General features: G+C 63.1%; 118 protein-coding genes, 1 tRNA gene, 5 pseudogenes and 1 riboswitch (2 of these 125 running past the window's edge). Of the genes and pseudogenes, 20 read left to right on the top strand and 104 right to left on the bottom strand.

The features are described 5' to 3' along the window. Together QFZ94_RS32255 and QFZ94_RS32250 are read right to left on the bottom strand one after the other, a co-directional pair. Positions 1-368, bottom strand: partial view of a nitroreductase family protein gene (locus tag QFZ94_RS32255; RefSeq protein WP_184141689.1) — the 5' portion only. Its footprint begins 226 nt before the window's first position; only the first 368 of its 594 coding nucleotides appear in the window; it begins with the start codon at positions 366-368; its stop codon lies off the left edge, out of view. A gap of 191 nt (positions 369-559) precedes the next feature. Then, positions 560-1843 carry an MFS transporter gene (locus QFZ94_RS32250; RefSeq protein WP_410850246.1) on the bottom strand — a complete coding sequence of 428 codons (1284 nt, stop codon included), beginning with the start codon at positions 1841-1843 and terminating at the stop codon, positions 560-562. A gap of 158 nt (positions 1844-2001) precedes the next feature. On the opposite strand from QFZ94_RS32250, the gene QFZ94_RS32245 reads away from it, so the two are divergent. Beyond that, complete coding sequence (locus tag QFZ94_RS32245; protein WP_429461775.1) at positions 2002-2649, top strand: TetR/AcrR family transcriptional regulator; 648 nt, start codon at positions 2002-2004, stop codon at positions 2647-2649. 57 nt (positions 2650-2706) lie between these two features. Further along, positions 2707-3261 (top strand): DUF1415 domain-containing protein, encoded by a 555-nt coding sequence (locus tag QFZ94_RS32240; protein WP_368584336.1) that lies wholly within the window; start codon positions 2707-2709, stop codon positions 3259-3261. Between the two features lie 20 nt (positions 3262-3281). Here the strand turns inward: QFZ94_RS32240 and QFZ94_RS32235 are convergent, their stop codons facing one another. Then, a complete protein-coding gene (locus QFZ94_RS32235) occupies positions 3282-4124 on the bottom strand; it encodes a class I SAM-dependent methyltransferase (RefSeq protein ID WP_176124293.1) in 843 nt (280 codons plus the stop codon). A gap of 388 nt (positions 4125-4512) precedes the next feature. Here QFZ94_RS32235 and QFZ94_RS32230 point away from each other — a divergent pair, with 388 nt between their 5' ends. Continuing rightward, positions 4513-4833: a hypothetical protein gene (locus QFZ94_RS32230; RefSeq protein WP_013090673.1), complete on the top strand. Its 321-nt coding sequence runs from the start codon at positions 4513-4515 to the stop codon at positions 4831-4833. Between the two features lie 140 nt (positions 4834-4973). Here the strand turns inward: QFZ94_RS32230 and QFZ94_RS32225 are convergent, their stop codons facing one another. Then, positions 4974-5183, bottom strand: a complete 210-nt coding sequence (locus QFZ94_RS32225; RefSeq protein WP_176124292.1) for a DUF1059 domain-containing protein — start codon at positions 5181-5183, stop codon at positions 4974-4976. A gap of 337 nt (positions 5184-5520) precedes the next feature. Between QFZ94_RS32225 and QFZ94_RS32220 the strand changes: the two genes are divergently transcribed. Next, positions 5521-6792 (top strand): TIGR03862 family flavoprotein, encoded by a 1272-nt coding sequence (locus QFZ94_RS32220; RefSeq protein WP_429461773.1) that lies wholly within the window; start codon positions 5521-5523, stop codon positions 6790-6792. 15 nt (positions 6793-6807) lie between these two features. On the opposite strand, the gene QFZ94_RS32215 is transcribed toward QFZ94_RS32220, so the two are convergent. Continuing rightward, the gene (locus QFZ94_RS32215; protein WP_429461771.1) at positions 6808-7932 is read right to left on the bottom strand and encodes a methyltransferase; all 1125 of its coding nucleotides are present in this window, start codon (positions 7930-7932) and stop codon (positions 6808-6810) included. A 701-nt stretch (positions 7933-8633) separates the two neighbouring features. Here QFZ94_RS32215 and QFZ94_RS32210 point away from each other — a divergent pair. Further along, positions 8634-8858: an SDR family oxidoreductase gene (locus QFZ94_RS32210; RefSeq protein ID WP_429461966.1), complete on the top strand. Its 225-nt coding sequence runs from the start codon at positions 8634-8636 to the stop codon at positions 8856-8858. Positions 8859-8868: 10 nt separating this feature from the next. Here the strand turns inward: QFZ94_RS32210 and QFZ94_RS32205 are convergent. The 7 genes from QFZ94_RS32205 to QFZ94_RS32175 form a co-directional block, all read right to left on the bottom strand. Continuing rightward, positions 8869-8944 (bottom strand) — tRNA-Thr (locus QFZ94_RS32205). A 19-nt stretch (positions 8945-8963) separates the two neighbouring features. After that, on the bottom strand, positions 8964-9461 hold the full coding sequence (locus QFZ94_RS32200; protein WP_410850241.1) for a ClpXP protease specificity-enhancing factor: 498 nt from the start codon (positions 9459-9461) through the stop codon (positions 8964-8966). A gap of 66 nt (positions 9462-9527) precedes the next feature. Next, the gene (locus tag QFZ94_RS32195; RefSeq protein ID WP_006052302.1) at positions 9528-10139 is read right to left on the bottom strand and encodes a glutathione S-transferase N-terminal domain-containing protein; all 612 of its coding nucleotides are present in this window, start codon (positions 10137-10139) and stop codon (positions 9528-9530) included. Positions 10140-10234: 95 nt separating this feature from the next. Then, positions 10235-10990, bottom strand: a complete 756-nt coding sequence (locus QFZ94_RS32190; RefSeq protein ID WP_368584340.1) for a cytochrome c1 — start codon at positions 10988-10990, stop codon at positions 10235-10237. A 23-nt stretch (positions 10991-11013) separates the two neighbouring features. After that, a complete protein-coding gene (locus QFZ94_RS32185; RefSeq protein WP_368584341.1) occupies positions 11014-12393 on the bottom strand; it encodes a cytochrome b in 1380 nt (459 codons plus the stop codon). Continuing rightward, entirely contained in the window at positions 12393-13013 is a 621-nt protein-coding gene (petA, locus tag QFZ94_RS32180) for a ubiquinol-cytochrome c reductase iron-sulfur subunit (protein WP_368584399.1), read from the bottom strand. Before petA ends, QFZ94_RS32185 begins: the two co-directional genes overlap by 1 nt. Before the next feature lie 220 nt (positions 13014-13233). Continuing rightward, entirely contained in the window at positions 13234-13980 is a 747-nt protein-coding gene (locus QFZ94_RS32175) for a Nif3-like dinuclear metal center hexameric protein (protein WP_429461768.1), read from the bottom strand. A 19-nt stretch (positions 13981-13999) separates the two neighbouring features. Between QFZ94_RS32175 and QFZ94_RS32170 the strand changes: the two genes are divergently transcribed. After that, positions 14000-15220 (top strand): Do family serine endopeptidase, encoded by a 1221-nt coding sequence (locus QFZ94_RS32170; RefSeq protein WP_368584343.1) that lies wholly within the window; start codon positions 14000-14002, stop codon positions 15218-15220. Positions 15221-15307: 87 nt separating this feature from the next. Here QFZ94_RS32170 and tatC read toward each other — a convergent pair whose 3' ends face one another. The 28 genes and pseudogenes from tatC to QFZ94_RS32030 all read right to left on the bottom strand — a co-directional run bounded on the left by tatC (position 15308) and on the right by QFZ94_RS32030 (position 37119). Continuing rightward, a complete protein-coding gene (gene tatC, locus QFZ94_RS32165; protein WP_368584344.1) occupies positions 15308-16093 on the bottom strand; it encodes a twin-arginine translocase subunit TatC in 786 nt (261 codons plus the stop codon). Positions 16094-16127: 34 nt separating this feature from the next. Next, complete coding sequence (gene tatB, locus QFZ94_RS32160) at positions 16128-16670, bottom strand: Sec-independent protein translocase protein TatB (protein ID WP_429461765.1); 543 nt, start codon at positions 16668-16670, stop codon at positions 16128-16130. A gap of 48 nt (positions 16671-16718) precedes the next feature. Next, positions 16719-16961, bottom strand: a complete 243-nt coding sequence (gene tatA, locus QFZ94_RS32155) for a Sec-independent protein translocase subunit TatA (RefSeq protein WP_013090688.1) — start codon at positions 16959-16961, stop codon at positions 16719-16721. 274 nt (positions 16962-17235) lie between these two features. After that, positions 17236-17601 (bottom strand): histidine triad nucleotide-binding protein, encoded by a 366-nt coding sequence (locus QFZ94_RS32150; RefSeq protein ID WP_013090689.1) that lies wholly within the window; start codon positions 17599-17601, stop codon positions 17236-17238. Between the two features lie 88 nt (positions 17602-17689). Further along, positions 17690-18086, bottom strand: a pseudogene (locus QFZ94_RS32145) (DUF4870 family protein). A gap of 90 nt (positions 18087-18176) precedes the next feature. Then, a complete protein-coding gene (locus QFZ94_RS32140; RefSeq protein ID WP_368584346.1) occupies positions 18177-18572 on the bottom strand; it encodes a phosphoribosyl-ATP diphosphatase in 396 nt (131 codons plus the stop codon). Continuing rightward, positions 18569-18979: a phosphoribosyl-AMP cyclohydrolase gene (gene hisI, locus QFZ94_RS32135; RefSeq protein WP_429461762.1), complete on the bottom strand. Its 411-nt coding sequence runs from the start codon at positions 18977-18979 to the stop codon at positions 18569-18571. The genes QFZ94_RS32140 and hisI overlap by 4 nt, the downstream gene beginning before the upstream one ends. 1 nt (position 18980) lies before the next feature. Further along, positions 18981-19754, bottom strand: coding sequence for an imidazole glycerol phosphate synthase subunit HisF (gene hisF, locus QFZ94_RS32130; protein WP_062128440.1), 774 nt, complete (start codon positions 19752-19754; stop codon positions 18981-18983). A gap of 238 nt (positions 19755-19992) precedes the next feature. Next, a complete protein-coding gene (gene hisA / locus QFZ94_RS32125) occupies positions 19993-20745 on the bottom strand; it encodes a 1-(5-phosphoribosyl)-5-[(5-phosphoribosylamino)methylideneamino]imidazole-4-carboxamide isomerase (protein ID WP_169500003.1) in 753 nt (250 codons plus the stop codon). A gap of 181 nt (positions 20746-20926) precedes the next feature. Then, positions 20927-21568, bottom strand: a complete 642-nt coding sequence (gene hisH, locus QFZ94_RS32120; protein WP_368584347.1) for an imidazole glycerol phosphate synthase subunit HisH — start codon at positions 21566-21568, stop codon at positions 20927-20929. Between the two features lie 162 nt (positions 21569-21730). Beyond that, entirely contained in the window at positions 21731-22318 is a 588-nt protein-coding gene (hisB, locus tag QFZ94_RS32115; protein WP_176110143.1) for an imidazoleglycerol-phosphate dehydratase HisB, read from the bottom strand. 114 nt (positions 22319-22432) lie between these two features. Continuing rightward, the gene (gene hisC / locus QFZ94_RS32110; protein WP_429461759.1) at positions 22433-23503 is read right to left on the bottom strand and encodes a histidinol-phosphate transaminase; all 1071 of its coding nucleotides are present in this window, start codon (positions 23501-23503) and stop codon (positions 22433-22435) included. A 143-nt stretch (positions 23504-23646) separates the two neighbouring features. Next, positions 23647-24981, bottom strand: coding sequence for a histidinol dehydrogenase (gene hisD / locus QFZ94_RS32105; protein ID WP_368584349.1), 1335 nt, complete (start codon positions 24979-24981; stop codon positions 23647-23649). Between the two features lie 59 nt (positions 24982-25040). Further along, a complete protein-coding gene (gene hisG, locus QFZ94_RS32100) occupies positions 25041-25742 on the bottom strand; it encodes an ATP phosphoribosyltransferase (protein WP_176124279.1) in 702 nt (233 codons plus the stop codon). Next, positions 25739-27001, bottom strand: coding sequence for a UDP-N-acetylglucosamine 1-carboxyvinyltransferase (gene murA / locus QFZ94_RS32095; RefSeq protein WP_429461756.1), 1263 nt, complete (start codon positions 26999-27001; stop codon positions 25739-25741). Before murA ends, hisG begins: the two co-directional genes overlap by 4 nt. A 111-nt stretch (positions 27002-27112) precedes the next feature. Next, positions 27113-27352: a BolA family protein gene (locus QFZ94_RS32090; RefSeq protein ID WP_013090701.1), complete on the bottom strand. Its 240-nt coding sequence runs from the start codon at positions 27350-27352 to the stop codon at positions 27113-27115. Between the two features lie 15 nt (positions 27353-27367). Continuing rightward, positions 27368-28132, bottom strand: coding sequence for an ABC transporter permease (locus tag QFZ94_RS32085; protein WP_368584350.1), 765 nt, complete (start codon positions 28130-28132; stop codon positions 27368-27370). Further along, positions 28129-29061: an ABC transporter ATP-binding protein gene (locus QFZ94_RS32080; RefSeq protein WP_013090703.1), complete on the bottom strand. Its 933-nt coding sequence runs from the start codon at positions 29059-29061 to the stop codon at positions 28129-28131. The genes QFZ94_RS32085 and QFZ94_RS32080 overlap by 4 nt, the downstream gene beginning before the upstream one ends. A 190-nt stretch (positions 29062-29251) precedes the next feature. Next, the gene (locus QFZ94_RS32075; protein WP_368584351.1) at positions 29252-29572 is read right to left on the bottom strand and encodes an STAS domain-containing protein; all 321 of its coding nucleotides are present in this window, start codon (positions 29570-29572) and stop codon (positions 29252-29254) included. Then, positions 29569-30201 carry an MlaC/ttg2D family ABC transporter substrate-binding protein gene (locus tag QFZ94_RS32070; protein WP_368584352.1) on the bottom strand — a complete coding sequence of 211 codons (633 nt, stop codon included), beginning with the start codon at positions 30199-30201 and terminating at the stop codon, positions 29569-29571. The genes QFZ94_RS32075 and QFZ94_RS32070 overlap by 4 nt, the downstream gene beginning before the upstream one ends. Before the next feature lie 114 nt (positions 30202-30315). Then, complete coding sequence (locus tag QFZ94_RS32065; protein WP_429461753.1) at positions 30316-31380, bottom strand: MlaA family lipoprotein; 1065 nt, start codon at positions 31378-31380, stop codon at positions 30316-30318. An 11-nt stretch (positions 31381-31391) separates the two neighbouring features. After that, positions 31392-31931: an outer membrane lipid asymmetry maintenance protein MlaD gene (gene mlaD / locus QFZ94_RS32060; RefSeq protein ID WP_368584354.1), complete on the bottom strand. Its 540-nt coding sequence runs from the start codon at positions 31929-31931 to the stop codon at positions 31392-31394. A 91-nt stretch (positions 31932-32022) separates the two neighbouring features. After that, a complete protein-coding gene (gene mlaE, locus QFZ94_RS32055; RefSeq protein WP_013090708.1) occupies positions 32023-32790 on the bottom strand; it encodes a lipid asymmetry maintenance ABC transporter permease subunit MlaE in 768 nt (255 codons plus the stop codon). Then, positions 32787-33608, bottom strand: coding sequence for an ABC transporter ATP-binding protein (locus QFZ94_RS32050; protein ID WP_368584355.1), 822 nt, complete (start codon positions 33606-33608; stop codon positions 32787-32789). Before QFZ94_RS32050 ends, mlaE begins: the two co-directional genes overlap by 4 nt. A 94-nt stretch (positions 33609-33702) precedes the next feature. Then, on the bottom strand, positions 33703-34806 hold the full coding sequence (gene thiE, locus QFZ94_RS32045; RefSeq protein WP_429461750.1) for a thiamine phosphate synthase: 1104 nt from the start codon (positions 34804-34806) through the stop codon (positions 33703-33705). After that, on the bottom strand, positions 34803-35618 hold the full coding sequence (locus tag QFZ94_RS32040) for a thiazole synthase (RefSeq protein WP_429461748.1): 816 nt from the start codon (positions 35616-35618) through the stop codon (positions 34803-34805). The genes thiE and QFZ94_RS32040 overlap by 4 nt, the downstream gene beginning before the upstream one ends. Positions 35619-35725: 107 nt before the next feature. After that, a complete protein-coding gene (gene thiS, locus QFZ94_RS32035; protein WP_368584358.1) occupies positions 35726-35923 on the bottom strand; it encodes a sulfur carrier protein ThiS in 198 nt (65 codons plus the stop codon). 65 nt (positions 35924-35988) lie between these two features. After that, positions 35989-37119, bottom strand: coding sequence for an FAD-dependent oxidoreductase (locus QFZ94_RS32030; protein WP_429461746.1), 1131 nt, complete (start codon positions 37117-37119; stop codon positions 35989-35991). A 221-nt stretch (positions 37120-37340) separates the two neighbouring features. Continuing rightward, positions 37341-37464, bottom strand: a riboswitch (TPP riboswitch). 428 nt (positions 37465-37892) lie between these two features. Here QFZ94_RS32030 and QFZ94_RS32025 point away from each other — a divergent pair. The 4 genes from QFZ94_RS32025 (at position 37893) to QFZ94_RS32010 (ending at position 41929) form a co-directional block, all read left to right on the top strand. Beyond that, positions 37893-39644 (top strand): ABC transporter ATP-binding protein/permease, encoded by a 1752-nt coding sequence (locus QFZ94_RS32025; protein WP_368584360.1) that lies wholly within the window; start codon positions 37893-37895, stop codon positions 39642-39644. A 233-nt stretch (positions 39645-39877) separates the two neighbouring features. Further along, positions 39878-40351: a hypothetical protein gene (locus QFZ94_RS32020; protein ID WP_429461744.1), complete on the top strand. Its 474-nt coding sequence runs from the start codon at positions 39878-39880 to the stop codon at positions 40349-40351. Between the two features lie 64 nt (positions 40352-40415). Beyond that, positions 40416-41084 (top strand): hypothetical protein, encoded by a 669-nt coding sequence (locus tag QFZ94_RS32015; protein WP_429461742.1) that lies wholly within the window; start codon positions 40416-40418, stop codon positions 41082-41084. A gap of 101 nt (positions 41085-41185) precedes the next feature. Then, positions 41186-41929: a response regulator gene (locus tag QFZ94_RS32010; protein WP_429461740.1), complete on the top strand. Its 744-nt coding sequence runs from the start codon at positions 41186-41188 to the stop codon at positions 41927-41929. An 82-nt stretch (positions 41930-42011) separates the two neighbouring features. Here the strand turns inward: QFZ94_RS32010 and QFZ94_RS32005 are convergent, their stop codons facing one another. The 4 genes from QFZ94_RS32005 to QFZ94_RS31990 form a co-directional block, all read right to left on the bottom strand. Next, positions 42012-42683, bottom strand: coding sequence for a flagellar basal body L-ring protein FlgH (locus QFZ94_RS32005; protein ID WP_429461738.1), 672 nt, complete (start codon positions 42681-42683; stop codon positions 42012-42014). Positions 42684-42796: 113 nt separating this feature from the next. Continuing rightward, positions 42797-43510 carry a hypothetical protein gene (locus tag QFZ94_RS32000; RefSeq protein WP_429461736.1) on the bottom strand — a complete coding sequence of 238 codons (714 nt, stop codon included), beginning with the start codon at positions 43508-43510 and terminating at the stop codon, positions 42797-42799. Positions 43511-43513: 3 nt separating this feature from the next. After that, positions 43514-43711, bottom strand: coding sequence for a DUF6726 family protein (locus QFZ94_RS31995; RefSeq protein ID WP_410850225.1), 198 nt, complete (start codon positions 43709-43711; stop codon positions 43514-43516). Positions 43712-43726: 15 nt separating this feature from the next. Next, positions 43727-43918, bottom strand: a complete 192-nt coding sequence (locus tag QFZ94_RS31990) for a hypothetical protein (RefSeq protein WP_429461734.1) — start codon at positions 43916-43918, stop codon at positions 43727-43729. Between the two features lie 392 nt (positions 43919-44310). On the opposite strand from QFZ94_RS31990, the gene QFZ94_RS31985 reads away from it, so the two are divergent. Both QFZ94_RS31985 and QFZ94_RS31980 read left to right on the top strand, forming a co-directional pair. Beyond that, positions 44311-45051: a response regulator gene (locus tag QFZ94_RS31985; protein ID WP_429461732.1), complete on the top strand. Its 741-nt coding sequence runs from the start codon at positions 44311-44313 to the stop codon at positions 45049-45051. Further along, positions 45048-46355 (top strand): ATP-binding protein, encoded by a 1308-nt coding sequence (locus tag QFZ94_RS31980; RefSeq protein ID WP_368584369.1) that lies wholly within the window; start codon positions 45048-45050, stop codon positions 46353-46355. Before QFZ94_RS31985 ends, QFZ94_RS31980 begins: the two co-directional genes overlap by 4 nt. A gap of 172 nt (positions 46356-46527) precedes the next feature. Here the strand turns inward: QFZ94_RS31980 and QFZ94_RS31975 are convergent, their stop codons facing one another. The 4 genes from QFZ94_RS31975 to QFZ94_RS31960 all read right to left on the bottom strand — a co-directional run bounded on the left by QFZ94_RS31975 (position 46528) and on the right by QFZ94_RS31960 (position 55126). Further along, a complete protein-coding gene (locus tag QFZ94_RS31975; RefSeq protein WP_429461729.1) occupies positions 46528-47475 on the bottom strand; it encodes a tyrosine-protein phosphatase in 948 nt (315 codons plus the stop codon). Between the two features lie 316 nt (positions 47476-47791). After that, positions 47792-49261 carry a glutamate synthase subunit beta gene (locus tag QFZ94_RS31970; RefSeq protein ID WP_410850221.1) on the bottom strand — a complete coding sequence of 490 codons (1470 nt, stop codon included), beginning with the start codon at positions 49259-49261 and terminating at the stop codon, positions 47792-47794. Positions 49262-49363: 102 nt separating this feature from the next. Next, positions 49364-54067, bottom strand: a complete 4704-nt coding sequence (locus QFZ94_RS31965) for a glutamate synthase-related protein (protein WP_410850220.1) — start codon at positions 54065-54067, stop codon at positions 49364-49366. A gap of 351 nt (positions 54068-54418) precedes the next feature. Next, complete coding sequence (locus QFZ94_RS31960; RefSeq protein WP_013090727.1) at positions 54419-55126, bottom strand: transposase; 708 nt, start codon at positions 55124-55126, stop codon at positions 54419-54421. A 187-nt stretch (positions 55127-55313) separates the two neighbouring features. Between QFZ94_RS31960 and QFZ94_RS31955 the strand changes: the two genes are divergently transcribed. Both QFZ94_RS31955 and QFZ94_RS31950 read left to right on the top strand, forming a co-directional pair. Continuing rightward, the gene (locus QFZ94_RS31955; protein WP_368584374.1) at positions 55314-56039 is read left to right on the top strand and encodes an OmpW/AlkL family protein; all 726 of its coding nucleotides are present in this window, start codon (positions 55314-55316) and stop codon (positions 56037-56039) included. A 364-nt stretch (positions 56040-56403) separates the two neighbouring features. After that, positions 56404-56784, top strand: a complete 381-nt coding sequence (locus QFZ94_RS31950) for a DUF883 family protein (protein ID WP_013090729.1) — start codon at positions 56404-56406, stop codon at positions 56782-56784. Between the two features lie 103 nt (positions 56785-56887). On the opposite strand, the gene QFZ94_RS31945 is transcribed toward QFZ94_RS31950, so the two are convergent. From QFZ94_RS31945 to pilM, 7 genes are all read right to left on the bottom strand, one after another. After that, complete coding sequence (locus QFZ94_RS31945) at positions 56888-58075, bottom strand: deoxyguanosinetriphosphate triphosphohydrolase (RefSeq protein ID WP_368584400.1); 1188 nt, start codon at positions 58073-58075, stop codon at positions 56888-56890. A 159-nt stretch (positions 58076-58234) separates the two neighbouring features. After that, positions 58235-59320, bottom strand: a complete 1086-nt coding sequence (gene aroB, locus QFZ94_RS31940; RefSeq protein ID WP_368584375.1) for a 3-dehydroquinate synthase — start codon at positions 59318-59320, stop codon at positions 58235-58237. Continuing rightward, positions 59320-59871, bottom strand: a complete 552-nt coding sequence (locus tag QFZ94_RS31935) for a shikimate kinase (protein WP_026228368.1) — start codon at positions 59869-59871, stop codon at positions 59320-59322. Before QFZ94_RS31935 ends, aroB begins: the two co-directional genes overlap by 1 nt. 114 nt (positions 59872-59985) lie before the next feature. Next, positions 59986-61704, bottom strand: a complete 1719-nt coding sequence (locus QFZ94_RS31930) for a type IV pilus secretin PilQ (RefSeq protein WP_429461725.1) — start codon at positions 61702-61704, stop codon at positions 59986-59988. Continuing rightward, positions 61701-62627, bottom strand: a complete 927-nt coding sequence (locus QFZ94_RS31925; protein WP_429461723.1) for a hypothetical protein — start codon at positions 62625-62627, stop codon at positions 61701-61703. The genes QFZ94_RS31930 and QFZ94_RS31925 overlap by 4 nt, the downstream gene beginning before the upstream one ends. Continuing rightward, the gene (locus QFZ94_RS31920; RefSeq protein WP_429461721.1) at positions 62624-63250 is read right to left on the bottom strand and encodes a fimbrial assembly protein; all 627 of its coding nucleotides are present in this window, start codon (positions 63248-63250) and stop codon (positions 62624-62626) included. The genes QFZ94_RS31925 and QFZ94_RS31920 overlap by 4 nt, the downstream gene beginning before the upstream one ends. After that, positions 63247-64236 (bottom strand): type IV pilus biogenesis protein PilM, encoded by a 990-nt coding sequence (pilM, locus tag QFZ94_RS31915; protein WP_429461719.1) that lies wholly within the window; start codon positions 64234-64236, stop codon positions 63247-63249. Before pilM ends, QFZ94_RS31920 begins: the two co-directional genes overlap by 4 nt. A gap of 249 nt (positions 64237-64485) precedes the next feature. Between pilM and QFZ94_RS31910 the strand changes: the two genes are divergently transcribed. Further along, entirely contained in the window at positions 64486-66882 is a 2397-nt protein-coding gene (locus tag QFZ94_RS31910; protein WP_410850214.1) for a penicillin-binding protein 1A, read from the top strand. Positions 66883-66989: 107 nt separating this feature from the next. Here QFZ94_RS31910 and ltrA read toward each other — a convergent pair whose 3' ends face one another. From ltrA to cyaY, 3 genes are all read right to left on the bottom strand, one after another. After that, positions 66990-68357, bottom strand: coding sequence for a group II intron reverse transcriptase/maturase (gene ltrA, locus QFZ94_RS31905; protein ID WP_429456418.1), 1368 nt, complete (start codon positions 68355-68357; stop codon positions 66990-66992). A 109-nt stretch (positions 68358-68466) separates the two neighbouring features. Next, positions 68467-68625 carry a hypothetical protein gene (locus QFZ94_RS31900; RefSeq protein ID WP_429456375.1) on the bottom strand — a complete coding sequence of 53 codons (159 nt, stop codon included), beginning with the start codon at positions 68623-68625 and terminating at the stop codon, positions 68467-68469. Positions 68626-68837: 212 nt separating this feature from the next. Then, complete coding sequence (gene cyaY / locus QFZ94_RS31895) at positions 68838-69158, bottom strand: iron donor protein CyaY (protein WP_176110110.1); 321 nt, start codon at positions 69156-69158, stop codon at positions 68838-68840. A 35-nt stretch (positions 69159-69193) separates the two neighbouring features. Between cyaY and lptM the strand changes: the two genes are divergently transcribed. Together lptM and lysA are read left to right on the top strand one after the other, a co-directional pair. Next, complete coding sequence (lptM, locus tag QFZ94_RS31890) at positions 69194-69538, top strand: LPS translocon maturation chaperone LptM (protein WP_368584382.1); 345 nt, start codon at positions 69194-69196, stop codon at positions 69536-69538. A 9-nt stretch (positions 69539-69547) separates the two neighbouring features. Further along, positions 69548-70810, top strand: a complete 1263-nt coding sequence (gene lysA / locus QFZ94_RS31885) for a diaminopimelate decarboxylase (protein ID WP_429461716.1) — start codon at positions 69548-69550, stop codon at positions 70808-70810. A gap of 122 nt (positions 70811-70932) precedes the next feature. Here lysA and msrQ read toward each other — a convergent pair whose 3' ends face one another. The 5 genes from msrQ to QFZ94_RS31860 form a co-directional block, all read right to left on the bottom strand. Beyond that, complete coding sequence (gene msrQ / locus QFZ94_RS31880) at positions 70933-71634, bottom strand: protein-methionine-sulfoxide reductase heme-binding subunit MsrQ (protein ID WP_429461714.1); 702 nt, start codon at positions 71632-71634, stop codon at positions 70933-70935. Positions 71635-71644: 10 nt separating this feature from the next. Next, complete coding sequence (msrP, locus tag QFZ94_RS31875) at positions 71645-72640, bottom strand: protein-methionine-sulfoxide reductase catalytic subunit MsrP (protein ID WP_429461712.1); 996 nt, start codon at positions 72638-72640, stop codon at positions 71645-71647. A 206-nt stretch (positions 72641-72846) separates the two neighbouring features. Beyond that, positions 72847-74055 (bottom strand): c-type cytochrome biogenesis protein CcsB, encoded by a 1209-nt coding sequence (ccsB, locus tag QFZ94_RS31870; protein ID WP_429461710.1) that lies wholly within the window; start codon positions 74053-74055, stop codon positions 72847-72849. A gap of 4 nt (positions 74056-74059) precedes the next feature. Next, positions 74060-76270, bottom strand: coding sequence for a cytochrome c biogenesis protein ResB (locus QFZ94_RS31865; RefSeq protein ID WP_429461708.1), 2211 nt, complete (start codon positions 76268-76270; stop codon positions 74060-74062). A 118-nt stretch (positions 76271-76388) separates the two neighbouring features. Continuing rightward, a complete protein-coding gene (locus QFZ94_RS31860; RefSeq protein WP_026228372.1) occupies positions 76389-77042 on the bottom strand; it encodes a c-type cytochrome in 654 nt (217 codons plus the stop codon). Positions 77043-77262: 220 nt separating this feature from the next. Between QFZ94_RS31860 and yihA the strand changes: the two genes are divergently transcribed. Both yihA and hemB read left to right on the top strand, forming a co-directional pair. Beyond that, positions 77263-77925, top strand: a complete 663-nt coding sequence (gene yihA / locus QFZ94_RS31855; RefSeq protein ID WP_410850210.1) for a ribosome biogenesis GTP-binding protein YihA/YsxC — start codon at positions 77263-77265, stop codon at positions 77923-77925. A gap of 285 nt (positions 77926-78210) precedes the next feature. After that, positions 78211-79209, top strand: coding sequence for a porphobilinogen synthase (hemB, locus tag QFZ94_RS31850; protein WP_429461706.1), 999 nt, complete (start codon positions 78211-78213; stop codon positions 79207-79209). A gap of 127 nt (positions 79210-79336) precedes the next feature. Here the strand turns inward: hemB and dsbD are convergent, their stop codons facing one another. From dsbD to QFZ94_RS31835, 3 genes and pseudogenes are all read right to left on the bottom strand, one after another. Then, positions 79337-81217, bottom strand: coding sequence for a protein-disulfide reductase DsbD (gene dsbD, locus QFZ94_RS31845; protein ID WP_429461704.1), 1881 nt, complete (start codon positions 81215-81217; stop codon positions 79337-79339). Beyond that, entirely contained in the window at positions 81210-81542 is a 333-nt protein-coding gene (cutA, locus tag QFZ94_RS31840; protein WP_410842521.1) for a divalent-cation tolerance protein CutA, read from the bottom strand. Before cutA ends, dsbD begins: the two co-directional genes overlap by 8 nt. 225 nt (positions 81543-81767) lie before the next feature. Beyond that, positions 81768-82427 (bottom strand): annotated as a pseudogene (locus tag QFZ94_RS31835) (group II intron maturase-specific domain-containing protein); the annotation flags it as partial. 319 nt (positions 82428-82746) lie between these two features. Between QFZ94_RS31835 and QFZ94_RS31830 the strand changes: the two are divergent. After that, a pseudogene (locus QFZ94_RS31830) lies at positions 82747-83895 on the top strand (recombinase family protein); the annotation flags it as partial. Positions 83896-84414: 519 nt separating this feature from the next. Here the strand turns inward: QFZ94_RS31830 and QFZ94_RS31825 are convergent. The 38 genes and pseudogenes from QFZ94_RS31825 to rpoB form a co-directional block, all read right to left on the bottom strand. Continuing rightward, positions 84415-85137: pseudogene (locus tag QFZ94_RS31825) on the bottom strand (reverse transcriptase domain-containing protein); the annotation flags it as partial. Between the two features lie 109 nt (positions 85138-85246). Continuing rightward, entirely contained in the window at positions 85247-85405 is a 159-nt protein-coding gene (locus tag QFZ94_RS31820) for a hypothetical protein (RefSeq protein ID WP_429456375.1), read from the bottom strand. Between the two features lie 183 nt (positions 85406-85588). After that, the gene (gene rplQ, locus QFZ94_RS31815; protein ID WP_013090750.1) at positions 85589-85981 is read right to left on the bottom strand and encodes a 50S ribosomal protein L17; all 393 of its coding nucleotides are present in this window, start codon (positions 85979-85981) and stop codon (positions 85589-85591) included. A 191-nt stretch (positions 85982-86172) separates the two neighbouring features. Further along, entirely contained in the window at positions 86173-87150 is a 978-nt protein-coding gene (locus QFZ94_RS31810) for a DNA-directed RNA polymerase subunit alpha (RefSeq protein ID WP_040050462.1), read from the bottom strand. A gap of 124 nt (positions 87151-87274) precedes the next feature. Further along, positions 87275-87898, bottom strand: coding sequence for a 30S ribosomal protein S4 (gene rpsD, locus QFZ94_RS31805; protein WP_013090752.1), 624 nt, complete (start codon positions 87896-87898; stop codon positions 87275-87277). Positions 87899-88045: 147 nt separating this feature from the next. Further along, on the bottom strand, positions 88046-88450 hold the full coding sequence (rpsK, locus tag QFZ94_RS31800) for a 30S ribosomal protein S11 (RefSeq protein WP_006052224.1): 405 nt from the start codon (positions 88448-88450) through the stop codon (positions 88046-88048). Positions 88451-88478: 28 nt separating this feature from the next. Beyond that, a complete protein-coding gene (gene rpsM, locus QFZ94_RS31795; RefSeq protein WP_008923332.1) occupies positions 88479-88844 on the bottom strand; it encodes a 30S ribosomal protein S13 in 366 nt (121 codons plus the stop codon). 41 nt (positions 88845-88885) lie between these two features. Then, the gene (gene rpmJ, locus QFZ94_RS31790) at positions 88886-89002 is read right to left on the bottom strand and encodes a 50S ribosomal protein L36 (RefSeq protein WP_004199844.1); all 117 of its coding nucleotides are present in this window, start codon (positions 89000-89002) and stop codon (positions 88886-88888) included. A 20-nt stretch (positions 89003-89022) separates the two neighbouring features. Continuing rightward, complete coding sequence (gene infA / locus QFZ94_RS31785) at positions 89023-89241, bottom strand: translation initiation factor IF-1 (protein ID WP_004521905.1); 219 nt, start codon at positions 89239-89241, stop codon at positions 89023-89025. An 8-nt stretch (positions 89242-89249) separates the two neighbouring features. Continuing rightward, a complete protein-coding gene (gene secY, locus QFZ94_RS31780) occupies positions 89250-90596 on the bottom strand; it encodes a preprotein translocase subunit SecY (protein ID WP_013090753.1) in 1347 nt (448 codons plus the stop codon). 46 nt (positions 90597-90642) lie between these two features. Further along, complete coding sequence (gene rplO, locus QFZ94_RS31775; RefSeq protein ID WP_368584393.1) at positions 90643-91077, bottom strand: 50S ribosomal protein L15; 435 nt, start codon at positions 91075-91077, stop codon at positions 90643-90645. A 29-nt stretch (positions 91078-91106) separates the two neighbouring features. Next, the gene (rpmD, locus tag QFZ94_RS31770) at positions 91107-91289 is read right to left on the bottom strand and encodes a 50S ribosomal protein L30 (RefSeq protein WP_429461701.1); all 183 of its coding nucleotides are present in this window, start codon (positions 91287-91289) and stop codon (positions 91107-91109) included. Between the two features lie 11 nt (positions 91290-91300). After that, positions 91301-91819, bottom strand: a complete 519-nt coding sequence (gene rpsE, locus QFZ94_RS31765) for a 30S ribosomal protein S5 (protein WP_004197945.1) — start codon at positions 91817-91819, stop codon at positions 91301-91303. A 14-nt stretch (positions 91820-91833) separates the two neighbouring features. Further along, positions 91834-92199 carry a 50S ribosomal protein L18 gene (gene rplR, locus QFZ94_RS31760; protein ID WP_008923336.1) on the bottom strand — a complete coding sequence of 122 codons (366 nt, stop codon included), beginning with the start codon at positions 92197-92199 and terminating at the stop codon, positions 91834-91836. Between the two features lie 12 nt (positions 92200-92211). Further along, complete coding sequence (gene rplF / locus QFZ94_RS31755; RefSeq protein ID WP_368584394.1) at positions 92212-92742, bottom strand: 50S ribosomal protein L6; 531 nt, start codon at positions 92740-92742, stop codon at positions 92212-92214. A gap of 18 nt (positions 92743-92760) precedes the next feature. Then, positions 92761-93156, bottom strand: a complete 396-nt coding sequence (gene rpsH / locus QFZ94_RS31750) for a 30S ribosomal protein S8 (protein WP_006052216.1) — start codon at positions 93154-93156, stop codon at positions 92761-92763. Positions 93157-93170: 14 nt separating this feature from the next. Then, on the bottom strand, positions 93171-93476 hold the full coding sequence (gene rpsN, locus QFZ94_RS31745) for a 30S ribosomal protein S14 (RefSeq protein ID WP_090802162.1): 306 nt from the start codon (positions 93474-93476) through the stop codon (positions 93171-93173). Between the two features lie 7 nt (positions 93477-93483). Continuing rightward, the gene (rplE, locus tag QFZ94_RS31740) at positions 93484-94023 is read right to left on the bottom strand and encodes a 50S ribosomal protein L5 (RefSeq protein WP_008923339.1); all 540 of its coding nucleotides are present in this window, start codon (positions 94021-94023) and stop codon (positions 93484-93486) included. Between the two features lie 16 nt (positions 94024-94039). Continuing rightward, positions 94040-94348, bottom strand: a complete 309-nt coding sequence (gene rplX, locus QFZ94_RS31735; RefSeq protein ID WP_008923340.1) for a 50S ribosomal protein L24 — start codon at positions 94346-94348, stop codon at positions 94040-94042. Between the two features lie 9 nt (positions 94349-94357). Then, positions 94358-94726 carry a 50S ribosomal protein L14 gene (gene rplN / locus QFZ94_RS31730; protein WP_006998478.1) on the bottom strand — a complete coding sequence of 123 codons (369 nt, stop codon included), beginning with the start codon at positions 94724-94726 and terminating at the stop codon, positions 94358-94360. A gap of 290 nt (positions 94727-95016) precedes the next feature. After that, entirely contained in the window at positions 95017-95289 is a 273-nt protein-coding gene (gene rpsQ / locus QFZ94_RS31725) for a 30S ribosomal protein S17 (protein WP_368584396.1), read from the bottom strand. Beyond that, positions 95286-95480 (bottom strand): 50S ribosomal protein L29, encoded by a 195-nt coding sequence (rpmC, locus tag QFZ94_RS31720; protein WP_007180130.1) that lies wholly within the window; start codon positions 95478-95480, stop codon positions 95286-95288. Before rpmC ends, rpsQ begins: the two co-directional genes overlap by 4 nt. A 10-nt stretch (positions 95481-95490) precedes the next feature. Then, positions 95491-95907, bottom strand: coding sequence for a 50S ribosomal protein L16 (gene rplP, locus QFZ94_RS31715; protein ID WP_008923342.1), 417 nt, complete (start codon positions 95905-95907; stop codon positions 95491-95493). A gap of 2 nt (positions 95908-95909) precedes the next feature. Further along, positions 95910-96716 (bottom strand): 30S ribosomal protein S3, encoded by an 807-nt coding sequence (rpsC, locus tag QFZ94_RS31710; protein ID WP_008923343.1) that lies wholly within the window; start codon positions 96714-96716, stop codon positions 95910-95912. Positions 96717-96727: 11 nt separating this feature from the next. Beyond that, on the bottom strand, positions 96728-97057 hold the full coding sequence (rplV, locus tag QFZ94_RS31705) for a 50S ribosomal protein L22 (RefSeq protein ID WP_007730533.1): 330 nt from the start codon (positions 97055-97057) through the stop codon (positions 96728-96730). 12 nt (positions 97058-97069) lie between these two features. Beyond that, positions 97070-97345: a 30S ribosomal protein S19 gene (gene rpsS / locus QFZ94_RS31700; protein WP_006998484.1), complete on the bottom strand. Its 276-nt coding sequence runs from the start codon at positions 97343-97345 to the stop codon at positions 97070-97072. Between the two features lie 10 nt (positions 97346-97355). Further along, positions 97356-98183, bottom strand: a complete 828-nt coding sequence (rplB, locus tag QFZ94_RS31695; RefSeq protein ID WP_008923344.1) for a 50S ribosomal protein L2 — start codon at positions 98181-98183, stop codon at positions 97356-97358. A 2-nt stretch (positions 98184-98185) separates the two neighbouring features. Further along, the gene (gene rplW, locus QFZ94_RS31690; protein ID WP_008923345.1) at positions 98186-98500 is read right to left on the bottom strand and encodes a 50S ribosomal protein L23; all 315 of its coding nucleotides are present in this window, start codon (positions 98498-98500) and stop codon (positions 98186-98188) included. Then, positions 98497-99117 (bottom strand): 50S ribosomal protein L4, encoded by a 621-nt coding sequence (gene rplD, locus QFZ94_RS31685; protein WP_008923346.1) that lies wholly within the window; start codon positions 99115-99117, stop codon positions 98497-98499. Before rplD ends, rplW begins: the two co-directional genes overlap by 4 nt. Further along, the gene (rplC, locus tag QFZ94_RS31680; RefSeq protein ID WP_368584403.1) at positions 99117-99776 is read right to left on the bottom strand and encodes a 50S ribosomal protein L3; all 660 of its coding nucleotides are present in this window, start codon (positions 99774-99776) and stop codon (positions 99117-99119) included. The genes rplD and rplC overlap by 1 nt, the downstream gene beginning before the upstream one ends. Positions 99777-99975: 199 nt before the next feature. Beyond that, positions 99976-100287 (bottom strand): 30S ribosomal protein S10, encoded by a 312-nt coding sequence (gene rpsJ, locus QFZ94_RS31675; RefSeq protein WP_006998489.1) that lies wholly within the window; start codon positions 100285-100287, stop codon positions 99976-99978. 127 nt (positions 100288-100414) lie between these two features. Further along, positions 100415-101605 (bottom strand): elongation factor Tu, encoded by a 1191-nt coding sequence (tuf, locus tag QFZ94_RS31670; protein ID WP_013090760.1) that lies wholly within the window; start codon positions 101603-101605, stop codon positions 100415-100417. Positions 101606-101653: 48 nt separating this feature from the next. Beyond that, complete coding sequence (gene fusA / locus QFZ94_RS31665; protein WP_368587865.1) at positions 101654-103756, bottom strand: elongation factor G; 2103 nt, start codon at positions 103754-103756, stop codon at positions 101654-101656. A 133-nt stretch (positions 103757-103889) separates the two neighbouring features. Next, complete coding sequence (gene rpsG / locus QFZ94_RS31660) at positions 103890-104360, bottom strand: 30S ribosomal protein S7 (RefSeq protein ID WP_006053291.1); 471 nt, start codon at positions 104358-104360, stop codon at positions 103890-103892. 181 nt (positions 104361-104541) lie between these two features. Continuing rightward, on the bottom strand, positions 104542-104922 hold the full coding sequence (gene rpsL, locus QFZ94_RS31655) for a 30S ribosomal protein S12 (protein WP_006053290.1): 381 nt from the start codon (positions 104920-104922) through the stop codon (positions 104542-104544). Positions 104923-105142: 220 nt separating this feature from the next. Next, a complete protein-coding gene (recQ, locus tag QFZ94_RS31650) occupies positions 105143-106990 on the bottom strand; it encodes a DNA helicase RecQ (RefSeq protein ID WP_429461697.1) in 1848 nt (615 codons plus the stop codon). 226 nt (positions 106991-107216) lie between these two features. Continuing rightward, the gene (gene rpoC, locus QFZ94_RS31645) at positions 107217-111455 is read right to left on the bottom strand and encodes a DNA-directed RNA polymerase subunit beta' (RefSeq protein ID WP_429461695.1); all 4239 of its coding nucleotides are present in this window, start codon (positions 111453-111455) and stop codon (positions 107217-107219) included. A 21-nt stretch (positions 111456-111476) separates the two neighbouring features. Beyond that, positions 111477-111481, bottom strand: a pseudogene (gene rpoB / locus QFZ94_RS31640) (DNA-directed RNA polymerase subunit beta) (it continues 4103 nt past the right edge of the window).

The following is a 111481-nucleotide window of genomic DNA, read 5'->3' as shown; positions in this document are numbered from 1 at the left end:
TGCGCCTGCAGCACCAGCGACATCGCCGCCGCGCCCGCGTCATAGAGCGCGCAGCGATTGACGTCGCCCTTGTTGGTCAGGGTGTGCGCGGTGACCGCGATCAGCACCGGCGCGGGCGCATTCCAGCCCTGGTTGAACGGCACGAGCGTGGCGAAAGCCTTCTTGAACGCGACTTCATCGACGCTGCGATCGAATACGACAAAACGCCAGGGCTGCGCGTTATACGAGGACGGCGCCCAGCGCGCCGCTTCGAGCACGGCGCGCAATTGATCGCGGCTGACCGGCTCGCTCGAATACGCGCGCGGGCTCCAACGGCCTGCAATCAGCTCGTGAATGGCAACTTCGGTTGAGGCGGGTTTCTTGGCCATGCGCTTCTCTCGGTAGAAATTCATGATGGTCGGGCGGTTGCCCGAGGCCACATAGCATAACGGGCTTTCGGTGCGCGCTCCAACTTGCGGCGGGGGGCTATGCGCGCTGGATGAAAAAGCGCGCACGGCCCGTTATGGGCCGTGCGCCGTTGCTTTGCTAACGGTGAATCTGCGCGGTTCGCGAAGGCGATTCAGATTGCCTGCGGTGCCGGCACTTTGGCCGGGCGGTTGATGCGCAGCACGATCACCGCGGCGATCAGGCACAAGCCGCCGGAAATCATCGACGCGACCGTATAAGTGCCGAGGCTCGCGCGCAGCATGCCCGCGCCGAGCGCCGCGAACGCCGCGCCGAGCTGGTGGCCGGCGACCACCCAGCCGAACACGATCGGCGCCGATTCCTTGCCGTAGACGTCGGTGGCGAGACGCACGGTCGGCGGCACCGTGGCGATCCAGTCGAGACCGTAGAACACCGCGAACAGCGGCAACCCGAAAAAGTCGATGCCGAACGCGTGCGGCAGATACATCAGCGACAGGCCGCGCAGCCCGTAGTACCAGAACAGCAGCACGCGGCTATTGAAGCGATCCGACAGCCAGCCCGACAGCGTCGTGCCGAACAGGTCGAACACGCCCATCGCCGCGAGCAGCGACGCGCCCTGCACTTCGGTCATCCCGTAGTCGCCGCACATCGCGATCAGATGGGTGCCGACGTAGCCATTGGTGCTCGCGCCGCAAATGAAGAAGCTGAAGAACAGCAGCCAGAAATCGCGCGTTTTGCTCGCCGACGCGAGCGTGCCGAACGCGATCGCGAGCGGATTCTGCCTGGTGACGGTCGTGGTAATCGGCGCGTCGTGCGGTTCGCCGTATGGGCGCAACTGCATGTCGGCCGGATGCTCGGGCAGCAGGAACGCGACGAGCGGAATCACGATGCCCGCCGCGAGCGCGACGACCCAGACGACCTGGCGCCAGCCGTAATGCTCGGCGATGGCCGCGAGCAGCGGCAGGAACACCAGCTGGCCGGTCGCCGAGCTGGCGGTCAGGATACCCATCACGAGACCGCGGCGCGTCGTGAACCAGCGCGTCACGACGGTCGCCGACAGCGACAGCGCCGCGACTCCGGTCGATCCGCCGACCATCACACCCCAGATCAACACCATCTGCCACGGATGCGCCATCAGCGACGACAGCGCGACGCCCGCGGCCATCGTACCGAGCGCCGCCAGTAGCGTCGGACGTACACCGAAGCGCTGCATCGCGGCGGCCGCGAACGGCCCCATCAACCCGTACAGCGCGATGTTCACCGAGATCGCGAGCGAAATCGTCGCGCGGCTCCAGCCGAACTGGTGCTCGAGCGGCACCATCATCACGCTCGGCGTCGCGCGCGTACCCGCCGCCGCGAGCAACACGAGAAACACCACGGCGACGGTCAACCAGCCATAGTGGAAACGTCCGCCTATCAGTCGCGCAGCCCAGTTCATCGGTTCTCCAATCGACGCGGCCGGGGTGGCGGCATCGTTCGTATTGTTACTGTTACGACTTCGGTAAATGATTTGTGACAGATCAGTCACAATAGTGTTGCGATGTTAGTTACTGGTCGGTAACATGTCAAGGCGTCAATTCAATCGGGTGACTTGCCATGTCCGACAGCGAAACTCTCAAGCCCGCCACTACTCGCTCACGGCGCGCGCGCGGCGCACAGACCGCCGGGCCGCAGGCGCAACAGCATCTGCTGCGCGCGGCTAGCGAGTTGTTCTATCGCGAGGGCGTGCGCACGGTAGGCGTCGATGCGGTGGTCGAGCGCGCGGGTGTGAACAAAATGAGCCTGTACCGGCAGTTTTCGTCGAAGGACGAGCTGGTAATAGCGTATCTAGAACAGAAGGACGAGCAGTTCTTCGGCTACGTCGAGAAGAGTTTCGCGAAGCATCCGGGCGAGCCGGCGAAGCAGCTTCAGCAGTACTTCGACGACCTCGCAGTGCGCGCCTCGGTCGATCATTACCGCGGCTGCCCGTTCGTGAACGTGTCGGTGGAGTTTTCGGATACCGCGCATCCGGCGCGGCAGTTCGTATTCCGCAACAAGCAGCGCTTGATGGCGCGCCTCGTCGAACTGTCGACGGCGGCCGGCGCCGACGATCCGCAAGCGCTTGCCGATGGGCTCGGTCTGCTGATCGAGGGCGTGTACGCGGCGAGCCAGACTTACGGGCCGGGCTGCGGGCCGATCCTCGCCGCGCCGAAAGTCGCCGCGCAGTTGATTGCGGCCGCTTGCGGGGACAGGCAGGCTCGCTGAGTCAGTCCGTCAGTGGGTCCTTTAGAATTGCGCGTTTCCTCGTCGCATCCGTCCGCCATGCCGTTGCCCGCCGAATCCCACGATGCCGTTATTGCCACGACCCGTCACTGGCTGACGGAAGCCGTGATCGGCTTGAACCTGTGCCCGTTCGCGAAGGCCGTGCATGTGAAGGAGCAGATTCGCTATGCGGTGAGCGAAGCGGACACGCTCGAAGCGGTACTCTCCGACCTGGAAGCTGAACTGCAGACGCTCGTCGCCGCCGACCCCGCCGCCATCGACACGACGCTGCTGATCCTGCCTCGCGCGTTCGGCGACTTTCTCGACTTCAACGACTGCCTGTTCTTCGCCGACCGCCTGATCCAGCAACTGCGGCTCGAAGGCGTGATTCAGATCGCGAGCTTCCATCCGCGCTACCAGTTCGAAGGCAGCGAGCCCGACGACATCGAAAACTACACGAACCGGGCGCCCTATCCGATCCTGCATCTGCTGCGTGAAGACAGCATCGAGCGGGCGGTACAGGCCTTTCCCGACGCCGAAGAGATTTATGAGCGCAATCAGGAAACGCTGCGGCGCATTGGCCTCGCCGGCTGGGATGCGTTGATGAAGCGCTAGGTGAAGCGCCAGGCTGCGCCTCAGGCCGGCACGAAAAACCGCTCCTTCAGCGCATCGAGCCCGAGCGTGTCCAGCACTTCGCCGAGCCGCTCAGCCGGCCGGCGCCGTGGCAGATCCTTGTACTGCGCGATGATCAGCTCGTTTTTCATCGAGTGTTCCCAGCCGACCAGCTCGGTCACGCTGACCTGATAGCCATGCGCCTCGAGTTGCAGACAGCGCAGCACGTTCGTGATCTGACTGCCGAATTCGCGCGTGTGCAGCGGATGCCGCCAGATTTCCGTGAGCGCGTTCTTCAGCGCCTTGCCCTTGTTCTGCCGCAGCACGCCGGCCACCTCGGCCTGGCAGCACGGCACGACGACGATGTACTTCGCGTGCTTTTCGAGCGCGAAACGGATCGCGTCGTCGGTGGCGGTATTGCACGCGTGCAGCGCGGTCACGATGTCGATTTCGGCGGGCAGCCGCGTCGACGTGATCGACTCGGCCACCGACAGATTCAGAAACGACATCCCCTTGAAGCCGAGCCGCGCCGCCAGCTCTTCGGACTTCGTCACCAGCTCTTCGCGCGTTTCGATGCCATAAATGTGCGAAGCCCCACCAGCGGCGTCCTGAAACTCCTTGAAAAACAGGTCGTAGAGGATAAAACCGAGGTATGACTTGCCCGCGCCGTGATCGACGAGCGTCAGCGAGCCCTGCTGGTCCTTCAGGTCCTTGAGCAGCGGCTCGATGAACTGGAACAGGTGGTAGACCTGCTTCAGCTTGCGACGGCTGTCCTGATTCATCTTGCCGTCGCGCGTGAGGATGTGGAGCTCTTTGAGCAGTTCGACGGACTGGTTGGGACGGATTTCGTGGGTTTTGCCGGACATCGTGTGGGTCGCCATCAATCGCAGCGCGAACGTGCGACAGATGACGGAAAAAGAGAAAAGTTACTGCCAGTTTACCCAAACTGCGACATTCCCAGCGAGCACGCCGCGCGGACGACGCGACATCGGTGCTCTGCTGGGAACACTTCCTGCTCGACAGGCGCCGCGCGGAAGTGTCTCGATAATGGCTGAAAACAGCTTGCGCGCCGGCTGAGCCCGCGGGCGCAGGCCGTGTCGCCGAAAACAGGAGGCTGTCCGGCCGTGCGACCGGACACGCGAAGCGGATGCATGTGGGGAGAGCGGTCCCGCAACGCGGGCCGAACGTTACGTAACCAGCAGCGGCCGGCTTCGCAACCGGTCGCGCGCTCGGATGATCACAGAAGAGGCGGCAATGGATACGGTACCCAACGGAAATGTCGAACAGAAGTTTCAGGAAATGCTGGCGAAGCTGACCACCGCGCCGGCATGGTCGGAGAAACAGCAACTCGAACTGGAGATGGCTCGCGACATCTCCACGGAAATGCTGCGGCTCGCCGAGGTCATGCGCGACGGCAACGTCGACCTCGAAACTTGCCTGACGATGCTCAAGTACGCCAAGGTGCTCGACTTCGTGATGACGACGCTCGCGTCGCGACGCGACATCAAGCCGCAGACGTTGCGGGTGATCTTCAAGCTCGCCGGACTGAAGGTCGATGAGGCGTATCCGGGCTAGCGCGTCGGCATCTCGGTTAGGATGGCTTGGTATCGCGTTTCGCGTATCGCGTTCACCACAACACTGCTGCTACACGATCGCGCGCGGCGGCTAGATGCCGCTCGCGACGCGGGCTTCCACACTCCCCTTGCACGGGTATCTCAAGCGCGCGGCGCCTCGGCCGGCGGCGTTCCCTCATGAAATAGCGTCTTCAGCTGCGCGCGCAGTTCCGGCGAATCCGCGTGCTTGTGAACGCTGACGGCATGCTGGACCGCGGCTTCGAGCAGCTCGCTGTCGCTGTCGGCGGACATCGCGACGGTGCAGTTCATTTCGCTCGGAAATTCGCGGCAGTCGATGTATTTGCGGGTCATGACAATCTCCTTGAACCAGACGATCGACTCTTCCATCGATTCGACAGGCGATGGGCGTCGGCTGCCGGCGCGCGGCAGTGAAGCGCGCCGCAGTGGCTGCGTCGCAAGTGATGTGATGGGAATTGACGCGAGGGAACGACGCGAACGACGTCCGATGGAAGATGTGTGAAAAGTATAGGTCGCGTGCGGCGCGAGCCAAGCGGTGAACGAAGTTCGACTGCGTTCGACGGCGTTTGCCGCGCGCCGCGCGCGGTGTGACAATAACGCCCTTCGCGCCGCCCGTCCGTTCGGTCGCTGGCGGCGCACCGCCTTTTCCCCCGCAGATTCGCCGAACCGCATGCCCTCCTCGCTCGATTCCGCCCGCGTCGCCGTAATCGGCGGCGGCCCCGCCGGCCTGATGGCCGCCGAGACGCTTGCCCGGCGCGGCGTGCAAGTCCACGTATATGACGCGATGCCGTCGGTCGGCCGCAAGTTCCTGATGGCGGGCAAAGGCGGCATGAACATCACGCATTCGGAAGCGCTCGAGCCGTTTCTCGACCGCTATGGCGCGCGCCGCGCGCGCATCGCGCCGCTGCTCGACGCATTCGGTCCGGACGCGCTGCGCGCCTGGTTGCGCGAGTTGGGCGTTGAGACGTTCGTTGGCAGTTCGGGGCGCGTGTTTCCGTCCGACATGAAGGCCGCACCGATGCTGCGCGCGTGGCTGCATCGGCTGCGCGAAGCGGGCGTGCAGTTCCACATGCGTCACAAGTGGAACGGCTGGGCGTCAGTGTCGGAAGACAACGCCGCGCACGCGCTGCGCTTCGCCACGCCCGACGGTGAACAGACGGTGCGCTACGGCGCGGTCGTGTTCGCGCTCGGCGGCGGGAGTTGGCCGCGGCTCGGCTCCGACGCCGCGTGGGTGCCGCTGATGACGTCGCGCGAAGTGCCGGTGACGCCACTGCGCCCCGCGAACTGCGGCTTCGACGCGGACTGGAGCCCGTATCTGCGCGAGCGTTTCGCCGGTCAGCCGATCAAGACGATCGCGATCTCCTTCACCGATGTAGACGGAAAAGTCCACAATCGACAAGGTGAAATACTTCTGACCGAAACCGGCCTCGAAGGGAGCCTGATTTACGCGCTGTCGGCGCCGATCCGCGAGCGGATTCTGGCCGACGGTGAGGTCACCATCTCGCTGGATCTCCTGCCGGGCCTGCCGCTCGAGCGAGTCATCGAGGAAGTGACGCGGCCGCGCGGCTCACGCTCGATCGCGAGTCATCTGCATGGGCGGATCGGCATCGGCGGCGTCAAGCTGGCGCTGTTGCACGAGATTCTGTCGAAAGAAGCATTCGCCGATGCGCGCGGCCTCGCCCAGGAGATCAAGGCGCTGCCGGTGCGACTGCTGCGCGCGCGACCGATCGACGAAGCGATCAGCACGGCGGGTGGCATCCCCTTCGAGGCGCTGGACGCGCATCTGATGATCGACCGGATGCCCGGCGCATTCTGCGCGGGCGAAATGCTCGACTGGGAAGCACCGACCGGCGGTTTTCTGCTGACGGCCTGTTTTGCTAGCGGGCTGGTGGCCGGCCGGGGCGCATGCGCGTATCTGGACGCGCGCCGCGCATCGGCGTGACGCGCGCACTCGCCGTCACCGCACCTTGAGCCGCCACAACGACGTGATCTCGGCGGCTCGCGCAACATACAGCGGATCGTTCTGATCGCTGGCCTTCGGATGCCGTGGACGAATGTCCTCGCGTCCCACTACACTGAGCCCCGCCTGCTCGATCGCCGCCAACAGCCATTCGCGCGTGCGCAACCCGAGGTGCTCGGCGAAATCCGAAATGATCAGCCAGCCCTCGCCGCCCGGCGTCAGATGATCGGCGAGCCCGTTCAGGAAGCCGAGCAGCATCCGGCTGTCCGGATCATAGACCGCGTATTCGAGCGGCGACGCGGGCCGCGCCGGCACCCACGGCGGATTGCAGACGACGAGCGGTGCCCGGCCGTCCGGAAACAGATCGGCCTGTACGATCTCGACCTGCCCGGCGTACCCAAGACGGACGAGATTTTCACGCGCACACGCCAGCGCGCGCGCATCCTGGTCCGTCGCGACGATCTTGCGCACGCCGCGTTTAGCCAGCAGCGCGGCCAGCACGCCGGTGCCGGTGCCGATATCGAATGCGAGGTCCAGCGACGGTAGCGCCGTGCGCGCGACCAGATCGACGTACTCGCCGCGCACCGGTGAGAACACGCCGTAATGCGGATGAATGCGCTCGCCGAGCGCCGCGATCTCGACACCCTTCTTGCGCCATTCATGCGCGCCGATCAAACCGAGCAACTCGCGCAACGACACGACCGACGCCTCGCCGGTCGCCGGTCCGTACGCTTCGATGCAGGCCTGCCGCACGTCGGGCGCGCGGCGCAGGGAAATGCCGTAGTCCGCATCGAGCGGAATCAGGATCATGCCGAGCGTGCGCGCGCGCTGCGACTGCGCCTGCCGATGCAGGTTGAACGCGTCGAGCGGTGTCGCGCCTTGCTTGCGCGGCTTGCGTTCGAGCCGACGCGCGACCGCCTGCAACAGTTGGCGCGCGTTCTGGAAGTCGCCGTGCCACAACAGCGCGGTGCCTTCGCAGGCGAGGCGGTAGGCCGAGTCGGCAGTGGTGCGGTCGTCGGCGACGACGACGCGCTTCGGCGGCGGCACGGCCGCTTCGGAGCGCCAGCGTGCGGTGCGCGAGCCGTCGGCTTCAGGCCAGGTGAGAGTTGCGGGGCTGGTCATGGTGCAATGGAGTCGATGTGACGTCGCCGGCGAAGTTAACCGCGGCAGCGGACCGCCGCCGTGCGGCTTCACGGCGCGGCATGGATTGGGGACGAAGATCAGGTAAGTTTAGACGCGCTGAATTTGGACAACCAAGTCCACAATGGACAAGGTGAAAGAGTTATTGTGATTTTTGAGCCGTTCGGCGGCGCACCTTAGCGCGCGGGGTGGCATTTCGCGGCCAGATTCAGACTACATAGTCCATAATCGACAAGGTGAAAGAGATATCGTGAATTTGCTGCCATTCTGTTGCTCACCTTTGGCTGTGATAGGAGCGAAGTTCGGCAAATGGATACTAAAACGTCCAGGATCGACAAGGTGAAGGAGATATCGTGATTTTTGAGCCATCAGACGTCGCACCTTAGGCCACGCTGCATTTTGGCGCGCCGATCGAAGACTAAAAAGTCTACTATCGACAAGGTGAAAGAGATTATCGGGATTTTTGAGCCATCCGGCGGCTCACCTCACGCCGCATTCACGTCTTTCCGGCATGGGCGAAAGACGAAAAAACCGCCCTCGGCAGGTGAAAACAACTGTCGCGCACGCGGGTCGGGCGATTTTGATTCGAACGTGCCGGCGGCGCGCAATCGACCGAATCTCGACGAAACGACGTCCTAGCCCGAGCAGGCGGGCGTGAAAGCGCTCGGTGTCGATCTCGATCTCTGTCTGCCGTTGCTGGCATCTCGCGCTATGGCACAGCGGAGGAAATTGCGGAGCTGATGGCTTTCGTCATATCGCCAGCAGCACGCTGGATGACCGGATCGACGCTGTGCATGGACGGCGGCGAGGTCAAGTCGTCTGGCTTGCCGACTCGACCGCCGAAAAAGAAAAACCCCGCCGAAGCGTGTGCTTCGACGGGGTTTTCAAGGATTTCCAGTTACTGCTGATAAAGCAATCTGGTGCCGGCTGCAGGACTCGAACCCGCCACCTCATGATTACAAGTCAAGCGCTCTACCTGATGAGCTAAGCCGGCATGAGGCCGTGATTCTACTTCATTTCACGATCTTAAGGCGAGCCCTTCCGCCACCTTTCGATCCATCATCGTCGGGTTGCGGTTTGTCGTCGGCGTCGCTGGCCGCGGCCGGGTCGGCCGGCGCGGTTTCGACGGCGCGCGGCGCCGCCGGCGTGTCGGCTTCGTCCGCGGCATCCGCGCCGGAATCCTGAGCCTCGCCGCCCGCCGATTCCACCGGGAACGCCATACCCTGGCCGTTCTCGCGCGCGTAGATCGCGAGAATATTGGCGACCGGCACTTCGATCTTGTGCGACTTGCCGGAGAAGCGCGCGTTAAACTCGATCCACTCGTTGCCCATCTGCAGCTGGCTGGTCGCCTCGAAGCTGATGTTCAACACGATCTCGTTGTCTCGCACGAACTGACGCGGCACGCGCGTCTGATTGTCGACGCGGACCGCGATGTGCGGTGTGTAGCCGTTATCCGTGCACCACTCATAAAGCGCGCGCAGCAGATAAGGCTTCGTGGAAATCTCTTGCATCAACAGTCCTCTTGCGGACGCGGGTGCGCATCGAAGCGATGCGGCGCCCGCGCACCAAAGCCAAACTCAACGACGCATCACCTTTTCCGACGGCGTCAGCGCTTCGATATAAGCCGGGCGGCTAAAAATGCGCTCGGCGTACTTCATCAGCGGTGCGGCGTTCTTCGACAGCTCGATACCGTAGTGGTCGAGGCGCCACAGCAGCGGTGCGATCGCGACGTCGAGCATCGAGAACTCTTCGCCGAGCATGTACTTGTTTTTCAGGAAGATCGGCGCGAGCTGCGTCAGGCGATCGCGGATCGCGAGGCGCGCCTTCTCGTGATTCTTCTCCGCTGCTTTGCCCTTCTCGTTTTCGAGCGTGCCGACGTGGACGAACAGCTCTTTCTCGAAGTTGAGCAGGAACAGGCGTGCCCGCGCGCGCTGCACCGGATCGGCCGGCATCAGCTGCGGGTGCGGGAAACGCTCGTCGATGTACTCGTTGATGATGTTCGATTCGTACAGAATCAGGTCCCGTTCGACGAGAATCGGCACCTGACCATACGGATTCATCACGGCGATGTCTTCCGGCTTGTTGAACAGGTCGACGTCGCGGATCTCGAAGTCCATGCCCTTTTCGAACAACACCAGCCGGCAACGCTGGGAGAACGGGCAAGTAGTGCCGGAATACAGAACCATCATGTTTACGTTTCCTCAAAAAGCTGAAGGGCCAGCGCACGGAAAAACCGTTCAGCAGGTCTTTCCTGGCGCCGGCCCCACGCCGTATAGCGGCGTGATTATTTGATATGTTTCCAGTACGCGGCGTTCAGTCGCCAGGCGAAAAAGCTCAGGATACCGAGGAACAACAGCACCCACACGCCAAGTTGCTTGCGGGTTTGCTGCGTCGGTTCGGACATCCATGACAGGTACGACACGAGGTCGGCCACAGCAGAATCATAATCTACCGGCGACATCGTCCCCGGAGTGAGTTGCTGGAAACCGAGGAATTTGTGTACCTTTTCGCCGGTTTTTTCGTCGGTTTCATCACCGAATTTTGCCGCTCGCTGCCCCTGAAGCTGCCACAGCACGTGAGGCATGCTCACGTTCTCGTACACCAGATTGTTCCAGCCGGTCGGCCGCGTATCGTCGCGGTAAAAACTGCGCAGATACGTGTACAGCCAGTCCGTGCCCCGCGCCCGCGCCTCCACCGACAAATCCGGCGGCGTCGCCCCGAACCACGCTTTCGCGTCGTCCGGGCGCATCGCCACGGTCATCGTGTTGCCGACCTTGTCGGTGGTGAACAGCAGATTCGCCTGGACTTCGTTCGGCGTAATGCCGAGATCGGTCAGGCGGTTGTAGCGCATCAGGTTCGCGCTGTGGCAATTCAGGCAGTAGTTTACAAACAATTGCGCGCCGCGCTGCAAAGAAGCGAAATTGTTCGTGTTGTCCGGCGCGCGATTGAGCGGGAAATTCTCGTCCGCGTGGACCGGAGCGGCCAGCAGCGCAAGCACGGTCGCGCCGACCAGCGCGCACATCGAAAGCAGTTTTTTCATCTTCGTGTTCTCCTGGCTCGCGATTAGTGAGGCTTGAACCGCACCCGTTCCGGTGGCTGCTTGAACTTGCCAAGCCGCGTCCAGAAGGGCATGCCGAGGAAAAAAGCGAAGTAGACCAGCGCGCAGATCTGCGCGATCAGCGTCGCGGCGGGCGATGGCGGCCGCGTGCCGAGGAAGCCGAGCGTAAGGAACGCGATCACGAAGATCCCGAAGAAAACCTTGTGGAAGAACGGCCGGTAGCGAATCGACCTGACCGGCGAGCGGTCCAGCCACGGCAGGAAGAAGAGCGAAATCACCGCGCTGCCCATCACTACGACGCCCCAGAACTTCGATTCGGTGAACACCATCGCAACGATCACCAGCACCGCGAGAACCGGCAACCCGATCTTCCACTTGCCGCGTGCGCGCACCAGCGCGAGCAACCCGAGTAGCGCGATGACGATCATCAGCACGATCTTGAATGGATCGGTGGTGGCGCGCAGCATCGCATAAAAAGCGGTGAAGTACCAGACTGGCGCAATTTCCGGCGGCGTCTGCAGCGGATTCGCGGGAACGAAGTTGTTCGCTTCAAGGAAGTACCCGCCCATTTCCGGCCCGAAGAAGATGATCGCCGCGAAGATCAGCAGGAAGATCGCCACACCCATGAAGTCGTGCACCGAGTAGTACGGGTGGAACGGAATACCGTCGAGCGGCACGCCATCCGGCCCCTTCTTCGCCTTGATCTCGATGCCATCCGGGTTGTTCGAGCCGACTTCGTGCAGCGCGACGAGGTGCGCGATCACGAGGCCGACCAGCACCAGCGGAATCGCGATCACGTGGAACGCGAAGAAGCGGTTGAGCGTGACGTCGGAGACGACGTAGTCGCCGCGAATCCACAGCGACAGATCAGGACCGATGAACGGAATCGCCGAGAACAGATTCACGATCACCTGCGCGCCCCAGAACGACATCTGGCCCCACGGCAGCAGGTAGCCGAAGAACGCCTCGGCCATCAGACACAGGAAGATCAGGCAGCCGAAAATCCACACCAGCTCGCGCGGCTTGCGGTAGGAGCCATACAAAAGCCCGCGAAACATGTGCAGATACACGACGACGAAGAACATCGACGCACCCGTCGAGTGCATGTAGCGGATCAGCCAGCCCCACGGCACCTCGCGCATGATGTACTCGACCGACGCGAACGCAAGCGTCGCATCGGGCTTGTAGTTCATCGTCAGCCAGATGCCGGTGACGATCTGGTTGACCAGCACCAGCAATGCAAGCGAACCGAAGAAGTACCAGAAGTTGAAGTTCTTCGGCGCGTAGTACTCGGAAACGTGCTTCTTCCACGTGGCAGTCATCGGGAAGCGCTGGTCGATCCAACCAGCCAGCCCGGTCGTCTCTACTTCGTGTTCGCTCGCCATTACGCTTCTCCTTTTTCGTCCTTCCCGATCACAAGGGCCGTCGCCGACGTGAACATGAAGCGTGGGATGTCGAGGTTCTGCGGGGCGGGTTTGTTCTTGAAGACGCGGCCGGCCATGTCGTAGGTCGAGCCGTGGCACGGGCACAGAAAGCCGCCGGGCCAGTCGTCGGGCAGATTGGCCTGCGGGCCTTCCTGGAAGCGCGGCGTCGGCGTGCAGCCCAGATGCGTGCAAACGGCGACGGCAACCAGCAGATGCTTGTTCTCGGCGCGTGAACGGAATTCGTTGTTGCAGTAGTCCGGCAGCGGCATCGAGAAGGGATTCTCCGTGTGGGGGTCCGCTACCTGGCTATCGGCTTTTTGAACATCGGCGAGCATGCGGTCGGTGCGGTTGATGATCCACACCGGCTTGCCACGCCAGGCGACCGTCATCATGTCGCCGGGCTTCAGACCACTGATATCGACTTCGACCGGGGCCCCTGCGGCCTTGGCCTTTTCGGATGGTGCAAACGAACTAACAAAGGGTACGACAACGGCAACACCTCCTATGCCGCCTGCTACGGTCGTCGCTACCAGCCAGTTACGGCGGCTGCCATCGACGCGTTCCTCTTCTTTGTCTCGCATCACACGCCCCACTTCTGAGTTGGATTTTTCCTTCACGTCGCTTCTACCGCCGCTAGTTTGCTCGAATGGAGTCGCCATTTACAAGGGCCGATTGCCAAAAACCGTGCGAAGCCCTTGATAACTCAGGGTTTGTCCGTACCGATCGCAAACTTTTTTCCACCTCCTTTTAAGCGCCTTCTACGGTATTCGCGCCTTTTTCTTCGTTAATGCAATTCGCAATTCAAACGGGATTCGGAATGTCAATAAACAGGTGTTCGATATCGAACGATTCGGACAGATGCTTGCCCACCGCCTGCACGCCGAAGCGTTCGGTCGCGTGGTGGCCGGCCGCGAGAAACGCGACGCCGCTTTCCGCCGCCGTATGCATCACCGACTCCGATACTTCGCCAGTCACGTAGGCGTCGACGCCCGCGTTGATCGCCGCGTCGAACATCCCTTGCGCGGCGCCCGTGCACCAGCCGACGCGGCGCAGCTGCATATCGGGATCGCCGAACACGAGCGGCGTGCGGCCCAGCGTCTGCTCGATTTCCGCGCTCAGATGCGACAGCGAAATCGGCATCGGCAACGTGGCGAGCCAGCCGAGATCGTTGTCGCCGAAACGTGCGTCGCTGATCCAGCCCATCTTCTCGCCGATCTGCGCGTTGTTGCCGAACTCGGGGTGATCGTCGAGCGGCAGGTGATAGGCGAACAGGTTCAGGTCGTTGGCGAGCAGCAGCTTCAGTCGAGCATGCTTGCGGCCGGTGATCTGCGGCGCCTCGTTGCGCCAGAAGTAGCCGTGATGGACCAGCACGGCGTCCGCGCCCCAGTCGAGCGCGGCCTCGAGGAAGGCCACCGACGCGGTCACGCCGGTCGCGAGTTTGTTGATCCGGCGGCGGCCTTCGACCTGCAGTCCGTTCGGGCAATAGTCCTTGAAGCGCGCGGTTTCAAGGAGATTGTTCAAGTACAATTCAAGTTCAATCCGATCCATATAGACCTCTTGTCTTCAGATGCTTAGACGCTTTTGGCTGTTATTTGCCCAAGCGGTGACGGTGCTGTTGGCGCTGATGTTCATCATTGCGACCCTCAAACCGCAGTGGCTGCAGCGTCAAGCACAATTCGGCAGACAACTCGCCGAACCGATCGTGGCGCTGCGGGAAGTGGCGCCGGGCATCAGCAAAGGGCATGCCGAAACGTCCTATGCCGAAGCGGCGCAAAAGGCGATGCCCGCGGTCGTCAACGTGTTCTCCAGCAAGGATGGCTCGCTGCCGCCCGACCCGCGCGCCAAAGATCCACTGTTCCGCTACTTCTTCGGCGACAGGAACAATCGCAAGCAGCAGGAGCAGCCTGCCTCGAATCTCGGCTCAGGCGTGATAGTGAGTTCGGAAGGTTACATTCTAACGAACCAGCACGTCGTCGACGGCGCCGATCAGATCGAAGTCGCGCTCGCCGACGGCCGCACCGCCAGCGCGAAGGTCATCGGCATCGACCCGGAGACTGATCTGGCCGTGCTCAAGGTCAACATGAGCAATCTGCCCACCATCACGCTCGGCCGGATGGACCAGATCCGCGTCGGCGACGTCGTGCTGGCGATCGGTAATCCGTTCGGCGTCGGGCAGACCGTGACGATGGGCATCGTCAGCGCGCTGGGCCGCAACCACCTCGGCATCAATACGTTCGAAAACTTCATCCAGACCGACGCGCCGATCAACCCCGGCAACTCGGGCGGTGCGCTCGTCGACGTGAACGGCAATCTGCTCGGTATCAACACCGCGATCTACTCGCGCTCGGGCGGCTCGCTCGGCATCGGCTTCGCGATTCCAGTGTCGACCGCGCGCAGCGTGCTCGAGAGCATCATCACGACCGGTACGGTCACGCGCGGCTGGATCGGTGTCGAACCGCAGGACGTGACGCCGGAGATCGCGGAGTCGTTCGGGCTCGATCAGAAGTCGGGCGCGATCGTCGCCGGGGTGCTGAAAAGCGGCCCGGCCGACCGCGCGGGCATCAAGCCCGGCGACATTCTGACGAGCGTGAACGGCCAGGTGATCACCGATACCACGCGCCTGTTGAACGTGATCGCGCAGATCAAGCCAGGCACGGCGGCAAAAGTCCATCTGGTGCGCAAAGGCCATCAGATCGATCTCGACGTGATGATCGGCAAACGCCCGCCGCCGCCGAAACAGCCGGAAGACGAAAACGGCGGCGATCAGCCGGATGACGAGGGCGGTTGAGGTCAAGGCCGCGACTCAACGCAACGAAAAAGGGCAGTCCGATGGACTGCCCTTTTCATTTGACGCCCGGCACCGGCTCGCGGCACCTCAACTAGACGGCGGCGGACTCGCATCCTCGACAACCACCGGCTGCTTGCCGACGATCAACCGCGCCGCGACGATGCCGGCTTCGTACAGCAGAATCAGCGGAACCGCGAGAATCAGCTGCGAAAACACGTCGGGCGGCGTTACGACGGCCGACACCACGAACGCGCCGACGATCACATACGGCCGGATCTCCTTCAGCTTCTTCAGCGTTACCACGTTCATCCGCACCAGCAGCACGACGACGATCGGCACCTCGAACGTGACACCGAACGCGATGAACATCGTCAGCACGAAGCTCAGGTAATTGTCGATATCGGTTGTCATTTCCGCGCCGAGCGGCGCGTTGTAGTGCGCCATCACGCGGAAGATGGTCGGAAACACGACGAAGTACGCGAACGCCATGCCGCACAGGAACAGCGTGTAGCTGCTCGCCACCAGCGGCGCGACCAGCTTCTTCTCGTGCTGATAGAGCCCCGGCGCGACGAACGCCCAGATCTGGTACAGCACGACCGGCAGCGCGATCACGAAAGCGACCAGCATCGTCACCTTCATCGGCACGAAGAACGAGCCGGTGACGTCGGTGACGATCATCTTGCCGTCCTTCGGCAGATTCATCATCAGCGGACGCGCGAGCAATCTGAAGATATCCGGTGCCCAGTACACGAGCCCGATAAACACGACGATGACGGCGAGCCCCGCACGGATGATGCGGTCACGCAGTTCGACGAGGTGGGAAATGAAGGTCTCTTCGGCGCCTTCGTTCTGGGATTGCTGGGGGTCGCTCACACCGGCCCTCGGTTAGAGATTGTCGATCTGAACATCAGAAAAACCGCGTCGGACGACGCAGGTTGGCAGGTGTGTGCCGCGCAACGCGCGCGGCGCCCGACTGCACGCGCGTGCGGCGCAGGCTCGCTCGCTTGTACCAGGTGGGGGTGGCGCTCTGCTGGACGCGCCAGGTCTTGCGTTTGGGCGCGGCGGCCGGCGTACTGACGGGCCACGAGTTGGCACCGGCGCTGCCGCTGACGCCGCTGCCGGCGTCTTCGAGCGCGCCGCCGGCGATGCTCGGCGACACCGACGTACCACTCTTCCACGCCTCGTTCAGTTCATTCTCATGCTTGCGCAGATTATCCTGAACTGTCGTTTCGACGTTGCTCGCGGCCTTCTCGAACTCGGTCTTCATGCGCCGCAATTCGTCGAGCTCGATTTCGCGCGTGACTTCGGCCTTCACGTCGTTGATGTACCGCTGTGCGCGGCCGAACAGCGCGCCAGCCGTGCGGGCGACACGCGGCAGGCGCTCAGGCCCGAGGACGACCAGCGCGACGACGCCAATCAGCGCCATCTTGGTTAGACCGAGGTCCAGCATGAAGTGGAATGTCCGTCAGAAACGCGGGAACGGCGCAAACGCCGCGGCTTAGCGGTAATCGCCCGATTGCTGCGTCTTTTCTTTCGCTTCGACGTCCACCGCGCCGTTGCGCGGCAGTTCGCGCTGCTGTTGCGCGTCGGCCGACGGCGATTCGGCTTCCTTCATGCCTTCCTTGAAGCCCTTCACAGCGCCGCCCAGATCGCTGCCGATGTTACGCAGCTTCTTCGTGCCGAACACGAGTGCGACGATCAACAGAACGATCAACCAATGCCAAATACTCAACGAACCCATGACTACTCTCCTTAACCCCGACGCCGCATCTCGATGCGGCAAATTTGCCTAACCTGAAGCGCGTGCGCTTCGTCTGCCTCTATCTCTACGTTACCGCAGGTCGCGCCACCGCGCTCGCAAGGTGCGCCGCAGTGTGAATCGCCGTCATTGTGGTCAGGCGATCACGTCGACGGTATTACACAGCGGTAAAAATAACGGCGGCGCTATTGTCCTCGACCAAAACTCGCAGCGGTGTGCTCTCGCTACGCGGGGCGTGCAACCCATGCGCCCCCGCTCAGCCCATGCGATGCCACGGGCGCGGTCCCGCGAGAATGTGCGCGTGCAGGTGATACACCTCCTGACCACCGCCCGGACCGGTATTGATTACCGTGCGAAAGCCCGTTTCGCCGCCGCTATACGCGACCCCCAATTGCTCGGCCAGTCGAGCGGCCAAGACAAGCATTCTACCAAGCAGAGGCGCGTCGCTTTCCGTGCAGTTCGACAGCGTTGCAATGTGCTTGCGAGGGATCACCAGCACATGCGTTTCGGCCGCCGGACGGATGTCGCGGAATGCGACGAACTCGTCGTCTTCGTGGACTCTGGTCGAGGGGATTTCGCCAGCGGCAATCTTGCAGAAAAGACAGTTCGGATCGTGACTCATCGTATTCCTGGTATGACTTAGGCGAGCGAAGCCGCACGCGACGAGGTTCGACCCGACTGCCGGTCCGCGCGTTCGGACCGGCTAGCGTTCAGACCCAGCCGGCCGGATTCGCGAATGGCTTGTTATCGTACAGATACAGCCAGCCTTTGATAATACGGTACAACATCCATATGCTGACCGCCCACAGCACCGGAATGCCGATCACGACGACCAATAGCAACGCGCCGATCGCATAGCCGACGAGGCCCATCCAGAACGTGCGAATCTGCCATTCGAAGTGCGCTTCGTACGGCGTGCCGGCCACGTCTGGCCGTTTCACGTAGTTGATGATGATCGCGATCAGGATGGTGAGCCCGCCCGGTCAGCCAATGGACCGCATACAGCGCGTACAGCACGTGCGTGAGCGTGCGCAGGCTGCGCTCCCGCTCAGGCTCCATCGCGTGGCGGTAGACCGGCGGCGGATAGCTTCCTTGCGGCTGTTCCATGCTTGCGTCCTCACGAAGGTGCGGTTACCGCTATATAGGTGCCAGCGCGCGCGAGTTCAAGCGGAAACGCCAGATTTCCGCTCCGGCTGCTCAGTCGCCGTTTTCCTCACGCTCGCGGCTCTTGCGCAGCGCCTTTTCCTCGATGCCCGACAGGCCTTCGCGACGCTCGAGTTCGGCGATCACGTCGGCGGGGCTCAGATTGAAATGCGACAACATCACGAGGCAGTGGAACCACAGGTCCGCGACCTCGCCGACCAGCGCCTTCGGCGCGCCGCCGTGGCGCGTGTCCTTTGCGGCCAGCACAACTTCGGTGGCTTCTTCGCCGATCTTCTTCAGAATCGCGTCGTCGCCCTTGTGGAACAGGCGCGAGACGTACGAGGTGTCTGGATCGCCGCCCTTGCGGCCATCGATCACCGCCGCGAGGCGCAGCAGCGTGTCGAGCGTGGAAGCCTCGGCGGGCGACGGGTTTTGCATGGATTGCGTCATTTGTAGATGTGTTCGGGGTCTTTCAGCACGGGATCGACGGCCTGCCAGTCGCCGTCGTCCACCGAGCCTTCGAATTTCTGGAAAAAGCACGAGTGGCGGCCGGTGTGGCATGCGATGCCCGACACCTGCTCGACTTTCAGCAGTACGACGTCTTCGTCGCAATCGAGCCGCACTTCGTGCACATGCTGCACGTGGCCCGACTCCTCGCCCTTGAACCACAGGCGCTGGCGCGAACGCGAGAAATACACAGCGCGGCCGGTCTCAACGGTCTTCGCGAGGGCCTCGCGGTTCATCCACGCGAACATCAGCACGTCGTTGGTCGACGCTTCTTGCGCGATCACCGGCACGAGGCCGTGCGCGTCCCACTTGACCTTATCGAGCCAGTTCACTGCCGAAGGATTCGTCACGTCACAACCTCACCGAAATGCCCTGGTCGGCCATGAAGCGCTTGGCCTCGCCGACCGTGTGTTCGCCGTAGTGGAAAATGCTCGCGGCCAGCACCGCATCCGCGTGACCGCTTTTGATGCCGTCGGCGAGATGCTGCAGATTGCCGACGCCGCCCGAGGCGATCACCGATACCGGCACCGCGTCCGACACCGCGCGCGTCAGCGCAAGGTCGAAGCCGCTCTTGGTGCCGTCGCGATCCATGCTGGTCAGCAGGATTTCGCCGGCGCCGAGTTCGGCCATCTTCCGCGCCCATTCGACCGCGTCGAGACCAGTGGCCTTGCGCCCGCCGTGCGTGAACACTTCCCAGCGCGGCGTTTCGCCGTCGGCGGACACGCGCTTCGCGTCGATCGCGACGACGATGCACTGCGAGCCGTATTTGTCGGTCGCGTCCTTCACGAGCTGCGGATTCGCGACCGCCGACGAGTTCATGCTGATCTTGTCCGCGCCCGCGTTCAGAAGGCGCCGCACGTCTTCGACCGCGCGCACGCCGCCGCCGACCGTCAGCGGAATGAACACCTGCGAGGCGACCGCCTCGATGATCGGCAGGATCAGGTCGCGCTGATCCGAGGTCGCGGTGATGTCGAGGAACGTCAGTTCGTCGGCGCCCTGGTCGTCGTAACGGCGCGCGATTTCGACCGGGTCGCCGGCGTCGCGCAGTTCGACGAAGTTGACGCCCTTGACCACGCGGCCCGCGGTGACGTCGAGACAGGGGATGATGCGTTTAGCTAGAGCCATGATCGTGCAATTCTGCCAATACCGCTGATGAGGCCGCTCGCTTGCGGGCGAGCGGCACGGTGCCGGCGCGAGCGGTTGCGTCGCGCCGCGAGTGGAGTGCTGGCCGCGGGCCGGCGAGGTCCCGGTTGCGTGATCGAGTGAAGCGCGCTACCCGGCAAACCGTCGGTCGAGCGAGTGCCGCAAGCCGAAGGTGAGTGCCACGCCGCACACTTCCCGGCAAACGCGGCCGACGCCGCGCTTAAGCGTCGTCCGCTTCGCGCAGCTTGTCCGCGAGCGTCTGCGCGGCCGCGAAGTCGAGGTCGCCCGAATAGATCGCGCGGCCGCAGATCACGCCTTCGATGCCCTCGCCTTCGACTTCGCACAGCGATTCGATGTCCGCGAGGTTCGACAGACCACCGCTGGCGATCACCGGAATCTTGACCGCGCGCGCAAGGCGCACCGTCGCTTCGATGTTGATGCCTTGCAGCATGCCGTCGCGGCCGATGTCGGTGTAGATGATCGACTCGCAGCCGTAGTCCTCGAACTTCCGCGCGAGGTCGGCCACTTCGTGACCGGTCAGCTTGCTCCAGCCGTCAGTCGCGACCTTGCCGTCTTTCGCGTCGAGACCGACGATGATGTGGCCGCCGAACGCGGTGCACGCGTCCTGCAGGAAGCCGGGGTTCTTCACCGCCGCGGTGCCGATGATTACGTACGACAAACCGTCGTCCAGATAGCGCTCGATCGTGTTCAGGTCGCGGATGCCACCACCGAGCTGAACCGGAATTTCACCGCCCACTTCATCGATGATCGCCCGGATTGCATCGCCGTTCTTCGGCTTGCCGGCGAACGCGCCATTCAGATCGACGAGATGCAGACGACGCGCGCCGCGGTCGACCCAATGTCGGGCCATTGCCGCCGGTTCCTCGGAGAAAATCGTCGCCTGGTCCATATCGCCCTGTTTGAGGCGTACACACTGACCATCTTTCAGGTCGATGGCGGGAATCAGCAGCATAGCAATCGGGTGTTATCTGGGAGTGGATTGAAGGTCGGCGGCAGCGGCTGGCGGATCAGCCCGCCGCAATACCGTCTCGCTAGTTTAGTACAACTCTTTCGGCGCTCCAGTGGGGCGCCGGTCGGATGCGGGACCGCGGCACCGCGCGACGCACGCGCGGCAACGGGATAAAGAAAGGCGTTCACGGGTTCCAGTGCACGAAGTTGCGATACACGCGCAAACCCGCTTCGGCGCTCTTTTCGGGGTGAAACTGGGTGGCGAAAATGTTATCCCGCGCGACAGCCGAGGTAAAGGGCACGCCGTAGACCGTCTCGCCCGACGTGTGCGCCGGATTGTCCGGCACCACGTAGTAGCTGTGCACAAAGTAGAAGAACGCGTTGTCGGCGACACCGTCCCACAGCGGATGCGGGTGCGCCTGACGCACGCGGTTCCAGCCCATCTGCGGGACCTTGAAGCGCGAGCCGTCGTCCTGCAGGCGGCCTTCGAGCTCGAAGCGCACCACCTTGCCGGGCAACAGACCCAGCCCCGGCGTGTCGCCCTCGGCGCTCCAGTCGAACAGCATCTGCTCGCCGACGCACACGCCCATCAGCGGCTTGCTGCGCGACGCCTCGACGACCGCTTCCTGCAGACCGGACGCGCCGAGACTGCGCATGCAGTCGGGCATCGCGCCCTGGCCGGGCAGCACCACGCGGTCGGCCGCACGGATCGCTTCCGGACGATCGACGATCGCCACGTCCGCTTCCGGCGCCGCTTGGCGCAGTGCCTGGGCAACCGAGCGCAGGTTGCCCATTCCGTAATCCACAATCGCTATCGAAGTTTTCATTTCAAGTTTGGCCGCTCTGCCCTCGATCCATCGATGCCGCCGCGCGGCGTCGAACGACGTGCCGGCAAATGCGATCCTGCCCGATGAGTCGCGTGAAGGTGAGTGGCCTGGAGACGTTGGGGGCGGTGAAACCCTGTGTTATAGCCTGCTACGGCCGTTGCGTCAGAGACTGCCCTTGGTCGACGGAATCTGTCCGGCCGCGCGCTCGTCGAGCTCGACGGCCATGCGCAGCGCGCGCCCGAACGCCTTGAACACCGTTTCGAGCTGGTGGTGAGCGTTGATGCCGCGCAGATTGTCGACATGCAGCGTCACGCCGGCATGGTTCACGAAGCCGCGGAAGAATTCGATCGACAGGTCGACGTCGAACGTGCCGATGCGCGCGCGCGTGAACGGCACGTGGAATTCGAGGCCCGGACGGCCGGAAAAATCGATCACGACGCGCGACAGCGCTTCGTCGAGCGGAACGTAGGAATGACCGTAGCGGCGGATGCCCTTGCGATCGCCGATCGCCTTCGCGACGGCCTGGCCGAGCGTGATACCGGTGTCTTCGACCGTGTGGTGGTCGTCGATATGCAGGTCGCCATGCGCTTCGATCTCGAGGTCGAACAGCCCGTGGCGGGCGATCTGGTCGAGCATGTGGTCCAGGAACGGCACACCGGTGGCCAGCTTCTGCTGGCCGGTGCCGTCCAGGTTGATCTTCACACGGATCTGCGTTTCGCTGGTGTTGCGAACGACTTCCGCAAGGCGCATGGCAATTCCTCGAATCTGGCTTAAAAGCGCTAGTAATGTGGGGTGGACGAATGGCGGGCCGCTCAATGCAGCCGTTCAATGCAGCGGCTCAGTGCCGCCGCTCAATGGAGCGGATTACCGCAACACGAGTTTCAGGCCGGCGAGCAACTGGGCGTTCTCGTTCGGCGAACCGACGGTCAAACGCACACAGTTGTCCAGCAATGGGTGCATTTTACTCACGTTTTTGATCAGAATACGTGCCGTTAGCAGGGTTTCGAACAATACCGACGCATCGGGCACCCGCACGAGCAGGAAGTTGCCCGCGCTGTCGAACACTTCGGCGCCCGGCAGCGCGGCCACCGCCTGCGCGAGCTTCTCGCGTTCGTCGCGCAACTGCGCGGCCTGCGCGTCGAGCACACCGATGTGGTCGAGCAGGAAACCGGCGGTGGCCTGCGTCAGCACGTTGGTGTTGTACGGCGGGCGCACCTTGTCGAATTCGGTCAGCCACGCGGGCTTGCCGACCAGGTAACCGAGCCGGATTCCGGCGAGGCCCAGCTTCGACACCGTGCGCATCACGACGACGTTGTCGAACTGGTCGGCGCGCGGCAGCCAGCTCTTCTGCGCGAACGGCTGATACGCCTCGTCGATCACGACGAGACTCTTGCCCGCCGCGGCGATGATGCGCTCAATTCCGGCGTCATCGAACAGCGTGCCGGTCGGGTTGTTCGGATACGCGAGATAGATAAGCGCCGGTGCGTGCTCGGCGATCGCCGCGAGCATCGCGTCGGTATCGAGCGTGAAGTCGGCTTTCAGCGGCACGCCGACGAATTCGAGATGCGCCAGCTTCGCCGACATCTGATACATGACGAAGCCCGGCACCGGTGCGAGCACCTTCGCGCCCGGCTTCGAGCACGCGACCGACATGATGCTGATGATTTCATCGGAGCCATTGCCGAGCAGCACGTCGCAACCCGCCGGCACGCCCATCACTTGACGGATGCGCCCGATCAACTGCTCGGGACGCGGCGCCGGATAACGGTTCAACGCGACGCCCGCCAGACGCTCGCCGAGATGCGCGGCAAGTTCCGACGGCAGCGTAAACGGGTTCTCCATCGCGTCGAGCTTGATGAAGCCGGTTGCGTCCGGAACCGGATAGCTCGTCATTGCGAGCACGTCGCTGCGGATGATGTCTTGAGGTGTCGTCATAGCTTCGGGGCCGGGCCGTGCGAAGACCGCCGGCTCGGCGTCGGTGCAGGGCGTTCGGGTTAGTCTCTGTGGTCGTTATTGAACGGGGCGGGTGGGCTCGATGCATCGCTCGCGCGGCAGTCTCCGCCCTCGCCGCTTCCGCCTCAGCCGCGTTCGTTGTTGTTCAGCCGCATCCGGAATTCGGCGCTGCGTGCGTGCGCTTGCAGACCTTCGCCATATGCGAGTTCGGCGGCGATCTCGCCGAGCGTCTGCGCGCCTTCCGCGCTGACTTCGATCAGGCTCGAACGCTTGAAGAAATCATAAACGCCGAGCGGCGACGAGAACCGTGCGGTACGCGACGTCGGCAGCACATGGTTCGGGCCCGCGCAGTAGTCGCCGAGGCTCTCGCTCGTGTAGCGGCCAAGGAAGATCGCACCCGCGTGGCGGATTTGCTGCGCCCACTGATGCGGCTCCAGCGCCGAAATTTCGAGGTGCTCCGGCGCGATGTCGTTGGCGATCGCGCAGGCCTCGGCCATGTCGCGCACCTTGATCAGCGCGCCGCGGTTTTCGAGCGACGTGCGGATCACCTCGTGGCGCGGCATCGTGGGCAGCAGTTCGTCGATCGCTTCCTGCACACGCGCGATGAACGCGTCGTCCGGGCACAGCAGGATCGACTGCGCGAGTTCGTCGTGCTCGGCCTGCGAGAACAGGTCCATCGCGACCCAGCGCGGATCGGTCGTGCCGTCGCACAGCACGAGGATTTCCGACGGCCCCGCGATCATGTCGATGCCGACCGTGCCGAACACACGACGCTTCGCCGACGCGACATACGCGTTGCCGGGGCCGCAGATCTTGTCGACCGCGGGAACGGTCTGCGTGCCGTACGCGAGCGCGCCCACCGCCTGCGCGCCGCCGATCGTGAACACGCGATCGACACCGCCGAGCAATGCCGCCGCGAGCACGAGCGGATTCTTCACACCGTCCGGCGTCGGCACGACCATCACGATTTCGCGCACGCCGGCCACTCGCGCCGGAATCGCGTTCATCAGCACCGACGACGGATACGCGGCCTTGCCACCAGGCACATAGATGCCCGCGCGATCGAGCGGCGTGACCTTCTGGCCGAGCACGGTGCCGTCAGCTTCGGTGTACTGCCAGCTATGGCTGCCGCACTCGATCTTCTGCTTCTCGTGATAGCCGCGCACGCGCGCCGCCGCCGCTTCCAGCGACGCACGCTGCTTCGGCTCGAGACTTTCGAGCGCCGCTTCGAGCTCCGCCATCGGCAGTTCGAGCTCGGCCACGCTTTTCGCATCGATGCGGTCGAAGCGGTTCGTGTACTCGAGCACTGCCTCGTCGCCTCGCGCCTTCACGTCGTTCAGAATCTGCGCGACCGCGCGCTCGATGGCTTCGTCTTCGCTCGCCTCGAACGCGAGCACCGCATGCAGCGACTTGTGAAAGTCGGGAGCGGTGGAATCGAGCTTGCGAATCTTGATAGACATACAGGTATCCGTTTCGGTAAGGCGCTGAGTCGCAGCGTGATCAGAGTGCCATCGTTCAGTCAGGCCGCCGGGGCGCCGGTTTTCGACGACGCATTGGCAAACGCGTCGAGAATCGGCCGCAAAGCGGCGCGTTTCAGCTTCAGCGCTGCCTGGTTCACCACGAGGCGCGACGAAATCTGCATGATCTCCTCCACCTCGACCAGATTGTTCGCGCGCAGCGTATTGCCCGAGCTGACCAGGTCGACGATCGCGTCGGCGAGGCCGACCAGCGGCGCGAGTTCCATCGAACCGTACAGTTTGATCAGATCGACGTGCACGCCCTTGGCGGCAAAATGCTCACGCGCGGTTTCAACATACTTGGTCGCAACCCGCAGACGCGCGCCCTGGCGCACTGCGTTCGCATAATCGAAACCCGCCGCGACCGCGACCGACATCCGGCAACGCGCAATGTCCAGGTCGACCGGCTGATACAGACCGCTGCCGCCATGCTCGAGCAGCACGTCCTTGCCGGCCACACCGAAGTCGGCCGCGCCGTACTCGACATAGGTCGGCACGTCCGTCGCGCGCACGATGATCACGCGCAGGTTCGGGTCGGTGGTCGGCAGGATCAGCTTGCGCGAGCTCTCCGGATCTTCGGCGACTTCGATGCCGGCCGCCGCGAGCAGCGGCAGCGTTTCCTCGAAGATACGCCCTTTCGACAACGCGAGCGTGAGCGGCGCGCTCACCGCCGGCGACGACGACGTTTGCGGCATCGAACTCATGCCTGACTCCCGGAAACGCGGCGCACCTTCGCACCGATCGCGTTGAGCTTCGCTTCCATGCGGTCGTAGCCGCGATCGAGGTGATAGATGCGGTCGATCAGCGTTTCACCCTCGGCGCGCAGCGCGGCGATCACGAGACTCGCGGATGCGCGCAGATCGGTGGCCATCACCTTCGCGCCGGACAGTTTCTCGACGCCGGTGACGAGCGCGGTGTTGCCGTCGATCGTGATGCTCGCGCCGAGACGGTTCAGCTCCTGCACGTGCATGAAGCGGTTTTCGAAGATCGTCTCGACGACCTGCGAGGTACCATCCGCGATCGTGTTGAGCGCCATGAATTGCGCCTGCATGTCGGTCGGGAACGCCGGGTATTCGGAGGTGCGGAAGGTGACGGCGCTCGGGCGCTTGTCCATCCGCACGCGCATCCAGTCGTCGCCTTCCTCGACCGTCACGCCCGCTTCGCGCAGCTTTTCGGTGACGGCTTCGAGCAGCAGCGGACGCATCTTGCGAAGCGTGACGTCGCCGCCTGCCGCCGCGACCGCGCACAGGAAGGTGCCCGCTTCGATGCGGTCCGGAATCACCGTGTGCTTCGCACCGTGCAGCTTGTCGACGCCCTGGATCACGAGGCGATCCGTGCCGATGCCTTCGATCTTCGCGCCCATCGCGACGAGCAGGTGCGCGAGGTCGACCACTTCGGGTTCGCGCGCGGCGTTCTCGATGATCGTTTCGCCTTCCGCGAGCACCGCCGCCATCAGCAGGTTCTCGGTACCGGTCACGGTGATCATGTCGGTGACGATGCGCGCGCCCTTCAGACGCTTCGCGCGCGCTTCGATGAAGCCGTGCTCGATCGTGATCTCGGCGCCCATCGCCTGCAGACCCTTGATGTGCTGGTCGACCGGACGCGCGCCGATCGCGCAGCCGCCGGGCAGCGACACGCGCGCATGACCGAAGCGCGCGACGAGCGGACCGAGCACGAGGATCGACGCGCGCATCGTCTTCACCATCTCGTACGGCGCGACGAGGTTGTCGACCTTCGACGCGTCGAGCGCGACGCGCCCTTCGCCTGCCTCGATACGCACGCCCATCTGGCCGAGCAGCTTGAGCATCGTGCGCACGTCCTGCAGATCGGGCACGTTCTCCAGATGCACCGGATCGGCGGTCAACAGACCCGCGCACAGGATCGGCAATGCCGCGTTCTTCGCACCCGAGACGACAACTTCACCGGAGAGCGGGTAGCCACCTTCAATGATGATTTTATCCATGCCTGTCGGTTCCTGATCGGCCCGGTTCGCGCCCGGACCTGCTTTGTCTGTGTTCGGCGCGCCGCTAGCTGCGTCGCGCCCTTCGTGAGTAACTCGCACTAAATTTCCAGATTACGCGTTCTGCCATTCGGCGGGCGTCAGCGTCTTCATGCTGAGCGCGTGGATTTCTTCGCGCATGCGCTCGCCGAGCGCCGCATACACGAGTTGGTGACGCTGGATCAGGCGCTTGCCTTCGAAGCTCGGCGAGACGATCGTCGCAAAGAAATGCTGACCGTCGCCTTCGACTTCGAGATGCTCGCACGCGAGTCCAGCTGCAATGTACTGTTTGACCTGTTCGGGAGTCGGCAACATGAGAGAAGCTCCTCGTCAGTGGCGCAGCTTGTAGCCGGTGGCGAGCATGCGCATCGCCACGACAGCCAGCACCACAAAGAAACCGGCGACGATCGCGAGGCTCACCAGCGGGTCGATATCCGACACGCCGAAAAAGCCATAGCGAAAGCCGTCGATCATGTAGAAAAACGGATTGAGCCGCGATACTTCGCGCCACCCGGGCGGCAGCGTATGCGTCGAGTAGAACACGCCCGACAGGAACGTGAGCGGCATAATCAGAAAGTTCTGGAACGCGGCGAGCTGGTCGAACTTCTCGGCCCAGATGCCGGCAATCAGACCCAGCGTGCCGAGGATCGCCGCGCCGAACATCGCGAACACGATGATGTAGAGCGGCGAGGTGAAAGCGAGCGGCACGAACCAGATCGTCACGATGAACACGCCGAAGCCGACGCACAGCCCGCGCGCCACGGCCGCGAGCACGTAGGCCGCGAACATCTCATAGTGCGACAGCGGCGGCAGCAGCACGAACACGAGGTTGCCGGTGATCTTCGATTGAATCAGCGACGAAGAACTATTCGCGAACGCGTTCTGCAGCACGCTCATCATCACGAGACCTGGAATCAGGAAGCTCGTGTATTCGACGCCCGGATAGACCTCGACGTGGCCGCGCAGCGCGTGGCCGAAGATGGTCAGATAAAGGAGCGCGGTGATGACCGGCGCGAGAACGGTCTGGAACGATACCTTCCAGAAACGCAGCAGTTCTTTGTAAAACAGCGTGCTAAATCCACTGTAGCCGCTCATGCGAGCCCCTCGATCACTTCTGGACCGTTCATCACCTGAACGAATACGTCTTCGAGGTCGGCTTTGCGGACCTCGATTTCTTCGAATGTACAACCGGCCGCGCGGCATTGCGCGAGGATACGCTCGACGTCGTCGTAGCTCGTCAGGCGCAGCAGGTGCTGGCGGCCATTGCCGTTGCCCGCGCCGCTTTCCGCCTCGAGTGGACGCAGATCGGCGGGCAGCACGCCGTGCGCGAAGCGCACGAACAGCTGCATGCCGGCGAAGCGCTGCAGCAGCGTGCTGGTGCGATCGAGCGCAACGACCTCACCACGGCGCAGCATCGCGATGCGGTCGCACAGCGATTCGGCTTCTTCCAGGTAGTGCGTGGTCAGCACGATCGTGTGGCCTTCACGATTCAGGCGCGAGATGAACTTCCACAGCGTCTGGCGCAGCTCGACGTCGACGCCCGCGGTCGGCTCGTCGAGCACGATCACCGGCGGACGGTGCACGAGCGCCTGCGCGACCAGCACGCGGCGCTTCATGCCGCCCGACAGCGCGCGCATGTTCGCATCGGCTTTTTCGGTGAGATCGAGATTGGCCATGATCTCGTCGATCCATGCGTCGTTGTTGCGCAGACCGTAGTAGCCCGACTGGATGCGCAAGGTTTCGCGCACCGTGAAGAACGGATCGAACACGAGTTCCTGCGGCACCACGCCGAGCGCGCGGCGCGCATTGCGGAAATCGTCGACGACGTCGTGACCGCGCACCGCGATGCTGCCTTCGTCGGCGCGGGCGAGACCCGCGAGTATGCTGATGAGCGTCGTCTTGCCCGCGCCGTTCGGACCGAGCAGTCCGAAGAACTCGCCTTCTTCGACCGTGAGGCTGACGCCCTTGAGCGCCTGCAAGTCCTTGTAGCGCTTCTTGACGTTACGAATTTCTATGGCTGACATGACTATGGGCCGCGCGCGTCGCGGCGCCTGAAGTAGCCCCGATGGAGCTTGGGGACGTGCAAATGCTGGAAGAAACGGAACCGGGGCCGATTAGGGGGCCAGTTCAACGCCCCAAAAAAACGTTTGATTATAGGGCAAAAACTGACACCCCCGGCCTGGCCGGAAGGGGGGAGACGACGCTAGAGGAGCGTCAATGTCGCGCTGACGCAACCATGCTGGAGGCGACAGGAGAGAGAAGCGTATCGACGCCGTAGGCCTGCGCGAGACTGGCGAGACCAGCCGGCAGATTGACGATTTCGAACTTGCCGCCACGCGCCGCCGCGGCCCGCACCCACGCGAGCAGGACGGCGAGCGCCGACGAATCGAATTGCTTGAGCGGCGCGCAATCGACGCCGCGCGCGCCCGCCGCAATGCGTTGCAGACCCGCCGCGAGCGCGGCCTTCGCGCTCTCGTGGGTCAGCGTCGCGCCGCTGTCGAAGCGGTTCGCGACCTGGTTCAGCACGTCGCTCACGACTGCTTGCCCGCGGCGAGTTGCTGATTGCGCTGCGTGAGGAACTGGATCAGTCCGTCCACGCCCTTCTGCTGGATCTGCTCGTTGAACTGCTGCTGATATGCCTGGATCAGCCACGCGCCGAGCACGTTGAGGTCATACACGCGCCAGCCTTGCGCCGTCTTGTACAGACGGTAGTCGAGTTCGATCGGTTGGCCATTGTTCATCACGACCGAGCGCACCACGGTGTCGGTGTCGTCCGGGTTCATGCGGAACGGCTTGAACTGGATCTGCTGGTCGCGCACCTGCGCGAGCGCGCCCGAGTACGTGCGGATCAGCAGCATCTTGAACTGCTCGACCACCTGGTTTTGCTGCTCGGGCGTCGCGGTGCGCCAGTTGCGGCCCATCGCGAGCTGGGTGGTGCGGCGGAAGTCCGTGTACGGCAGGATCTTTTCGTTGACGAGCGCCGTGATGTGGGTGATGTCGCCCTGCTGGATCGACTTGTCGCCGCGAATCGCGTCCATCACCTGCTGGGTGACGGTTTTGATCAGCACCTCGGGGGAGTTGGTGTCGACGGTTTGCGCCGATGCGCCCGCGCTGATGAATGAAAACAACACGGCAAACAACGGAATCAGGAAGAATTTTTTCATATCGAGCTTTGCCTCAAAAATAGTGCAACAGTTTGAACGGACCTTATCACGCGAGTTCGACGGCAATCCATGCGCAAACTGCGAGAGTCGTATCGATCTGTTACGGCTGCACGTTCAATGCAATCTGAACGACGGGAAGTTGAAGCGCGTGGGCGGCACCAGCTGACCGGCCGGAATCTGCGTTTCAGGGCCGCCTTTCAGGTCTAGCGGTGGGGTTTCGGTGCCCGACGCAGCCTCCGGCGCCGACGCGCCCTGCGGTGCCGATGCGCCCTGCGGTGTTGCCACGGCCGCGCCGGATGCGGGAGCCGCCTTTGCCGGAGCACCCTGCGTGCCCGCGGCAGCGCCCGCCGCACCGGTTGCAGCGCCGGCCGGCGCACCTGCCGCCCCCGCGGCCGCGCCCGTCTCGCCTTCGTCGTACTTCGGCAGCGGCGCTTCCTCTTCATAGCTCGGCAGGTCCTGCGGACGCCGGCGGTTATCCGAGAGCAGATACTGGCGGCGCTGCAGATACGCATTGCGCACGAACGAGTATTTGTCGAGCGCCGCGCCTTCCAGCAGGTTGCTCGCGCCGAGCAGGTTCGCGCGCGTATTGACGATGTTCAAGCCCCACAAGGCCCAGCTCAGGCCCGGCGGATCGATGTAGCTGATCGGGTTCACGTAGTAGTTGCCGAGCGAGCCGAATGCGTCGCGCACCGTGCTCGGCCCGAACAGCGGCAGCACGAGGTAAGGGCCCGCCGGCACGCCGTAGTGGCCAAGCGTCAGACCGAGGTCGTTGTCGTGCTTGGGCAGCTTCGCGAGCGTCGCGACGTCGAACAGGCCGCCGACGCCGAACAACGTGTTGATCACGATCCGCATGATGTCCGACACGCCGTCCGCGATGCGCAACTGCAGCAGATTGTTCGCCGCGATATAGATGTCGCCGATGTTCGAGAAGAAGTTCGTCACGCTGTCGCGCACCGGCTGCGGCGTGACAAACACATAGCCCTGCGCGACCGGCTTGATCGCGTACTGGTCGACCTTGTCGTTGATGGTGAAGATCGTGCGGTTCAGCCCTTCGAACGGGTCGCCCTTGGTCGGCGTCTGCACGGTCGTGCAACCGGCGAGTAGCGCAGCCGCCATGGCGACCTTGCCGAACTGTAGGACGCGCGCGCCGCTGCGCGGGGTCTGCAGTTTCGTCTGCATCGTTGTTCTCCTTATTGGCCTGACTGGCCGGCAGCGCCGGAGGCCGGCGCTCCCGGCGCCGGTGTGGGGGCGGATGCAGCGGGCTTCGCTGCGCCGGAATCCGCGGCCTTGCTATACAGGAACTGGCCGATCAGGTTTTCCAGCACGATCGCCGATTGCGTCATCGTGATGGTATCGCCCGCCTTCAGCATTTCCGAGTCGCCGCCCGGCTCGAGCCCGATGTACTGCTCGCCGAGCAGACCCGAGGTCAGGATCTTCGCCGAAGTGTCTCTCGGAAACTCGAATTGCTTGTCGATATCGATCGTGACGAGCGCCTGGTAGGTGTTGCTATCGAAGCCGATCGACGCAACCCGGCCGACCGTCACGCCAGCGCTCTTTACCGGCGCGCGCGGCTTCAGCCCGCCGATGTTGTCGAACTTGAGCTTGACCGGGTAGGTTGCCTGGAACGACAACGAGCTCATATTGCCGGCCTTCAGCGCAAGAAACAGCAACGCCACGAAACCCAGCACCACGAACAGGCCGACCCAGAAGTCGAGAACATTCTTTTTCATCGTCATCCCAAAGTGAATCCACCGCGCCGCCGCCACTTCCCGCCGTGCGCGGCACATCGTGCGCCGCCGGAAGCCGGCACGCTGCGCGGCCTTAGCTGAACATCAGTGCGGTCAACAGGAAGTCGAGCCCGAGCACCGCGAGCGACGCGTACACGACCGTGCGGGTCGTCGCGCGCGACACGCCTTCCGGCGTCGGCTTCGCCTCGTAGCCCTGAAACAGCGCGACGAAGGTCACCGCGAGACCGAACACCACGCTCTTGACGACCCCGGCGCCGACATCGCGCCACACGTCGACGCCACTTTGCATCTGCGACCAGAACGCGCCGGCATCGACGCCGATCAGCAGCACGCCGACCACGTAACCGCCCAGCACACCGACCGCACTGAAGATCGCCGCGAGGATCGGCATCGAGATGATGCCCGCCCACAGGCGCGGCGCGATCACGACTTTGACCGGATCGACGGCCATCATTTCCATCGCGGTTAGCTGCTCGCCCGCCTTCATCAGGCCAATTTCGGCGGTCAGCGACGTGCCCGCGCGCCCGGCGAACAGCAGCGCGGTCACGACCGGCCCGAGCTCGCGCACCAGCGACAGCGCGACCAGCAGCCCGAGCGCCTGCTCGGATCCATAACGGTTCAGCGTGTAATAGCCCTGCAGCCCGAGCACGAAGCCGACGAACAGCCCGGACACCGCAATGATCACGAGCGAATAATTACCGACGAAGTGGATCTGCTTCGTGACAAGACGCGGGCGGCGCAGCAGCGGGAAAATTTCGAGCACGAGGCGCAGGAAGAAGCGCGTCGCGTAGCCGGCGGTGCCGAGCCCGGTGATGACCGAGCGACCGATCGTACTGATCATGACTGGCCTCCGCCGATGCCGAAATCCGCCGCGAGCGGCGTCTGCGCCGGATAGTGGAATCGGAACGGGCCGTCCGGCGCGCCGTCGATGAACTGGCGCACGGTCGGGTCGGTCGACGCGCGCAGCTCGTCCGGCGTGCCTTCGGCGAGCACGCCGCCGTTGGACAGGAAATACACGTAATCGGCGATCGCGAACGATTCCGGCACGTCGTGCGTGACGAGAATCGACGTCGCGCCAAGCGCCTGGTTCAGCGTGCGGATCAGGTTCGCGGTGATGCCGAGCGAGATCGGGTCGAGGCCGGCGAACGGCTCGTCGTACATCATCAGTTCGGGGTCGAGTGCGATCGCGCGCGCGAGCGCCACGCGCCGCGCCATGCCGCCCGAAATCTCCGACGGCAGCAAATCGCGAGCGCCGCGCAGGCCGACCGCGTTGAGCTTCATCAGCACGAGGTCGCGCAGCAGGTCTTCGGGGAGATCGGTGTGTTCGCGCAGCGAGAAGGCGACGTTTTCGAACACCGACATGTCGGTGAACAGCGCGCCGAACTGGAACAGCATGCCCATCTTGCGGCGCAGCGCGTAAAGGCCTTCGCGCGTCTGCCCGCCGATGTCCTGGCCATGGAACAGCACCTGGCCTCGTTGCGCGCGCACGAGGCCGCCGATCAGCCGCAGCACAGTGGTTTTGCCGCAACCCGAGCCGCCCATGACCGCGACGACCTGACCGCGACGAAAGCGCAGATTCAGATTCGACAGGACGAGCCGGTCGCCGTAACCGAAGTCGACGTCGCGCAGCTCGAGTATTGTCTCGGGGGAGGAAGGCACCAAACTGACAGTCCTTTTACACGGAAGGCCGAATTATAGGGCCATCATGCAAAAGCTGCCTTGAGGTGCCCCGTTCCTTGACTATGCCTGACGATTATTGCGTAAACGTGTGTTGCAGCGCCGAAACAGCGGCGGCCGGGTCGGCCGCTTCGGTGACCGCGCGCACCACCGCCGCGCAGCCGACGCCAGTCGCGAGCACCTCCGGCAGCACCTGCAGATCGATCCCGCCGATCGCGACGAGCGGCACCACGCCGTCGAGCAGCCGCACATAGCGCGCGAGGCGCCGCAAGCCCTGCGGCGCGGTCGGCATGACCTTGGTCGTGGTCGGGAATACGGCGCCCAATGCAATGTAGCTCGGACGAAAATGCAGCGCCTTCAGCATCTCGTAGAAGCCGTGCGTGGACAGGCCCAGGCGAATGCCCGCGTCGGCCAGCGCGGACAGATTCGCGGTATGCACGTCTTCCTGACCAAGGTGAACGCCGTACGCGCCCGCCTCGAGCGCGGCCTGCCAGTGGTCGTTGATGAACACCTGCGCGTCGTGCGCGCGGCCGGCGGCCACACAGCGGGCGATCTCGCGCTTCAGTTCGTCGGCGGGTTCGGCCGACTTGCGGCGCAACTGCACCGTCTTCACGCCGTAGCCGACTACCCGTTCGACCCAGTCCGCGGTCGGCAGCACCGGATACAGACCGAGCTTGTCCGGGCAGCGCGGGAACGCCCTGGCGGGTGCCGGCGGCAGGCCGGTCAGTCGCGGAAAGCGGCCGAGGTCGGACGGGAAAGCGTCGTCGGCGCGGGTCTCGTCGCCGTCGCGCCACGCGAGCGCGAGCACCAGTGCGTCGTGCGGATCGAAACCGCAGTCGAGGAACGCGGCCAGCGCGGGAATCCAGTCTTCCGCCAGATGACCTTCGAGGCCGTACTTCTCACCGCCCAGATGCAGCGTCGCGCGGTTTTCCGCGGCGACGATCACGCCCGCGCCCCGCGTCAGCCAGCGCGCGATCTGCTCGCCGTGCTGCTGCGCGTCGGCGATCACGATCAGGTCGCCACCGTTCGGTTCGTCCGGCGCGGTCAGGCAGATGCGCCACGGCGCGTGGGTCGGCGGCCAGTCGCCGAGCCGCGCGCGGATGCGCTCGGCGGCTTCGATGAGTTCGTCGGCCGTCGGCCAGAACAGATCGCGGTCTTTCAGCGTCAATGACTGCGTCATGCCGCACCTCCATCCTGATGCCAGAACGGCATGCCGACCACCGGCGTGCTCGCGTGCGCACTCTCGCGCTCGGCCATCGGGCCCGCGAGATACGCCTGCCGGCCCGCCTCGACGCCCAGCGCGAACGCGCGCGCCATGGCGTCGGGGTGCGTCGCCTGCGACACCGCCGTGTTCAGCAGCACGCCGTCGAAACCCCACTCCATCACCTGGGCCGCGTGCGACGGCACGCCGAGCCCGGCATCGACGATCAGCGGCACGTCCGGCAGCCGTTCGCGCAACACGCGCAGCCCGTACGGATTGATCACGCCCTTGCCGGTGCCGATCGGCGCGCCCCACGGCATCAGCGCCTCGCAGCCAGCGTCGAGCAGACGGCGGCCGATCACCAGATCCTCGGTGCAGTACGGCAGCACCTTGAAGCCATCCTTGACGAGCCGCGCGGCGGCTTCGATCAGGCCGACCGGGTCGGGCTGCAGCGTGTAGTCGTCGCCGATCAGTTCGAGCTTGATCCACTCGGTCTCGAAGATTTCGCGCGCCATATGCGCAGTGGTCACCGCTTCACCGACGGTCAGGCAGCCCGCCGTATTGGGCAGCAACGGCACGCCGTGGCGCTTGAGCAGATCGAAGAAGCCGGCTTCCGCGTTGCCCTCGTTCATCTGACGGCGCAGCGCGACGGTCACCATGCCGGGGCGCGCGGCGTCGATCGAATCGGACAGCGATTGCAGCGACGGGTAGCGCGACGTGCCGAGCAGCACGCGGCTTACGAAAGTTTGACCGTATAGCGTCAGCGCGTCGGCGCTCTGGTGAGAAGTCATTTGCATCATCCTGGTTTGCCGTCGCGGCTAGAACCGACCGCGTGACGGCAATGGGTTTTCGGCGACGGTTGTTGCGTTCGGTAAGCGGCAGGCTGGCGCGAGCGCGCTCAGCCGCCCGCGACCGGCTGCACGACGTCGAGCCGGTCGCCCGTTTGCAACGCGCGCGCCGCATGCTGCGCACGCGCGACGAAATCACCGTTGAGCGCGACCGCGAACGGCGGACGCGCTCCAAACGCGGTGAGCGCATCGGCGACGGTCGAGCCTTCGGGCAACGACAACGGCTTCTGATTGATATGAATGTCCATGGTGTTCGAATACGGTTCAATCGATGGCGCAAGCGGCATCGCGCGCGGCACGTTGGCCGCCACGCTCAGGCCGGCTCGCGCGCGAAATGCTGCTGGAACAGCTCGCTCCAGCGTGCCTCGCGCCGCCAGCCGGCAAATGCGTCGACGTCCCCTACGCGGCCGTCGAGCAGCGCGCTCGCGAAACGTACAGCTTCGTCGGCGACTTCCGGCGCGATCATAAAGCCGTGCCGATACAGGCCGTTCACGCGCAGCGTGCGCGCGCCGTCCCACAGCAGCGCGGGACGGTGATCGGGCAAGGTCGGCCGGCACTGCGAATTCAGCTCGAGGATGCGCGCCTCGCCGAAGCCCGGATGTACCGAGAACGCCGCACTCAGCAATTCGAGCGCCGAACGCACGCTGACGGGCGACATGTCCTCGCCCTCCACCTCGGTCGCGCCGATCACGTAGAGGCCGTTCTGCTTCGGCGCGATATACAGCGGGTAGCGCGGATGCAGCAGCCGCACCGGGCGAGTCAGCTGCAGGTGAGGTGCATGCACGCGCGCAACTTCACCGCGGATGCCGCGCAGCGTCGGCAGCACGGGCTTCGCGCCGAGCCCGCGGCAATCGATCGTGATGCCGGCGTCAGGCAGCGACGCGTCGCCGATCGGCGTGTTCCAGTGCGTGTCGACGCCGCGCTCGGCAAGCCCCGCGGCGAGCGCGGACAGCACCTGGCGATTGTCGAGTTGCCCCTCGCGCGGCAGCAGCCAGCCCTGATTGAAGCGGCCGGCCAACGCGGGTTCGGCGGCGCCGAGCTGCGCGCCCGAAAGCGCGACGAAGCCGCCATCGAGCAACTCGGCCGGCGCGTTCGCGCGCACGCGGCGCTCGAACAGCGGCGCCTCCGTGCGATCCGCGTGATGCCAGACGACGAGCGTGCCGTTGCGCTGAAAAAACACCGGTTCCGGCAGTTCGGAAAGCAAGCGCGGCCAGTTTTCGAGCGAACTCGCACCGAGCCGCGTGATCAGCAGCTCGGCGCTCGCGGCTTCTGCCAGCGGCGCGAGCATCGCCGCGGCGACCCACGCGGCAGCCTGCGACCCGGCGGCATTGCCGCGCTCATAGAGCGCTATGCGATGGCCGTCGCCCGCGAGGCGCCACGCGACCAGCCGGCCGCACAAACCACCGCCGAGCACCGCGAAATCAGGTCGAGCGGAACGGTTCATCGCGCGCTCTCCGTTTGATTGCGGCGGGCAAAACCAAAGCGGCACGGCACGCCGGAAGCGGCGTGACCAAGAGAAAGATGCATGTCTGAAGAATAGGCGGTCATCGAGTCCTTTCCGTACGGCCAAAAACGCACGTACCCAGGACGAAACCGGCGGGTGAAGCCGGCCGGTCACGGCGTGTGCAGGTGAGCTGCGCTCGCCGCCCGGCGGGGAATGGAAGACGGTTGCTTCCGGAAACTTCCCGCGCCGGTATTACCCGGATCGGGTGCAAAGGGTCTCTCTCAGCCTCGCCGCCCCGGCATGAAAATCATGCCGCCTGTGGGCGAAGCACCCCTGTTTCGTCGCAGGTCATTAGACCATAAAAGGCGCGGCGCCCGCAAACCAGCGGTCCGCCGTCGCTGCCGCGATTTTGATCTGGCACCGTCTAACGAGATGTCGATGCGAAGCGGCCCGGCGGTCTGGCACAATGCCGTGACCGGTGCCGAAAAAACGCGGCGCGCGCGGCACTCGTGGCCGCATGCGTGGCGGCGGAATCACGGCGGACGCCGGCCCCGAAAAATTAATTTTCGCTTAAGGGCGTCACGCCAGAATCGGGCGCCCGTCCGGACTCGCGTTCATCGCGATGGCGCGATGCCCGGCCAGGTATCGCAGACCCGCCGCAGTCACGGCCTCGCAAAGGGCCGGCTGTTAGCGGGATCGCCCGACATGGGTAACCAGATCGGACCCGTACGCCGCCGGAATGCACTTCGGGTCAGCACTTCATCAGGACGCTCATGACACCACATACTTCCGCCAGCCCCGCGCTGCCGTCCGACGAAAAGGTCTCCGCCTGGAGCCTGATCAAGCCTTACTGGGTTTCCGAGGAACGAGGCATCGCATGGGCGCTGCTCGTCGCGATCATCGTGATGAACCTGATCGTCGTCTGGATCAACGTGCGCCTGAACCGCTGGAGCGCAGACTTCTACAACGCGCTGCAACAGAAGAACGTCCACGACTTCCCGCATCTGTTGATGATTTTTACCGGACTCGCGTTCGGCTTCATCATCCTCGCCGTGTATGGGCGCTATCTGCGCCAGATGCTCGGATTCCGCTGGCGCCAGTGGCTGACCACCCGCTACCTGAACGAGTGGCTCAACGACAGCGCGTTCTACCGCATCGAGCGTGACCGCCTCGCCGACAACCCGGACCAGCGGATCAGCGACGACCTGCAGTCGTTCGCGACCACCACGCTGTCGCTGACGCTCGATCTGCTGTCGACCGTCGTCACGCTGGTGTCGTTCATCACGATCCTGTGGACGCTCGCGGGCGCGCTGAGTATTTCGCTCGGCGGCATGCCGCTGCATATCCCCGGCTATATGGTGTGGGCCGCCGCGCTGTATGCGGTGGTCGGTTCGCTCGTTATGCAGAAGGTCGGCCATCCGCTCGTGTCGATCAACTATCAGGCGCAGAAGGTCGAGGCGGATTTCCGTTTCGGTCTGATCCGGCTGCGTGAGAACGCCGAGCAGATCGCGTTCTACAACGGCATGGAAACCGAGAAGACGAACGCGCGCACGCTGTTCGGCCGCATCCGCGACAACTGGTGGCAGGTGATGAAGTACACGAAGCGCCTGACCTTCGTGCTGAGCTTCTACGGCCAGATCGCGATCATTTTCCCGATCGTCGTCGCCGCGCCGCGCTACTTCGCGGGCGCGTTCACGTTCGGCGTGCTGATGCAGATTTCGAGCGCGTTCGGCACCGTCAGTGATTCGTTCTCGTGGTTCATCAACAGTTATACGAGCCTCGTCGAATGGCGCGCGACCGTGAACCGGCTGCGCGAATTCAAGCGCGTCGTGCATGCGCCGCGTCTGAAGGAATCGGTGTCGCCGGCCACGGAACACGGCGGCATCAACCTGCATTTCGTCGACAGCAACACGCTCACCACCGACAGCCTCACGCTCGCGCTGCCCAATGGCAACCCCCTGTCGCGCATCCGCGATATCGCGATCCGGCCGGGCTCGCGCTGGCTCGTGCGCGGTCCGTCGGGCGCCGGCAAGAGCACGCTGATGCGCGCGCTCGCGGGCCTGTGGCCGTTCGGCGACGGTTCGATCGACGCGCCGGTCAATGCCCGCATGATGTTCATCCCGCAGGTCAGCTACATGCCGATCGGCACGCTGAAGGCGGCGCTCGCGTATCCATCGGCGGCGGACACCTATGGCGACGACGAATGCCGCGACGCGCTCATCACCTGCCATCTGTCGGAATACGCGGACCGTCTGCAGGAAACGGGGCACTGGACCCGCGTGCTGTCGCCGGGTGAGCAGCAGCGCTTCGCCGCCGCGCGCGTGCTGCTGCACAAGCCTGACTATCTGTTCCTCGACGAAGCGACCAGCGCGCTCGACGCGGAAAACGAGGCGCGGCTCTATCGACTGTTCACCGAGCGGTTGCCGAAGGCGGCGATCGTCAGCGTCGCGCATCGCGAATCGCTTGCTGCGTTCCATGACGAAACGCTCGACGTCGAGCGTTCGGCCGAAGCGATAGCGGCGTAAGCGACGCGCGCGGCGCTCAGGTCAAAAAAGCGCACGACGCCGCTCCGCGCGTCGTGCGAAACATCCGGAAAGACACGAGAAGAGTTCGGAAGCATTTGCGAAGCGCACAAGCTGTTCCGCGCTTTGAAAATGCCTGCGAGCAGCGACCATAGTCGTACGGGCCGCGCCATGCGTCGGCCTTCGTTGACGTCAGTCACGTCTTTGATCGCAACCGCTCTCCGGACTTCTCGCCCATGTCATTCGCTCGCCGTGTTTCACCTTTTCTCCCGTCTTTGCTCCCGCGCCTCGCGCTCGCCTGCGGCGCCGCGCTGCTCGTCACGAACACCGTCGATGCCGCGCAAACGGCCGAGCCGAATCAGCCCGCCGATATCTGCGCGGCGCTGACGCACATCGTCGATGCGAGCGATTTCCGGCAACTGCCGGGCGAGACCGCAGCGCAACTGCCGGGCGTCTCCCACTCCGACGATTGCCGCGCCACCGCGCACGCGTACGACTGCCACTGGCGCGCGCACTGGCAAGCCGACGGCGTCATCAACGATCCGCTCGAAGAACTCGGCGCCGACATCGCCGCCTGTTTTCCGCGCGTCGTGCACGACGTCAACACACCTGTGCGCCAGCATTTCGTCGTGACCACCGACGCGCGCCGCGTGAACGTCACCGCAAGCGTGCAAGGTCAGAACGAACTGCGACTGCGCGTGACGCGCTGAGCGCGCGGCCGTTGCTGCTTTCGATGACCCAGCGAATCTCGTGACCGGGATCGGGCGCCGCATTATGACCTCGCCGCCAACCGTGCGCGCGCCAGCCGCAACCAGGCCTTCGCGTCCGGGTCGGGTCGCCTCGCTGATATCGCGGCGTCGCTGCGCCCTCGCCGCCTTCGCCGCGACGCTGACACTCACGCTCGACGGCTGCGCATGGACGCTGATCCAGGCCGCCGACGCCACCGGTTCCGTGATCCAGGCCGGCTACGCGATCGCGTCTAACTACTCGTCGCCGACCTTCGTCAATGGCCGGCCCGCGGATGTGCAGCACGTGTGCATCGAAGTGAACCCGACGGTGTCGGTCGGCGATTTCGTGCCGGCGCTGCAGCTCGCGCTCGAGCGGCGCGGCATTCGTTCGGACGTCTACAATCCGGGCACTTCACCCGCCGGCTGCGAAGCGCGGCTCGTCTACAACGCCGCGATCGACTATGGGCGTCGCTCGTTCAGCGACGAATCGATCCAGTACCTGTCGATCATCGATCTGACGCTGATCCAGAGCGGTCGCATTCTGGTCACGGCGCGCTATCAGACGGGCGGCCTGAACACCGACCGCTTCTCGTCGGCCTCGGTGAAGCTTGGCGGCTTGATCGAGCGGATGGTCGTCGATCGAACCGATTTCGCGCGCCAGGAGCAGCAACAGCAGACCTTGCAGACCTCGCAGGCCTTCGCGCCGACCCACTGAATACCCGCAGCTTGGGGTTCGCTTGCAGCGTCTTACACGGGAAAGGATTGGAAAGCGGTATGCGCTTTGCGCGGCCCGTGGGCATCACTATGATCACCTGAATGAACCAGACCATCCTGATCGTCGATGACGATCCCGTCGTACGCGAGCTCGTCAGCGAGTATCTGCACGGGCGCGGCTTTAACGTCGCCACGCTCGAAAATGGCTCGGCGTTGCAGCGCAGATTGCAGCAGGAGCGCCCCGCTCTCGTCGTGCTCGACATCATGATGCCGGAGCTCGATGGCATCAGCGCGCTGCGCGCATTGCGCGTCGCTGGCGACGACATTCCCGTGATTCTGCTGACCGCGCGCTCCGATCCGATCGATCGCGTGATCGGCCTCGAGCTCGGCGCCGACGACTATCTCGGCAAGCCGTTCGAACCGAGCGAGCTCGTCGCGCGGATTCGCACCGTGCTGCGTCGTCGCGGCTCGATCGCGCCGGGCGCGCCCGAGCAACGCGCGCCCTATCATTTCGGCCGTTTCGAAGTGAACTTCCCCGCGCGCGAACTGCGCCGCGGCGGCGAACGCATCACGCTGCGTTCGAGCGAATTCGCGATGCTGAAGGTGTTCGTCACGCATGCGATGACCGTGCTCACGCGCGCGCAGTTGCTCGAGAAACTGCACGGCAATAGCGACGCGCATCGCAATCGGAGTCTCGACGTGTCGATCTGGCGCTTGCGTCGCCTGATCGAAGTGGACCCGTCGGAACCGCGCTACGTGCAGACAGTGTGGGGACGCGGCTATGTGTTCGTGCCGGACGGCGAGATCGGCGCGGCCGAGCGCGGGCTCACGCCGCCGCTCGGCTAGCGGTGCGAGTCGAACTGATCGAAGCCAGTTGATGCGATCTGCGCGCCGCGCATAACGGGCACCGCGCTGACGCGGCCGACAGTCAAAACGTCAGCACACTCAGAAACATCCGCTGCAGCCAGCCCATCGTCGTCGCATCGTTGACCATGCCGAGGCCCGCCTGCTCGATGCGCGCGTTCGCGACCTTGCTCGACGCAACGTAATTGCCCGCTTCGATATCCTTGGGATTGACGATGCCCGACAACCGAAGACGGTCACGGGTACCGCTCATCGCGATCACCTTCTCGCCCGACACGACGAGATTGCCGCCCGACACCGTGCCGATCACGGTCACGGCGAGCGTGCCCGTCATGTCGCTGATGTCGCTCAGACGGCCCTGCCCTTTGTAGTCGGTGCTGGCCGAGCCGATGTTGAACAGTTTCGCGAGCCGCGCGGCGGCGTTCGTCGATTGGTCCGCCGCGGCCGCGGTGATGCTGCTCGCGCGGTTCGCCGATGCGCTCCCGCTGTTGTTGCCGCTATACGATTCGGACAGCCGGATCGTCAGCACGTCGCCGATATGCTGCGCGCGCGGCGTCTCATACAGCAGCAGCGGTGCGCCGGCCTGATAGATCGCGCCTTGCGTGTTGACGTTCAAAGGCGCGGATGCGAGCGGCGGCGCCATCGGCGTTTCGACGATCGACCTCGTCTGCGCGCTCGAACAGGCCGCGAGACAGCTCGCGGCGCCGAACACAAGGATGAGACGTAATGCGGTCATGCTGGCTCCGTGGCGAGAAAGATGAAATGGAGTTGAAGCGTGGCGGCGCTAGTGGGTCGCCACCCGCTTTCGGCGTTGGGCTCATTCCGATAGTCAGGCTTGCCAGACAATCATCAGCCCGCGTCGGCGCCGCTCGCCTGCCACTGCCGCACGACCGCTTTCATCCACGCATCCGAGCCCTTCAGCAGATACGTGAGCGTGCCGTTGCGGCTGCGCGGCAGAAAGCAAAGCGTGATCGAACTGACCGCGTTCTCCCATACGTACATCGGCATCGCGCCCGGTGCCGCCGCGTTGCGCGTCGCGAGACGCGGCGGCCCAAAACGATCTTCGAGCGCGTCGCGCAGATCCTCCGCGGTCAGTTCGTCGATCACGAACGACATCTCGTAGAGACGCAATGCGCCTTGCCCGTCGATACGCGTAAAGCGCATCACATGTTCGAGTGCCGGCGCGCCATCGACCACCGCCTGCGACACCGCCCAGCGCTCATCATCGCGATGCGCCCAGCGGCACGCGACGCTCAGGCTATCGTGCGATTTCAGCCGCATGCCGAGCGCACCTGCCTGCACGTCGGTCTCGCAGATCGGCACGCTGCCGATCGGCGTCGCGCGGACGGCCGAGCCCGCGCGGAATTCGTCGATCGTGATGCCGAGCGCGACGCCGCGAAACGAAAACGGCGCGTCCGGCAAGCGCCGCCGCGTGTCGGTGACGACGATATTCGATGCCGCGCTGGCCGCCTTCGGACTGCGCGCGTCAGGCTGCGCATGCGCGGCGCACGTCAGCACACCGCCGAGCAGCATCAATGCACCGACCATCCTGGTGAGCGTCATGATTCAGTCGATCGCGGAAGCGCACATGTCGAAAGGCGTCGCCGCCGCATGGCCGACGACCGGCAGCACTTTCAGGGTCGCCGCCGTGACCCGGCACGGCAGCGCCGCGGCGCCGCAGCCGCCCAGCGGCAACAGCAGCGAGCCGGCAAGGAGCCACGCCAGGGCGCGACTCCGACGCTCAGTAGTTCTGGATAACAGCACGCGGACCTCGCCAGTTCACGCCGTCGTGTTGACCAGATGACCGATGAGCCCCGTCCCCGGCACAGGCAGTGCAGGCTGCTGGAGCGCACTGCTTTGCTGCGATTTCGCCGCTGCGTTGGTGGAACCCGAACTGGAGGACTTTTCCGTGGCTGGCGTCTTCGCCAGCGTGGAGAAAGGCGCGGAACTGAGAGTGTTGTGGATCGTCATGATGGACCTCGCGAAGGTGCGCATTGCGCGCTGGTGTCGGTTGAACGACGCACGCCGTCGTCCGAGGCAGCGGACCTCGTTCGGCGTGCGGAGCGACTTGCTGCGGAACGAATCATCGCGCCGCGCAAGTGCCGACGATGGGCCAAGCAAAGCACGCTTTCGCGCGGTTGTTACGATCCGTTTCGTGGGCTTGCGAGGACTTTCCAGTGCTTGCCAGGCGTGGTCATCGCGTGGCGGTCGTTGCGGAGAGCAGGGGCAGGCAGTGCTACAGTAGGCGCGGAACCTTCGCTGATTCGCCACGGCGCGCGCCCGCCAGCGCCCCGCGGCGCACAGTAAGCGTTGGTAAGGAAATGCGCGGTCGCGCGTCGGGCGCGCCAGTCTAGAATTTCGCCATGAATCCACAGGTCCTTATCGTCGACGACGATCCGGTCGTACGCGATCTGCTTTGCAAGTTTCTGCAGTCCAACGGTTTCGATGCGTCCGTGCTGCATGACGGCACTCATTTGCAGCGTCGTCTCGAGCGTGAGCGGCCGTCGGTCGTCGTGCTCGACATCATGATGCCGAACACCGACGGCCTGCGCGCGCTCACCGCGTTGCGCGCCGCCGGCGACGACATCCCGGTGATCTTCGTGACCGCGCGCGGCACGGTGGCCGATCGCATCGTCGGTCTGTCGCTTGGCGCGGACGACTATCTGACCAAGCCATTCGATCCGCGCGAACTGCTGGTGCGCATCCAGACCGTGCTGCGCCGGCGCGGGCCGTCCACCACGAGCGCGCCCGAAGCCCGCAAGCGCTATCACTTCGGTCCGTTCGAACTGGACTTCGCGACGCGCTCGCTGAGCCGCGACGACGCCAAGCTGCCGCTGCGCGACAGCGAATTCGCGCTGCTGAAGATCTTCGTCAACAATCCGTACAAGGTGCTCTCGCGCGTGCTGATTCATGATCTCGTGCATCGCGACGATCTCGCCTTCCGCGACCGCAGCCTCGACGTGCCGATCTGGCGCCTGCGCCGCGTGATCGAGGACGATCCGTCGAACCCGTGCTACGTGCAAACGGTGCGCGGCAAGGGCTACGTCTTCGTGCCCGACGCCAACGGCACCCCCTTCGAGGACGGGGCCACCCCGAGCGCATGAGAAACCCGCTGAACACGCTGTTCGGCAGAATGGCGTTGCTGTCGGCGGCGGTGCTGTTCGCGATTCAGGCGAGCTGGTTCGTGCTGGTGACGATGCAGCCGCCGCGCCATGAAATCGACGGCTTCGCGCGCGGCATTCTGCTCGTGCTGCAGGCGATCAACGGCGAGCCGATCAAGGGCGCCGCGCTCGCGCCGGCGATGCGCGTGCATCTGGTACCCACCTGGAACATGCCGACCAGCGTGCATCTGCGTGAGCCGCACGAGCATATGCTGATCGAGCTGAGCCGGCATCTGCGCGAGAACCTGCCGGCCGGCACGCAGATCGCCGTCGACGATCTGCGTCCGCCGCAACTGTGGGTGTTGTCTCCGGGCAAGTCGAACTGGGTCGTCGTTCCGGTCGACGTTCCGCCGCCGCCGCGCTTTCTGATCGAATCCGTCTCGATGCTGGCCGCCGGACTGATCCTGTCGCTGTTCGCGGTTTGGCAGATGCAACGGCCGTTGCTGCGCGTCGCCGATGCGTCGCGCGCATTCGGCTCGGGCGGCCGGCCCGAACCCGTGCCGGTGCAGGGCCCGCGCGAACTGCGCGATCTGATCGGCTCGTTCAACGACATGATGCGGCGCCTGAACGAAGCCGGCGACGACCAGGCGGTGATGCTCGCCGGCGTCGCGCACGATCTGAAGGCGCCGCTTACGCGCCTGAAGCTGCGCGCAAGCGTGCTGGTCGATGAAAACGAGCGCGCGGGCCTGATCCGCGACGTCGATGCGCTGACCAACATCGTCCAGCAGTTCCTCGAATTCGCGGGCCAATCGGCGGACGCCGGCCCGCCGGTCGAAGTCGACGAGTTCTTGCGCGAGCAGTTTTCCTCGAGCGATTACCCGGAGGCCGCTGAACCCGCCGAAGCCGCGGACCCCGCCGAAACCCCGCTCTTCGCACTCGACTTGCGCGCCGGCCCGTCGTTCACGCTGCCGCGCACGCTGCTCGACCGGCTGGTGACGAACCTCGTCGACAACGCGCTCGAACACGGCATGCCGCCGGTGGAAATCTCAACCGCGTGCAACGAGGGGCATTGGATCATCAGCGTGCGCGACCACGGCCCCGGCATTCCCGACGACCGCATCGCCGCGGCGATGAAGCCGTTCGTGCGGCTCGACGCCGCGCGCGGCGGCGAAGGCCATTGCGGCCTCGGTCTCGCGATCGTCGCGCGGCTCGCGCACCATCGCGGTGGACGCTGCCTCGTGCGCAATCACGCGCGGGGCGGGCTCGACGTACGGATCGAATTGCCGGTGGACCCGGCGCTGACGTGAGGATGCGCGTAGGTAAGGGGGCGCGCTAAGGGCACTTACCTGTCCTTACCGCATCGGCTGTCGCGCGGGTTGCGGCCTTATAGTTGCCCCCGGGCAACCTCGATGCCGCCCTTCTCCGTCCGCCCGCTCCTCTGGGGCGGACTTTTTTTCGCCATCGGACGGCCCAAGCGCGTTAATGCACGAGCCGATTGCGCAGCGCGTCGACCGTTGCCGTGGAAAGGCCGAGGCCTTGCGTCAGGTAGCTCGCCATCGTGCCGTAACTCGCCTGGACCTGGTCGAAGCCCGCCTGCAGATAATTCTCGTCGACGTCGAACAACGGCGCTCTCGCCGCGGCGATGGCCGCGCCTTCCTGCGCGCGCAACGTGGTGGTTTGGGCAGCTATCGACGGCGCGAGATAGACGTTGCTGAGCAGGTAGTCCTGCATGATCACGTCGAGCGGAACGTTGGCGATGCTGAGCAGCAGTGCCGCGACCCATCCCGCGCGGTCCTTGCCCGCACTCGAATGGAATAGCTGCGCGCCCGTGCCGTTGGCCAGCGCGCTGAGCAACGCGCCATAGGCGGCTCGCTGCGGCGCGCCCGTCACATACGCGCGCGCCTGCGCCTGCATGAATGCGACGGCGTCGACGGACGAGTCGACCGGGGGCGTGACGAAGTCGTTCGTGCCGAGCACATTCAGCGTGGCGGATGTCGCGCCGCCCGGCAGCACGTCGGCGGTGCGCGCGATTTCGGCGGGCGTGCGCAGGTCGAAAACCGACACGATGCCGAGCCTGCCGAGTGTCGCCGCGTCCGTGCCGCTCAGCGTCAGCGCATTCGCGCGAAAGAACACGCCGCGCCGCATCTGCTTGCCGTCGACGGTCAGATAGCCGGCCGCCGCGCCGCCGACATCGCGGAAATTGCTGACCGACACGAGTCGCGGCGTAGCCGGCTGCTCGGCTTCGAGACTGCCGCCGCACGCGGACAGCAGCGTGCTGCCGAAGCCCGCGGCCAGCATCGCACCGGCGGAGCCCCTCAGAAAGCGTCGCCGCGCCGCAGAGGTTTCGCCCAGCACGCCTCGCTCCACGGGCACGGTCGTGCTCGTAAGGGCGCGGAAAGGCGAACGGTTTTTCGCGGTGACGGGCATCGGGGGCGACGGGTTATAGGAGGGTCGGGTGGGCAGCCGGGCTGCAAGCGCAGTTTAACGTTGACCAATAAGTTTTGCGTTACATCGTAGGGTTTAGTAAGAAAAAAGAGGGCCGGGCGCGCGCCAACACATACCGCGTGACGCTCGCGCGTCATTGCAAATGAGGCGGACAGAACGCACTGCGGCGAGGCAAAAAGAAAACCGGGCTCCCCCTTTCAGGCGAGCCCGGTTTCTTTTTTACTGCATCGCTTTACCGCTACAGGCGCCCTTCTTGGGGCACCTTGTCGTCTCCGCGTCTTCCTGAAATTGAAGACGCTTAACGTGGCAGTTCGGAATGGCCCATCAGGAACGCATCGACCGAACGTGCGCACTGACGGCCTTCGCGGATCGCCCATACCACGAGCGACTGGCCGCGACGCATGTCGCCCGCCGTGAACACCTTGTCCACCGACGTGTAGTACGCCTTGTCGCCCTCGGTCGTAGCGCGCACGTTGCCGCGCGCATCCTTGTCGACGCCGAATGCTTCGAGCACCGGCGAGACCGGCTGCGTGAAGCCCATCGCGAGCAGCACGAGGTCGGCCTTCATTTCGAATTCGGAGTTCGGCACTTCGACCATCTTGCCGTCCTTCCATTCGACGCGCGCGGCGATCAGCTTCTCGACCTTGCCGTTCTTGCCTTCGAGGCGCTTGGTCGCAACCGCCCAATCGCGCTCGCAGCCTTCCTCGTGCGACGACGACGTGCGCAGCTTGATCGGCCAGTACGGCCACACGAGCGGCTTGTTCTCTTCTTCCGGCGGCTGCGGCAGCAGTTCGAACTGCGTGACGCTCTTTGCGCCATGACGGTTCGACGTACCCACGCAGTCCGAACCGGTATCGCCACCGCCGATCACGACGACGTGCTTGCCCTTCGCGATCAGCTGGTTCGGCACCTTGTCGCCGGCGTTGACCTTGTTCTGCTGCGGCAGGAACTCCATCGCGTAGTACACGCCTTCGAGCTCGCGGCCCGGCACCGGCAGATCGCGCGGCGTTTCCGAACCACCGGCGATCACGACCGCGTCGAACTGTTCGTTCAATTCGGCCGGCGTGATGGTTTCCTTCGCGGTGTTGCCGATGTGCGCCGGCAGCGAGTCCGGCTTGCCGATGAACACGTTGGTGCGGAACGTCACGCCTTCGGCTTCCATCTGGCGCATGCGGCGGTCGATCTGCCACTTCTCCAGCTTGAAGTCGGGGATGCCATAACGCAGCAGACCGCCGATCCGGTCGTTCTTCTCGAACACGGTCACGTCATGACCGGCGCGCGCGAGCTGCTGGGCAGCCGCGAGACCCGCGGGGCCCGAGCCGACCACGGCGACCTTCTTGCCGGTCTTGTGCTTCGGCGTTTGCGGCGCGACCCAGCCTTCGGCCCAAGCCTTGTCGATGATCGCGTGCTCGATCGACTTGATGCCGACCGGGTCGTCGTTGATGCCGAGCGTGCACGCCGCTTCGCACGGCGCCGGGCAGATGCGGCCCGTGAACTCGGGGAAGTTGTTGGTCGAGTGCAGCACTTCGATCGCGTTCTTCCAGTCCTGACGGAACACCAGGTCGTTGAAGTCCGGGATGATGTTGTTGACCGGGCAGCCGTTGTTGCAGAACGGAATGCCGCAGTCCATGCAACGCGCGCCTTGAATCTTCGCTTCGTCGTCGGTCAGTGCCGCGACGAATTCCTTGTAGTGCTTCACACGCGTGAGCGGAGCCTCGTACGTCTCGTGGCGACGTTCGAACTCGAGAAAACCGGTTGCCTTGCCCATGTGGTTCTCTTCTCTATCTGTATCTAGGGGTAATCTGGACCCGCCGCGCGTCGATCGATCGGCACGCGGCGGGTACGTCTAAATGTGACTTGCGACGGCAGTTCAGGCGGCGAGCACTTCGCTGTTCGCCTTCTTCGCGGCGAGTTCGCCGAGAGCGCGCTTGTATTCGGTCGGGAACACCTTCACGAACTGACGGCGTGCCGCGTCCCAGTTTTCGAGCAGCGCCTTCGCGCGCGGGGAGCCCGTGAACTGGAAGTGACGCTCGATGAGCCCCTTGAGCAGCGCTTCGTCGGTCGTGTCGCGATGCCACACGCCCTTGTCGACCGTGCGCTCCTGTTCGGCCTGTTGCAGCACCGGGTCGAGCGAAACCATCGACTTGTTGCACTTGCTCGCGAAGGTGCCGTCCGGATCGAACACGTACGCGATACCGCCCGACATGCCGGCCGCGAAGTTGCGGCCCGTCTCGCCGAGCACGACCACCGTGCCGCCCGTCATGTATTCGCAACCGTGATCGCCCGTGCCTTCGACGACCGCCGTCGCGCCCGAGTTACGCACGCAGAAACGCTCGCCCGCGACGCCGCGGAAGAAGGCTTCACCTTCGATCGCGCCGTACATCACCGTGTTACCGCAGATGATGTTCTCTTCCGACTTGCCGCGGAAATCGTTGGTCGGACGGATGATGATGCGGCCACCCGACAGACCCTTGCCGACGTAGTCGTTGCCGTCGCCGACCAGATCCAGCGTGATGCCCTTTGCGAGGAACGCGCCGAAGCTCTGACCCGCGGTGCCTTTCAGCTGGATGTGGATCGCGTCGTCCGCGAGACCTTCGTGGCCGTATTTCTTCGCGATCGTGCCCGACAGCATCGCGCCGACCGTGCGGTTCACGTTGCGCACCGGCTGGATGAACGACACGTGCTCGCCCTTCTCGATCGCGGCCTTCGCCTTCTCGATCAGCGTGTGGTCGAGTGCGCGGTCGAGGCCGTGATCCTGCACGTCGACGTGCTTGCGTGCGACTTCGGCCGGCACTTGCGGCTGATAGAACACGCGCGAGAAGTCGAGACCCTTCGCCTTCCAGTGCTCGATGCCCTTCTTCGTGTCGAGCAGTTCCGCGCGGCCGATCAGGTCGTCGAACTTGCGGATACCGAGTTGCGCCATGATTTCGCGCGCTTCTTCCGCAACGAAGAAGAAGAAGTTCACGACGTGTTCCGGCTGGCCTTGGAACTTCGCACGCAGCACCGGATCTTGCGTCGCGACGCCCACCGGGCACGTGTTCAGATGGCACTTGCGCATCATGATGCAGCCTTCGACGACGAGCGGCGCCGTCGCGAAGCCGAATTCGTCAGCGCCGAGCAGCGCGCCGATCACGACGTCGCGGCCGGTCTTCATCTGACCGTCGGCCTGCACGCGGATACGGCCGCGCAACTGGTTCAGCACCAGCGTCTGCTGCGTTTCGGCGAGACCCAGTTCCCACGGCGTGCCCGCATGCTTGATCGACGACAGCGGCGACGCTCCCGTACCGCCGTCATGACCGGCGATCACGACGTGATCCGCCTTCGCCTTCGCGACACCGGCGGCAACCGTACCGACGCCCGACTCAGACACAAGCTTCACCGAGATGCTCGACGATGCGTTCACGTTCTTCAGATCGTGAATGAGCTGTGCCAGGTCTTCGATCGAGTAGATGTCATGGTGCGGCGGCGGCGAGATCAGGCCGACGCCCGGCACCGAGTAACGCAGCTTGCCGATGTAGTCCGACACCTTGTGGCCCGGCAGCTGACCGCCTTCGCCCGGTTTCGCGCCTTGCGCCATCTTGATCTGGATCTGGTCGGCCGATGCGAGGTATTCCGCCGTCACGCCAAAGCGGCCCGACGCGACCTGCTTGATGCGCGAGCGCAGCGAATCGCCTTCCTTCAACGGAATGTCGACGACCACTTCGTCGCCGATCACGGACTTCATCGTGTCGCCGTTCCTGATCGGAATGCCGCGCAGTTCGTTGCGATAACGGTTCGCGTCTTCACCGCCTTCACCGGTGTTCGACTTGCCACCGATGCGGTTCATCGCGACGGCGAGCGTAGCGTGCGCTTCGGTGCTGATCGAGCCCATCGACATTGCGCCGGTCGCGAAACGCTTGACGATTTCCTTCGCCGGCTCGACTTCGTCGAGCGGGATCGCCTTGGTCGGATCGAACTTGAACTCGAACAGGCCGCGGAAGGTCATGTGACGCTTGGTCTGATCGTTGATCAGATGCGCGTATTCCTTGTACGTCTGGTACGAGTTGCTGCGCGCCGAGTGCTGCAGCTTGGCGATCGCATCCGGCGTCCACATGTGTTCTTCGCCGCGCACGCGGTATGCGTACTCGCCGCCCGCGTCGAGCATGTTGGCGAGAACCGGGTTGTCGCCGAACGCCTCGCGATGCAGACGGATCGCTTCTTCCGCGACGTCGAACAGACCAATGCCGCCGACCTTCGACGACGTGCCGTGGAAGTACTTCGCCACCAGATCCGAAGCAAGACCGACCGCCTCGAAAATTTGCGCGCCGGTGTACGACATGTAGGTCGAAATGCCCATCTTCGACATGACCTTCTGCAGGCCCTTGCCGACTGCCTTCGTGAAGTTGTAGACCGCCTTTTCAGCCGACAGGTCGCCCTTCAGGCCGGCCGCGAGCTGGCTCAGCGTTTCCATCGCGAGGTAGGGGTGCACGGCTTCCGCGCCATAGCCCGCGAGCAACGCGAAGTGGTGCGTTTCACGCGCCGAACCGGTTTCGACGACCAGACCCGTGCTCGTGCGCAGACCTTGCTGCACGAGGTGTGTGTGGATCGCGGCGGTTGCGAGCAACGCCGGAATCGCGACGTTGTCGCGGTCGGTCTTGCGGTCCGACACGATAAGCATGTTGTAGCCGGACTTGACCGCATCGACGGCTTCGGCGCACAGCGACGCGAGACGCGCTTCGATGCCTTCCTTGCCCCAGGCGACCGGATAGCAGATGTTCAGTTCGTACGAGCTGAACTTGCCGCCGGTGTACTGATCGATCGCGCGGATCTTCGCGATGTCCTTGAAGTCGAGCACCGGCTGCGACACTTCGAGACGCATCGGCGGGTTGATGTTGTTCGTGTCGAGCAGGTTCGGCTTCGGGCCGATGAAGGACACGAGCGACATCACCATGTTTTCACGGATCGGGTCGATCGGCGGGTTCGTGACCTGCGCGAACAGCTGCTTGAAGTAGTGGTACAGCGTCTTGTTCTTGTTGGACATGACCGCGAGCGGCGAGTCGTTGCCCATCGAGCCGACGGCTTCCTCACCCGCTTGCGCCATCGGCGCCATCAGGAACTTCAGGTCTTCCTGGGTGTAGCCGAACGCCTGCTGGCGATCCAGCAGCGCAGCAGCTTCGCGGCGTTCCGTCACGACGTCTTCGGCCTTCGGCTCGATCTCGTCGAGCTTGATGCGCACGGCGTCGATCCAGCTCTTGTACGGCTTGGCGTTGGCGAGGTTGTCCTTCAGTTCCTTGTCGTCGATGATGCGGCCGTGCTCCATGTCGATCAGGAACATCTTGCCCGGCTGCAGACGCCACTTCTTGACGATCTTCGATTCGGGAATAGGCAGCGTACCGGCTTCCGACGCCATGATGACGAGGTCGTCGTCGGTGACGATGTAGCGCGCCGGACGCAGACCGTTACGGTCGAGCGTCGCGCCGATCTGGCGGCCGTCGGTGAACGCGATCGCGGCGGGGCCGTCCCACGGTTCCATCATCGCGGCGTGGTATTCGTAGAACGCCTTGCGGTTCTCGTCCATCAGCGTGTGCTGTTCCCAGGCTTCCGGGATCATCATCATCATCGCGTGAACGAGCGGATAGCCGGCCATCACCAGCAGTTCGAGACAGTTGTCGAACGATGCCGTATCCGATTGGCCCGGATAGATCAGCGGCCACAGCTTCGGCAGATCGTCGCCGAGCACGTGCGAGGCGATCGCGCCGGTACGCGCGTTCAGCCAGTTGACGTTGCCTTTCACCGTGTTGATTTCGCCGTTGTGGGCGATCATGCGGTACGGGTGTGCCAGTTCCCACGCCGGGAACGTGTTGGTCGAGAAGCGCTGGTGCACAAGGGCGAGCGCCGACACGACGCGCTCGTCCTGCAGGTCGCGGTAGTACACGCCGACCTGGCCCGCGAGCAGCAGACCCTTGTAGACGACCGTGCGTGCAGAACACGACGGCACGAAGTATTCTTTGCCGTGCTTGAGCTTCAGCGCCTGGATGCGGTGGCTCGCGGTCTTGCGGATGATGTACAGCTTCCGCTCGAGCGCGTCGGTCACCATGATGTCCTTGCCGCGGCCGATGAAGATCTGGCGGATCAGCGGCTCGCTCGCCTTCACGGTCGGCGAGATCGGCATCGCGTGGTCGACCGGCACGTCGCGCCAGCCGAGCACGACCTGACCTTCGGCCTTCACCGTGCGCTCGAGCTCCTGTTCGCAGGCGATGCGCGACGCGTGCTCCTTCGGCAGGAAGATCATGCCGACGCCGTATTCGCCAGCGGGCGGCAGCGTCACGCCCTGGCGGGCCATCTCTTCGCGATAGAAGCCGTCCGGAATCTGGATCAGGATGCCCGCGCCGTCGCCCATCAGCGGATCGGCGCCGACGGCGCCCCGGTGGTCGAGGTTCTCGAGAATCTTCAAGCCCTGCTGGATGATTTCGTGACTCTTGTGGCCCTTGATATGGGCGACGAAGCCGACGCCGCAAGCGTCATGCTCGTTTTGCGGGTCGTACAGACCTTGGGCGGCGGGAACCGGGTGAATCGGTTGCTGGTGGTCGTTCATGGGGACACCGTCTGTGAGGAGGCCGGACAGGCCGTTAAACCATTATTTTTTTGCCGCAGTGCGCTTCGCGACCACGACGGCGCTCTTCTGGCAGCAAGACTGCGCGGGGACGAAAAGCGTCGGAAATCGGAATATACGCGACGAATCAAGGAAATAGCAAATAAAACGTAGTGATCCGCCCCCGATTATCAAATTGGTGCATTGCGGCTATTTTTTATTGGTGCCACATCGATTTGAAGCAAAAGAAAACGGCATACGAAATGCCGTCTTCATGCAGTCCTTTGATGCAAAACGCTTTATTCCGATTTAAAGCGGCTCTATCGGCGGCGCTGGGTAGCAAGCGTCGCCGCGTCACTGCGTATGCGGCGTCTCGCGCACCTTGCGTGGCCGGCCACGCGGAAGCGGCGACACGCGTCGGTTCGCGGCGCGCGCCGCCCACTCGCGGTAAGTGTCGCTGCCGAGTACCCAACCCTTCAATGTGGCTTGCTGGAGCTGACTGGCTTCGCGCTCGTCGAGCGGTTGCTCGCACAGTTCGCGATAAGCACGCTGTCGCTCGAACGGCGTGTTGCCGAGCGACCAGTAGAGAGGGTGATCCGTGATCAGGCTGTCGAGGGTAAGGCCGATGTGATGACGATAGCTCGACCAACGATAGTCCTCGGCCGCGTTGACCAGTTGCAAGCGCACCGGACACATTTCGACCACCCGGCTCGCCAGCAGGAAGTAGCGCTCACCTTCGATCACCGTGGCCCGGTAACGGCCCTCCCACAAGGTGCCGCGACGCGCATAGCGCCGGTTGAAGTGCGCGACGTAGCGCCGCCCGACAGCCTGCATCGCCTTGGGCAGGCTCGACTCCTCGGTGGGCGTCACGAGCAGTTGCACGGCGCCCGGCATCAAGGCGTAAGCGTGGATGGAAAGGTGATGGTCCCGGGAAGCCGCCTTCAGACAGTCGATGAAAAGCTCGTAGTCCTGGTCGTCGACGAAGGCGGGCTGCTGATCGAGCCCGCGGAGGATGACGTGCTGCGGCTGGTCGGGGACATAAAGACGTGCAAGCCGTGCCATGCTGGAGTGTCCAATAGTCGCGTTGGTATATACCCGAAGGTCCGAAGATCCGCATGCGCGCAAGGTTCGGCGCCATGCGGCCAAGCCAGAAACCACGCGGCGCTTAGGGAGAAAACTCTAACCGCCGCGTATGGTTTGTTTCAAACGTTGTAGTCATAATGAGCGGGCCTTTTTTGGAGGAGCACATATGAAATTAAAACAGGCCGTAACGGGGATGGCAGTGCTTGCCTGCATGAGCACGGCAGCGCACGCACAATCGGCCGGCAGCTTTTACGTCACGACGGGCTGGTTCCACCTGGCGCCCCAATCGAGCAGCGACCCGCTGACCGTGACCAGCATTGGCGGCAGCCCAACCAACATCACCGAAGCCAACACCGGCGCTTCGCTGGGTTCGGCCGACACCATCGGCTTCACCGCCGGATACTTCGTCACCGACCACATCGCCACCGAATTCGTCATTGGCGTGCCGCCTACTTTCGACCTGTCAGGCACGGGCAGCCTCGCGCAGTTCGGTAAGATCGGGCAGGCCAAACAGTGGAGCCCGACTCTGCTGTTCAAGTACTACTTCAACGCGCCGACCGCTGCGTTCCGGCCGTATCTCGGTGTGGGTGTGAGCCGCATCTGGTTCACCGACGAGCACATCACCAACAGCTCATTCCAAGCCAACGTTCTGCATGGTCCGACCAGTGTCTCGACGGATAGTTCGTGGGAACCCGTGTTTAATGCGGGCTTCCATTACTCCTTCAATCAACACTGGTTCGCCGGCGTGTCGATCTCGTACCTGCCGCTCAGCACGACCGCGAAGCTCAATTCGGCAGCGACCACGCCCGTCGGCACGCTGAACGTGCAATCGCAAACCAAGATCAAACTGAACCCGATCGTCACCTACGTCAACATCGGTTACCGTTTCTAACGCATCGCGACAGCAGGTGGCTTGAATTAGGGTAGTCGAATTTTCGCGCCCTGGGGTACGCCGTCATCGAGCAGATGACGGCGTTCTTGTTTGGCGTCGCGGTGGCATCGGCATAGCAGTGTCATCCGGCATCGGCGTTTGTAAATTTGACGCGAATGCGACGCGCCTGCGTGCAATATCTGGCAACGTTATGGCCACGCGAAGCGTGCCGCGAGGCGCGCGCTGCCACGTTACGGGCGATGCGACGCTTGGCATCGAAGTTGCGTTGGATGGCGTTTCCTACGCTGCGACGTGATACTGCGTCTGCGCATAGCGTGTCCGCGCGACGATGCGCGGGGCCTTTCAACTCATCGACGGAGCGACCATGACAGCACTTCCAAATACGCGAGACGCCCTCGGCGAATCCTGGACCAGCGCGAGTCGCCGTGCGCGGCGCATCGCTCGCCATAGCCGCCATGCGGCCGAAGATATCGCGGTCGAGTTGCGCACCCTGCTGTCGGAACTCGAATCGACCTTGGCCGACGGCACGCAGGCCGACGCCGTGGCTTTGCGCGGCAGGCTGCGCAAACAGTTGGACGCCGCGCGCGAGCGGCTGAACGACACGCGCGATGCAATGCGCGACCGCGCGGGCGTCGCGATCTCGGACGCCGATCACTATGTGCATGAGAATCCGTGGCAGACGATTGCGATCGTCGGCGGGCTTGCGCTGGTGGCGGGGGCGCTGTTCGCGTCGCGTTCGCGATGACGCTGGCTTGCGCGGTTTGAGGGTGCTGGCAAGGAGGCGCGACGGCCGCTTCGATGCGGCAAGGTCGAACGTTGCCCCCCTTGCCGCAGCTAGCCGCTAGCGACTAGTTATCGTCGATCACGAACAGCCGCCGATACTCCTTCAACGCGTAGCGATCGGTCATCCCCGCGATGTAATGCGCGATCAGACGTGGCTGGCGCGCCGCATCGCTCGATTGATAGTCCGGCGGCAGCAGGCGCGGATCGTCGGTGAACGCGTCGAACAGCCCGACCACGACGCGGCGTGCCTTGTTGGCCATGCGCATCACGCGATAGTGGCGGTACATGTTTCTGAACAGAAAGCGCTTGAGCGCCGCGGCCTGCGCGGCGATCGCATCACTGTGCGCAACGAGCGGGGGCGCCGCGCGCACGTCGTCGAGTGACGCCGGTGCGTAGCGCGCGAGATTGGCCCGCGTCGTCTCGATCAGATCGACAATCAGCGTATTGATCACGCGCCGCACCGTCTCGTGAATCAGCCGACGCCCTTCGATCTGCGGGTAGTCGCCGCGCGCCGCCTCACAATGCGTCTGCCAGAGCTCCACTTCGGCGAGTTGCTCGAGCGACAGCAGACCGGAGCGCAAACCGTCGTCCACATCGTGATTGTTGTACGCGATTTCGTCAGCGACGTTGGCGATCTGCGCTTCGAGGGACGGTTGACGTCCTTCGAGAAAACGCTCGCCCAACTCGCCGAGCCGGCGCGCGTTGTCGCGCGAGCAATGTTTGAGAATGCCCTCGCGCGTCTCGAAACACAGGTTCAGGCCGTTGAATGCTCCGTAGTGCTCTTCAAGTTCATCGACGACCGCGAGGCTCTGCAGATTGTGCTCGAAGCCGCCATGCTCGCGCATGCATTCGTTCAACGCGTCCTGGCCGGCGTGACCGAACGGCGTATGGCCGAGATCGTGCGCGAGCGAAATCGCTTCGACGAGATCTTCATTGACGCGGAGGTTACGCGCGACCGAGCGCGCGATCTGCGCAACTTCGAGGCTATGGGTAAGACGCGTGCGAAACAGGTCGCCCTCGTGATTGACGAATACCTGAGTCTTGTATTCGAGCCGCCGGAACGCGGTGGAGTGAACGATGCGGTCGCGGTCGCGCTGAAACTCGGTGCGCGCGCTCGGCGCGGTTTCCGCATAGCGACGTCCACGCGACTGGCTCGAATGCGCCGCGTACGGCGCGAGATGCGCTTCGAGCGCCTGCTGGGTCGGCGCGGGGACGGCGGGTGCGGCCACCGCGGCAGCGGCATCCGCGGCGATGGCCGTGGCGCCGATGGCGCCGTTCCCGGCGCCCGCGCGCGCGCTTGCCGCGTCATGCTGGATATCGTCGCTGCGCCTGTCAGTCACCGGGTTCTCCGAAACATGGGCGGCGCCTCGTGACGCGGGTGCGTGAAGCGTGGCTGCAGGGCCGTGTTGAATCTAGACGGCGGCGGCCAGCGTCGCATGCACTTCGGCGTCGGGCGCGCGGGTGATCAGTGTCTCACCGAAACGCTTCAGCAGAATGAACTTGATCGTGCCGCCTTCTGCTTTCTTGTCGATCTGCATCAGCTCGACGTAGCGATCCGTGCCGAGCGCGGGAGCACGCGCGGGCAGATGCGCGGCAAGCACCAGGTCGACGAGTCGCTTGCGCGACGCTTCGTCCAGATGGCCGAGGCGCACGGACAGATCCGCCGCCATCACCATCCCGCAGCCGACCGCCTCGCCGTGCAGCCACTCGCCATAGCCGAGTCCGGCTTCGATCGCGTGGCCGAACGTATGGCCGAAGTTCAGGATCGCGCGCAGACCACCTTCGCGCTCGTCCTGCGCCACCACCGACGCCTTGATCTCGCACGAACGTTTGACCGCCTCGGTCAACGCCGCCGGCTCGCAGCGGTTCAAAGCCTCGACATTGGCCTCGATCCAGGTGAAGAAACCGGCATCGGCGATCGCGCCGGTCTTGATGACTTCCGCAATGCCCGCAGCGAGTTCGCGCGCGGGCAGCGACCGCAATACGCCGATGTCGGCGATCACTGCCTGCGGCTGGTAGAACGCGCCGATCATGTTCTTGCCGAGCGGATGGTTGATGCCGGTCTTGCCGCCGACCGACGAATCCACCTGCGACAGCAACGTGGTCGGCACCTGGATGAACGGCACGCCGCGCATGTAGCACGCGGCGGCAAACCCGGTCATGTCGCCGATCACACCGCCGCCGAGCGCGATCAGCGTGGTCTTGCGGTCGGCGCGCGAGCCGAGCAGCGCGTCGAAGATCAGGTTCAGCGTCTGCAGGTTCTTGTGCGCTTCGCCGTCCGGCAGAACCACCGTGGACACCTGCTTGTTCAGCGGCGCGAGCGCGGCGCGCAGCTTGTCGCCGTAGAGCGGATCGACGGTGCTGTTGGTGACGATCGTGACTGAGTTGCCGGCGATATGCGGCTTGAACAGATCGGTCCGGCCGATCAGGTCGGCACCGATATGAATGGGATAGGCGCGCTCGCCCAGTTCGACGTTGACGGTAATCATACGGTCCATTATGACGCAGGATGTTTGGCGACGCCGGCCATCTCGAGCTGCATCAGAACCATGTTGACGAGCCCGTTGACCGAGGGCCGGCCGGTTTCAATCACAAAGTGCGCGCATTCGCGGTACAGCGGGTCGCGCACTTCATAGAGCGCTTCGAGGCGCGCCTTGGGGTCTTCCGTTTGCAGCAGCGGACGATTCTTGTCGCGGCGCGTGCGCAGCCACAGGTCATGCGGATTGGCGCGCAGATAGATCACGAGGCCGCGGCTTTTCAGCGCTTCGCGGTTTTCCGGCCGCAGCACCGCGCCGCCCCCGGTCGCGAGCACGATATTGTCGCGCGCGGTCAGCTCCGAGATCACGCTCGCTTCGCGATCGCGAAAGCCCGCTTCGCCCTCCAGTTCGAAGATCACGGGAATGCGCGCGCCCGTGCGCGCCTCGATTTCATGGTCGGAATCGAAGAACGGGCGCTCGAGACGGCGCGCAACCGCCCGACCCACAGTGGTCTTTCCTGCCCCCATGAGCCCTACGAAAAAAACATTGGCGTGTGCGTCCCGCGCTTGCAACGGTGTCCTCTGGCTAATCCGGTGTAGTTCGTGCCGCAGCTTACTGGCAAAGCGGCTGCCTTGTCGAGCCTGCGCGCCGCCGACGGACGGCGGCGCAAGCTTGCCCTATATGCCCTAATTTTCCCGCACCACGCGCGGCGTGATGAAAACCGCCAGTTCGCTGCGCGTGTCGCGATGAGTCCGATGGCGGAACAACGCGCCCAGAACCGGTATTTTGCCGAGGATGGGCACCCGTTCGACGTCGTCTCGGTCATCGGTCTCGTAAATTCCGCCGATCGACACCGTACCACCATCCTCGACCTCGACGCGCGTTTGCACGTGCTTGGTGTTGATCGCGGGCCCGGCGTCGGTCTGCTCGCCGACGCTGTCCTTCGCGACGTCGAGATCGAGCACTACGCGGCCATCCGGCATGATCTGCGGCTCGACCTCCAGTTTGAGCGTCGCGCGGCGAAACTGCACGCCAGATACGCCCTGGCCGACCTTCGCCTGATATGGCAGCTCGGTGCCCTGCTCGACGATCGCCTTCATCCGGTCCGCCGTGACAACCCGCGGGCTCGACACGATTTTCCCATGTCCCTCTGATTCGAGCGCCGAGAGTTCGATATTCAGCAGCCGTGTCGCGTGCGCGGCGAATAGCGTGAGGCCAGCGGTCGCGGCATCGAATCCGGAGATCGGACGGGCCGACAGATCGTACACGGTGCCGTCCGTTCCTCCCGTCAGCCCCCTCGACGTACCATCCGCGCTCGTGCCGGCCAGCGACAGCCGCACCCCAAGATTGCGCGAAAAACCCTGGTCGCCTTCGACGATCTGAGCCTCGATCAGCACCTGGCGAGTCGGCCGGTCGACGGAGGCGATCAGCGCCGCGATCTGCTCGAGCCGCCCCGCGAGATCGGTGACGAACAGCAGGTTGGTGCGCGGATCGGCGGTGACGGCGCCGCGTTTGGACAGCACGCGCTGGGTGCCGGAACCGGTCAGCAGGCGCCGCACGTCCTCGGCGTGCGCGTAGTGCAGCTCGAACGTGCGGCTCGCGAGCGGTTCGAGGTCCGCGGCGCGCGCGTGAGCTTCGAAGCGCTGACGTTCGCGCGCGGCGAGTTCGGCGGCGGGCGCGACCCAGATGACGTTGCCGTGGCGCTCCATCGCCAGATTGTTGACGTCGAGCAGCGTGTCGAACGCGGTGCGCCACGGCACCTGATCGAGCCGTATCGACACGGCGCCGCGCAACTTGTCGCTGGCGACAATGTTCAGGCCGGTGAACTCGGCGAACGCTTTCAGGACCGCGCCCAGTTGCGCATGCTGGAAGTTCAGCGAGATCGGCTTGTTGCCCGCGGGAAGGCCCGAGTCGGCATCGGCCGCTGCGTCGGCGAGGCGCGGCCGCGGCGGCAGCGGGACCGGCGGGCCCTCCAGACTGGGCGTGCCGGCGCCGTCGTCGCGAGCCGGAGCCGCGGGTTGTTTTGGCGGCGGCGGCAGATTCGGGCCGTTGGCGGCGTCGTCCGGGGAACCGTCGGGCGCGACGGCGGCACGCGGGGCCGGCTCGAGGGTGTCCGGTTCCGGGGCCGCGCTTGACGCAGAGACGTAGGCGAACGGATTCGCTGCCTGACCGATGCCGCCGCTCGGCAGCGGCGCTGTCTCATGGGCGGTCTCGGTCGATGCGGCTGGATCGTCGAGCGCGGCGTAAGTCGGCAACGGCGGCAGCAGCGGTGGCGCGGCTGCCCGTGCGACGCCCGCGCCGAGCGTCGCTGCGGCGTAGAGCCCAAAACACAGCCCGGCGACGACGCGGACCTCGCGTTCGCCCGTCAACCTCGCCACGCTCCATCGTTTGAGTATGCGCATCATGACGCCTCCGTCTGCGTCAGCGTCAGGGTGCGCGTCGCGCCGCCGTTCGCGAGCGTAATGCCGAGCGCGTCGAGCTGCGTGACTCGCTCGACGCCCAGTTGCTGCCCGGCCGCGACCGTCGTCGTGCCGTCTGGTGTGTCGAGCAGGGCGAGCCCGCGGGTACGATCGCGCAGCAGACCAATAAGGCGCAACTCGGAAACATCGCCCGGCTCGCCGCTCGCGGAGATCTGCGGCTTCGCGAACGGATCGAAGAATACGAGGCCTTCGTCGTCATCGTCGGCGTCAGTGCTTACGCCGGCGCTCGCAGCCGGGGTCTCAGGCGCCGGTCGCAGCGCGTCGTGCACCTGCAGCGTCGCGGCCACCGCGAGACCTTTGCCGTCCTGCTTGACGGTCACGTCGGCGGGAACGATCAGCACCGGCAGTTGCGCGAGCCCGTGAAAAAACGCCATCAGATGGACGAAGTCCGTGCGCGCGGTGAACTGCAGCTCGCGCTTGCGTTCGACGCCCTCGCCGCTCGCCGCGCCCGGTTCAACTGCGAGCAACGCGACGCCGCTCTGCGTGGCCAGTTCGGAGACGATGCGCACGTCGTCGGCGGAATTCCACGACACGGCGCTCGACACCGTGGCCGACATCGCCGCGGCTGCCCGGCGCAGCGACGGCAGCTGTGCGAGCGCGTGCCGCGCCTCCGCGAGACGCTGCGAGCTGAGCGCGAGCGCCGCGCGGCTCGCTTCCAGACCGGCGAGATCGGCCGTGTTCCAACTGTACGCGCCGAAGCCGAACACGAGCGCAGCGATCGCCGCCGCGACGAGCCAGCGACGGCGCGAGCTCCACGCCTCGAGCGGCATACGCGCCCGCTTGACCCAGCGTGACAAAACCGCGGTGCCGTGCGCCGCACCGCCCGGCTCGAAAAAGGTCGTGCTCATTGCGCCCCTCCCTTTCGTGCGGCCCTCGACGCGTGCGTCGCCCGGGGCGGCGGATCGCCCCAGCGCAGGCGCGCATCGAATTCCACCGGTCCGCCAATCGCCGGTTCCGTCGACGCGCCGCCCTTCCCCGTCGGCCGACGCAAATCGCGCATCTCCGCACCCTGCACGCCGTGGATCGCGCCGAGCCGCTTGAGCCACTCAGCCGATGCGATATGGCCGCTCGAAGTCGCCAGCAATTCGGTCTCGTACTCGCGCTGCCGAAACTGCCGCAACACGATGCGATCGCCGGGCTCGAAGCTCAGCGCGTCGAGCAGATTCCGCAGATGCGCGAGCGGCTTCGCGAGACTCGCGGCGAGCGGGGCCAACGCCTGTTCGATCGCAGCGCGCCGCGCATCCAACCGCGCCGCGGCGAAGCTCTGCCAACCGGCGACGAGCAACACGCCTGCGGCACCGACGCAAGCCGCCACAGCCCAGTCGCGCATGCAGCGGCGCCGCGCGAGTCGCGCGTTGCGTTGGCGATACGGCAGCAAATTGAAGCCGCCGAGCCACGGCACAGCGGCACGCTGATCACCCCGATCGGGACTCGCTGCCACGCCAGAAGAAAACGACAGAACGCCCCTCATTCCAGCACCCCGCGCAACGCGAGCCCAAACGCGACCGCGCCAGCCGGCTCGTGCAGCAACGCGTCGTCGAGCGGCCGCGCGTGGCTGCCGAGCAGCGCGCACTCGAACGGGAGGGCCGAGCAGCCGAGCACGTCGCCGATATCGGCGAGCGAGAAGCCGACGCCGTCGAGCAGATCGATTTCGCCGCCGATCAGCGCGCAGTCGAACTCCGGCCCGTGCGTGAGATCGCGCAACGCGTCGGCGAGATCGGCATGCTCGGGCGCCGGATAGCGCATCTCGCCGACGTTCGCGCCATCGACGACACTCCAGCCGTACACGCCGTCCGTGCCGACCCACACCGCCGCGTATGGTTCGTTCGGGTCGAGCTCGCGACTCGCCGCATGGCGCAGTGCGCGCAATGCCGCGTGCGGTTCGCCATCGATAGCGGATAACGAAATGCCCGCGGTCGCCGCGCATTCGATCCGCGCTTCCAGATGCTGACGCGAGGTCGCCGCGATCCTGACCGAGCGCTGCGGCGACGGCGTCTCGTCGACGTACCAGTCGACCGCGAGCGCATGACGCTCGAGCCCGGCGATACGCTCCGCTTCGCCCATCACCGCGGGCGCAAGTCCGGCGAGCGCAACGCCACCGTCCTCCGCCTCGCAGTCGCTCTGTGCGGCGAGCCGCGCGAGCGGCACTGTCGTCGTCAGCGTGGCCGACGAAGGCACGGCCATCGCGCAGCGCAGCGCGTGCGTCGCGCATACGCGCGGCAAGCCGGCGAACGCATCGCGCAATGCCCGCGAAACGGCCTGCCGATCGGCTATCTCCGCGCCCGCCATTACGCCGGCCGCGAGCGGCACCGTGCTGATATGTTCGAGATGCAGCGCACCCCGTGCGCGTTGACTCACCACCACGAGACGCACGTTTCGCGAGCCGACGTCGATGCCGGCGGCGAAACGCTGCCGGCCCTCCCGCACCGCCTGAAGCCATGAATTTTTATAAGCCATACCGTCCTCCCTCGGAACGCGAATAACGAGGGATCATTGTCGGCAGACGCGCGTCCTAACGACATTCAGCCGAATGGCCAACGCGGCTGCGAAGCCGCCCCGAGCGGCATCAAAGCGACTACAGTTGGGACTACAGCGAAGTCGTTCCCGCGCCGCCTGGCGAGTGCCGATTGCACGCCATTCGTAAGGCTTCCGAAAGCAGCAAAACCCTGGCGGCTATAATCGCGGGACTGTTTTTCCGGTACTCCTATGCAAGCCACGTCTCCTACGTCTCCGCCGCCCGCGCCGAAAAAGCGCAAACGTCCGCTATGGCTGAAGCTGATCCTCGGCTTTGTCGGGTTGATAGTGGCGGGCATCGTGTGCGTAGCGCTGGTGCTCGGCTACGCGCTCGTCGTCGCAACGCCGAACCTGCCGTCACTCGATGCGCTGACCGACTACCAACCTAAAGTGCCGCTGCGGATCTATACGGCCGACCACGTGCTGATCGGCGAATTCGGCGAGGAGCGGCGCGACATCGTGCACATTCAGGACGTGCCCGACAGCCTGAAGAAAGCGATCCTCGCGATCGAGGACGCGCGCTTCTATGAACACGGCGGCGTCGACCTGACCGGCATCGCGCGAGCCGGCATCGTCGCGCTGACCAACGGCCATGCGACGCAAGGCGCGAGCACGATCACGATGCAGGTGGCGCGCAACTTCTTTTTGTCCAGCGAGAAAACCTATACGCGCAAGATCTACGAGATGCTGCTCGCGTACAAGATCGAGTCGAAGCTGAGCAAGGATCAGATTCTCGAGGTGTACATGAATCAGATCTATCTCGGTCAGCGGGCGTATGGATTCGCGAGCGCCGCGCGCGTGTACTTCGGCAAGGATCTGAAAGACCTGACGCTCGCGGAATCGGCGATGCTCGCCGGTCTGCCGAAGGCGCCGTCCGCGTATAACCCCGTCGTCAATCCGAAGCGCGCGAAGGTGCGCCAGGAGTACATCCTGCAGCGCATGTACGAGTTGCACTACATCACTCCGGAACAGTACGACGAGGCGAGCCGGCAGCGGCTCGTCGTGAAGGGCATGGGCAAGGAGTACAGCGTGCACGCGGAATACGTCGCGGAAATGGTGCGGCAGATGATGTACGCGCAATATCGCGAGGAAGCCTACACGCGCGGCCTGAACGTCGTGACCACGATCGACTCGGCCGATCAGGACGTCGCCTATCACGCGGTGCGCAAAGGCTTGATGGACTACGAGCGCCGTCACGGCTATCGCGGCCCGGAGGCGTTCATCGATCTGCCGGCCGACGCCGACGAGCGCGAGCAGGCCATCGACGACGCGCTGCTCGAGCATCCCGACAACGGCGAAATCATCGCGGCCGTCGTCACGGCGGCGAGCCCGAAGGAGGTGCAGGCGGCCTTCATCGACGGCAACGTCGCAACGATTCAGGGCGATGGCCTGCGCTATGCGCAGTTCGCGCTCGGCCCGCGCGCGCAGCCGAATCAGCGCATCCGGCCCGGCGCGATCGTGCGGCTCGTGAAGAACGACGAGGGCGACTGGTCGATCACGCAATTGCCGCAGGTGGAAGGCGCGTTCATCTCGGTGGTGCCGCAGGACGGGGCGATCCGTTCGCTGGTCGGCGGCTTCGACTTCAACAAGAACAAGTTCAATCACGTGACGCAGGCGTGGCGTCAGCCGGGCTCGAGCTTCAAGCCGTTCATCTATTCGGCGTCGCTCGAAAAAGGCCTTGGGCCCGCGACGATCATCAACGACGCGCCGCTCTTTTTCAGCGCCGCCGAAACCGGCGGCCAGGCGTGGGAACCGAAGAACTACGGCGGCGGCTTCGACGGTCCGATGACGATGCGCACCGCGCTGCAGAAATCGAAGAATCTCGTGTCGATCCGCATCCTGAATCAGATCGGCCCGAAGTACGCGCAGCAATACATCACGCGCTTCGGCTTCGACGCGGACCGCCATCCCGCCTATCTGCCGATGGCGCTCGGCGCGGGCCTCGTGACGCCGCTGCAGATGGCGGGCGCGTTCTCGGTGTTCGCCAACGGCGGCTACCGGATCAATCCTTACCTGATCGCGGAAGTCACCGATCAGCGCGGCGGCGTCGTCGCGCAAGCGCATCCGCTCGTGGCCGGCCAAAACGCGCCGTATGCGATCGACCCGCGCAACGCCTATGTGATGAACAGTCTGTTGCAAAGCGTCGCGCAGCACGGCACCGGCGCAAAGAGCAACGTGCTCAAGCGCACCGATCTCGCCGGCAAGACCGGCACGACCAACGACTCGCGCGACGCGTGGTTTGCCGGCTATCAGCACACGCTCACCGCGATCGCGTGGATCGGCTACGACAATCCGCGCAGCCTCGGCGACAAGGAAACCGGCGGCGGCCTCGCGCTGCCGGTGTGGATCGAGTACATGGGACGCGCGCTGAAGGGCGTGCCCGAGTACAAGATGGCACGCCCCGACGACGTCAGCGAAATCGGCTCGGAACTTTATTTCGACGATTTCACGCCGGGCCACGGTTTCATCGCAACGGTCGGCGTCAGTCAGGCGACGCTCGACGCCCAGGCGAGCGCCGCGGCCGCCGCGCCGGAACAGGTCGGCGAGCAGGAGAAGCAGGACATCATGAATCTGTTCCGCGGGCACTAAGGCCGCGTCGACGTACCGTTAATCGGCATAGGGGGCAGCCATCGGGCTGCGCCCCTGCCACACCACCCGGCATGCGGGTCCGCACCGGGCGGTTCGGGAAGTTGAGGTCATGAGAGACGGGGCAAACCCAGCCGGTCGAACCACGCCACCGTGAACAGTCTGCTTAGCAGCCTGCCGCTGTTGCGCCACCAGCGACGGCCGTTGGCCGCCACCCGTCGCGCCACATCAACGGCGGCGCCCATCGCGCGCAGTTCGCGGTACATCGTCGTACCGCGCTTCCACTGCTTGAGCTGGATTGCGCGCAGTCGGTGACGCAACCACTTGTCCAGCTCACGCCAGACCTTCGGTGTCTGCGCCAGACGGAAGTACGCCTTCCAGCCCAGCAGGTACGCGCGTACCTGTCGCACCACTTCCCGCAGGCTGCGCCCGCATGAACGAGCGGTCAGTTCCCGGATGCGTTGCCGAAACGTCGCCAGCGGTTTGTCCGCCACGCGGCGCTTGACCTCGCGTCCGGGTGCCACCCAGAAGCTGTAGCCCAGGAACTTGCGTCCAAACACGCTGGCCACTGCGCTTTTGGTCTCGTTGACCTTCAAACGCAGTCGCCCGTACAGCCGCCGCAGCAACGCCATCACCCGTTCGCCCGCGCGCCGACTGCGAACGTACACGTTCGCGTCGTCGGCATAGCGCGCGAAGCAGTGACCGCGCCGCTCCAGTTCCTTGTCCACCTCGTCGAGCAACACGTTGGCCAGCAACGGCGATAGCGGCCCGCCCTGCGGCGTGCCCTGTTCGCGCTGCTGAACCACACCGCCATCCATGATGCCGCTCGTCAGATACGCCCGGATCAGCCGGATCACCCCGGCGTCCCCAATACGTTTCTGTAGACGGTCGATCAGGATGTCGTGGTTGACCCGGTCGAAGAACTTCTCCAGATCAACGTCCACCACGATTCGCCGGCCCGACTGCACGTACGACTGCGCGGCAAGCACCGCATCGTGCGCACGCCGTCCGGGCCGGAAACCATAGCTGTGCGCGCTGAAGGTGGGGTCCAGAACCGGTTGCAGCACCTGCAGCAGCGCCTGCTGGATCAGCCGGTCCGTCACCGTCGGGATGCCAAGCTCGCGCTCGCTTCCGTCCGGTTTCGGGATCGTCACCCGCCGTACCGGGCTGGGCCGGTACGTCCCCTTCAGCAACTGTTCACGGATCGCCGGCCACGCCGTCACCAGATGGCGCGACGTCTGGTCAATGTCCAGACCGTCCACGCCAGCGGCTCCCTTGTTGGCCCGTACCCGTTTGAATGCCTGCTTCAGGTTCTCTCTCGTCAGCGCCGCCATCAGCAGCGCTGACCCTGTGTCCCCGGATTCATGGCGCGGGCAACAGGCTTCGTCGCTCACGGGCATAGACGCAGCTTCACCGCGTGTGCCTCCCGCTCGCCCCGCTTGCACGGGCTTCTGACGCAGTACCTGTCGCATCGACATGACGCTGGACACTCCTTCCCGTTTGGCCCTTCGTCACCAGCTTCGGACTCATCGACCTGTCCTGTGACTACTACGGCCTCTGCTGACTCCTCGCTCCGGCTCGACGCCGTCACCCTTTCAGGCATGAGGCGAGGCCTCCCCAGGTAAGAACGCACTCCTTCATCGCACAACCGCCGCATCTACGCCACTTCACCTTGGTCACGAGAGCTTCGCGGTTTTTCGCCCGCTCGCCCTGCTCGGCAGCGCCTTCTATACGGTTCTTGTTCATCGGCTCGCGATTTACGCTCCACGCTTCCTCCCCACATCCGGTCGCCCTCGTGCAGTTGCGCTTCACTTCATTCGCTGTGACCAGCTTATGGCGGGACTTACACCCGCAGGAATGCGCCCATGCTGGGCGCACGAAAAGAAAAAACCGCCGCGTTGATTACGCGGCGGTTTTGTTTTGAGAGCGTCTCGTGCTTCGCGCTTGTCGCGCCGTGCTCATTGCGCGGCGAACTGCACCGGCTCGCCAGCCTGCTCGGTCGCATACTGCGACAGCGCCGCGAAAAACTCCGAGCCGCTGCGCGTGTCGCGCCATTCGCCGTCGACGAAACGGAAGTGGAAACCGCCGGCCTTCGCCGCGATCCAGATCTCGCTCATCGGGGGCTGAAGGTTGACGATGATCTTCGTGCGGTTCTCGAATTCGAGCGTCAGAACGTTGCCGCTGCGCTCGAGTTCGATGTCGGCGTCGATGTCGTCGAGCGCGCTCTCGATGGCGGCCAGTACGGCTTCCGCACGGGTCAGGTAATCACTATCGGACATGCTAAACTCCATCGATTATTCATTCAGGGACAGTCATGCGAGTCGTAACTCGGATGCGCGCGGCAGCGCCCGGCCGCGCGATTGTAGCGGTTTTAGCCATTCTCGCAGGATGTGCGCTTACCGGCTGCGGCCAACGCGGCGCGCTCTATCTGCCAACCGTACCACCGCTGCCTGCCCCGCCGGCTCATCGCACGCAAACGCCGTCGACCGATCAAACGCAACCGGCTACCGGCAGCGCGGCCGACGCGGATTCGATCCCGGACACCTCGGGCACGCCGCTCACGCTCGCCCCCGAAGACCAACTCAAGACGCCGCCCGCTTCGGCGGCATCGGCTCCCGCAGTACCGCTGCCCGCCTCTGCCGTCCCTTCCGCTCAATAAGACTTTCGCATGACTCGATCCGCATTTGACTACGTCGACGGCGTATTGCACGCCGAAGGCGTGTCCGCCGTTTCCCTCGCCGAGCAGTTCGGCACGCCGCTGTACGTCTATTCGCGCGCCGCGCTCACCGCGGCGTGGAACGCCTATGCGGGCGCCTGCGCCGGGCGTCGCGCGAGCGTGCACGTGGCCGTCAAGGCCAACAGCAATCTCGCGGTGCTGAACGTATTCGCGCGCCTCGGCGCGGGCTTCGACATCGTGTCGGGCGGCGAACTCGCGCGCGTGCTCGCGGCCGGCGGCAAAGCGGAAAACACCGTGTTTTCGGGCGTCGGCAAGCAGGCGAGCGAAATGCGCGACGCGCTCGCGGCGGGCGTCAAATGCTTCAACGTCGAATCGATTCCCGAGCTCGACCGCCTCAACGCTGTGGCGGGCGAGATGGGCAAGAAGGCGCCGGTGTCGCTGCGCGTGAATCCCGACGTCGACGCGAAAACGCATCCGTACATTTCCACCGGCCTGAAGACGAACAAGTTCGGCGTCGCGTTCGAAGATGCACGCGCCACTTATCAGGCGGCCGCGGCGATGGCGAATCTCGAGGTGGTCGGCATCGACTGCCATATCGGCTCGCAAATCACCGAAGTCGCGCCTTACCTCGACGCAATCGACAAAGTGCTGGAGCTCGTGGAGCAGATCGAGCAGGACGGCGTGACGATTCGCCATATCGACGTCGGCGGCGGCCTCGGTATCACCTACGACGACGAAACGCCGCCGGAAATCGGCGAGTTCGTGCGCACGTTGCTCGATCGCATCGAAGCGCGCGGCCACGGTCACCGCGAAGTCTATTTCGAGCCCGGTCGCTCGCTGGTCGGCAACGCGGGTGTGCTGCTCACTCGTCTCGAGTTTCTGAAGCCGGGCGAGGACAAGAACTTCGCGATCGTCGACGCGGCGATGACCGATCTCGCACGCCCCGCGATGTACGACGCGTATCACGCAATCGAGCCGGTCGTGAAGCGCGACGTCCCTGCGCACGTCTATGACGTGGTCGGCCCGGTCTGCGAAAGCGGCGACTGGCTCGGCCGCGAACGGCTGCTCGCTGTCGAACCCGGCGATCTGCTCGCGATCCGTTCGGCCGGTGCCTATGGCTTCGTGATGAGCTCGAACTACAACACCCGTGCGCGCGCCGCCGAGGTGATGGTGGATGGTACACGAGCGCACGTAGTTCGCGCACGCGAAGAGATCAGGCAGCTGTTTGCGGGCGAAGCGATTCTGCCGGCGTAAACGTCAGAGCTGGCTGTACAGCCAACGGTAAATAAAGCGCAGCAACGAAAAAAATGGCGATGCCTCCTCGGCATCGCCATTTTTCTTTGCAGCCGCGTGCGTGACGCGAAAGTTTCGCGCAATCACCGTCGGCGCGTCGTCATCCTTCGCTCGCGTATCCAGACCACCAGCCGCCATCCCAGCAGCGCAATCATCACCGCGCCGTAAATCTCCGGCAGCAGCAGATCGTGCTTGCCCGCCTTCATCCACCAGAAATGCAGGATCGCGAGCGCGCCGATCGCGTAGATCGCGCGATGCAGCGTCTGCCAGCGACGTCCGAGCTTGCGCACCATTGCGCGCGGCGACGTCACCGCAAGCGCGATCAGCAGCACGAACGCGGCGAAGCCCACCGTGATGAACGGCCGCTTGCCGATGTCCTTCAGAATCTCCGCCACGTCGAACCACTTGTCGAACCACAGGTACGTGGTGAAATGCAGCGTCGCGTAGAAGAACGTAAAGAGCCCGACCATCCGGCGGAAACGCACGAGCGCGGCGACGCCGGTCAGACGGCGCAGCGGCGTCACCGCTAGCGTGATGCACAGGAACACGAGCGTCCACAGGCCCGTCGAGCGCGTGATGAATTCGATCGGATTCGCGCCGAGCCGGTCGGTCAGGCCAAACAGCACGAGGCGTGCGAGCGGATAGAGCGCCGCGGCGAAGACCGCGACTTTCGCCGGTACGACCCAGCGCGCGCTGCCCGCGGCCCGCCGCCTGGCCGCCGACATCGGCGCCGTGCGCCGTGTCGCTGGCGCGCTGCGGGTGACAGTTTGCGTATCGGAAGCCATCGCGCTCGCCTTAAAAGTTCTTCTTCAGGTCCATGCCTTGATAGAGCGATGCAACCTGATCGCCGTAACCGTTGAACATCAGCGTCTTGCGCTTCGGCGTAAAAAAGCCGTCTTCGCCGATGCGCCGTTCGGTCGCCTGGCTCCAGCGCGGATGATCGACGTTCGGATTCACGTTCGAATAAAACCCATATTCGTTCGATGCGTAGGTGTTCCAGCTGGTCGGCGGCTGCTTGTCGACGAAACGGATCTTCACCAGCGACTTCGCGCTCTTGAAGCCGTACTTCCATGGCACCACGACGCGAATCGGCGCGCCGTTCTGGTTCGGCAGCACCTGGCCGTAGAGGCCCATCGTCAGCAGCGTCAGCGGATGCATCGCTTCGTCCATCCGCAGGCCTTCGGAGTACGGCCACTCGAGTATGGGCTGCGACAGCCCGGGCATCTGCGATGGATCGGCGAGCGTGATGAATTGCACGTACTTCGCATTGCCGGTCGGCTCGACGCGTTTAATTAACTCGGAAAGCGAGACGCCGATCCACGGCACCACGATCGACCAGCCTTCGACGCAGCGATGCCGGTACACACGTTCCTCGAGCGGTGCGAGCTTCAGCAGGTCGTCGATGTCGTAGACCTTCGGATTCTTAATCTCGCCCTCTACGCTCACCTTCCACGGATGCGGCCGCAGCGTGCCCGCGTGCTGCGAGGGGTCGGATTTGTCGGTGCCGAACTCGTAGAAATTATTGTAGGTGGTGATGTCCTTGTACGGCGTGATCTTGTCGAGCGCGACGAACCTGGTGTTGGTTTTCGCCGCGAGCTTCTGCGCCTTCGGATCGGGGGACGAGTATGTCGCGAGCGCCTCATCGCTCACGCCGATCAGGCTGCCGAGCGCCATCGCGCCGGCTGCCTGCAGGATGCGTCGGCGGTTCTCGAACACGTGCCGCGGCGCGATTTCGCTGCGCGCGATGTCATCTCCGGTCAGTTGAATTCTGTCGCTTCGCTTGATCCACATCGTGCTGCTCCTTGCCGGCCCGCCGCGTCGTGCGCGTTGCGGTGCCATATTGATGATCGCCCGTTTGGGGGCGCCTGTCATCCACGGGTACCTGCTCGGGTGCTCGATGGGTGAACACCGGGGCGCGACGAATATTCCGTCCGCCATGAAAAAACCGCCGGTGCAAAAGCACGCGGCGGTTCTTAGTCGGTTCAGCGCGGCGGATCTTACAGCTTGCCGTAGCTATGCAAGCCCGACAGGAACATGTTCACGCCGAGGAACGCGAAGCTCGTGACCAGCAGGCCGGTCAGCGCCCACCATGCGGCGACCGCGCCGCGCAGGCCCTTCATCAGACGCATGTGCAGCCAGGCCGCGTAGTTCAGCCAGACGATCAGCGCCCACGTCTCCTTGGGGTCCCAGCTCCAGTAGCCGCCCCACGCTTCGGCGGCCCACAGGGCGCCGAGAATCGTCGCGATCGTGAAGAACGCGAAGCCGACCGCTATCGACTTGTACATCACGTCGTCGAGCACGTCGAGCGCCGGGAGACGATCCGCGAGCACGCCGCGTTCCTTCGCCAGATATGCAACGCCGACCATCGCCGACAGCGCGAAACTGCCATAGCCGATGAAGTTCGCCGGCACGTGAATCTTCATCCACCAGCTTTGCAGCGCCGGCACGAGCGGCTGGATCTGCTGCGCGTCGCGCGAGACCGAGTACCACATCAGGAAGCCGACGGCCGCGCTGATCACGAGCAGCACAAACGCGCCGAGCGCGCGCGTGTTGTAGTGCTGCTCGTAGTACAGATAGAACAGCGCGGTGATCAGGCTGAACAGCACGAATACTTCATACAGGTTCGAAATCGGAATATGGCCGACGTCCGAGCCGATCAGGTACGACTCGTACCACCGCACCATCATGCCGACGAAGCCCATCAGCACCGCCACCCACGTCATCTTCGAGCCGATCGCGGCGCCGGTCGGCGAGCGCGACAGCAGCGCGATCCAGTAGAACACGGTCGCGAAGACGAACAGCGCGCTCATCCACAGGATCGCGGACTGGCTCGACAGGAAATATTTGAGGAAGAACGCGTTGTCGGCGCGGCTCAGATCGCCTTGGTATATCTGGATCGCAAGCAGGGACAGCGCGGCGATTCCCACCATCAGCGGACGCACCGGCTTCCAGCGCCAGCCCAGCGCCACGAAAACCGGCACCGAGCAGGCCAGCACCAGTTTGTCGTAGTAATTCATGAACGGGTAATAGCGCGACAGCGCGAACCCGGCGCCACCGACCAGCGCGAGCGCGAACAGCCAGTCAAAGATACCCAGGCGTTTCAGGAACGGCCGTTCGTCGAATTGCTGGAGTTCGGGCGTGCTGCTCGCAAACGCCTTGTCGGCGCGTGAAGCAGAGGAGGAGGAGGAAACCTGAGTCAAGTCCATGATCTTACCGGGTCGAATCCTGTGAGCTTGCCGACGGGGCTGCGGCCTGAGCGGCCGGGCTGGCATCGGCTGCGTCGATGAGTTTCGCGCCCAGTGCGGCGCTCACGGCGTCGCGCGTCTGGACGAACTCCTTCTCGAAGTCTAGCGTCTTACGCGCGCTCGACATCGCCATCACGACGTTCGTGCCGTGGTCCGTATCCTTCAGCCAGAACCACAGACGGCGTTCGCGGACGTAGAACATCGAGAAGATGCCCAATACGAGAAGCAGGCTGCCAAGATACACGACTTTTTTGCCCGGCGCGCGCGTCAACTGAAATACCGAAGCTTGCACCTGCTTGAATGAGTCAAGCTGCAAATAGACCGGCGATCCATACAGAAAGCTGTCGGATATCGCATTAAGCGAACTTTGGATGAAGCGGCTCGTGTCGGCATTGGCCGGCGCGGCGGGCTCGCCGAGCCGCTGGCGCGACAGTTGCCACAAGTCCCATGTGACGCCTTCGAGCATCCGAAGCAGCAAGCCCGCGGCCTTTTCCTGCTCGCCCTTCGGTACCGAGCGGTCGATAAAGCCAGCCACCGCCTGGAAGCCGCCGAGCGTTTCGCCGTTCGGCATCTTCACGCTGGCGTCCGCGCCCGCAAAAAGGGTCAGCACGCGCAACGCGCTTTCCTCCAGATGCTGCTGCAACTCCGCGTTCGAGCCTGGCACCGAGCGCTGCGCAAACTGATGAGCGGCGATGGCGCGTTGGTTCGGGTCTTCGAGCGTGGCGCGCAGGTTCATCCATTCCTTCAGCGTGCCGCCGCTGTCGGCGGGAATTCGCAGGTAGCGGAACGGATCGTCTGGATTCAGGCGCATGCCGGCGAGGAACATCTTCTCGCCGTTGACGTCGACGGGCAGCATGTAGTTGTTGTACTCGCGCGCCTGGCCGTCCTTGCCGCGAATCTTGTATTGCACCGACGGGCCGACGTTGTGCAGATCGAGCGGCTTCGAGGATTTCGCGCCGGAGCCGAGACGCTCGTCGAACGCTTCCTTCAGCGAGTGCTGCGCGGCGACCCCGCGCGCATCGTTCTGGCCATTGGCGTTCGAGATGTTTTCGACGTTGATCGCGCGGAAGTCCGTGAATTCGACGGTCTGGCCATCGGCGAGCGGCGTGGCGGAGCTCAGCGGCGCGCTGCCGCCGATCGTGCCGCCAAACGGCGCGGGCTTCGCGCTCGGGCCGGACATCGGGAAGGCGGTCATCTGCATCTGCGAGCCGCCATCCTGGAAGCTCGATTGATAAATCGACACGCCGTCGTATTCGAACGGCTTGTTGACCTCGACGCGCGCCGGCACGCGCGCGCCGGTCTTGTGATCGACCACGACGATGTCGCTCGCGAACAGCTTCGGCATGCCGGTCGTGTAGTAATCGACGATGAACTTGTTCAGTTCGATCGAAAACGGCAGGTCCTGGATCAGCGAACCGTTGGGCTGATTCAGGATCGCGGTCGACACGTGCTGCCCCTCGGGCACCCACGCGTAGCCGCGGAACGTCGGGTTCGACTCCGACAGCCGATGGTCGGGCGAAATCTCGTTGATCGCGGTGTTCGAGTTGATCGGCGACTTGTCGAACAGCCACATTTGCAGCTTGATCGGCAGATTGCTGTCGAGCAGGCCGCCGAGGCAGATCACGACGATCGCGATGTGCGCGGAGATGTAGCCGAACTTCGTCAGCGCGCCACGCTTCGCGGCGATCAGCGTCGCGCCGTCCGACTCACGCGTGACGAACTTGTAGCCGAGCTTCGCCGACAGTTTCGCGAGCACTGCCGCAGTCTGCGCGCGCGTGCCGTGCACGGCGAACTCGCCCTTGTGATGGAACGCACGCAGGCTGCCTTCGCGAACCTTGTCCTTCCAGCTCTTCGCATCGGCGAGCATCTTCGGCGCATTGCGGATCACGCATAGCGACACCGACACCATCAGGAAGCCAAGAATCAGCATGAACCACCACGAGCTGTACACCGTGTACAGGCTCAGCGCGCGGAAGATGTCCGCCCAGAACGGACCGAACTGGTTGACGTAGTTGGGATATGGATCGTCCTGCGTGAGGACGGTACCGATGATGCTGGCGATCGACAGAATCACGAGCAGCGCAATGGCGAAACGCATGGAGCTCAGGAGCTCGATGGTGCTGCGCATGACGCGATTGCCCGACTTCGACTGCAGACCCGACGTGGTGACGCTCATTCAAACTCCGACTGAACAGCAAAAAAGGGTGAAGGGCTGTCGCAGCTACGACACCCTCACCCTTTTCTTGTTTTTCACCGACCTCGCCGGGCCGGTTGGACTCGCGCAGGCGAACCGCTTAATGCAGACCCGCGATGTAGTCGGCAACCGCCTTGATCTCGTTGTCCGACAAACGTGATGCTATCGCATGCATCGCGTCGCTGTTATTACGAGCGCCCGGACCTTGCGTGAACGCGGTCAGCTGCGTCACCGAGTACTCGGCCCACTGTCCCGACAGGCGCGGATACTGGATCGGAATGCCCTGTCCCGTGGGGCCGTGGCAGGCCGCGCAGGCCGGCACGCCCCGGTCGGCAATCCCGCCGCGATAGATCTGCTGCCCCACCGCGACCGTGTTCTTATTGTGCGCATAGCCCGGCTTGGGTGTCTGCGTCGAGAAGTAAGCCGCAACGTTGATCATGTCCTGATCGGAGAGCGCGGCAGCCATGCCTGCCATGATCGCATTATTGCGCGCGGCCTGTTTGGCGCCCGGTTGCGTCTTGAAATCTCTGAGCTGCTTGACGAGATACTCCGGATGCTGGCCCGCCAGCTTCGGATATGCACCGCCGGCACTGTTGCCGTCTGCCCCGTGACATGACGCGCACACTTGTACCGCGATTGCCTGCCCCCGATTGATGTCCGGCTTTGCCGGATCTGCTGCTCGTGCCTGAATTGCCAAACCTGAAAGACCTGCCGTTACATGAAGCACCATCAGAGTCTTGCACAGTCGATTCATTCGCACACCCTGTCTCGTCTTGTGGGATTTTAGAGGTTCTGCAAAGTACGACGACGGCGACCGAGTGACCGCCAGGAGCCGCCAAGGCACGTGGGGCGGGCTCCCAAGGTATTCAGTAAACCATCGTATTGTACAATAACTCGCTAATCGCTTAGACGCCAGTCGGGCTTGACCCCGTTCCCGCTGCGGGCCCCGCGGCGTCTCCAATCTGGCTTCCACCATGCCCTTCCTGCTCCACGAATCCCGCTTCTATACCACCGTCAATCATCTGCGTGACCTGCCGGCCACCGCGCAGCCCGAGATCGCTTTCGCGGGACGCTCGAACGCAGGCAAGTCGACGGCGATCAACGTGCTCTGCAATCAGAAGCGACTCGCGTTCGCGAGTAAGACGCCTGGCCGCACGCAGCACATCAATTATTTTTCGGTTGGCAAGCCGGATGAACCGGCCGGCTATCTGGTCGACCTGCCGGGCTACGGCTATGCGGAAGTGCCGGGAGCGGCGAAGGCGCACTGGGAAGCGCTGCTGTCTTCGTATCTGCAATCGCGCTCGCAACTGCGCGGCATGATCCTGATGATGGATTCGCGCCGCCCACTGACGGATCTCGATCGACGCATGATCGAGTGGTTCGCGCCGACCGGCAAGCCGATCCATACGCTGCTCACCAAATGCGACAAATTGACGCGGCAGGAAAGCACGAACGCATTGCGCACCGCGCAGAAGGGACTCGCCGAATATCGGGCGGCGGGCTATCGCGGTGAGTTGAGCGCACAGCTCTTTTCCGCGCTCAAACGCACGGGCCTAGACGAAGCGCATGAACTGATCGAGAGCTGGCTGATCCCGGGCGCAGTGGACGAAGCAGGTGAAAAGCCGGCCGCGGGCTGAGTCACTGTCGATGCCCGAGTCCCGCCGCGCGTGTGACGCGGGAGTCGCATTGAATACCCGTATCAGAGCGCATTTCTGGCCACCCATAAAAAAACCCGCCGCTTGAACGGCGGGTCAAACAGCCTAATCGAAAAACGACAGGCACCCGCTCAGGGAGGAGAAGCGGGGAGGTCAGCGCTAGGCGCCTTGCTCGATCGGTATGATATACCATTGTCTCGAAAAGTTTCCGGGAGCGGAGCCAGGTGCCGTTTGTCCACTCCACCTATCCACGATCTTCGATTCGATATGAGCTTCTACCCGCACTACCGTCCGCGCCGCATGCGCCGTGACGACTTCTCGCGCCGCATGATGCGCGAAAACATCCTCACCACTAACGACCTGATCTACCCCGTATTCATCGTCGAAGGCACCAACGTTCGACAAGCCGTGCCGTCGATGCCGGGCGTCGAGCGCGTGTCGGTCGATCTGCTCATGGGCGTCGCGGAGCAGTGCGTCGAACTGGGCGTGCCGGTGCTGTCGCTGTTTCCCGCGATCGAGCCCTCGCTGAAGACGCCCGACGGCCGCGAAGCGGCCAACCCGGCGGGTTTGATCCCGCGCGCGGTGCGTGAATTGAAGAAGAATTTTCCGGAGCTCGGCGTACTCACCGACGTCGCGCTCGATCCGTACACGAGCCACGGTCAGGACGGCGTGCTCGACGAAGCTGGCTACGTGATGAACGACGAGACCGTCGAGATCCTCGTCGAGCAGGCGCGTGCGCAGGCGGAAGCCGGGGTCGATATCGTCGCGCCGTCGGACATGATGGACGGCCGCATTGGTGCGATCCGCGAAATGCTCGAGAGCGAGGACCACGTCCACACGCGCATCATGGCGTACGCGGCGAAGTACGCTTCAGCGTTCTACGGCCCGTTCCGCGATGCCGTCGGTTCCGCGACGAACCTCGGCAAGAGCAACAAGATGACCTACCAGATGGACCCGGCCAATTCGAACGAGGCGCTGCGCGAAGTGCAGGCCGACATCAATGAAGGCGCGGACATGGTGATGGTCAAACCGGGCATGCCGTATCTGGACATCGTGCGTCGCGTGAAGGACGAGTTCCAGTTTCCTACCTACGTGTACCAGGTAAGCGGCGAATACGCGATGCTGAAGGCCGCCGCGCAGAACGGCTGGCTCGATCACGACAAGGTCATGATGGAATCGCTGCTGGCGTTCAAGCGTGCCGGCGCGGACGGCGTGCTGACGTATTTCGCGCTAGATGCCGCGAAGATCCTGCGTTCGCAGAAATAAATCAGCACGAGGCTTGGCACGCGGCTGCCGTGAGAAGAAAACGGAGGCGAACCTTAGGGTTTCGCCTCCGTTTTTTTGTGCTGCTCATTCTCGCCGCCGCGGCCTGCAACGCCCCCCCGGCGTTCGATTACACCCCCGACGCGCTCGCTCGATCCAGTGTGCGCAGGAATTTATCCGCCGATTCGTAGCCGACCACCCGCAGCACCTCCTTGCCATCCTGATCGAAGAAAATAATCCCCGGCGGCCCGAACAGGTTGAAGCGCTTGAGCAGCGCCTGATCGTCGGTATTGTTCGCAGTGACGTCGGCGCGCAGCAGATTCATCTGCTTCAGCTTCGCCTGAACGCGCGGGTCGCTGAAGGTGAATTTCTCCATTTCCCTGCAGCTCACGCACCAGTCCGCGTAAAAATCGAGCATGGCAGGCTGTGCCGCCGTTTTGACGGCCTGGTCAAGCTGCGCCGATGAACGAACCGGTGCGAACGTCAAATCGCTTTGCGACGCCGTTGCGGCCTCGCTAGAACCATCTTTCGCGATGCCCGCCTGACTGCCGGCGCGAGCAGCGAGCACGGCCAGCGGGCGCAGTGGGTCCGATGATCCCGCGGCGAGGCCAATCACAAGCGCGGCCGCCCAGACCGCCATCACGACGCCGACCGACCGGCCTAGCCGGTGCCATATCGAGCCACCCGCGGCCGACCTGAAAAACAGGCCGAGGGCGACCGCAGCGATCAGCAGCCAGAGGGCACTCAACAGCATCGTCGCCGGGCCGCCGAGCACCGGCCAAATGATCCACAGCGCCGCGGCGAGCAGAACCACGCCGAAAAACACCTTTACGCTGTCCATCCACTTGCCCGCGCGCGGCAGCAGCGTGCCCGCGCCGAGGCCGATGATCAGTAGCGGCAGCCCGAGGCCGATCCCCATCGAGAACAGCGCCGCGCCACCGAGCACGGCATTGCCGGTGTGCGCGATGAACGCGAGCACCGCGAAAAGCGGCGCGGTCATGCAGGCGCCGACAACCAGCGCCGACAGCGCGCCCATCACGGCGACCGCGGTAAATTTGCCGCCCGAGCGTCCCGCTGACACGCTCGACATCCGATCGCGCCAGCGCGGCGGCAGTTCGAGATCCACACCAGCGATCAGCAGCAGCGCGAAAATCGTCAGAAGGCCGCCGAACGCGCCGAGCACCCACGGATTCTGCAGCCATGCGCCGAGACTCTGCCCGACGAGTGCCGCCGCGACGCCCAGCACCGTGTAGACGAGCGCCATCCCGATTACATATGCGAGCGACAGCGCGAAACCACGCCCACGTGTGACGCGCGCCCCCTCACCGATGATGATCGCAGACAGGATCGGAATCATCGGATACGAGCACGGCAGCAGGCTCAGAATTGCGCCCGCAACAAAATAAAGCCCTACGATCGCAAAGAAACCGCCTCGCTGTAGCAGCGTCTGCGCGTAGTCGGCGCTGGTCGCACGTTCGTACCACGGCTCGTCCTCAGTGTGCGCGGATTGTTGCGCGGTTGGACCCGCTGCCGCGCCGCCAGCCGACTGCAGCGCCACGCCGCTCACGTGATAAACGCGCTCCATCGGGGGGTAGCAGATGCCAGCGTCGGCGCAGCCCTGCGACGTCACCGCGAGATCGAACGGTCCGGCAGCCTGCTTGACCGGAATATGAATCGTCAGCTCGTTGCGATACGTCTCGACATTCTTGTTGAACGTCTGATCGAACTTCACGTGACCGTCGGGCAGTTGAGGCTCGCCAAGCGTCGCGGTGCCATTCCGGGTCGCGAAAGCGAAGCGCTCGCGGTACATGTAGTAACCGTCCGCAATCTTGTATGTGACGACGACTTGCCCGGGCTGCTCGGTCGCACTGAACCGGAATGCGACCGACGGGTCGAGGAAGTCGTCCGCGGCCCGTGCGAGCGTGGCGAATTGCGCGAGGAACGCGCAGCTGAGCAGAAAGAATGCAGTGCGCAGCGCAGCGCGCGCGCGCTGGTCGAGACCGTTAAACATGAAGAGGGCGTTGGGTTTCAGCAGTGATCCACTGGCCGTAGGCGGCCGAGGCCGTCGCTTGCCAGGAGAGTATTTCCGGCGTGTCGTAGGGATGGTGAGCCTGAAGGTATTGTTCCAATTCGAGCGCGCGAGCGGCGCTGGTCTTGAACAGCAACTGGATTTCCTGCGCGGTTTCGATCGCGCCCTGCCAGTGATAGCTCGAATGCACGCTGCCCAGCTGCGTGACGCATGCACAAAGGCGCGCGGCGAGCGCGTCGGCGGCGAGCTTTTCCGCGACGGCCACATCCGGCACCGTCGTCAGCACCAAGGTCACATTCACACTCACACCAGGCTCCGGCGGCGCAGGATTTCGATCCCGATATCGTATCACCTGGCCATGTCGCCCCGCAGAGCGCCCCGCGGCGCGGCCGCGGCATTTGGTCACCGCGACACGGCTTTCGGCATCGATGAAAAAATCGCCGACAATCGGCATAGGGGGCAGCCATCGGGCTGCGCCCCTGCCACACCACCCGGCATGCGGGTCCGCACCGGGCGGTTCGGGAAGTTGAGGTCATGAGAGACGGGGCAAACCCAGCCGGTCGAACCACGCCACCGTGAACAGTCTGCTTAGCAGCCTGCCGCTGTTGCGCCACCAGCGACGGCCGTTGGCCGCCACCCGTCGCGCCACATCAACGGCGGCGCCCATCGCGCGCAGTTCGCGGTACATCGTCGTACCGCGCTTCCACTGCTTGAGCTGGATTGCGCGCAGTCGGTGACGCAACCACTTGTCCAGCTCACGCCAGACCTTCGGTGTCTGCGCCAGACGGAAGTACGCCTTCCAGCCCAGCAGGTACGCGCGTACCTGTCGCACCACTTCCCGCAGGCTGCGCCCGCATGAACGAGCGGTCAGTTCCCGGATGCGTTGCCGAAACGTCGCCAGCGGTTTGTCCGCCACGCGGCGCTTGACCTCGCGTCCGGGTGCCACCCAGAAGCTGTAGCCCAGGAACTTGCGTCCAAACACGCTGGCCACTGCGCTTTTGGTCTCGTTGACCTTCAAACGCAGTCGCCCGTACAGCCGCCGCAGCAACGCCATCACCCGTTCGCCCGCGCGCCGACTGCGAACGTACACGTTCGCGTCGTCGGCATAGCGCGCGAAGCAGTGACCGCGCCGCTCCAGTTCCTTGTCCACCTCGTCGAGCAACACGTTGGCCAGCAACGGCGATAGAGCCCCGGCAACAACATAGCAAACTCGCGGGTAAGATGGGGCCTTCGCATATCGAGGGAGTGTCTGGCGCCATGGTCCAGAGAATGTCCTGCCAGTAATGCGGTTCTCGTGCTTGAGGCCGTTGCTCCCGCTAACCGGGAGCCCAGTCGATGACACGGGGACGACGCAAACACTGGCGAGTGCGTCTCGCTTTCGAGCCGAACCGCTATTCCAGCGAACAACTGGAGAAGGCCTATGATCAGCTCAGTCCGATTGATGCCCGAAGCACGAGGCGCGCATCGGATGCAAGGCCAGCAACGGCGAAAGCGATGAAGCGAGGGAAACGATGAGCAACGTTGCCATGGTCGCGCTTTACGCGCGCGTGTCATCCGAGCAGCAAAGCAAACGCGGCACGATAGACAGCCAGATCGCTGCATTGAAAGAACGAATTCAGGCCGACGGGGCGCAGATTGTGGAGGACATGTGCTTCGTCGATGCCGGGGTGAGCGGTGCAACGCTGGTCAGGCCGCAATTGGAGCGCCTGCGCGACGCCGCCGCGCTCGGGACGGTCGATCGGCTGTACATCCTCGCGCCAGACCGCCTGGCGCGCAAATATGCGCACCAGGCCCTGTTGATGGAGGAATTCTCCTCGTGCGGCGTACAGGTCGTGTTTCTCAATCATGCAATTGGCACGACGCCGGAAGAATCACTGCTGCTGCAGATGCAGGGCATGATAGCGGAGTACGAGCGGGCAAAAATCGCAGAGCGTCACCGCCGCGGCAAGCTTCACGGCGCGAAACGCGGTACCGTCAACGTGCTATCAGGGGCGCCTTACGGCTACCGCTATATCCGAAGACAGCTCGACGGGACGCCAGCCCGGTACGTCATCGAACTGCCGCAAGCCGCCACGGTGAAAGCGATCTTCGAGTGGGTCGGGCTGGAGCGCCTGAGCCTCGGAGAAGTGATACGTCGGCTTGGCGAGGCCGGTACCGTGACGGCATCGGGCAAGCCGTACTGGGACCGCAGCGTGGTATGGGGCATCTTGCGTAATCCGGCGTACATGGGGCGGGCTGCGTTTGGCAAAACGCAGGCGTGCGATCATCAGGTGCGCGTGCGTGCCCAGCGTCACAGCGCCTGCGTGCCCAGGAAACCGTATTCAGCGAAACGCGCGGACCGGCAGCAGTGGATCGAAATTCCGGTGCCAGCAATCGTCAGCGAAGCACTGTTCGAAATCGTTCAGGAGCAGCTTGCCGAGAACCGCAAGCTGGCACGCCAGCGCCGGGATAATGCGCCGCTTCGCCTGCTGCAGGGGCTCACTGTTTGTGGGCAGTGCCGTTACGCCTACTACGCGAAGAAAGTGAGCAAGTCGGCGGCCAAGGGACATCATCGAGACTATGCCTATTACCGCTGCGTTGGAACCGACGCCTACCGGTTCGGCGGCGAACGTATCTGCGACAACCTGCAGGTACGGACAGACAAGCTCGATGAGCTGGTATGGCATCAGGTTGTGGAATTGCTCAGGCATCCCGATCGACTGAAAGAAGAGTATGAACGTCGACTCGACGTGATGGAGCGTAGCGAAAAGCGCGGCTTCGATACCGGCAGTCTGGAAAAGCAGCGGCTTCAGCTCCAAAAGAGCAAATCGCGACTGATCGACGGCTACTCCGACGGTATCATCGACAAGGCTGACTTCGAGCCAAGGATGCAGCAGTTGAAGAGTCGGCTCGCACAGATTGAACAGCAGATCCAGGAATCACGGCGCCACGGCGCGATGCAAAGCGAGCTGTTTCTCGTCATTAACCGGCTTGAGGAGTTTGCAGCCGCCGTCACTGAAAAGCTGGATGCGATTGATCTTGAAACGAAACGCAAGATCGTTCTGGGCCTGGTCAAGCGCGTAGAAATCCACAAGGACGAGATCGTCGTCGTGTTCCGTGTCGATCCGCAACCGCCGGTTCGCGGCAGCGAAAATTCGACCGACTCAGACGCAGGAGAGAAAAGTATGCAACATTGTAGGCGGCGTAAGCGGCCCGCCCTGCGGCGTGCCCTGTTCGCGCTGCTGAACCACACCGCCATCCATGATGCCGCTCGTCAGATACGCCCGGATCAGCCGGATCACCCCGGCGTCCCCAATACGTTTCTGTAGACGGTCGATCAGGATGTCGTGGTTGACCCGGTCGAAGAACTTCTCCAGATCAACGTCCACCACGATTCGCCGGCCCGACTGCACGTACGACTGCGCGGCAAGCACCGCATCGTGCGCACGCCGTCCGGGCCGGAAACCATAGCTGTGCGCGCTGAAGGTGGGGTCCAGAACCGGTTGCAGCACCTGCAGCAGCGCCTGCTGGATCAGCCGGTCCGTCACCGTCGGGATGCCAAGCTCGCGCTCGCTTCCGTCCGGTTTCGGGATCGTCACCCGCCGTACCGGGCTGGGCCGGTACGTCCCCTTCAGCAACTGTTCACGGATCGCCGGCCACGCCGTCACCAGATGGCGCGACGTCTGGTCAATGTCCAGACCGTCCACGCCAGCGGCTCCCTTGTTGGCCCGTACCCGTTTGAATGCCTGCTTCAGGTTCTCTCTCGTCAGCGCCGCCATCAGCAGCGCTGACCCTGTGTCCCCGGATTCATGGCGCGGGCAACAGGCTTCGTCGCTCACGGGCATAGACGCAGCTTCACCGCGTGTGCCTCCCGCTCGCCCCGCTTGCACGGGCTTCTGACGCAGTACCTGTCGCATCGACATGACGCTGGACACTCCTTCCCGTTTGGCCCTTCGTCACCAGCTTCGGACTCATCGACCTGTCCTGTGACTACTACGGCCTCTGCTGACTCCTCGCTCCGGCTCGACGCCGTCACCCTTTCAGGCATGAGGCGAGGCCTCCCCAGGTAAGAACGCACTCCTTCATCGCACAACCGCCGCATCTACGCCACTTCACCTTGGTCACGAGAGCTTCGCGGTTTTTCGCCCGCTCGCCCTGCTCGGCAGCGCCTTCTATACGGTTCTTGTTCATCGGCTCGCGATTTACGCTCCACGCTTCCTCCCCACATCCGGTCGCCCTCGTGCAGTTGCGCTTCACTTCATTCGCTGTGACCAGCTTATGGCGGGACTTACACCCGCAGGAATGCGCCCATGCTGGGCGCACGAAACAAAAAAGCCAGGCGATGCGCCTGGCTTTTCGTCGAAACCAAAAAGCTTACTCAGCTTCTTGCACTTCCGTTTCTTCAACTTCCGGACGGTCGAGCAGTTCGACCAGTGCCATCGGCGCGTTGTCACCGACGCGGAAGCCGAACTTCAGCACGCGCAGGTAACCGCCCGGACGGTTTGCGTAGCGCGGGCCGAGCACGTCGAACAGCTTCGTGACCGAGTCACGGTCGCGCAGGCGGTTGAAAGCCAGACGACGGTTTGCGAGCGACGGCTTCTTGCCGAGCGTGATCAACGGCTCGACGACTTTACGGAGTTCCTTCGCCTTCGGCAGGGTGGTCTTGATGACTTCGTGCTCGATCAGCGAGTTGGACATGTTACGGAGCATTGCCAGACGGTGGCTGCTCGTGCGGTTCAGTTTCCGCAGACCATGACGGTGACGCATGTTAATTCCTTCAGTTCAAAGTTTTGGTCCAGCTCTTCTATCGCACTCGTTCTGCAGCATTGGCAGCACACAGTGAGCGCACGGGCCGGTAGTTAAAAAAGACAAGACGCGGATTTTAAAGGAAAATCCGCGTCTTTGCCAGTCTAGTGCAGCAGTGCAATTCGCGGGTTACACCCGACCGAGTTGTCCGCTTACTTGTCGAGACCTGCCGGCGGCCAGTTCTCGAGCTTCATGCCGAGCGTCAGTCCGCGCGATGCCAGAACTTCCTTGATCTCATTCAGCGACTTGCGACCCAGATTCGGAGTCTTGAGCAGCTCGTTCTCGGTACGCTGGATCAGGTCGCCGATGTAGTAGATGTTCTCGGCCTTCAGGCAGTTCGCGGAACGAACCGTCAGTTCCAGATCGTCGACCGGGCGCAGCAGGATCGGATCGATCTGCGGTGCGCGCGACGGCGCTTCCGCCGCTGCTTCGGTGCCTTCCAGCGCCGCGAAGACCGACAGCTGATCGACCAGAATGCGCGCCGATTGGCGGATCGCTTCTTCCGGCGAAATCACACCGTTGGTTTCGATGTTCATCACGAGCTTGTCGAGGTCGGTGCGCTGCTCGACGCGAGCGCTTTCGACCGCGTAGCTCACGCGACGAACCGGCGAAAACGACGCGTCCAGCACGATTCGGCCGATGATCTTGGCCGACTCTTCACCGTAGCGACGCACATTGCCCGGCACATAGCCGCGGCCCTTTTCAATCTTAATCTGCACGTCGAGCTTGCCACCCTTCGACAGATGCGCAATCACGTGATCCGGATTGATTACTTCACAATCGTGTGCGAGTTCGATATCGCCGGCGGTAACCACGCCTTCGCCTTCCTTGCGCAGCGTAACCGTCACTTCGTCACGGTTATGCAGCTTGAAGACGACGCCCTTCAGGTTCAACAACAGGTTGACCACATCCTCTTGCACACCGTCGAGCGTCGAGTACTCGTGCACGACGCCTGCAATCGTCACCTCGGTCGGGGCATAGCCAACCATCGACGACAACAGCACGCGCCGAAGCGCGTTACCCAAGGTGTGGCCATAACCGCGTTCAAACGGTTCCATGACCACTTTCGCGTGGCTCTCGCCAAGCGATTCAACTGCAATGATCTTGGGCTTCAACAAACTGGTTTGCATAGGTTTTCCTTTTCAATACCCTCGGCTCGTTACACCGATAAGGCTGACCGGTAACAACCTGAAAATAAACAGCCGAGACGCCCCCTTGCGCAACGCAATCAGGGCGCCCCGGCCGTCAATCCGATTACCGCGAATACAATTCGACGATCAGGCTTTCGTTGATGTCGCCAGCGATGTCGCTGCGTTCCGGTTTCTGCTTGAAGGTACCTTCGAACTTCTTCGCGTCGACCGCAACCCAGCTCGGCATGCCGCCTTGTTCAGCGAGCGACAACGCCTCGATGATGCGAGCCTGCTTGCGCTTCTGTTCGCGCACGGCGACGACGTCGCCAGCCTTGACTTGCATCGACGGGATGTTCGTCACGACGCCGTTCACCGTGATCGCCTTGTGGCCGACCAGCTGACGTGCTTCAGCACGCGTCGAGCCGAAGCCCATCCGATACACGACGTTGTCCAGACGCGACTCGAGCAGTTGCAGCAGGTTTTCACCCGTGTTGCCCTTCAGACGGTCTGCTTCAGCGAAGTAGCGACGGAACTGGCGCTCGAGGACACCGTAGATACGCTTTACTTTTTGCTTCTCGCGCAGCTGCGTGCCATAGTCGGACGTACGCGCGCCCGAGGTACGGCCGTGCTGGCCGGGCTTGCTGTCCAGCTTGCACTTGTCAGCGAGCGAGCGGCGTGCGCTCTTCAGGAAGAGGTCAGTGCCTTCACGGCGGGACAGCTTGGCCTTGGGGCCGATATAACGTGCCACGTTGATTCCTTCTGTGATTTATCACGCGAATGCTTCCACTCGCGCTAGTCCGAACCCTTTGGTTCGAACGGTGGGCTTAGTCATTTAAATAATGCGCGCAGCCCGCCGCCGCGCAAGGCGGCAACAGGCGCTCGCGAAACCGTCGTCTTAGATACGACGACGCTTCGGCGGACGGCAGCCGTTGTGCGGGACCGGCGTCACGTCGGAGATCGCGGTGATCTTGATCCCAAGACCATGCAACGCGCGCACCGCCGATTCGCGGCCAGGACCGGGGCCCTTGATCCGCACTTCGAGGTTCTTCACGCCGTATTCCATCGCCACGCGGCCAGCCGATTCAGCTGCGACCTGAGCTGCAAAAGGAGTCGACTTACGCGAACCCTTGAAGCCCTGACCACCCGACGTTGCCCAGGCAAGCGCGTTGCCTTGACGGTCGGTGATCGTGATGATGGTGTTGTTGAACGACGCGTGAACGTGAACCACGCCCTCGGCGACGTTCTTCTTGACCTTCTTGCGAACGCGTTGCGCCGCGGAGTTGTTCGAAGCCTTAGCCATTACGTTTTCCTGTAACTGTCAGTTCCGCTTACTTCTTCAGCGATTGCGCTGCACGACGCGGACCCTTGCGCGTACGGGCATTCGTACGCGTACGCTGGCCGCGCAGGGGTAGACCCTTACGATGCCGCACGCCACGATAGCAGCCGAGATCCATCAGGCGCTTGATGTTCATCGTCGTTTCACGGCGCAGATCGCCTTCAACGATGAACTTGCCGACTTCTTCACGCAGCTTTTCGAGGTCTGCGTCAGTCAGGTCTTTGACCTTCTTCGAAAATGCCACACCAGCAGCGACGCAAATGTCGCGCGAGCGCGTGCGACCGATACCGTAAATAGCCGTCAGGCCGATTTCAGTATGCTGGTGATTCGGGATGTTAACCCCTGCGATACGAGCCATTGTTTTTCCTCAAACAAAAAGCGCAAGCAAAAGCGCGGCGTTCAGCCTTGACGCTGTTTGTGGCGCGGATCAGAGCTGCAAATCACGCGCACAACGCCTTTGCGCTTGATGATCTTGCAATTGCGGCAAATGCGCTTAACCGATGCCATCACTTTCATGATATTACCCTTTTTTCAAATCACTTCGCCCGGAACACGATCCGCGCACGCGACAGATCGTAAGGCGTCAATTCAACCGTCACCTTGTCGCCCGGCAGGATTCGGATGTAGTGCATCCGCATCTTGCCGGATATGTGTCCCAACACGACATGGCCGTTTTCCAGCTTCACCCTGAAGGTAGCGTTAGGCAGGTTCTCAATTACTTCGCCCTGCATCTGGATCACATCGTCTTTGGCCATAAGTCCTTTCAACGCATCGGGACGCCGCCGCCTTTGAAATTAGCTTTCTTCAGCAGCGATTCATACTGTTGCGACATAACGTACGACTGCACCTGCGCCATGAAATCCATTGTGACGACGACAATGATCAGCAGCGACGTTCCACCAAAATAAAACGGCACGTTCCAGCGCAGCACCAGAAATTCGGGCAGCAGGCAAACGAACACGATGTAGATCGCACCGGCCAGCGTGAGACGCGTAAGGATGCGGTCGATATATCGCGCCGTTTGATCGCCCGGGCGGATGCCAGGGACGAAAGCGCCACTCTTTTTCAGGTTGTCGGCCGTTTCCCTGCTGTTGAACACCAATGCGGTGTAGAAGAAGCAGAAGAAAACGATCGCCAACGCGTACAGCAACACGTACACGGGTTGACCGGGCTTCAGGGCTTCGGCCACATTGTGCAACGTGTCTGCGAACCAGCTGGTACGCGAGCCCGAACTGAACCAGTTCAGGATAGTTGCCGGGAAGAGAATGATCGACGATGCGAAGATCGGCGGAATCACGCCCGACATGTTCAGCTTCAGCGGCAAATGAGAAGACTGGCCGCCGTAAATCTTGTTGCCTACCTGCCGCTTTGCGTAATTCACAAGAATCTTGCGCTGGCCGCGTTCGATGAACACCACCAGATACGTCACAGCCGCAATCAGCGCGACGACGATAATCGCCGAGATGATACTCATCGAGCCAGTTCGCACTAGTTCAAAGAGACCACCGATTGCGTTCGGGAAGCCCGCCGCAATACCGCCAAAAATGATGATCGAGATACCATTGCCAAGCCCGCGCTCCGTGATTTGCTCACCCAGCCACATCAGGAACATCGTGCCGGTCACAAGCGTCACGACCGTCGTCAACCGGAATACCATCCCCGGATCGATCACGAGGCCAGGCTGATTTTCCAGCGCCACGGCAATACCGAACGCCTGAAATGTCGCCAGCACGACCGTGAAGATCCGCGTGTATTGCGTAATCTTCCGCTGACCTGCCTGCCCTTCCTTTTTCAGCGCTTCGAGTTGCGGCGAGACAATCGCCAGCAACTGCATGATGATCGACGCCGAAATGTACGGCATGATCCCCAACGCGAAAATGGTGAACCGCGAAAGTGCGCCACCCGAGAACATGTTAAACATGCCAAGGATGCCGCCCGACTGGCTTTGGAACAGCTTCGCCAGTTGGTCCGGGTCAATACCCGGCACCGGAATATGCGCGCCGATGCGGTAGACGACCAGCGCCAGCAGCAGGAACACTGCTCGCCGACGCAGATCGCCAAACTTCGCCGCGCTGCGACCGGGTTTTGCGAGACTCGGGCTGTTAGCCAAGTACCTTCTCCGATGCAAATGCTAGTGACGGCAAATAACTTGCGCGTTACTCGGCAAACGAGCCACCGGCTGCTTCGATGGCAGCGCGTGCGCTCTTCGTCGCACCCAGACCCTTCACAACGACCTTGCGCTTGAGCTCGCCCGTCCCGATGATCTTGGCGCTACGGATCAGTTCGCCGACCAGGCCGGCTTGCTTGAGAGCCAGCAGATCGATTTCGTCGACCGGCAGCTTCTCCAGATCCGAGAGACGCACTTCACCGACGAATTCCTTCGTCAGCGAGGTGAAGCCACGCTTCGGCAGGCGACGTTGCAGTGGCATTTGACCGCCTTCGAAGCCAACCTTGTGAAAGCCGCCCGAACGCGACTTCTGACCCTTGTGACCACGGCCAGCGGTCTTGCCGAGGCCGGAGCCGATGCCGCGACCAACGCGACGCTTTGCGTGCTTCGCGCCTTCAGCCGGCTTCAGGTTATTCAATTCCATTATCAACTCCTTGAGTCCTGGTCAGCCGCTTAGCTGATGACCTTAACGAGGTACGAAACCTTGTTGATCATGCCGCGCACAGCCGGCGTATCCTGCAACTCGCTAACCGAGTTGAGTCGGCGCAGGCCCAAGCCACGCACCGTTGCGCGGTGCGATTCACGGGTGCCGATCAGGCTCTTGACGAGCAGGACCTTGACAGTTTTATCAGACATGGTGTCCACCTTTAGCCCAGAATTTCTTCGACGGACTTGCCGCGCTTCGCAGCGATGTCGGCCGGCGTGGACTGCTTGCGCAGGCCGTCGAGCGTCGCACGAACGAGGTTATACGGGTTCGTCGAACCGTGGCTCTTGGCCACGACGTTCTGCACGCCCATCACGTCGAACACTGCGCGCATCGGACCGCCAGCGATCACGCCGGTACCGTCCTTCGCCGGAGCGAGGAGAACCGTGGATGCGCCGTGCTTACCATGCACTTCGTGTTGCAGGGTACCGTTCTTCAGCGGCACCTTGAACATGTTGCGGCGAGCCTGTTCCATCGCCTTCTGGACAGCGACCGGCACTTCCTTCGCCTTGCCCTTGCCCATACCGACGCGGCCATCACCGTCGCCAACCACGGTCAGTGCAGCGAAGCCGAGAATACGGCCACCCTTCACGACCTTGGTCACGCGGTTGACCGAAATCATCTTTTCACGAAGGCCGTCGTCGCGTTCGTCAGCCTGAACTTTAGCTTGCATCTTTGCCATGACGAATTCTTCCCTTAGAACTTGAGTCCGGCTTCGCGCGCCGCATCAGCCAGCGCTTTCACGCGGCCGTGGTAACGGAAACCCGAACGGTCGAAGGCGACGGATTCGATGCCGGCAGCCTTAGCCTTTTCTGCAATGCGCTTGCCGATCAGGGTTGCAGCAGCAACGTTGCCGCCCTTGCCCGATTGATCGGCCAGTTGCGCACGCACTTCGGCTTCGAGCGTCGACGCGCTGGCGAGCACCTTGGTGCCGCACGGCGAGAACACTTGCGCATAGATGTGCGTGTTCGTGCGATGCACGGCGAGACGCGCGACCTGCAGCTCAGCGATCTTGATACGCGTCTGACGAGCGCGGCGCAGGCGAGATTGAGTCTTATCCATGATTGCGCACCCTTACTTCTTCTTCGTTTCTTTGAGGATCACAACCTCATCGGCGTAACGCACGCCCTTGCCCTTATAAGGCTCCGGCGGACGGTAGCCGCGCACTTCTGCAGCGACTTGACCGACTTGTTGCTTGTTGATCCCCTTGATCACGATTTCGGTTTGCGACGGGGTTTCTGCCTTGACGCCAGTCGGCATCTGGTGCACCACCGGGTGCGAGAAACCCAGCGACAAGTTCAGCTTGTCGCCTTGCGCCTGTGCGCGATAACCGACGCCAACCAGCGTCAGCTTGCGCTCGAAACCCTTCGTCACGCCGTACACCATGTTCGCAACCAGTGCGCGCATCGTGCCCGACATCGCATTCGCTTCGCGGCTTTCGTCGACCGGCTCGAACTTCAGCGTGCCGTTGTCGTTCACCACTTTCACGAGACTGTTGGCAGCCTGCGAAATCGTACCCAGCGGACCCTTGACAGTGATGCTGTCGGCGCTCAGGGCCACTTCCGCGCCTTGCAGCGCGATCGGGCTCTTACCTACTCGAGACATGTTTCTCTCCTTTCGGCCTTAAGCGACGTAGCAGATGACTTCGCCGCCAACGCCCGTTGCACGTGCCTTGCGGTCCGTCATCACGCCCTTGGGCGTCGATACGATTGCCACGCCCAGGCCATTCATGACCACGGGGATGTCGTTACGGCCGCGGTACACACGCAGACCAGGCTTCGAGACGCGTTCGATGCGCTCGATGACCGGGCGGCCAGCGTAATACTTCAACACGATGTTCAATTCCGACTTCGCACCTTCGGACTTCACTGCGAAATCGTCGATATAACCTTCGTCCTTCAGGACCTGCGCAATCGCAACCTTGACTTTCGACGAGGGCATAGTCACCGAAACCTTCTCGACCATCTGCGCATTGCGGATGCGAGTCAGCATATCGGCGATAGGATCACTCATGCTCATTTATGTTTCTCCTATTACCAGCTCGCCTTGGTCAGGCCAGGGATCTCGCCGCGGAACGCGATTTCACGAATCTTGTTACGCGCCAGGCCGAATTTACGGAACGTGCCGCGCGGACGACCGGTAATTGCGCAACGGTTGCGCTTACGGGTCGGGTTAGAGTTGCGCGGCAGTTGCTGCAGTTCCAGACGTGCTGCGTAATGCTCTTCTTCCGACTTGCTCGTGTCGCCAATGATTGCCTTCAGTGCAGCACGCTTGGGAGCGTACTTGGCGGCGAGGCGAGCACGCTTCTTTTCACGTTCGATCAGTGCCAGTTTAGCCACGGTAACCTCAGTTTCTGAACGGGAACTTGAAGCTGGCGAGCAGAGCCTTTGCTTCGTCGTCAGTCTTCGCAGTCGTCGTGATGCTGATGTTCAGCCCACGCAGTGCGTCGATCTTGTCGTAATCGATTTCGGGGAAAATGATCTGCTCTTTCACACCGATGTTGTAGTTGCCGCGACCATCGAACGCCTTACCCGACACGCCACGGAAGTCGCGCACACGGGGGAGCGCAACCGTCACGAAACGGTCGAGGAATTCGTACATTGCCTGACCACGCAGCGTGACCATGGCGCCGATCGGATAGCCCTGACGGATCTTGAAGCCAGCAATTGCCTTGCGTGCCTTCGTGATCACCGGCTTCTGGCCTGCGATCTTCGTCAGATCGCCAACGGCGTTTTCGATGATCTTCTTATCGGCGACGGCTTCGCCAAGACCCATGTTGAGGGTGATCTTGGTGATGCGAGGCACTTCCATCACGGACTTGTAACCGAACTTCTCGATGAGGCCGGGTACAACCTTTTCTTTGTAAAACTCTTGCAAACGAGCCATTTTTTACTCCGCAGCGTCAGGCGCTCAGCACGGCACCGGTCGTCTTCAGGAAACGGACTTTCTTGTCTCCTTCGACCTTGATGCCTACACGCGATGGCTTGCCATTCGCGTCGACCAATGCGACGTTCGAAATTTGCAGCGGCATCGTCTTGGCTTCCACGCCGCCCGTCGTACCCTTCATCGGGTTCGGCTTGACGTGCTTCTTGACGAGATTGATGCCCTCGACGGTCACGGTCTCGCCGTGAACGGCCAGCACAACGCCACGCTTGCCCTTATCTTTGCCGGTGATGACGATAACTTCGTCACCCTTGCGAATCTTGTTCATCGCGACTCCTTACAGCACTTCAGGCGCCAGCGAAACGATCTTCATGAATCGTTCGCTACGCAACTCGCGCGTGACTGGCCCGAAAATACGGGTGCCGATCGGTTCGAGCTTGGTGTTGAGCAACACAGCTGCATTGCCGTCGAACTTGATCAGCGAGCCGTCCTGACGGCGCACGCCCTTGGCGGTGCGAACCACCACGGCGTTGTAGATTTCGCCTTTCTTCACGCGCCCGCGCGGCGTTGCCTCTTTGACAGTCACCTTGATGATGTCGCCAATGCTGGCATAACGACGCTTCGAGCCGCCGAGCACCTTGATGCACATGACTTCACGTGCACCCGTGTTGTCGGCCACTTCAAGCCGAGTTTCGGTCTGGATCATGGTTTATCTTTCCCAACTTAATCCGGTCACACCACCATGGTGCTTCCCGGTCAGTCTTGGTCCCGTCAGCCGATCGGCTGCTTGGGTTAGAACAGCAGCGACGGCAAACGAAACCCGCCATCGCAATCCGGTGAATCCTTCGGCACAGGCTGGCGCCCGGACCGCTTCCCCCACCAACTTCGCCCGCGACGGGGCTCCCATAAAGAGGGAAGACCGAGATTATATCAAATAATCCCGGTCTTGCAAGCGAAACTTACTGCGATTTCAACTACTTCTACAGCTTTGCGACATTAGATGACGCGAGCAGCCTCGACCAGGCGAGCCACAACCCAAGCCTTCGTCTTCGAAATCGGACGAGTTTCCTGGATTTCAACGAGGTCACCCTCGTTGTACGAGTTCGCATCGTCATGCGCGTGGTACTTCTTCGAACGCACGACGTACTTGCCATAGATCGGGTGCTTCACGCGGTGCTCGACCAGCACGGTAACCGTCTTGTCCATCTTGTTGCTGACGACCTTGCCGACCAGCGTCCGCTTGAGCGAGGTTTTTACGCTATCGTTCATTTCTGGTTCGCCTTCTCAGTCAGGACGGTCCGCACACGTGCGATGTCGCGACGAACCTTCTTCAGTTGGCTCGTGTTCGTGAGCTGCTGGGTCGCGAGTTGCATGCGCAGGCCGAATTGCGCCTTCAACAGGTCCGACAGCTCCTTGTTGAGCGCGGCCTGATCTTTCTGGTGAAGTTCGGAAGCCTTCATCATTTGCTCCTTAGGCGCCGAGCTGACGTACGATAAACGTCGTCTTCAGCGGCAGCTTGGCTGCAGCCAGACGGAACGCTTCGCGCGCCAGTTCTTCGGTTACGCCGTCCATTTCGTACAGCATCTTGCCCGGTTGAATCTCAGCGACGTAGTATTCCGGGTTACCCTTACCGTTACCCATACGCACTTCCGCCGGCTTGGTCGAGATCGGCTTGTCCGGGAAGATCCGGATCCAGATGCGGCCACCGCGCTTGATGTGACGCGTCATTGCACGACGCGCCGCTTCAATCTGGCGCGCGGTCAGACGGCCGCGACCGACAGCCTTCAGGCCGAACTCACCGAACGACACCGCGTTGCCGCGGGTAGCAACGCCGGTGTTACGACCTTTCTGCTCTTTGCGATACTTTCTGCGTTTCGGTTGCAGCATCGTTATTCTCCAGTCTTCCCGTCGCCGCCGGCACCGCCAGTACGACGAGGAGCGCCACGGCGTGCACCTGCCGGGCCACCACCTTCACCATCACGACGCGGACGGCGATCGCCACCCGGACGTGCGTTGCGGCGCGGACGCTTTTCTTCAGCGACTTCTTCGACCACCGGTGCGTCATTGCGGCCGAGCGTATCGCCCTTATAGACCCACACCTTCACGCCGATGATGCCGTACGTCGTCTTTGCTTCCGACGTTGCGTAGTCGATATCTGCACGCAGCGTGTGAAGCGGCACGCGACCTTCGCGATACCATTCCGTGCGAGCGATTTCGATACCGTTCAGACGGCCTGCGCTCATGATCTTGATGCCTTGAGCACCCAGACGCATCGCGTTCTGCATCGCACGCTTCATCGCGCGACGGAACATGATCCGGCGCTCGAGCTGCTGCGTGATCGAATCAGCGATCAGTTGCGCGTCGGTTTCCGGCTTGCGAATTTCTTCAATGTTGACGTGAACCGGAACGCCCATGCGCTTTTGCAGCTCGGACTTCAGCAGTTCGATGTCTTCACCCTTCTTACCGATCACGACACCCGGACGCGAGCTGAAAATCGTGATACGCGCGTTCTTTGCGGGACGCTCGATCACAACGCGGCCGACGGACGCGTTCTTCAGCTTCTTCTTCAGGTATTCACGAACACCGATGTCTTCCTGCAACATCGCCGCGAAATTGTTGTTGTTCGCGTACCAACGCGAAGCCCAATTGCGGCTGACGGCCAAACGGAAGCCAGTCGGATGAATTTTCTGTCCCATCGTATGACCCCTTAATTCCCGACCGTCACAGTGATGTGACAGGATTGCTTCTCGATGCGGTTACCACGGCCCTTGGCGCGCGCGGTAAAACGCTTCAGCGACGCTGCCTTGTCGACGTAGATGCTCGTGATCTTGAGCTCGTCGATATCGGCGCCTTCGTTGTGCTCCGCATTCGCGATCGCCGACAGCACGACCTTTTTCACGATTCCCGCAGCCTTCTTCGGCGAGAACGTCAGAACGTTCAGCGCCTTGTCGACCGGCAAACCGCGGATCTGGTCAGCCACAAGGCGCGTTTTTTGCGCCGAGATGCGGGCACCGCGATGAATTGCTTTCACTTCCATCTTGATTGCCCCTTATTTCTTGGCCTTCTTGTCGGCCGCGTGACCCTTGAACGTACGGGTCAGTGCGAACTCGCCAAGCTTGTGGCCGACCATGTTTTCCGTGACATACACCGGAACGTGTTGACGGCCGTTGTGCACGGCGATCGTCAGGCCGATGAAGTCCGGCAGGATCGTCGAGCGACGCGACCAAGTCTTGATCGGTTTCTTGTCACGCGATGCTGCAGCCGCCTCAACCTTCTTCAGCAAATGGGCGTCGCAGAACGGACCTTTCTTAATAGAACGTGCCATTGCCTACTCCTTAACGCTTGTGACGGCGCTGGACGATCATGCTCGTCGTGCGCTTGTTGCTGCGGGTGCGATAGCCCTTCGTCGGCGTGCCCCACGGGCTCACCGGATCGCGGCCTGCCGCAGTCTTGCCTTCGCCACCACCGTGCGGGTGGTCGACCGGGTTCATTGCAACGCCACGCACGGTCGGGCGGATGCCGCGCCAGCGGTTCGCGCCAGCCTTACCGATTTGACGGAGGCTGTGCTCTTCGTTGCCCACTTCACCGATCGTCGCGCGGCATTCAACGTGCACGCGGCGGATTTCGCCCGAACGCAGACGAACCTGCGCGTAGACGCCTTCGCGAGCCAGCAGCATCGCCGACGTGCCAGCCGAACGCGCCATTTGCGCGCCCTTGCCCGGCAGCATTTCGATGCAGTGAATGGTCGTACCGACCGGAATGTTGCGGATCGGCAGCGTGTTACCTGCGCGGATCGGTGCTTCCGAACCCGACATCAGTTGCTGACCGACGGTGACACCCTTCGGAGCGATGATGTAGCGGCGCTCGCCGTCCGCGTACAGAACCAGCGCGATGTTCGCGCTACGGTTCGGGTCGTACTCAAGACGCTCGACCTTTGCCGGAATACCATCCTTCGTGCGACGGAAGTCGACGACACGATAGTGATGCTTGTGACCACCACCCTTGTGACGCGTGGTGATGTGCCCGTTGTTGTTACGGCCGGCAGTCGACGACTGCGTGTCGAGCAGTGCCGCAAACGGCTTGCCCTTGTGCAGTTCTTTGTTGACCACCTTGACCATCGCGCGGCGGCCCGGCGAAGTCGGCTTAACTTTCACGATTGCCATGATTACTTGGCCTCCGCTTCAAAGTTGATTTCCTGGCCGGGCTTCAGGCAGACATACGCCTTCTTCACGTCCTTGCGCTTGCCCATGAAGCGACCAAAGCGCTTGGCTTTGCCCTTCGCGACCAGCACATTGACGGAATCAACTTCCACCTTGAACAGCAGCTCGACTGCAGCTTTCACTTCCTGCTTCGTGGCATCCGGCGCGACTTCGAACACTACCTGCTCGTTCTTGTCGGCAACCAGCGTCGCCTTTTCGGAGACCACCGGCGCGAGCAGGACCTGCATCAAACGATGATCGTTCTTGCGAATCTCGCTCATGACAGCAACTCCTCGATCTGGGCGACCGCAGCCTTCGTGATCAGGACCTTCTTGAAGTAGATCAGCGACAGCGGGTCGGCGTAACGCGGCTCGACAACCGCCACGTGGGCGAGGTTGCGCGACGCGAGGTACAGGTTTTCGTCAACCGTGTCGGTAATCACCAGCACGGAGTCGAGACCCATCGCCTTGAATTTTTCGGCCAGCAGCTTCGTCTTCGGCGCTTCGAGCGTCAGCTCGTCGACCACCGAAATGCGGCCTTCGCGGGCCAGCTGCGAGAAGATCGAGCAGAGACCTGCGCGATGCATCTTCTTGTTGACCTTGTGCGAAAAGTTTTCTTCCGGCGAATTCGGGAAGATACGGCCACCGCCGCGCCACAGCGGGCTCGACGACATACCGGCACGAGCCCGGCCCGTACCCTTCTGGCGCCACGGCTTCTTGGTCGTGTGCTTGACCTGCTCACGATCCTTCTGCGCGCGATTGCCGCTACGTGCATTCGCCTGGTACGCAACCACCACCTGGTGAATCAGGGCTTCGTTGTAATCGCGGCCGAACACGACGTCCGACGCGCTAACGCCCGCACCTTCCTGACCATTGGCATTCAGGAGCTTAAGTTCCATTATTTCGCTCCTTTCACGGCACGCGTCTTCACGGCCGGCGTAACGAATACCTTGCCACCCTTCGCACCCGGAACGGCGCCCTTGACCAGCAGCAGCTTGCGGTCAGCGTCGATACGAGCGATTTCGAGGTTTTGCACCGTTACCTTCTCATCACCCATATGACCGGTCATGCGCTTACCCGGGAAAACACGACCCGGATCCTGCGCCATACCGATCGAGCCCGGCACGTTGTGCGAGCGCGAGTTACCGTGCGATGCACGGCCAGACGAGAAGTTGTAACGCTTGATGGTACCGGCGTAGCCCTTACCGATCGACACACCTTGCACGTCGACCTTCTGGCCCACTTCGAACAACTCGGGACCAACCACAGTGCCGTTCGACAGTTCGGCAGCCTTAGCGGCATCGACCTGGAATTCTTTGAGGATTTCGCCGGCTTGAACGCCAGCTTTGGCGAGATGACCTGCCAACGGCTTCGTCACGCGCGATGCACGGCGCGTACCGAAGGCAACCTGCACGGCGGTGTAGCCGTCGGTTTCAACAGTCTTGATCTGCGTCACGCGGTTGTCGGACACGTCCAGCACGGTGACGGGAATCGAATCCCCTTCAGCCGTGAAGATACGGGTCATGCCAACCTTGCGACCTACGAGTCCAAGGCTCATCGTTTTCTCCATTCCCGACTGCGATTGGTCGGGGCTAATTTACAAAATGTCGGCGCCGTTTCGGACATGAGACCATGCTGCGGCACGCCGACTTTTTACGCAAATGCGCGAAAAGCTCACTAGTATAGCGAGCCTTTTCGTTTTCCGCAAGCAATCAAAGACTTAGCGGTGTCCGGATCGCCGGACAACGGCTGAGGCCTTATTGCAGCTTGATTTCAACGTCCACGCCAGCCGGCAGATCAAGCTTCATGAGCGCGTCAACGGTCTTGTCCGTTGGGTCGACGATGTCCATCAGACGCTGGTGCGTGCGGATTTCGAGCTGATCGCGCGACGTCTTGTTGACGTGCGGCGAACGCAGGATGTCGAAGCGTTGAATGCGGGTCGGCAGGGGCACCGGGCCACGAACGATTGCGCCAGTCCGCTTTGCCGTGTCGACGATTTCAGCTGCCGATTGATCGATCAGGCGATAGTCGAAAGCCTTCAGGCGAATGCGGATTTTCTGGTTCTGCATGACAAATTCCTTAGAAAGAGCGAGGCGGTATTGCACCGCCGAATAGAAAAAGAACGTAGGCTCGGGCGCTGGCGGAGAGCGAGCGCCCGAGCCCGGGCGCTAGATACTGCTACAGCACTCTACGATTTTACTCGATGATCTTTGCGACGACACCAGCGCCGACCGTACGGCCACCTTCGCGGATTGCGAAGCGGAGACCTTCTTCCATCGCGATCGGGTTGATCAGCTTCACCGTGATCGACACGTTGTCGCCCGGCATCACCATTTCCTTGTCCTTCGGCAGCTCGATCGAGCCCGTCACGTCGGTCGTACGGAAGTAGAACTGCGGACGGTAGTTGTTGAAGAACGGCGTGTGGCGGCCGCCTTCGTCCTTGCTGAGCACGTACACTTCAGCCGTGAAGTGGGTGTGCGGGTTGATCGAACCCGGCTTGGCCAGAACCTGACCACGCTCCACGTCTTCACGCTTCGTGCCGCGCAGCAGGATACCAACGTTGTCGCCGGCCTGACCCTGGTCGAGCAGCTTGCGGAACATTTCCACGCCCGTGCAGGTCGTCTTGGCCGTTGCCCGGATACCGACGATCTCGATTTCCTCGCCGACCTTGATCACGCCACGCTCGACGCGGCCCGTCACCACCGTGCCACGACCCGAGATCGAGAACACGTCTTCCACCGGCATCAGGAACGAACCGTCAACCGCGCGCTCCGGCGTCGGGATGTACGTGTCCAGCGCGTCGGCCAGGTTCATGATCGCCACTTCGCCCAGCTCGCCCTTGTCGCCTTCCAGCGCCAGCTTGGCCGAACCCTTGATGATCGGCGTGTCGTCGCCCGGGAAGTCGTACTTCGACAGAAGTTCGCGCACTTCCATCTCGACGAGCTCCAGCAGCTCGGCGTCGTCCACCATGTCGCACTTGTTCAGGAACACGATGATGTACGGAACGCCAACCTGACGCGCCAGCAGGATGTGCTCACGCGTTTGCGGCATCGGGCCGTCAGCAGCCGAGCACACCAGGATCGCGCCGTCCATCTGTGCCGCGCCCGTGATCATGTTCTTCACGTAGTCAGCGTGGCCCGGGCAGTCGACGTGTGCGTAGTGGCGGTTAGCCGTTTCGTACTCGACGTGCGCGGTATTGATGGTAATGCCACGTGCCTTTTCTTCCGGCGCCGCGTCGATCTGGTCGTAGGCCTTCGCCTCGCCGCCAAACTTCTGCGTCAGAACCGTCGTGATCGCTGCCGTCAGCGTGGTCTTGCCGTGGTCAACGTGACCGATCGTGCCCACGTTCACGTGCGGCTTGGTCCGTTCGAATTTACCTTTAGCCATGTTTCTCTTCTTTCAGTAAGTTAATCGTTGAATGACTTTGCCGCGCGATTACTTCGACTTCGCGTTGATGATCGCTTCCGACACGTTACGCGGAGCTTCAGCGTAGTGCTTGAACTCCATCGTGTACGTTGCACGACCCTGCGTCAGCGAACGCAGCGACGTCGAGTAGCCGAACATTTCCGACAGCGGCACTTCGGCGCGAACGATCTTGCCGCCACCAACCATGTCTTCCATGCCCTGAACGATACCGCGACGGCCCGACAGGTCGCCCATCACGTTGCCCATGTAATCTTCCGGCGTTTCGACTTCTACAGCCATCATCGGTTCGAGGATGACCGGGCTTGCCTTACGCATTGCTTCCTTGAACGCCATCGAACCGGCCATGCGGAACGCATTTTCGTTCGAGTCAACGTCGTGATACGAACCGAACGTCAGGTGAACCTTAACGTCAACGACCGGGAAGCCTGCCAGCACGCCAGCCTTCAGCGTTTCCTGGATACCCTTGTCGACTGCCGGAATGTATTCGCGCGGAATCACGCCGCCCTTGATCTCGTCGAGGAATTCGTAACCCTTGCCTTGTTCGTTCGGCTCGAGCGTGATGACTGCGTGACCGTACTGACCGCGGCCGCCCGACTGCTTGACGAACTTGCCGTCAACGTCAGCCGCCGTGCTGCGGATCGTTTCGCGGTAAGCCACCTGCGGCTTGCCGACGGTCGCTTCCACGCCGAATTCACGCTTCATCCGGTCGACCAGAATTTCGAGGTGCAGTTCGCCCATACCCGAAATGATCGTTTGACCCGATTCTTCGTCCGTCTGAACGCGGAACGACGGATCTTCCTGAGCCAGGCGGTTCAGTGCCAGACCCATCTTTTCCTGGTCAGCCTTGGTCTTCGGCTCGACAGCCTGCGAAATCACCGGCTCCGGGAAAATCATGCGTTCGAGCACGATCGGGTTCTGCGGATCGCACAGCGTGTCGCCCGTGGTCGCCTCTTTCAGGCCGACCGCAGCAGCGATGTCGCCAGCGCGCACTTCCTTGATTTCTTCGCGCTGGTTCGCGTGCATCTGCAGAATACGACCCAGACGTTCCTTCTTGTCTTTGGTCGCGTTCAGCACCGTGTCGCCCGAATTGACGACGCCCGAGTACACACGGAAGAAGATCAGCTGGCCGACGAACGGGTCGGTCATGATCTTGAATGCCAGTGCCGAGAACTTTTCGTCGTCGGCCGCGCGGCGCTCAGCCTTTTCACCGTTTTCCAGTTCGCCGGTAACCGGCGGAATGTCGATCGGCGACGGCAGGAAGTCGAGCACGGCGTCCAGCATGCGCTGCACACCCTTGTTCTTGAACGCGGTGCCGCACAGCATCGGCTGGATTTCACAAGCGATCGTACGGTCGCGCAGACCTTTGATGATTTCCTCTTCGGTCAGCTCACCTGACTCGAGGTACTTGTTCATCATGTCTTCGTTCGCCTCAGCCGCAGCCTCGACCATCTTTTCACGCCATTCGTTGCACGTGTCGACGAGTTCTGCCGGGATGTCTTCGTACGAGAACTTGGTGCCTTGGGACGCGTCGTCCCAAATGATCGCCTTCATCTTCAACAGATCGACGACGCCCGTGAAGTTCTCTTCCGCGCCAATAGGCACGACGACCGGAACGGGGTTCGCCTTAAGACGCAGCTTGAGCTGGTCGTAGACCTTGAAGAAGTTCGCGCCGGTACGGTCCATCTTGTTGATGAACGCGAGACGGGGGACCTTGTACTTGTTAGCCTGACGCCACACGGTTTCCGACTGGGGCTGCACGCCGCCCACAGCGCAGTACACCATGCACGCGCCATCGAGCACACGCATCGAGCGCTCGACTTCGATCGTGAAGTCGACGTGGCCCGGGGTGTCGATGATGTTGATACGGTGTTCGGCGCGGTCGCCCGCCATGCCCTTCCAGAATGCCGTGGTAGCAGCGGAAGTAATCGTGATGCCGCGTTCCTGTTCCTGCTCCATCCAGTCCATGGTGGCAGCGCCGTCGTGAACTTCACCAATCTTGTGGTTCACGCCCGTGTAGAACAGAATGCGCTCGGTCGTCGTCGTTTTGCCGGCGTCGATGTGAGCGCTAATACCGATGTTACGGTAGCGCTCGATAGGAGTCTTGCGAGCCACTTTGATCCTCTATTGGGATGACGCGATGCGTGAGATGCCCATCGCGCTGTAACACAAACGGGCGAGGCGCCTTTGAAGCGCACCCGCCCGGAATTTCTTTCCGCTTTTCCGCTAAACCCGGGGTCGGGAAAGCTTAGAAACGGAAGTGCGAGAACGCCTTGTTGGCTTCTGCCATCCGGTGAACTTCGTCGCGCTTCTTCATCGCGCCGCCACGGCCTTCGGCCGCTTCGGAGAGTTCACCTGCCAGACGCAGGGCCATCGACTTCTCGCTGCGCTTCTTCGCGGCTTCACGCAGCCAACGCATCGCCAATGCCATACGACGCGACGGGCGCACTTCGACCGGAACCTGATAGTTCGCACCACCAACGCGGCGGCTCTTCACTTCGACCACCGGCTTGACGTTGTTGAGCGCCACCGTGAACACTTCCAGCGGGTCCTTGCCACCCTTGGTCTGAATCTGTTCGAAAGCGCCGTACACGATACGCTCGGCAACCGACTTCTTGCCGGAGAGCATCAGCACGTTCATGAATTTTGCTACATCAACGTTGCCGAACTTCGGATCCGGCAACACTTCCCGCTTGGGGACTTCGCGACGACGCGGCATGTTTCTTCCTTTACTTTTTCAGTTGGAGCTGCTTGCAGCCCCGCGGCCACCAACTAACCCGATTCATCCGTAAGACTAACCAGCCTGGTCGGGTGACCACTTACTCGACAGCACCGGCGATTCCGGCACCATCGCTATTACCGCCTTTGCAGGCGACCTGAAACTACGATTGACCGACTAATTACTTGCCAGCCTTAGCACGCTTCGCACCATACTTCGAGCGAGCCTGCTTACGGTCCTTGACGCCCTGGGTATCCAGCGAGCCACGAACCATGTGGTAACGCACACCCGGCAAGTCCTTCACACGGCCGCCGCGAATCAGCACGACCGAGTGTTCCTGCAAGTTGTGGCCTTCACCACCGATGTACGAAATGACTTCGAAGCCATTCGTCAGACGAACCTTGGCGACCTTACGGAGTGCCGAGTTCGGCTTCTTCGGCGTCGTGGTGTACACACGGGTGCACACGCCGCGACGCTGGGGGCAGTCCTGCAAAGCCGGGCTCTTGCTCTTCGTCGTTTCCGACGTGCGGCCTTTGCGAACCAGTTGATTGATGGTTGGCATTGTTTATTCCTGAAATTGAACAAAATCGACGCATCTGTTTCCGGGCAAAGCGGAAACGCCTGCGCATCGAACTTCCGGTTGGCCTACCTACGCACGAACTGAAGCCGCGCGCACGCATCCCAAGAACCGGAACCTAGCATAATATTCCGAAAATACTAAGGGAGTCAACAGGTTGCGATGTTTCGCATCGCTGTCAATCCGGCGAAATAGCCAGATGGGGTCAGTCGGCCGCTACGACGTTCAGCAGTTCGTAACCGAAACGGTCGAGTTTACGGGCGCCCATGCCTGGAATCCCACGCAGATCTTCGATCGAATCGGGGCCGAGACGGGCAATTTCCGCAAGCGTCGCGTCATGGAAAATCACATAAGCCGGCACGCCGTCGCTCTTCGCGGTTTCGGTGCGCCACATGCGTAGACGCTCCCAGCGGGCCCGCTCGCGAGGGCCCATCCCAATGGTCGGATCGGCGCGTTCGCTCGTGCGCCCCGACGATTGACGCGTGCGTGTGGGCTTGACGTAGCGCCGCATCGTCACCTTCTGCTCGCCCTTGAGCACCGGCTTGCTCGCCTCCGTGAGCACGAGCGACCCGAAGCCCTCGTGGTCGACCGTCAGGTAGCCGAATGCGACTAGCTGACGGAAGATCGCACGCCATTCCGGCTCACCGAGTGCCGCGCCAATCCCAAACGTGGTCAGCTTCTCGTGCCCGCGCTGCAGGATTTTCTCGCTGCGGTTGCCGCGCAAAATGTCGATCAAGTGTCCGGCGCCGAAATGAAAGCCGCTCGCACGCTGCGCGCGAAACACGCACGACAGCGCCATCTGCGCCTCGCGCGTCGCATCCCAGGTCGGAGGCGGCTCGAGGCAGTTGTCGCAGTTTCCGCACGGTTGGCTCGTTTCGCCGAAGTACGCGAGCAGGCGCACCCGCCGGCAGGTCGCCGTTTCGCACAAACCGAGCAACGCATCGAGCTTGCCGGTCTGGACGCGCTTGTGGGCGTCATCGGCTTCGGATTCGTCGATCATCTTGCGCTGCTGCACGACGTCGCCGAGCCCGTAGGCCATCCACGCATTCGACGGTAGGCCGTCGCGGCCCGCCCGGCCGGTCTCCTGGTAGTACCCTTCCACGCTCTTTGGCAAATCCAGATGCGCGACGAACCGCACATCGGGTTTGTCGATGCCCATGCCGAACGCAATCGTCGCGCACATCACGATGCCTTCCTCGCGCTGGAACATTTCCTGATGCTTCTGGCGCACTTCGAATTCCATGCCGGCGTGGTATGGCAGCGCGCGCATGCCCTTTTCCTTCAACCACTCCGCGGTCTCCTCGACCTTGCGGCGCGACAGGCAATAGACGACGCCCGCGTCGGTCGTGCCGTCGGCCCTCGTGTGCTCGGCGCGGATGAAGTCGAGCAGCTGCGTGCGCGCGTTGTCTTTTTCAGCGATGCGATAGCGGATGTTCGGCCGATCGAAACTCGACACGAACACGCGCGCGTCCTCGAGCGCGAGACGGTGAATGATTTCGTCGCGCGTGATCGCGTCGGCGGTCGCCGTCAGCGCGATGCGCGGCACATTAGGAAAGCGCTCGTGCAGTACCGACAGCTGGATATATTCGGGCCGGAAATCGTGTCCCCATTGCGACACACAGTGCGCTTCGTCGATCGCGAAAAGGCCGATGCGCGTGCGCTCGAGCAGTTCCTGGAAGCGCGACGTCATCAGTCGCTCCGGAGCGACGTAGAGCAGATCGATGTCGCCGTCGCGAAGCGCCCGTTCGGTGGCCATCGCCTCCGAGCTCGACAGCGTCGAATTCAGATACGCGGCCCGCACGCCGACTTCGGTCAACGCGGCCACCTGATCCTGCATCAGCGCGATCAGCGGCGACACCACGATGCCGGTGCCAAAGCCGCGTTCGCGCCGCACTAGCGACGGAATCTGATAGCACAGCGATTTGCCGCCGCCCGTCGGCATCAGCACGAGGCAATCGCCGCCATCGGCGACGTGCTCGACAATTTCGCCCTGCTGCCCTCTGAACGCGGGATAACCAAAGACTTCGTTGAGGATTTCGAGCGGACGGGACATGTATTTGACAGAGACGGCGAAGGGAACGGCACGCAGGCGGTGAGACGAATTTTACCAACGCATTTGCGCCGCGCCCGCGCTTTGCGACAACCTTGGCCATCCGGCCTAGGGGTGCTCCCGCGCATGGCGCCGATGCACGCGCAAAAAATGAGCAAAAAAAAGCCGCTCAGTCGAAACTGAGCGGCTTTGGTGGCGCGTCAGGCAAGGCGGCTTGCGCCGCCAGCACTTACTCGCCCGAGTGCTGCTGTTCGGCGGCCGGGGTTTCCGGCGTACCGAATTCGAACGACTCTTCCGCTGCGATCTGATCGAAACGCTCGCGGTCGGCCAGTTCCTTGCTCTTGCGCGCCTTGTGGAACGCGAGACCCGTACCGGCCGGAATCAGACGGCCGACGATCACGTTTTCCTTCAGGCCACGCAGGTCGTCGCGCTTGCCCATGATCGCCGCTTCGGTCAGCACGCGGGTCGTTTCCTGGAACGACGCCGCGGAGATAAACGAATCGGTCGACAGCGACGCCTTCGTGATACCAAGCAGCACGTTTTCGTACGTTGCCGGACGCTTGTCTTCCGCGATCATACGGTCGTTCTCGTCGAGCATGTCCGATCGCTCGACCTGTTCGCCCGGGATGAAACGCGTATCGCCGTTGTCGGTGATCTGCACGCGGCGCAGCATCTGACGCACGATCACTTCAATGTGCTTGTCGTTGATCTTCACGCCCTGCAGACGGTACACGTCCTGCACTTCGTCCACGATGTAACGCGACAGCGCCTCGACGCCCTGCAGACGCAGGATGTCGTGCGGATCCGCCGGTCCGTCGACGATCATTTCGCCCTTGTTGACGACCTGACCATCGTGCACCAGAACCTGCTTTTCCTTCGCGATCAGGAACTCGTGCTGGTTGCCCTCGAGGTCCGTGATAACGAGACGCTGCTTGCCCTTCGTGTCCTTACCGAACGACGTCGTACCCGTGACTTCCGCCAGGATACCTGCGTCCTTCGGCGAACGTGCTTCGAACAGTTCCGCCACACGCGGCAGACCACCGGTAATGTCACGCGTCTTCTGCGATTCGGTCGGGATACGTGCAAGCACTTCACCGACCTGCACCTGCTGACCGTCCTTCACGGTGATCAGCGCGCCGACCTGGAAGCCGATCTGCACCGAGTGCTCGGTGTTCGGGATCTTCACTTCCTCGCCGTTCGCATCGAGCAGCTTGACCTGCGGACGCACCGTCTTCGACGCCTGCGAACCACGACGCTTCACGTCGATCACGACGAGCGTGGACAGACCCGTCACGTCGTCGATCTGCTTCGCGACCGTCACGCCTTCCTCGACGTTCTCGAACTTCACCGTACCACCGTACTCGGTGATGATCGGACGCGTCATCGGATCCCACGTGGCCAGTTGCGTGCCGGCCTTGATCTGCGCACCGTCGAGCTGCAGCAGCGTCGCGCCGTACGGCACCTTGTGACGCTCGCGCTCGCGGCCGTGATCGTCGGTGATCATCGCTTCGCCCGAACGCGAGATGACGATCTGTTCGCCCTTCGCATTCGTGACGTAACGCATCGTCGACGTGAAACGCACCGTACCGTTCGACTTCGCTTCGACCGACGAAGCCACCGCCGCACGCGACGCCGCGCCACCGATGTGGAACGTACGCATCGTGAGCTGCGTGCCCGGTTCACCGATCGACTGCGCCGCGATCACGCCGACCGCTTCGCCGACGTTCACCAGCGAGCCGCGGCCGAGGTCGCGACCGTAGCAGGCCGCGCACAGACCGTAGCGCGTTTCGCAGGTGAGCGGCGTGCGCACGCGCACTTCGTCGATGCCGAGGCGTTCGATATCTTCGACCGCGTCTTCGTCGAGCAACGTGCCCGCTTCGAACAGCGTTTCCTGCGATTCCGGGTTGACGATGTCAGCCACGGCCACGCGACCCAGAATACGGTCACGCAGCGCTTCGACCACTTCACCGCCTTCCACCAGCGCCTTCATCGCCACGCCGTTCGACGTGCCGCAATCTTCCTCGACGACGACCAGATCCTGCGTCACGTCGACCAGACGACGCGTCAGGTAACCCGAGTTCGCGGTCTTCAGCGCCGTATCAGCCAGACCCTTACGTGCACCGTGGGTCGAGATGAAGTACTGCAACACGTTCAGACCTTCGCGGAAGTTCGCCGTAATCGGCGTCTCGATGATCGAGCCGTCCGGCTTCGCCATCAGGCCGCGCATACCTGCCAGCTGACGAATCTGAACCGCGGAACCACGAGCGCCCGAGTCCGCCATCATGTAGATGGAGTTGAACGACTCCTGACGCGTCTGGTTGCCGTCACGGTCCGTGACCGGTTCCGTCGACAGCTGTTCCATCATCGCCTTGCCGACTGCTTCCGACGTTGCCGACCAGATGTCGACCACGTTGTTGTAGCGTTCCTGGGCGGTGACGAGACCCGACATGTACTGACGGTCGTATTCCTTCACCTTCTTCGCGGCATCGCCGACGATAGTTTCTTTCTGCGGCGGCACGAGCATGTCGTCGACGCAGATCGAAATACCAGCGCGCGTTGCCAGACGGAAGCCCGACTGCATCAACTGGTCGGCGAAAATCACCGTCTCACGCAGACCGCACTTGCGGAACGCGGTGTTGATCAGACGCGAGATTTCCTTCTTCTTCAGCGGCTTGTTCAGCACCGAGAACGGCAGACCCGGCGGCAGGATTTCCGACAGGATCGAGCGGCCAACCGTGGTCGCGTACAGCGTGATCTTCGGCACGAACGCCGGCGCGCCTTCCGACTTGTCTTCGTTGTGGACCATTTCGGTGATCCGCACGTTGACGCGCGAGGCAAGCTCGACTTCCTTGTTCTCGTACGCGCGCAGCACTTCCGACACGCCCGTGAACGTCAGGCCTTCGCCCTTGCCGTTCACCGCTTCGCGCGTCGCGTAGTACAGGCCGAGCACGATGTCCTGCGACGGCACGATCGACGGATCCCCGTTTGCCGGGAACAGCACGTTGTTCGACGCGAGCATGAGCGTGCGCGCTTCCATCTGCGCTTCGAGCGACAGCGGCACATGAACGGCCATCTGGTCACCGTCGAAGTCGGCGTTGAACGCCGCGCAGACGAGCGGGTGCAGCTGGATTGCCTTACCTTCGATCAGCACGGGCTCGAAAGCCTGGATGCCGAGACGGTGCAGCGTCGGCGCACGGTTCAGCATGACCGGATGTTCGCGGATCACCTCTTCGAGGATGTCCCACACCACCGGCGTCTGGTTCTCGACTTCCTTCTTCGCAGCCTTGATGGTGGTAGCGACACCCATCACTTCGAGCTTGTTGAAGATGAACGGCTTGAACAGTTCGAGTGCCATCAGCTTCGGCAGACCGCACTGATGCAGCTTCAGCGTCGGGCCGACCACGATCACCGAACGGCCGGAGTAGTCGACACGCTTACCGAGCAGGTTCTGACGGAAGCGACCGCCCTTACCCTTGATCATGTCAGCGAGCGACTTCAGCGGACGCTTGTTCGCACCGGTCATCGCCTTGCCGCGACGGCCGTTGTCGAGCAGCGAGTCGACGGCTTCCTGCAGCATCCGCTTTTCGTTGCGGACGATGATTTCAGGTGCCTTCAGCTCGAGCAGACGCTTCAACCGGTTGTTACGGTTGATCACGCGGCGATACAGGTCGTTCAGATCCGACGTCGCGAAACGGCCGCCGTCGAGCGGCACCAGCGGACGCAGTTCCGGCGGCAGCACCGGCAGCACTTCGAGGACCATCCAGTCCGGCTTGATGCCCGAACGCTGGAACGCCTCAAGCACCTTCAGGCGCTTCGCGTACTTCTTGATCTTCGCTTCCGAGCCGGTGTTGCGCAGTTCCGTGCGCAGCATTTCGACCTGCTCGTCGATGTTGATCGCACGCAGCAGCTCGCGAATACCTTCCGCGCCCATTTCGGCACGGAATTCGTCACCGTATTCCTCGACCTTGTTGTAGTAATCCTCTTCGGTCATGATCTGCCGCGTTTTGAGCGGCGTCATGCCCGGATCGATCACCACGTATGCTTCGAAGTACAGCACGCGCTCGATATCGCGCAACGTCATGTCGAGCACCATGCCCAGACGCGACGGCAGCGACTTCAGGAACCAGATGTGCGCGACCGGTGAGGCCAGTTCAATGTGGCCCATGCGCTCGCGACGCACCTTCGCGAGCGTCACTTCGACGCCGCACTTCTCGCAGATCACGCCGCGGTGCTTCAGGCGCTTGTACTTGCCGCAAAGGCATTCGTAGTCCTTGATCGGACCAAAGATCTTCGCGCAGAACAGACCATCGCGCTCCGGCTTGAACGTGCGGTAGTTGATGGTTTCCGGCTTTTTGACTTCACCGAACGACCACGAACGGATCTTGTCAGGCGAGGCCAGACCGATCTTGATCGCGTCAAAAACTTCAGGTTGTTGGACTTGCTTGAATAGATCGAGCAAAGCTTTCATCGCTTCTCTCCAGTAGTCCGATTAGT

The sequence above is a fragment of the Paraburkholderia sp. JPY465 genome (assembly GCF_050436725.1).
Classification (GTDB): Bacteria; Pseudomonadota; Gammaproteobacteria; order Burkholderiales; family Burkholderiaceae; genus Paraburkholderia; species Paraburkholderia youngii.
This window is presented reverse-complemented; position numbering and strand designations above follow the sequence as displayed.

Bases quoted from the DNA above. Each gene is read 5' to 3' on its own strand.
- hemB (WP_429461706.1), top strand. From the start codon at position 78,211: ATGAGCTTCTACCCGCACTACCGTCCGCGCCGCATGCGCCGTGACGAC.
- QFZ94_RS32230 (WP_013090673.1), top strand. From the start codon at position 4,513: ATGGATACGGTACCCAACGGAAATGTCGAACAGAAGTTTCAGGAAATG.
- QFZ94_RS32140 (WP_368584346.1), bottom strand. From the start codon at position 18,572: ATGACGCAATCCATGCAAAACCCGTCGCCCGCCGAGGCTTCCACGCTC.
- rpsE (WP_004197945.1), bottom strand. From the start codon at position 91,819: ATGGCAAAGATGCAAGCTAAAGTTCAGGCTGACGAACGCGACGACGGC.
- QFZ94_RS31980 (WP_368584369.1), top strand. From the start codon at position 45,048: ATGAGAAACCCGCTGAACACGCTGTTCGGCAGAATGGCGTTGCTGTCG.
- hisB (WP_176110143.1), bottom strand. From the start codon at position 22,318: ATGCGCCTTGCGGAAGTCGTTCGCAACACCAGCGAAACGCAGATCCGT.
- tuf (WP_013090760.1), bottom strand. From the start codon at position 101,605: ATGGCTAAAGGTAAATTCGAACGGACCAAGCCGCACGTGAACGTGGGC.
- rplV (WP_007730533.1), bottom strand. From the start codon at position 97,057: ATGGAAGTGAAAGCAATTCATCGCGGTGCCCGCATCTCGGCGCAAAAA.
- QFZ94_RS31950 (WP_013090729.1), top strand. From the start codon at position 56,404: ATGACAGCACTTCCAAATACGCGAGACGCCCTCGGCGAATCCTGGACC.
- rpsK (WP_006052224.1), bottom strand. From the start codon at position 88,450: ATGGCTAAGGCTTCGAACAACTCCGCGGCGCAACGCGTTCGCAAGAAG.
- QFZ94_RS32080 (WP_013090703.1), bottom strand. From the start codon at position 29,061: ATGTCAGCCATAGAAATTCGTAACGTCAAGAAGCGCTACAAGGACTTG.
- QFZ94_RS31865 (WP_429461708.1), bottom strand. From the start codon at position 76,270: ATGAGCGTCACCACGTCGGGTCTGCAGTCGAAGTCGGGCAATCGCGTC.
- tatA (WP_013090688.1), bottom strand. From the start codon at position 16,961: ATGGGTTCGTTGAGTATTTGGCATTGGTTGATCGTTCTGTTGATCGTC.
- rplQ (WP_013090750.1), bottom strand. From the start codon at position 85,981: ATGCGTCACCGTCATGGTCTGCGGAAACTGAACCGCACGAGCAGCCAC.
- QFZ94_RS32085 (WP_368584350.1), bottom strand. From the start codon at position 28,132: ATGAGCGGCTACAGTGGATTTAGCACGCTGTTTTACAAAGAACTGCTG.
- pilM (WP_429461719.1), bottom strand. From the start codon at position 64,236: ATGGCTTATAAAAATTCATGGCTTCAGGCGGTGCGGGAGGGCCGGCAG.
- hisH (WP_368584347.1), bottom strand. From the start codon at position 21,568: ATGAAAACTTCGATAGCGATTGTGGATTACGGAATGGGCAACCTGCGC.
- petA (WP_368584399.1), bottom strand. From the start codon at position 13,013: ATGCGAGACAAAGAAGAGGAACGCGTCGATGGCAGCCGCCGTAACTGG.
- rplF (WP_368584394.1), bottom strand. From the start codon at position 92,742: ATGTCTCGAGTAGGTAAGAGCCCGATCGCGCTGCAAGGCGCGGAAGTG.
- QFZ94_RS32070 (WP_368584352.1), bottom strand. From the start codon at position 30,201: ATGAAAAAATTCTTCCTGATTCCGTTGTTTGCCGTGTTGTTTTCATTC.
- rpsS (WP_006998484.1), bottom strand. From the start codon at position 97,345: ATGGCACGTTCTATTAAGAAAGGTCCGTTCTGCGACGCCCATTTGCTG.
- rplN (WP_006998478.1), bottom strand. From the start codon at position 94,726: ATGATCCAGACCGAAACTCGGCTTGAAGTGGCCGACAACACGGGTGCA.
- QFZ94_RS31920 (WP_429461721.1), bottom strand. From the start codon at position 63,250: ATGAGGGGCGTTCTGTCGTTTTCTTCTGGCGTGGCAGCGAGTCCCGAT.
- murA (WP_429461756.1), bottom strand. From the start codon at position 27,001: ATGGATAAAATCATCATTGAAGGTGGCTACCCGCTCTCCGGTGAAGTT.
- QFZ94_RS32150 (WP_013090689.1), bottom strand. From the start codon at position 17,601: ATGAGTCACGATCCGAACTGTCTTTTCTGCAAGATTGCCGCTGGCGAA.
- mlaD (WP_368584354.1), bottom strand. From the start codon at position 31,931: ATGAAAAAGAATGTTCTCGACTTCTGGGTCGGCCTGTTCGTGGTGCTG.
- QFZ94_RS32170 (WP_368584343.1), top strand. From the start codon at position 14,000: ATGCTTAGACGCTTTTGGCTGTTATTTGCCCAAGCGGTGACGGTGCTG.
- dsbD (WP_429461704.1), bottom strand. From the start codon at position 81,217: ATGTTTAACGGTCTCGACCAGCGCGCGCGCGCTGCGCTGCGCACTGCA.
- QFZ94_RS31955 (WP_368584374.1), top strand. From the start codon at position 55,314: ATGAAATTAAAACAGGCCGTAACGGGGATGGCAGTGCTTGCCTGCATG.
- lptM (WP_368584382.1), top strand. From the start codon at position 69,194: ATGCGAGTCGTAACTCGGATGCGCGCGGCAGCGCCCGGCCGCGCGATT.
- thiS (WP_368584358.1), bottom strand. From the start codon at position 35,923: ATGGACATTCATATCAATCAGAAGCCGTTGTCGTTGCCCGAAGGCTCG.
- ltrA (WP_429456418.1), bottom strand. From the start codon at position 68,357: ATGTCGATGCGACAGGTACTGCGTCAGAAGCCCGTGCAAGCGGGGCGA.
- rpsJ (WP_006998489.1), bottom strand. From the start codon at position 100,287: ATGCAGAACCAGAAAATCCGCATTCGCCTGAAGGCTTTCGACTATCGC.
- QFZ94_RS31970 (WP_410850221.1), bottom strand. From the start codon at position 49,261: ATGGGCAAGGCAACCGGTTTTCTCGAGTTCGAACGTCGCCACGAGACG.
- rplO (WP_368584393.1), bottom strand. From the start codon at position 91,077: ATGGAATTGAATAACCTGAAGCCGGCTGAAGGCGCGAAGCACGCAAAG.
- QFZ94_RS32245 (WP_429461775.1), top strand. From the start codon at position 2,002: ATGTCCGACAGCGAAACTCTCAAGCCCGCCACTACTCGCTCACGGCGC.
- msrP (WP_429461712.1), bottom strand. From the start codon at position 72,640: ATGTGGATCAAGCGAAGCGACAGAATTCAACTGACCGGAGATGACATC.
- QFZ94_RS32250 (WP_410850246.1), bottom strand. From the start codon at position 1,843: ATGAACTGGGCTGCGCGACTGATAGGCGGACGTTTCCACTATGGCTGG.
- QFZ94_RS31990 (WP_429461734.1), bottom strand. From the start codon at position 43,918: ATGACGATCCACAACACTCTCAGTTCCGCGCCTTTCTCCACGCTGGCG.
- QFZ94_RS31820 (WP_429456375.1), bottom strand. From the start codon at position 85,405: ATGAACAAGAACCGTATAGAAGGCGCTGCCGAGCAGGGCGAGCGGGCG.
- recQ (WP_429461697.1), bottom strand. From the start codon at position 106,990: ATGTCCCGTCCGCTCGAAATCCTCAACGAAGTCTTTGGTTATCCCGCG.
- QFZ94_RS31860 (WP_026228372.1), bottom strand. From the start codon at position 77,042: ATGAATCGACTGTGCAAGACTCTGATGGTGCTTCATGTAACGGCAGGT.
- QFZ94_RS32010 (WP_429461740.1), top strand. From the start codon at position 41,186: ATGAACCAGACCATCCTGATCGTCGATGACGATCCCGTCGTACGCGAG.
- QFZ94_RS32090 (WP_013090701.1), bottom strand. From the start codon at position 27,352: ATGTTGCCGACTCCCGAACAGGTCAAACAGTACATTGCAGCTGGACTC.
- hisG (WP_176124279.1), bottom strand. From the start codon at position 25,742: ATGAGTTCGATGCCGCAAACGTCGTCGTCGCCGGCGGTGAGCGCGCCG.
- rplB (WP_008923344.1), bottom strand. From the start codon at position 98,183: ATGGCAATCGTGAAAGTTAAGCCGACTTCGCCGGGCCGCCGCGCGATG.
- rpsG (WP_006053291.1), bottom strand. From the start codon at position 104,360: ATGCCGCGTCGTCGCGAAGTCCCCAAGCGGGAAGTGTTGCCGGATCCG.
- QFZ94_RS32025 (WP_368584360.1), top strand. From the start codon at position 37,893: ATGACACCACATACTTCCGCCAGCCCCGCGCTGCCGTCCGACGAAAAG.
- cyaY (WP_176110110.1), bottom strand. From the start codon at position 69,158: ATGTCCGATAGTGATTACCTGACCCGTGCGGAAGCCGTACTGGCCGCC.
- rpsH (WP_006052216.1), bottom strand. From the start codon at position 93,156: ATGAGCATGAGTGATCCTATCGCCGATATGCTGACTCGCATCCGCAAT.
- rplX (WP_008923340.1), bottom strand. From the start codon at position 94,348: ATGAACAAGATTCGCAAGGGTGACGAAGTTATCGTCATCACCGGCAAA.
- rpmJ (WP_004199844.1), bottom strand. From the start codon at position 89,002: ATGAAAGTGATGGCATCGGTTAAGCGCATTTGCCGCAATTGCAAGATC.
- QFZ94_RS32235 (WP_176124293.1), bottom strand. From the start codon at position 4,124: ATGTCCGGCAAAACCCACGAAATCCGTCCCAACCAGTCCGTCGAACTG.
- QFZ94_RS32005 (WP_429461738.1), bottom strand. From the start codon at position 42,683: ATGACCGCATTACGTCTCATCCTTGTGTTCGGCGCCGCGAGCTGTCTC.
- rpoC (WP_429461695.1), bottom strand. From the start codon at position 111,455: ATGAAAGCTTTGCTCGATCTATTCAAGCAAGTCCAACAACCTGAAGTT.
- QFZ94_RS32225 (WP_176124292.1), bottom strand. From the start codon at position 5,183: ATGACCCGCAAATACATCGACTGCCGCGAATTTCCGAGCGAAATGAAC.
- QFZ94_RS32215 (WP_429461771.1), bottom strand. From the start codon at position 7,932: ATGACCAGCCCCGCAACTCTCACCTGGCCTGAAGCCGACGGCTCGCGC.
- yihA (WP_410850210.1), top strand. From the start codon at position 77,263: ATGCCCTTCCTGCTCCACGAATCCCGCTTCTATACCACCGTCAATCAT.
- rplE (WP_008923339.1), bottom strand. From the start codon at position 94,023: ATGGCTCGTTTGCAAGAGTTTTACAAAGAAAAGGTTGTACCCGGCCTC.
- rpsC (WP_008923343.1), bottom strand. From the start codon at position 96,716: ATGGGACAGAAAATTCATCCGACTGGCTTCCGTTTGGCCGTCAGCCGC.
- QFZ94_RS31975 (WP_429461729.1), bottom strand. From the start codon at position 47,475: ATGCCCGTCACCGCGAAAAACCGTTCGCCTTTCCGCGCCCTTACGAGC.
- hisA (WP_169500003.1), bottom strand. From the start codon at position 20,745: ATGCTGCTGATTCCCGCCATCGACCTGAAAGATGGTCAGTGTGTACGC.
- rplP (WP_008923342.1), bottom strand. From the start codon at position 95,907: ATGCTGCAACCGAAACGCAGAAAGTATCGCAAAGAGCAGAAAGGTCGT.
- QFZ94_RS32000 (WP_429461736.1), bottom strand. From the start codon at position 43,510: ATGACGCTCACCAGGATGGTCGGTGCATTGATGCTGCTCGGCGGTGTG.
- QFZ94_RS31900 (WP_429456375.1), bottom strand. From the start codon at position 68,625: ATGAACAAGAACCGTATAGAAGGCGCTGCCGAGCAGGGCGAGCGGGCG.
- QFZ94_RS31910 (WP_410850214.1), top strand. From the start codon at position 64,486: ATGCAAGCCACGTCTCCTACGTCTCCGCCGCCCGCGCCGAAAAAGCGC.
- lysA (WP_429461716.1), top strand. From the start codon at position 69,548: ATGACTCGATCCGCATTTGACTACGTCGACGGCGTATTGCACGCCGAA.
- QFZ94_RS32195 (WP_006052302.1), bottom strand. From the start codon at position 10,139: ATGATGGTTCTGTATTCCGGCACTACTTGCCCGTTCTCCCAGCGTTGC.
- QFZ94_RS32240 (WP_368584336.1), top strand. From the start codon at position 2,707: ATGCCGTTGCCCGCCGAATCCCACGATGCCGTTATTGCCACGACCCGT.
- QFZ94_RS31960 (WP_013090727.1), bottom strand. From the start codon at position 55,126: ATGGCACGGCTTGCACGTCTTTATGTCCCCGACCAGCCGCAGCACGTC.
- QFZ94_RS31985 (WP_429461732.1), top strand. From the start codon at position 44,311: ATGAATCCACAGGTCCTTATCGTCGACGACGATCCGGTCGTACGCGAT.
- rpsQ (WP_368584396.1), bottom strand. From the start codon at position 95,289: ATGAACGATAGCGTAAAAACCTCGCTCAAGCGGACGCTGGTCGGCAAG.
- hisF (WP_062128440.1), bottom strand. From the start codon at position 19,754: ATGGCTCTAGCTAAACGCATCATCCCCTGTCTCGACGTCACCGCGGGC.
- QFZ94_RS32175 (WP_429461768.1), bottom strand. From the start codon at position 13,980: ATGGATCGGATTGAACTTGAATTGTACTTGAACAATCTCCTTGAAACC.
- QFZ94_RS32030 (WP_429461746.1), bottom strand. From the start codon at position 37,119: ATGAACCGTTCCGCTCGACCTGATTTCGCGGTGCTCGGCGGTGGTTTG.
- rplC (WP_368584403.1), bottom strand. From the start codon at position 99,776: ATGAGCCTTGGACTCGTAGGTCGCAAGGTTGGCATGACCCGTATCTTC.
- QFZ94_RS32015 (WP_429461742.1), top strand. From the start codon at position 40,416: ATGACCTCGCCGCCAACCGTGCGCGCGCCAGCCGCAACCAGGCCTTCG.
- thiE (WP_429461750.1), bottom strand. From the start codon at position 34,806: ATGACGCAGTCATTGACGCTGAAAGACCGCGATCTGTTCTGGCCGACG.
- QFZ94_RS32020 (WP_429461744.1), top strand. From the start codon at position 39,878: ATGTCATTCGCTCGCCGTGTTTCACCTTTTCTCCCGTCTTTGCTCCCG.
- msrQ (WP_429461714.1), bottom strand. From the start codon at position 71,634: ATGGCTTCCGATACGCAAACTGTCACCCGCAGCGCGCCAGCGACACGG.
- QFZ94_RS32200 (WP_410850241.1), bottom strand. From the start codon at position 9,461: ATGCAAGAGATTTCCACGAAGCCTTATCTGCTGCGCGCGCTTTATGAG.
- rplR (WP_008923336.1), bottom strand. From the start codon at position 92,199: ATGGATAAGACTCAATCTCGCCTGCGCCGCGCTCGTCAGACGCGTATC.
- tatB (WP_429461765.1), bottom strand. From the start codon at position 16,670: ATGCTGGACCTCGGTCTAACCAAGATGGCGCTGATTGGCGTCGTCGCG.
- infA (WP_004521905.1), bottom strand. From the start codon at position 89,241: ATGGCCAAAGACGATGTGATCCAGATGCAGGGCGAAGTAATTGAGAAC.
- QFZ94_RS32185 (WP_368584341.1), bottom strand. From the start codon at position 12,393: ATGGCGAGCGAACACGAAGTAGAGACGACCGGGCTGGCTGGTTGGATC.
- rpmD (WP_429461701.1), bottom strand. From the start codon at position 91,289: ATGTCTGATAAAACTGTCAAGGTCCTGCTCGTCAAGAGCCTGATCGGC.
- rplD (WP_008923346.1), bottom strand. From the start codon at position 99,117: ATGGAACTTAAGCTCCTGAATGCCAATGGTCAGGAAGGTGCGGGCGTT.
- QFZ94_RS32040 (WP_429461748.1), bottom strand. From the start codon at position 35,618: ATGACTTCTCACCAGAGCGCCGACGCGCTGACGCTATACGGTCAAACT.
- QFZ94_RS31965 (WP_410850220.1), bottom strand. From the start codon at position 54,067: ATGAACGACCACCAGCAACCGATTCACCCGGTTCCCGCCGCCCAAGGT.
- hisD (WP_368584349.1), bottom strand. From the start codon at position 24,981: ATGTCTATCAAGATTCGCAAGCTCGATTCCACCGCTCCCGACTTTCAC.
- rpsL (WP_006053290.1), bottom strand. From the start codon at position 104,922: ATGCCAACCATCAATCAACTGGTTCGCAAAGGCCGCACGTCGGAAACG.
- QFZ94_RS31810 (WP_040050462.1), bottom strand. From the start codon at position 87,150: ATGCAAACCAGTTTGTTGAAGCCCAAGATCATTGCAGTTGAATCGCTT.
- QFZ94_RS31925 (WP_429461723.1), bottom strand. From the start codon at position 62,627: ATGAGCACGACCTTTTTCGAGCCGGGCGGTGCGGCGCACGGCACCGCG.
- rpmC (WP_007180130.1), bottom strand. From the start codon at position 95,480: ATGAAGGCTTCCGAACTTCACCAGAAAGATCAGGCCGCGCTCAACAAG.
- QFZ94_RS31930 (WP_429461725.1), bottom strand. From the start codon at position 61,704: ATGATGCGCATACTCAAACGATGGAGCGTGGCGAGGTTGACGGGCGAA.
- QFZ94_RS32190 (WP_368584340.1), bottom strand. From the start codon at position 10,990: ATGAAAAAACTGCTTTCGATGTGCGCGCTGGTCGGCGCGACCGTGCTT.
- ccsB (WP_429461710.1), bottom strand. From the start codon at position 74,055: ATGGACTTGACTCAGGTTTCCTCCTCCTCCTCTGCTTCACGCGCCGAC.
- mlaE (WP_013090708.1), bottom strand. From the start codon at position 32,790: ATGATCAGTACGATCGGTCGCTCGGTCATCACCGGGCTCGGCACCGCC.
- rpsM (WP_008923332.1), bottom strand. From the start codon at position 88,844: ATGGCTCGTATCGCAGGGGTTAACATCCCGAATCACCAGCATACTGAA.
- QFZ94_RS32065 (WP_429461753.1), bottom strand. From the start codon at position 31,380: ATGCAGACGAAACTGCAGACCCCGCGCAGCGGCGCGCGCGTCCTACAG.
- rplW (WP_008923345.1), bottom strand. From the start codon at position 98,500: ATGAGCGAGATTCGCAAGAACGATCATCGTTTGATGCAGGTCCTGCTC.
- hisC (WP_429461759.1), bottom strand. From the start codon at position 23,503: ATGACGACACCTCAAGACATCATCCGCAGCGACGTGCTCGCAATGACG.
- QFZ94_RS32220 (WP_429461773.1), top strand. From the start codon at position 5,521: ATGCCCTCCTCGCTCGATTCCGCCCGCGTCGCCGTAATCGGCGGCGGC.
- aroB (WP_368584375.1), bottom strand. From the start codon at position 59,320: ATGGACCGTATGATTACCGTCAACGTCGAACTGGGCGAGCGCGCCTAT.